Source organism: Brevundimonas sp., assembly GCF_041648615.1.
Taxonomy (GTDB): Bacteria; Pseudomonadota; Alphaproteobacteria; order Caulobacterales; family Caulobacteraceae; genus Brevundimonas.
The window spans coordinates 56,625-151,607 of sequence record NZ_JBAZOS010000003.1 but is presented as its reverse complement, the minus strand read 5'-3'; the positions used below and the strand labels follow the sequence as shown (position 1 = coordinate 151,607).

The following is a 94,983-nucleotide window of genomic DNA, read 5'->3' as shown; positions in this document are numbered from 1 at the left end:
CGATATTTCGCATAATATATCTTATGCGCATAACAGAGCGGCGCGGCGGGTGGTCGTCAAGGCCCCTCCGCCGCCTGTTCCGCGGCGTCCAGCAGGGCGATCGCCTCGCGCACATAGGCGGCGTGCGCCACCAGGCCGATACCCAGCGGTTCGTTGGACGGACGAACCTCCGATGTCAGCACGCCGGCGACGAACGGATGATCAGGCTGGACGGTCCCCGGCAGTTTGCGCGCCGCCGGGGTCCAGAACACCGGGCCGCCGGAGTTTCCGGGAAAGACAGGGAAATCAAGCAGGAATACCGGGTAGCTGTCTATCGGCGTCAGGGGCCAGGAGCCAACCCGGCCGACCCTCAGGATGGGGAAACCCGCCGTATTCGATGCATAGCCGCGCGGAAAGCCCAGGGTGAACAGCTCGTCGCCGGGCCCGACCTGCCATATGTCCAGGGACTCCCGGTCAGCCAGCCAGGCCATCGGAATGGCGGCGCGCGCGAACACCGGCGGCGCTGACACTTCCATGACCGCGATGTCCCGATCAGGGTGCTTGATCCAGACAGGCTCCCCCGCCTCGTCGCGAATCCGCAGCGGCTCCGGCGCGAAGCGCCAACCTCCGCCCGGAACCTCGACCCGCCAACCGATCCGCGCTTCGGCCGCGCTCATCCCCGACACCACATGCTGGGCCGTCACCAGCACCGTCCGGGGCTCGCCATTGGCGCGCGGCGCATCGATCAGGAACGCGGTCCCGACCCGGCGCGTGCCGTCGCCGTTCATCTGGTCGATCTGAACGGTGGCGTTGATCAGGCCGACCGTCAGATCCCATGCCGGCAAGGACAGGCCCGCCGCGGGCGGCGGCTCCTGGACCGGTTCGGGGGGCGTCTGCAGATCGAACATCATCCCCTATCGGGACAGCGGCATTTGTTCATTTGACGGCGGGTCTCCACCGCGCACAAGGTCCCGCGTCATTTCCGGGGACCACACATGAACCGCCGCGATCTGCTCGCCACGTCCGCCGCCGCGCTCGCCGCCGGCGCCCTTCCCGTTTCAGCCCGCACGCCCGGAGCCTCGATGCCGCAGAACCGCCCCGTCCCGCCCGTAGCCAAAAAGATTCCGGTGACCATCGAGCAGCTCGGGCGCGTGCGCACCGACGACTATCAGTGGATGAAGGACGACAACTGGCAGACCGTCCTGCGCGACCCGACCGTCATCAAGGCGGACGTGAAAGAGCACCTGCTGGCCGAGAACGCCTATCGCGAGGCGATGATGGCCTCGACCCTGCCGCTGCAGGCCGCGATGTTCGGGGAGATGAAGGGGCGCATCAAGGAAGCCGACAGCTCGGTCCCCTCGCCGGACGGCGCCTGGGCGTATTTCATCGAATATCAGACCGGCGACCAGCACCCACGGTACATGCGCAAGCCGCGCGCGGGCGGCCCGGCCCAACTCCTTCTCGACGCCAACGCCCTGGCCGAGGGCAAGGCCTATTCCGAGGTGTCGGCCGCCGACCACAGCCCCGACCACGCCCTGTTCGCCTATTCGGAGGACGCGCAAGGCTCCGAGGTGCACCATATCTTCGTCAAGGACCTGGCGACGGGCGAGGTGCTGCCCGATCCGATCGGATCGGCCATCGGCGACTTCACCTTCTCGCCCGACAGCCAGTGGATTTTCTGGACCAACCGTGACGACAACGGCCGGCCCGACAAGATCTTCCGTCGTCCCGTCCACGGCGGCGAGACGAGCCTGGTTTATGAGGAGGCCGACGACGGCATGTTCATCAGCGTCGGCCGCACCGCCGACGACGCCTTCATCCTCATCTCCATCGCCAACCAGGAGACCTCGGAAGCCCGCGTCATCCCGGCCGCCACGCCGACCGCGACGCCGGTCGTACTCGAGCCGCGCCATCCCGATCGGCTGTATGAGGCCGACCACTGGGGCGACCGCTGGGTGATCCGCACCAACGCCGACGCCGCCGTGGACTTCAAGATCGTCGAGGCGCCGACCATGACCCCGGCCAAGGCGAACTGGACCGATCTGGTCGCCCACACGCCGGGCCGCTTCATCGAGGCCGTGGCCCTGGTCAAGGACTACATCGGCCGCCAGGAACGGGCCGACGCCAATACGAAGATCGTCATCCGCGAGCGCTCGGGCGCCGAGCACGAGATCGCGGTGGACGAACCCGCCTACTCCCTGTCGCTGGCCGGGGCGTCGGAGTTCGACACCACCACCATGCGCTACGGCTACAATTCGCCGTCCACCCCGACCTCGACCTATGACTACGATCTGGCCACGCGCGAGCGGACCCTGCGCAAGGTGCAGGAGGTGCCGTCGGGGCACGACCCGGCCGACTATGTGGTCGAGCGGCTGAACGCCCCTGCCCCCGACGGCGAACTGGTGCCGGTGACGGTGCTGCGGCGCAAGTCGACACCGGTTGACGGTTCGGCTCCGGTGCTGCTGTACGGCTACGGTTCCTACGGCTCCCCGATGCCGGCCAGCTTCTCGACCAACCGGCTGTCGCTGGTGGACCGGGGCTGGATCTACGCCATCGCCCACGTCCGTGGCGGTTCCGACAAGGGCTGGAACTGGTTCCTGACCGCCCGGCGCATGACCAAGAAGAACACCTTCACCGACTTCATCGCCGCGGCCGAGCATCTGATCGCGCGCGACTACGCCCGCGCCGGAAACATCGTCGCCGAGGGCCGGTCGGCCGGGGGCATGCTGATGGGGGCGGTCAACAACATGCGGCCCGACCTGTGGGCCGGGGTGATCGGCGGCGTGCCGTTCGTCGATGTCATCAACACCATGAGCGACACCAGCCTGCCGCTGACGCCGCCGGAGTGGCCTGAATGGGGTAATCCGATCGAGGATCCCGAGGCCTACGACTACATGATGAGCTACAGCCCCTATGACCAGGTGGGGCCCCGCGCCTATCCGGCCGTGCTCGCCACGGGCGGTCTCTCCGATCCCCGCGTCACCTACTGGGAGCCGGAAAAATGGGTGGCCAAGCTGCGGCCGGCGACGACGTCGGGCAAGCCAATCCTGCTCAAGATCAACATGGAGGCGGGCCACGCCGGTTCGTCGGGCCGGTTCGACTATCTGAAGGAGGTCGCGCACGACTACGCCTTCGCGGTCTGGGCCATCGAGAAGGGCTGGGAGCGGACCTGAGCCGCTCACAGCAGGCCGTCATGCCCCCTGCCCTGCGAGACGCTGAAGCGAACGACCTTCCGGCCATCGCCGCCCTGTACGGCCGCGAGGTGGAGGGCGGCACGGCGACCTTCGAAACCACGCCGCCGACCCTCGAGGAGATGGCGCGCCGGTTCGCGGCGGTGAAAGGGCACGGTCTGCCCTGGCTGGTCGCGGAGATCGACGGGCGGTTCGCCGGCTATGCCTACGCCTCGCCGTTCCGGCCCCGGCCTGCGTACCGGTATGGCGTCGAGGGTTCGATCTATGTCGAGGAGGCCGCGCGCGGCCGCGGCGTGGGTCGAGCGCTGCTGGTCGCCCTGATCGACCGGGCCCGGGCCAGGGGCCTGCGGCATGTCATCGGCGCGATCAGCGACAGCGACACCAGCGCCGCCTCGATCGCCCTGCACCGGTCGCTGGGATTTCGCCAGGCCGGCGTCTACCGCCAGGTCGGGTGGAAGTTCGAGCGCTGGCTGGATGTCACCCTGATGCAGCTCGACATGGATCCCGACGGCGGGCCGCCCCGGGCGCCGGGACTGGATCTGACGGGCGGTCTCGCTTGAGGCGCCGGGGGATCGGGCGTAGATGACGGGCGTGCGAAGCCTGAACCTCATCCTTATGCTGATGGGCGCCCTGTCGGTGCTGATGCTGGGCGTGGTCCCGACGTCGGCCATGACCGGCGCGCCGCCGTCATGTCATGAGGCCGCTGTGCCGTCCCCATCGCGGCATGAGGCCCCCGCCCCTTCCGGCAAGGCCATGGCGGCCATGGCCTGCTGCGTCTCCTGCGTCGTGACGCCAGCGCTGGCGGCGCCGTCGCGCGACCTCGCCGCCCATCCTGCAAAGCCCACGGCGCCGGTTCCAGCCAGTCTGCCGATCGGTCTGTCGCCCGCCCCGGAGCATGGCCCGCCCAGGGTCTGATCGCGTCCCTCTTCACTGTGCCGCTCCGGCGGCGCGCGATCCTTCCATGTTTCCCAGGAGGCCATGATGGCTGTCCGTCTCTCCGCGTTCCTCACGGGCGCATCCCTGCTCGCGCTGGCCCTGCCCGCCGCCGCCCAGGACCATTCCCGCCACCCGACGCCGCCCGCCAGCCCAGGCGCCGGCGGGCACGCGGGGCACGCGGGGCACGCGCAACCTGCCGCGCCGCAGGCTCACGTCCATACGCCCGGCATGGTCATGGCGCCGCAACAGCCGCCTCCGGTCGATCCCCACGCCGGTCACGACATGGCGGCGATGGATCAGCCGATGACCAGCGCGCTCGGCCCATGGTCGATGACCCGAGACGCCTCGGGCACCAGCTGGCAGCCGGACCTGTCCGAGCACGGCGGGGTCCACGCTCAACGCGGCGACTGGTCGCTGATGGGCCACGCCCAGCTGAACCTCGTCCATGACTGGCAGAACGGTCCGCGCGGCGACGAGAAGACCTTCGTCAGCGGCATGATCATGGGCGCGGCCCGTCGCGACTTCGCCGACGGCTCGACGCTGAACCTGCGGGCGATGCTCAGCCCCGATCCCTTCATGGGCAAGGAGGGCTTTCCCCTGCTGCTGGCCGCCGGCGAGACGGCGGACGGCGTCAATCCGCTGGTCGATCGGCAGCATCCCCATGAACTGGTGATGGAGTTGTCGGCCTCCTACGCCCGCCGGCTTGGGGAGAAGGACAGCGTCTTCGCCTATGTCGGCCTGCCCGGGGAGCCGGCGTTCGGACCGCCGGCCTTCATGCATCGCATGAGCGCCATGGACAGCCCGGAGGCGCCGATCACCCACCACTGGCTGGACTCGACGCATATCGTCTTCGGCGTGGCGACCCTGGGCTGGGTGCATGACGCCTTCAAGCTGGAGGCCTCGACGTTCCGCGGGCGGGAGCCGGATCAGGACCGCTATGACATCGAGACCCCGGAGCTCGACAGCTGGGCCGTGCGGGGGTCGTGGAATCCCTCGCCGGAATGGTCGCTGCAGGCGTCCTGGGCCGACGTGACCGCGCCCGAGCAGCTGGAGCCCGGCGCCGACGAAACCAAGCTGTCGGCCAGCGCCATCCACACCCGCCGCATCGGACCGGACGGCTGGTGGTCCTCGACCCTGGCCTGGGGCCGCAAGACCAATGATCACGACGAATCGAAGGACGCGTGGCTGGCCGAGACGGCCTTCACCGCGGACGGCGTCTGGACCCTGTTCGCCCGGGCGGAGCGGATCGAGACGGATGAGCTGGTCGCCGGGCCGGGGGGCGGCCATGGTCCGCTCCATACTGTGTCCAAGGTCTCGCTCGGCGCGGTGCGGGACTGGCGGGTGGCGGACAATGTCCGCTTCGGTCTGGGGGCCCTGTACAGCGTCAACAGCGTGCCGGGCGGGCTGGAGCCAGTATATGGCGGCGATCCGGACGGAGGCATGATCTTCGCCCGGCTGAAGATCGACTGACGGCCGGTCGCGCCGCGCCGGCCCCGGGGCGCGGACCTTGGGGTCAGTGCGGCGCGATGTCCGCCGGCGGCGTCGTCAGCCAGGGCGCCAGGCGGAACCGGCGCGGCGTCTCGCCCAGGGTCCGGTGCTGGATGAACTGGCGCGCGAAGATGACGACGGCCTGGATGGTGGCCTCGTCGAACGGCTTGGAGACGGCCCCGAGGGCGCCAGCGAAACCGTCGGGGATCTGCTCGGGATTGGCGGTCAGGAAGACGACGGCGCAGCCGAACTCGCTGACCATCCGCTGGGCGATCTGGGGGCCCGTCAGGCCGTCCAGCAGGTTGACATCGACCAGGGCCAGGTCGGGCCGTTCGCGTTCGGCGACCGCGAAGGCGCCCGCCTTGTCCATGGCGCAGCCCACGACGTCGCAGCCGGATTCCCCCAGCACCAGCTCCAGCTCCATGGCGAGCAAGGCCTGGTCTTCAACGATCATGACCCTGAGGTCGGGCGGATTCGACACGCAACATCCCCACGCTTCCCGACCCGATACACTATTTGTGTCGGTTAGCGGACACTGCAACGCATCGTTGGCTAATTGGTTCGGCTCGGTTAAGAAAAATCCGGAGTTTTCAACACCTGGGGGCGTAATGGCCGCGATAGCCGAGGATCGCCTCGACGAGCTTCAACGGCGAATGCTGGGCGGCTATCAGCTGCTGCAGACCCTGGTGGGGATCCGTCTGCGCAGCGTCGTCGACCCCGAAAGCGTGCGGCATCTGGCCTGGCTGAGCGATGTGACGGCGGCGCTGGAGCTGATCAGCCGGCGCATGACCGCGGAGGGGCCGCTGGACTTCGCCGGCTATCTGGATGACGTCGCGACCTTCTGGCGCCGCGCCTGCGAGGGCCGGTCGGTGCGAATCGACGTGCGCGGCCAGGCCGCCCTCCTGCCCGACAGCCATCTGCTGCCGCTGGCCATCATCACCCACGAACTGATCTCCAACGCCTGCCGCCACGCCTTTCCGGACGACCGGAGAGGATCGATCGCGGTCGCCTTCTCGCGCGCCGTCGGCGGCGTCAGCCTGGTGGTTCGCGATTCGGGGATCGGCGCCGGGACCCTGACGCCCGGCGAAGGCCTGTCGCTGGTCCAGGGGCTGGTCGAGCACCTGGGCGGATCGATGAACATCGAGACCGCGCCGGGCGCCGGCGTGGGCGTGCGCATCCGCCTTCCGCTCGAGACGATCGGGGCGCACTAGCCGAGGGCCGGGCTGAAACGCAGGCCGAAGCGTCCACAGGCCGGATCCCGCATTCCGCGAGCGGGAGATCGGTGCGCGCCGGCGTCAGTTTCGGACACAGGCTTCGCGCTTCCGAACGTCCGCTCCCTTGATCAGGATCAATGTTCGGCCGCCGCCGCGAGCTCATCATAGGGGTCGAGGAATGGCGCAAGGCCTGCCCATGCCGTTTCTCGGCGACGACTTCCACTGTCCAGGCGCAGGCGGGAAATTTGTCATGCAAGCAAGGTCCATTTCAGCGTCCGCCCTGGCGGCCGTCCTGCTGGCCGGGTCCGCGGCCGGCGCCTTCGCCCAGTCGAGCCAGGGCGCGCCGTCCCAGCCCCAGGCCACGCGCCCGGCGATGACCAACCAGGACTGGTGGCCCGACCACCTCGATCTGAGCCCGCTTCGTCAGGAGACGCCTCAATCCAACCCGATGGGGCCGGATTTCAACTATGCCGAGGAATTCAGGACGCTCGATCTGGACGCCGTGAAGGCCGACATAGAAAGCGTGCTGACGACGTCCCAGTCTTGGTGGCCTGCGGACTACGGCAATTACGGACCTTTCTTCATCCGGATGGCGTGGCACAGCGCCGGAACATACCGCGTGGCCGACGGGCGCGGCGGCGCAGGCGGGGGTCAACAGAGGTTCGAGCCGCTCAACAGCTGGCCTGACAATGTCAGCCTCGACAAGGCCCGGCGCCTGCTGTGGCCGGTCAAGCAGAAATACGGCCGCAAGATTTCCTGGGCTGACCTGATGGCTCTCAGCGGGACGGTCGCCCTCGAACAGATGGGCTTCAAGACCATCGGATTCGCCGGCGGACGGGTCGATGACTGGGAGCCGGACACGATGTACTGGGGTCCGGAAAACGCGTTCCTCGCCGACCAGCGCCATAGCGGCGATCGCCAGCTGGAACGGCCCTTGGCGGCGGTCCAGATGGGCCTGATCTACGTCAATCCGGAAGGACCGAACGGCAATCCCGATCCTATCGGGTCGGCCAGGGATATTCGCGAGGTCTTCGGCCGGATGGCGATGGATGATGAGGAAACCGTCGCCTTGATCGCCGGCGGCCATACGTTCGGCAAGGCGCACGGCGCGCACCCTCCGGGCGAATGCGTCGGCCCGGAGCCGTCCGCGGCGCCGCTCGAACAGCAAGGGTTCGGCTGGATGAACACCTGCGGCAAGGGCAATGCCGAAGACACCGTCAGCAGCGGGCTGGAGGGTGCATGGACGTCCAATCCGGTCGCCTTCACGACCCAGTATCTCGACAACCTGTTCCGCTTCGACTGGGTGAAGACCACCAGCCCGGCCGGCGCGATTCAATGGATCCCGAGCGATCCCAGCGCAGCCGGCCTTGTCCCCGACGCCCACGTCGAGGGGGTGCGCCACGCGCCGATCATGTTCACCTCCGACATCGCGATCAAGGAAGACCCGGTCTATCGGGCGATTGCGCTGCGCTTCAAGGACAACCCGCAACTGTTCGCCGACGCCTTCGCCCGCGCCTGGTTCAAGCTGACCCACCGCGACATGGGGCCGAGCTCACGCTATCTGGGCAAGGACGTTCCGGCCCAGGTCTTCATATGGCAGGATCCCCTGCCCACGGCGGACTACGCCCGGATCGAAGCCGGGGATGTCGCCGCGCTCAAGCGGAGCATCCTGGCATCGGGCCTGACTGTCCCGCAGCTGGTCCGGACCGCCTGGGCGTCCGCGGCGAGCTATCGCGTCACCGACATGCGTGGCGGGGCCAATGGCGCGCGTGTGCGGCTTGAACCGCAGATCAACTGGCTCGCCAACAACCCGGCCGAATTGCGCTCGGTCCTCCGGGTGCTGGAAGGCATCCAGGCCGACTACAACCGGTCGCAGAGGAACGGAAAGAAGGTGTCGCTGGCGGATCTGATCGTGCTGGGCGGAAGCGCGGCCGTCGAAGAGGCCGCCAGGCAAGCCGGTTCGAATATTGAAGTGCCGTTCACGCCGGGGCGGGTTGATGCGACCCAGGCGCAGACCGACGCCGCCTCCTTCGCGCCGCTTGAACCCGTCGCCGATGGCTTCCGCAACTTCTATCAGCCGGGCAGCGAACGGTCCCCCGCGGTCATGCTGGTCGATCGCGCCGACCTGCTTGGTCTGACCGTCCCCGAGATGACGGTGCTGGTCGGCGGCATGCGGGCGCTCAACGCCAATACCGGCGGCTCGGCCAACGGCGTGCTGACATCGAGACCCGGCGTCCTGACCAATGATTTCTTCGTCAACCTGCTCGACATGTCCACCCGCTGGTCGAGGTCGGACCAGGGCGAAGGGCTCTACGAAGGACGTGATCGCGAAAGCGGCGCCCTTAAATGGACGGCGACTCCGGTCGACCTGGTGTTCGGATCGAATTCGGAACTGCGCGCGGTCGCCGAAGTCTATGCGTCGGCTGACGGTCGCGACGAATTCCTGAGCGACTTCGTGGAGGCCTGGGTGGCGATCATGAACCGGGATCTGCAATAGGCCGCCACGCGACGGCCTGATCTGACGAAATCCGGGCTTTCGGGACGCCCGAAACGGATGGCTGGGGAACTAGGACTCGAACCTAGAATGACGGTACCAAAAACCGGAGTGTTACCATTACACCATTCCCCAGCAGGTCCGGCGCATCCGGGGCTGAAGCGCCGGAAGGCGGTCGAGATACGCGAAGGCCGCGGGCGATGCAAGAACCGGTTTCGAGACTATTTTCACCGACCGCGAAACGATGCTTGCGGGGGTCAAAACCCGTCGCTATAAGCCCCCTCCTCAAGTCGGAGTGTGGCTCAGCCTGGTAGAGCACTGCGTTCGGGACGCAGGGGTCGGAGGTTCGAATCCTCTCACTCCGACCATCTTTCCCCGGAAAGAAGAGACAGCCCTTCGGGGCCCCGAGGTTTCCCCGGCCTCAATCCCCCGCCTTCGCCGAGACCGCGTTGAGATGCGCGCCCACGGCCTCGATCGTGCGTTCGCCCAGCGCCTTGCGGCGGGCGAGCAGATCGGGCGAGCCGGCGTCATAGTCGGCCATCAGCCGCTTCACGAACGATCCGTCGCGGACCTCGGTCAGGACATCGTCCATGGCGGCGCGCGAGGGTTCGCCGATGACGCGCGGGCCGGTCAGATAGGCGCCGTATTCGGCCGTGTTGGAGATCTTGGCGAAGGCGCCGGCGATGCCGCGCTCGAACATCAGGTCGGTCACCAGCTTGACCTCGTAGAAGCATTCGAACCAGGCCACCTCGGGCGGATAGCCGGCCCTGACCAGCTTCATGAAGGCGGCGTCGATCAGTTCGCCCACGCCTCCGCACAGGACCACCTGCTCGCCGAACAGGTCGCTCTCGCATTCGGCGGCGAAGGTGGTTTCCAGAATGCCCTTGCGGCCGCAGCCGAGGGCGGCCGCATAGGACAGGCCGAGCGCATGGGCGCCGCCCGAGGCGTCCTGATGCACGCCGAACAGGCAGAACACCCCCTGCCCTTCTTCATAGAGGTCGCGGATGCGCGGCCCGATGCCCTTGGGCGAGGCGAGGATGACGTCGACATCGGCGCGCGGCTCGACCAGGCCGAAGCGGACCGACAGGCCGTGGGCGAAGATCAGGGCGGCGCCGGGCTTCATCGCCGGCGCCAGTTCGTCGCGCCACAGGTCGCGGTGGGCCTCGTCCGAGACCATGACGGCGACGACGTCGGCGCCGGCTGCGGCCTCGCCGGCGGTCAGGACCGGAAAGCCGTCGGCGGCCGCTTTGGCGCGGGTGGCCGAGCCGGCTTTCAGACCCACCACGATGTCGCCGACGCCCGAGTCGCGCAGGTTCAGCGCATGGGTCCGGCCCTGGCTGCCGTAGCCGATGACGGCGACCCGCTTGCCGCGGATGATCGACAGGTCGCAGTCGCGGTCATGGAATACGGGGAGCGGCGTCGCTATCTGATCGGTCATGAGCACACAGATAACGCCTTCCGATGTCGTCGGCTTCTGGAAAGAGGCCGGCCCCTCGAAGTGGTTCGCCAGGGATGACGCCTTCGACGCCCTGTTCCGGCAGCGGTTCGAGGCGGCGCATTTCATGGCCGCGCGGCGCGAACTGGATCACTGGGCGGAAACGCCGGAAGGATCGCTGGCCCTGCTGATCCTGCTGGACCAGTTTCCGCGGAACGTCTTCCGTCATACGGGCCACGCCTTCGCCACCGATCCGCTGGCGCGCCATTTCGCGATCATGGCGCTGGACGAGCGTCAGGACCATGCGGTCGAGAACGATCTGCGCCGGTTCTTCTATCTGCCGCTGCAGCACGCCGAGGACATGGCCTTGCAGGACCGGCAGCTGACCTTGTTCCAGGCCATGGAGCGCCCCGCCGACGACCGTTGGGCCGAGCATCATCACAAGGTGATCGCGAGGTTCGGCCGCTTTCCCCACCGCAACCGCGCTCTGGGGCGCGAGACGACGCCCGACGAGCAGGTGTTTCTGGATAGGGACGGATTCAGGGGATAGCCCACCCAGCCTGTGGACCGAGCCCTCGCAGGACAGTGATTCGGCGCCCGAATCGGGGCCAACTCCATCGCATGAACGCCGTCGCCACCCTCGAAGACCTGCAGGCCCGCACGGGCGCCGTCGCGGCCGATCATCCGGAGTGGCAGTATCTCAATCTGCTGCGCGACATCCTCGACAACGGAACGCAGCGCGACGACCGGACCGGCACCGGGACGCTGGGCGTGTTCGGGCGGCAGATGCGGTTCGATCTGGCGAAGGGCTTCCCCGTCCTGACGACCAAGAAGCTGCATCTGCGGTCGATCATCGTCGAACTGCTGTGGTTCCTGCGCGGCGAGACCAATATCGGCTGGCTGAAGGACAACGGCGTCAGCATCTGGAACGAATGGGCCGACGCCGAGGGCGAGCTTGGCCCGGTCTACGGCAAGCAGTGGCGGTCGTGGGCGGCGCCGGACGGCCGGGTGATCGACCAGATCACGAAGCTGGTCGAGGGGCTGAAGACCAATCCCAACAGCCGCCGCCACATCGTCTCGGCCTGGAACCCGGCCGACGTCGACGACATGGCCCTGCCGCCGTGTCACTGCCTGTTCCAGTTCTTCGTCGCCGACGGCAAGCTGAGCTGCCAGCTGTACCAGCGCAGCGCCGACGTCTTCCTCGGCGTGCCGTTCAACATCGCCAGCTATGCGCTGCTGACGATGATGGTGGCCCAGGTCTGCGGCCTGAAGCCGGGCGAGTTCGTGCACACCTTCGGCGACGCCCACCTGTATCTGAACCACATCGAACAGGCCGAGACCCAGCTGGCCCGCGAGCCCCGCCCCGCCCCGACCATGACGATCACGCCGCGCGACGACCTGTTCGCCTACCGGCTGGAGGACTTCGTGCTCGGGGGCTATGAGCCGTGGCCGCATATCAAGGCGCCGGTCGCGATCTGATGTCGTTCGACCTTAAGGCCCTGCAGGCCGACGTCCTGCGCATCTCCGACATCTACGCCGCCGAGCACGGCATCGAGCGGTCCGGCGACTGGGCCCTGCTGAAGGTGCAGGAGGAGCTGGGCGAGCTGACGGCCGAGCATCTGCGCATGAGCGGCCGGGCGCGGGGCCAGGCCGACGCCGGCAAGCTGGGCGACGAGGCGGCGGATGTGCTGGGGATGCTGCTGATCTATTGCGACCGGGCGGGGATCGATCTTGAACAGGCCATGCAGCGCAAATGGCTGCACTGGCTTGATGGTTCGAGGGGCGAGGACTAGGTTTCCACCATGAGCGCAGGTCATCACGTCATTTCGGGATATCGAGGCGAATGGCGCGTCCGTAATACGGGGGCCGCCAGAGCCGCCCGCGTCTTCACCAGCCGCGAGGACGCCATCGCCTTCGCCCGTGAGCTGGCCAGGCGGGAGGGCGGAGAGGTGTTCGTTCACAACGAGGACGGGACAGTCCGGGATCATCGCACCTACGAACGCCGCGCCGGCTGACGGATGACCGCGGTCGCGCCGCCGGCTGACTTCGACCGGAACATCTTCATCAACTGCCCCTTCGATCCGCGGTACACGCCGATCCTGAACGCCATCCTGTTCTGTATCGTCTTTCTCGAGTTCAATCCGCGTCTGGCGACCGAACGGATCGACTCCGGAGAAACCCGGATCGGGAAAATCCTCGAGTTGATCGAAGCGTCACGGTTCGGCATTCACGACCTGTCGCGAAGCAAGTCGGCGGCTGCGGAGGAGTTGGCGCGACACAATATGCCCCTCGAACTGGGCCTCGACCTCGGTTGCCGACATCTCGGCGCCGAGCACCATCGACGCAAGGTGCATCTTATCATGGAGGAGGAGCGGTATCGGCATCAGGCCGCGATCTCGGATCTCTCCAACTCCGACCTTGCGATCCACGGCGGAAAGCCGAAGCGGGCCCTTGCCGAAGTCCGGAATTTTCTGGCGCCGCACAGGTCGGGCCGTACGCCCGGGCCGACGGAAATCTGGGATAATTTCTCCGAATTCCAGGCTGTGCTGTTCCTCTCTCTTACAGGCTCCGGACATTCAAAGGCCGATATCAAGGCGCTGCCGAGAGCCGAATACATCGCTCACATTCGGGATTGGATGACGCCCTGACCACCATGCCCCACCTCGCCCTCGTCGTCGCCCGCGCCCGCAACGGCGTCATCGGGCGCGACGGCGACCTGCCGTGGCGGCTGCGCAGCGATCTGCAGCGGTTCAAGGCCATCACCGTCGGCAAGCCCTGCATCATGGGCCGCAAGACGTGGGAGAGCCTGCCGCTGAAGCCCCTGCCCGGCCGGCTGAACCTCATCCTGTCGCGCGACGAGTCCTTCACGGCGCGCGGGGCCCTGGTCTGCACAACGCTGGACGAGGCGATCGAGATCGCGCGGGAGCAGGCGGAAGATGACGGCGTCGAGGAGATCTGCGTCATCGGCGGCGTCGCCCTGTTCGAAAAGGCCCTGCCGCGGGCGAAGCGGCTGTACGTCACGGAGGTCGAGGCCGAGCCCGGGGGCGACGCGGTGTTTCCGCCGTTCGACGAGGCGGCCTTTGTCGAGGTATCCTCGGAGGCGCATCCGGCCGGCGACAAGGACGACCACGCCTTCGTCTTCCGCGTGCTGGACCGGCGCTGAAACAGCCAGGAGAGCCGCCATGCTGATCGTGACCACCAATGACGCGCCCGGGCACCGGATCGTGAGAACCCTGGGACTGGTGCGTGGCATCACCGTGCGGTCACGCAACGTCATTTCCGACGCCATCGGGGGGCTTCAGTCGATGCTGGGCGGCCGGGTCGGCGTCTATGTCAGGCTGGCGGAGACCTCACGGGCCGAGGCCTATGACGATCTGGTCGCGCACGCCGAGGCCATGGGCGCCAACGCCGTGATCGCCATGCGCTACGAGGCCAATGAGATCATGGAGGGCGTCACCGAGGTGCTGGCCTATGGCACCGCCGTGGTGGTCGAAGCCGAGGCCTGAGGCTCGGGCATCGCATCGGTGCCGCACAGCCGGTCCCAGAAGCGGAAATACAGGCCGTAGTTGGTCTTCATGTGGGTGTGGTGGCGGCTGTGGTGCGTCGCGGTGATCAGCTGGGCGCCGGGGCCCGAGCGCACCCAGCGGTCGGGCCACATCTCCCAGCCGCAGTGGTTCATGACGGCGGCGGCGGTCATCACCGTCAGCAGGGCGACGACGACCCAGAGGTTGACCGGAACCAGGAAGACCAGCAGCGGCAGCAGCCAGGCCGTGGCGATCGCCTCGATCGGATCGAAGGCGAAGCTGGCGAAGGGGCTGGGCTCGCGGCTGCGGTGATGGCCGGCGTGGGCGACGGCGAACAGGCGCGGGTGATGCAGCAGGCGGTGCGTCCAGTAGTAGTGGGCGTCCTGGATCAGCAGCAGCCCGACAAAACTGACCGGCAGCCACCACCAACCGTAGAGGGCCGGATCGAGATACAGCCGCGTGCCGCCGGCCTTCCACGCCTCGAGGGCCACGGCGGCCGGGAAGGCGTAGATCGGCGTGGAGACCAGCGAATAGCGGATCTCCCGCAGCATCAGGCGGCGGGAGGGCCGCTCGCGATTGAGCCGGCGGCCGACGCCCGTCCTGCGGCCCCACTGCATCCACCAGACGGCGCCCGCGATCAGCAGATAGCGGGCGCCGATAATGGCGCTGAGCCACAGGGTGGTGAGGGCGAGGCCGGACATGGCGGCAGGATAGAGGGGCGAGGGTCGGGGGGCGAGGGTCGAGACGCCCCGCCCCCTGAACCGCGCCGCCTAGCTGAGGGTCATCATGGCCGAGCGCTCGAAGTCCTTCAGTTCGTCGAGACGGCCGTCACGGATCTTCTCGACCCAGTGGGGATCGGCCAGCAGGGCGCGGCCGACGGCGACGAGATCGAACTCGTCCTTCTCGAGCCGGGCGATGAGGCCGTCCAGCGAGGCCGGTTTCGAACCGGCGCCGCCGAAGGCGGCGATGAACTCGCCGTCGAGACCGACCGAGCCGACGGTGATGGTCGGCAGGCCGGTGACCTTCTTGGTCCAGCCGGCGAAATTGAGGTCCGAGCCCTCGAACTCGGGCTCCCAGAAGCGGCGCTGCGAGCAGTGGAAGACGTCGACGCCGGCCTCGGCCAGGGGCGACAGCCACTGCTCCAGCTCGGCGGGATCGTGGGCGTTCTTGGCGGCGAAGTCGTGCGACTTCCACTGCGACAGGCGCAGGATCAGGGCCATGTCGGGGCCGACGCCCTCGCGGACGGCCCTGACCACCTCGGCCCCGAAGCGGGCGCGGTCGGCGATGGTTCCGCCGCCCCATTTGTCGGCGCGGTCGTTGAGGCCGGACCAGAAGAACTGGTCGATCAGATAGCCGTGGGCGCCGTGAATCTCGACGGCGTCGAAGCCGAGCTCGCGGGTTGCGCGGGCCGAGCGGCCGAAGGCGGCGATGGTGTCGGCGATGTCCTCGTCGGTCATCGGCTCGAGGCCGCGCTTGCCGGGACTGGTCATGCCCGAGGGGCTGTCGACCTTGCCGAGCGGTTTCCAGTCCTCGCCCTGGCCGCGGGCCGAGCCGACGTGCCAGAGCTGGGGCGCGATCAGGCCGCCGGCGGCATGGACCTCCTCGACGACCTTCTTCCACGCCGGCAGAGCCGCGCCGTAAAAGACGGGCACCTTGGCGTCGTTGCGGGCCGCGGGCCGTTCGACGACCGTGCCCTCGGTGATGATCAGGCCGACGCCGCCCTCGGCCCGGCGGCGATAATAGCCGGCGACGTCGCTGGTCGGGATTCCGCCCGGCGAGAAGGAGCGGGTCATGGGGGCCATGACGATGCGGTTGGGCATCTTCAGGGACTTGACCTCGAACGGACGGAACAGGGCGTCGATGCTCATGGGCTCTCTTGGGGCGGAGTGACTGGAACCGACAAGGTGGCGATTACAGTTTCGTTTGGAAACCCTTAGAGACCCAGTTTTTCCGCGAGAACCGCGGCCATGCCGTCGAAGCGGGCGGCGAGGTCGCGATTCGTCGGGACCAGAACCGCCGGCACGCCGGCGTCGCCGCCCTCGCGGAAGGCGGCGTCCAGAGGCAGGGAGCCCAGGAAGGGGATGGACAGACGCCCGGCCTCGGCGCGCGCTCCGCCCTCGCCGAACACGGGGCCAGTCATGTTTTCGATCAGGCCCAGGGTCGGGACGCCGACCTTCTCGAACAACCGGTGGCCGCGGCGGGCGTCGGCGAGGGCGACCTCCTGGGGCGTCGAGACGATGACGGCCCCGTCCAGCGGCGTCTTCTGGATCAGGGTCAGCTGGACGTCGCCGGTGCCGGGCGGCAGGTCGACGATGAGGATGTCCAGGGGCGCGTCCCCGGTTCCCCAGCGGGTCTGGGTCAGCATCTGGGTCAGGGCCTGGGAGGCCATGGGGCCGCGCCAGATCATGGCGTCGGAGGCGTCGGTCAACAGGCCGACGGACATGGCCCTGAGGCCGTGGACGCGATGCGGCTCCATCTTGCCGTCGCGGTATTCGGGCTTTCCCGCCATCCCCAGCATGGTCGGCAGGGAGGGGCCATGGACGTCGGCGTCCAGCAGGCCCACGGACAGGCCGCGCGCGGCGAAGGCGGCGGCGAGATTGACGGCGACGGTGGACTTGCCGACCCCGCCCTTGCCGCTGGCGATGGCGAGGACGCGGCGGACGTGGGCGGGCCGGTCGGTGGCGACGGGCGCCCGGGGCCGGGTCTGGTCGACGGCCTGGGGCGACAGGGACGCCCGGCGCGTCGGGGTCGTGATCGCCTCGGCCGACAGCACCACGGAGACGCGCGCCATGCCCGGCAGCGCTTTTAGCGCGGCCTCGGCGGCGTCACGGACGGGGGCGTAGAGGGCGGCGTCGGCGGTCGGCACCTCCATGACGAAGCCGGCGCGGTCCTCGGCGATCGTCAGCCCCTGCACGAGGCCGGCGGCGACCAGCCCCTGCCCGGTCTTCGGATCGAGGACGGCGTCGAGGGCGGCGAGGACGGCGGCGCGGTCGGGCAAGACGGGTCAATCCAGGTTGCGGGGGCGAGGCCTGCGTTCTATCGCCGGAGACCCCTGCCCGCGAGCCCGCATTTGCCCCGACCCCTCATCACCCTGATCGCCGGCCCGACCGCCTCGGGCAAGTCGCGGCTGGCGCTGGAGATGGCCGGGCGCACGGGGGCCCTGATCGTCAACGCCGACAGCCAGCAGCTTTACGCCGATCTGACCGTCCTGAGCGCGCGGCCCTCGGCGGAGGATCAGGCGCGGGCCGAACACAGGCTGTACGGCGTGGCCGATGCGGCGGACGCCTGGTCGGTGGGACGATGGAGCCGGGCGGCGCTGCCGATCCTTGCCGAGCAGGCGGATCAGGGGCGGCCTGTCCTGCTGGTGGGCGGAACAGGTCTGTATTTCACGTCTCTGACCAAGGGGTTGGCGGATATTCCGGAGATTCCGGTCAAGATCCGCGACGCGGCCGGCGCGATGTTCGACGCCGAGGGCGAGGCCGCCCTTCGCCGTCGTCTGGCCGAGGTGGACGCGGCTGCGGCGGCGCGCATCGAGGCCGGCGACCGGCAGCGGCTGACCCGGGCCTGGGCCGTGGCCGCGCACACCGGACGTTCGCTCAGCGACTGGACGGCGGACACCTCGCCCCTGCTGGCCCCGGACTCCTGGACCGGGCTGGTGGTCGAGCCGGAACGGGAGGCTCTGTACGCCCGCTGCGACGCCCGCGTGGCGCAGATGGTCGAAGGCGGCGCGCTTGAGGAGGTCCGGGCCCTCGTCGCACGGAGTCTGGCGCCCGACCTGCCGGCGATGAAGGCGGTCGGGGTGCGCGAGTTCGCCCGCCATCTGTCGGGCCTGACGACGCTGGAGCAGGCGGTGGAGGCGACGCGACAGGCGACGCGCAACTACGCCAAGCGGCAACTGACCTGGTTCAGGAACCAGACTCCCGGATGGGAACGGCATCCGGGGCCCGGCGAGGTCCACGCGCCCGCGCCCTGAGACGCCGCTCGCGGCGGATGCTATGCAGGAGCGAGGGTGCGGCGGTCGCATCCGCCAGCGTGACGTCGCCCCGGACCGTTCCGTTGCGCGCGCGAACTTCGAGAGCGCGCATGACGAACCGGGTCGATTCCCTCATCGAGCAGATCCGGGCGCTGGAGCATGATCTGGCGGCCGAATTCTCGCGGCAGCGCTCGGGCTTCCGGTTCGGGCTGGAGCATGGCCGGGCCCGGTTCGAGGAAGAGGCGGTGCGCCGGCTCGAGGAGCGCCGCGTCCACCTGATGAAATATATTCTGGGCGCGCCGCTGCTGTATGTGGTGACCGCCCCGGTGATCTATTCCCTGATCCTGCCGTTCGCCGTGGCCGATCTGTGGGTGTCGATCTACCAGGCGATCTGCTTCCGCGTGTACGGCATTCCGCAGGTCCCGAGGGGCCGATACATGATCTTCGACCGGACCGGCCTGCCGTATCTGAACGCCCTCGAGAAGCTGAACTGCGCCTACTGCTCCTATGTGAACGGGGTCATCGCCTATGTCCGCGAGGTCGCTGCGCGCACCGAACAGTACTGGTGCCCGATCAAGCACACCCGGCGGCTGATGGGGGCCCACGGCCGCTACGCCGGGTTCGGCGATTTCGGCGACGGCGAGGCCTATCGCGAGGCGCTGGAGGTGTCGCGCCGGGCCCTGCGCGAGGGCGACGACGACTGACCTGCGACAGTCCCACTTCGGACCTTGGAAGGCGGGGCCGGAGCCCCTATATTGGTCTTGCCGGGGCTTGCTCCGGACTATGGCGATAAACGCGCTTGTAATAAGCGGACCGGACCCGGGTGCGATTCCCGGCGGCTCCACCATTTCTTCCCCGCGTTATCGGCGGAGCGAGCATGGGGCCGACTAGCATCGACGGACGTGTAAAGAAGACTGCTTTCGCCCGTCCTGGCCCACCGTATCGGGCCATTTTCTAACTGCGAACGATAACTTCGCTGGAGAAGTCGCTCTCGCCGCGTAAGCGGTTCGGGTGATTTCGAACACTTAAGTCCTCGGGGATCAGTTCCCGGGGCGGGGCCCGGAGGGCGCCTGCCAACAGAAGCCCTCCACCTATCTCAGGGACGCGCCCTCCTCTTCTTTTGGAAGATGCGGGGGGCCCGCCAACAGAACCCCTGGCGCCTTCCCTCGACATCCAGCTGTGCACCGCCAGACAGAATCCCGGCGTTTTCACCACGTCGCCATCTTTCGCCCGCCGTCCGGCGCCGCTATCAGTCGCGCGAACCATCGAGGCGACCCATGGCCGACGAAACTCCCCCAGTCGACGAGATGCACTACGAGCAACTGGCGCAGGACGCCCTGCGCGGCGTCATTCGCTCGGCGCTCGAACGGGCCGCCCTGCCCGAGGGCATTCCCGGCGCGCACCATTTCTACATCACCTTCAAGACGCGGGCGCCCGGCGTCAGCGTGCCGCCCGACGTCATGGCCAAATACCCGGACGAGATGACCGTCGTCCTGCAGCACCAGTACTGGGACCTGAAGGTCGAGCCGACGAAATTCTCGGTCATGCTGAAGTTCGGCGGCATGCCGAAGGTCCTGGCCATGCCCTATACGGCCGTGACCCGCTTCTACGACCCGTCGGTGCAATTCCTGCTGCAGTTCGAGGCGCCGGCCACGGTGGAAGAGATCGCCGCGGAGATCGCCGCGACCGAACCGGCCCGCACCGAACCCGTCGACACGGGCGACGACGGCCCGAAGGTCGTCTCGCTGGACCAGTTCCGGAAGAAATAGACCCTTCCCCTTCCCATGGGGTCGGCTAACCTCGGCCTGTTCGGAACCGGGACGCGGTCATGGGACGGGTGTTTGTCATCGTGCTGGCGGTGTGGATCGCCCTCGCCTCCCCGGCCGGGGCGCAGGCCTCGCACACCTCGTCCAACCGGTTCGAAGGCTGGACCTCGGCCATCATCGCCGCCGACTGGCGCGATGGACGCGGCCGGCCGATCCGGGCCTTCGACAATGCGCGCCGCGATCTGGTGAAGGGGTTCCTCGACGCCGGCTTTCCCCGCGCCACCATGGTCGACTACAGCCTGAGGCCTGACGCCCCGAATCCCGCAACGCCGGAGACGGTGCTGAATGGCCTCTATGACGCGGCGGCGCGGGGGAGCGCCGGATGCCTGCTGTACTTCACCTCGCATGGCGTCCCGACCGCCATGGTGTTCGGCGACGCCCCGCGGATGACGCCCGACATGATGGTCAACATCGTCCGTCGAGCCTGCGGCGCGCGACCGACCGTGGTGATCGTTTCGGCCTGCTATTCAGGCATCTTCGTCAACGCCCTGTCGGCGCCCAACCGGATGGTGCTGACCGCCGCCAGCCGCGAGCGGACGTCGTTCGGGTGCGGCGCGGACGAGTCGTATCCGTGGTTCGACGGCTGCATCCTGGAGACCCTGCCGACGGCGACGGACTTCCTCGCCCTGGCCGCGGGCGCGCGATCCTGCGTGGCGCGCAAGGAACAGGAACACGCGGTCGACCTGACGTCCGAACCCCAGCTGTTCGTCGGCTCGGAGATGCAGCTGCGCCTGCCGACGTTGCGGTTCAGCCGGCCGACGGGCGCGGGAAGACCCGGATCGTGATCCGCTCACGCTCGCCCTCGCGGCGTTCGACCAGCAGGCGGGCGACCTGGGCGTCGTCGTGGAACAGATAGCCCTTGATGGCGTCGAGCAGGGCCTTGGCGAGGTTGTCGAGGTCCATCCACGGCGGATCGCCGACGTGCTCCATCAGGATCTCGACCGTGTAGTCGCCGTATGAAGGGCGCGACGACCACTCCTTGCGCATGAACTCATAGACCAGCGGCTTGTAGTATTTGGCCTGGGTGGTCAGGCCGTCGATGGTGATCTCGACGGCCTCGGCGGTCTCCCGCGCGCGGACCTTTCCGATGCCGATCCAGCCCGCGGTCATTCAGCCGTCCTCGCCCCTGCGCCTTGTTCGCGCGCGGCTCCGTGCTACACCGCCGCGCACCCTCCCGCCACGTCCGAAGAGCCGCGCCGACCATGACGAACCGCACCGAAACCGACACCTTCGGCCCCATCGAGGTCGCCTCCGACCGCTACTGGGGCGCCCAGGCGCAGCGGTCGCTGGGCAATTTCAGGATCGGCTGGGAGAAGCAGCCCCTGCCGATCGTCCGGGCCCTGGGCATCGTCAAGCGCGCCGCCGCCGAAACCAATATGGCCCTGGGCAAGCTGGATCCGGCCATCGGCGCCACCATCGTCAAGGCGGCCGACGAGGTCATCGCCGGCAAGCTGAACGATCACTTCCCGCTGGTGGTCTGGCAGACCGGCTCGGGCACCCAGTCGAACATGAACGCCAATGAGGTGATCTCCAACCGCGCCATCGAGATGCTGGGCGGCGAGATGGGCTCGAAAAAGCCGGTCCATCCCAACGACCACGTCAATATGAGCCAGTCGTCGAACGACACCTATCCGACGGCCATGCACGTGGCCTGCGCCGAACAGGTGGTCAACGACCTGCTGCCGGCGCTGAAGCATCTTCACGCGGCGCTGGACGCCAAGGCCAGGGCCTGGGCCCACATCATCAAGATCGGGCGGACGCATACCCAGGACGCCACGCCCCTGACGCTGGGCCAGGAGTTCGGCGGCTACGCCCAGCAGGTCGCCAACGGCGTCGAGCGGATCGAGCTGACCCTGCCCAAGCTGATGGAGCTGGCCCAGGGCGGCACCGCCGTCGGCACCGGCCTGAACGCGCCCGTGGGCTTCGCCGAACAGGTGGCCGAGCGGATCGCCGCCATCACCGGCCTGGCCTTCGTCACGGCGCCCAACAAGTTCGAGGCCCTGGCCGCGCATGACGCCATGGTCTTCAGCCACGGCGCGATCAACACGGTGGCGGCCTCGCTGTTCAAGATCGCCAACGACATCCGCTTCCTCGGTTCGGGCCCACGGTCCGGCCTGGGCGAACTGGCCCTGCCGGAAAACGAGCCGGGCAGTTCGATCATGCCGGGCAAGGTCAATCCGACCCAGTGCGAGGCCCTGACCCAGGTCTGCGTCCAGGTGTTCGGCAATCACGCGGCGGTGACCTTCGCCGGCTCGCAGGGACATTTCGAGCTGAACGTCTTCAACCCGGTGATGGCCTACAACTTCCTGCAGTCCGTGCGGCTGATGGCGGACGCCGCGATCAGCTTCACCGACAACTGCGTCGTCGGCATCGAGCCGCGCGAGGACAACATCAAGCGCGGCCTCGACAATTCGCTGATGCTGGTCACCGCCCTGAACGGCCGGCTGGGCTATGACGCCTGCGCGAAGATCGCCAAGACCGCGCACAGGAACGGCACCACCCTGCGCGAGGAGGCCGTCGGCGGCGGCTATCTCACCGACGCCGAGTTCGACGAGGCGGTGCGGCCCGAGAAGATGATCTCGCCGGGGTGATCAGCGCCTACTTCGGGTTGGTGGCGAGGAACCGCGTTTCGGGGTAGCCTTCGCCCATGGGCAAGGTCGAGCTGAACATCGGGATTGAGCCGGACCTGGTCGAGCAGGCCCAGCGGCTCGGCATCTCCATCGCCGGCATGAGCGAGGTCCAGCTTCGGCTGCACCTGCAGAAGGTCGATCCGGCGGGGGCCGAGGCCCGGGCGAAACGCTGGGCGGAAGAGAACGCCGAGGCGATCAAGATTCACAACGATTTTATCAGAGAACACGGACTGCTCTCTGATCATCTTCGCCCTTGGTGGCTGTGAAGCAGTTCGACGTTTTTGAGAACCCGGCCGCCCCGCTTCGCGAAGTCGCTCCGTTCATCGTTCTTCTGTCGTCCCATCTATTCCTGAGACTGGAAGAGGTCATTGTCGCGCCAGTCGTGCACGACGGCAGGCTGCAACCGAGCGAGTTTGATGTCGGCGTGACGATCAACGGGGAGCGATACGTGGTCAGCGTGATCGGCATGGCCGCCATACGAAGCAGCCATCTGGGCAGGCCGAGAAATTCCCTCATCGCTCATCAAGACGACATCCGCCGCGCCCTCGACCGGCTGTTCACAGGCTTCTGATCGTGACCGCCCTCACCCGCCCCTACTGGATCGAGGCGCGCTTCGAGCGGCGCGAGGGGTGGGATGAGGATGTCTATCCGTTCAACCTGCCGGTCCTGAAGGCGCTGGAGACCCTCGTCTTCCATCCGCGGGTGACCTTCCTCGTCGGCGAGAACGGGGCGGGCAAGTCGACGCTGATCGAGGCCCTGGCCATCGCCTGGGGCTTCAACGCCGAAGGCGGATCGAAGGACCACCAGTTCTCGACCCGCGCCTCGCACTCGCCGTTGCACCGGTTCGTCCGGCCGGTGCGGGCGCCGGTGAAGGCGAAGGACGGCTATTTCCTCAGGGCCGAGAGCTTCTTCAACACCGCCAGCTATCTGGAGGAGTCCGGAACCGGCCGGTCCGGCCAGACCGGTCTGCACGAACAGTCGCACGGCGAAAGCTTTTTCAACCTGTTCGACAACCGCTTCACGGGCGACGGGCTGTACATCCTGGACGAGCCGGAGGCGGCGCTGTCGCCGACCCGGCAGCTGTCGTTTCTGGCGCGGATGCACGAGCTTGTCCTGCACGGGTCGCAGTTCATCATCGCCACCCATTCGCCGATTATCCTCGGCTATCCCGATGCGTGGCTCTATCAGGCCTCGACCCACGGACTGGAGCGTGTCGCTTATGAGGACACCGAGCATTTTCAGGTGACGCGGGGCTTTCTGAACCGGCGCGACACCTATCTCGACGTGCTGCTGGCCGGCGACTGATCAGGGCTTGTCGCGGATCGTGCGTCCGATCGGCGCGAGGGCCAGCTTGGCCAGCTCCAGATCCTTCAGCGCGAAGGGAATGCCGATGATGGAGATGAACTCGGCCACGGCGATGATCAGGTGCGACAGGGCGATGTACCAGCCGGCGAAGAGGAACCAGATCACGTTCAGACCGACGCCGAGGCAACCCGTGCCCAGGTCCTCGCGGCCGGTGAACTCGTCGCGCCACACCACCTCGCGGCCGAAGGGCCAGAAGGAGTAGCTGGCGATGCGCCAGGCGGCGAAGGTCCACGGCAGGCCGACCACGGTCAGGGCCAGGATCGCGCCCCCGAGCAGCCACAGCAGGCCGGAAATCCAGCCTCCGAAGATAAGCCACAGGATGTTCAGGATCAGGCGGATCAAGGCGGTCGTCTCCCACGCGTCCCGACGGACGCTGTCTCCTAGATAGGCGAAGGCCCCGCCGATAGCAGCGGGGCCTTCGTGAATTCGCGGTAAGCCGGGCCTACTGCTTCTCTGTCCAGCGCGCCCTGGCCTCATCGCGGGTGAGGGTCAGGTGCACGTGCTCGTCGACGTGACCGACCCAGCTGACCGGGATCAGATGGTGTTTGAAGCCGCCGGCGAGATCGAGTTTCGCCAGTTCGATCCGGTCGCCGATGACGTGATCGACGCGGCCGACATGCTCGCCGTCGGAGCCGACGACTTCGAGGTGTTCGCGGATTTGAGACGGGTCTACCATGGGTCCTCCTGACGGTTGATCGTCGGGAACAATCGCCTGACCGCCGGTCGGGTTGCAGGGCGGAGACCGTGGATGGGCGAGGTCATCAATCTGAACAAGGCGCGCAAGGCGCGCGCGAAGGCGGAGGCCAGGACCGCGGCGACCACGAACCGCGCCGGTCACGGGCAGTCGAAAGCGGATCGCGCGGCGGCCGACAAGGAGCGGGCCCGGATCGAGCGGCTGCTGGACGGGTCGAAGCTGGAGGACTGAGCCATGGCCGACCCGCGTCAGAACCCGCGCATCAGGCACGGATTGATTCCCGTTCTGGTCGCCATGCGGGTCAAGGCCGAACGCGATCGGCGGCAGGCCGAGGCGGCGAAGAAGGCCGGGGACCCGACGACGCCCCGATCGAAACCGAAGCGCGGCTGGTTCCGCTAGGTCGACACCCTGGGCGCGCGGATCAGCAGCGCCTGGCCGGACAGCACCAGCAGCAACCCGACCAGCGCCGTCCAGCCGAAATGGGCGCCCTCGAACAGCACCGAGACCAGCATGGCGATCGGCGGCGTCAGGGCCGAGATATAGCTGGCCATGGCGTAGCCGATGGTCCGGGCGATGGTGAAGTAGAGGCCGAAGGCGATCACCGAACCCAGGATCGACAGATAGAGCAGCGAGCCCACATAGGTGAAGGTCGGGTCGATGCTGAACTCGACCCCCGTGGCCAGGCCGAAAAGCGCCAGCAGGCCGGTTCCGTAGGCCATGGCCCAGGCGGTCGCGGGAATGGCTTCCGAGCCGCGGGTCTGGCCCCGCCAGGCGAAGAAATTGCCGAAGGCCGAGGCCGTGGTGGCGATGAGGGCGAGGCCGACGCCGAGCGCCGCCCGACCGTCGAAGCCCGCGCTCAGCACCTCGCCGCCCGACAGCACGGCGACGCCGAACAGGCCCAGGATGGCGCCGCCCCATGAGGCCGCCGCCGCCTTCTGGCCGGCGGCGAGCCGGAACAGAACCAGATTGAGGAAGGTCAGGGAGGCGAAGGTGACCGCGACGATGGCCGAGGCCACATGGCCCTCGGCGGCGTAGGTGAAGCTGTAGCTGATCGAGAAGGCGAAGGCCCCCTGCCCCAGGGCCGCCAGATGCTGGGCGCGGGTCAGGCGCAGGTTCTTGCGCGCGATCAGGCAGCCGAGGAACAGGACGGCCGACGCCAGGCCGAAGCGCCAGACGATGGAGGCCAGCGGCGGCACGGTCCCCAGCTGCAGGGTGATGGCGTACCAGGTGGTGCCCCAGATCGTGGCGCAGATGATGACGCCGGCGATGCCGAGAATCGTCGCCGGGGACAGGGGCGGGCGAACGACGGGCGGGACTTCAACCGGGGAGGACATCCGCCGGACATGGACTGCACCGCGGCCGGCGACAAGCCGGGTTATCGGCCGTTGGCACAAGGCGGACTTGTGTCAACGGCGGCGGCCGGTCAGGCGCGAAGCTTGAGCCCCGCGCGGACCTCGGCGGGCACCGACTGGTAGACGGTCGCCGGACGGATGCCGAGCCGTGTCCGCACCGCCTCCAGCGGCTGATCAAACAGGGCCTCGTAGTCGAGCCCGGGCAGCCAGCGCGCGGCCCTGCCGTTACGCCAGGCCTGCCAGACCGCCCGGCGCGCGGGCACCGACCGGGCTTCGCGCTGGATTTCCCGCGCCGCGCCCCAGCCGATGAAGGCGAACCCCAGATTCTGTGTCTGGCCATAGGAGAAGGAGACCACGCAGGCCTCGCCCAGGGCGTCGGTCCCATAGCCGGTCAGGACGTGCCAGATGTCATGGATGTCGCGCAGGCGGCGCGAGTACCAGAGAATCGGATGCGGAGCATCGATGAAGGGCACGACCTCGCGCTCGACCTCGGCCAGGCCGTCGGCCGTGAAGCCGCGCGCCTCGCGGAAGGCGCGGTAGTGCGCGCCGACGGAGCCGGGCCCGAACCGGGCCAGCCAGACGGGATCGTCGAGTTTGTGCGCCAGTTCCTCGTGCAGGAAGGCCTGGCGGCCGCCCTCCATGGTCGACAGCATCCTCTGATAGCCGCGGGAGACAGACCGGCCGCTGAGCGCCTGCATGATCCGGAACACCTGGACGGTGTCCTCCTTGTCCCGGATCAGCCGCTGGAAGGCGCGAAGGGCCGTCAGCGGACGCAGTCCCTGCGGACGGATCTTGCGGAAGTCGTCGACGTCGGCGGTCAGGGTCATGGCGCGATCCGGATAAGGCGAGAAGTGTAGCGAAGTGCGAGCCAGGTGGGAACGCCGGCGCGCACCTTGGGTTATCTACGATAACATTGTTTGAAAGCCGCGCCTCGATGAATGCTCCTGCTTCAACAGCGCCCGTCGCCCGGCTCCAGTCCCTTGCCCTGGCCTGGCCGCCCCATGAGTTGCGCCAGGAAGACGTCGCCGCCAATGGCGCAGAGATGTTCGCCACGACCCACGGCGGGTTCGAACGGCTGGCACCCATCTATCGCAACGCCCTGATCGAGACGCGGCACTCCTGCGTCCCGATCGAATGGTATCTGAAGCCGCACAGCTTCTCCGAACGCAACGACCTGTTCCTCGAGAATGCGGTCAAGGTGCTGGCGGAGGCCGCCGGCAAGGCGCTGGATCAGGCCGGGCTCGAGGCGCGCGACATCGACGCCATCGTGGTGGTCTGCACCACGGGCATCGCGACGCCGGCGCTGGACGCCCGGCTGATGCAGGTGATGCCCTTCCGTCCGGATGTGCGGCGGCTGCCGATCTTCGGCCTGGGCTGCGCGGGCGGGGTCGTCGGACTGGCGCGCGCGGCCGATCTGGCGCGGGCGCGTCCCGACGAGCGGGTCCTGCTGCTGGTCGTCGAACTGTGCGCGCTGACGTTCCGGGCGAAGGATCGATCCAAGAGCAATCTGGTCGCCACCGCCCTGTTCGGCGACGGCGGCGCTGCGGCCGTGATCAGCTGCCGCGAGGACGCGGCCGGCCCCGCCCTCGGCGCCAGCCGCGAACACACCTGGCCGGACAGCCTGGACGTCATGGGCTGGGACGTGGCCGACGACGGGCTCAAGGTCGTGTTCAGCCGCGACATCCCGACCCTGGTCCAGAACGATTTCCGGCCCGTGGCGATGGACTTCCTGGCCGGCCAGGGCCTGACGCCCGCGGACATCGGCGGCTTCGTCTGTCATCCGGGCGGCGCCAAGGTCATCGACGCGCTTGAAGCCTGTTTCGACCTTTCCAACGGCGCGCTGACCCATACCCGCGCCATCCTGCGCGATCACGGCAACATGAGCGCGGCCACGGTGCTGTTCGTGCTCAAGGCCATGCTGGACGATGGCGTGAAAGGCCCCCTGTTGCTGACCACCCTGGGGCCCGGCTTCACCGCGGGCCTGATGCTGGTGTCCCCATGATGTGGCTGTGGCTGGTGCTCGGCCTCGTCGCGGCGCAGCGGCTGTGGGAGCTTTGGCTGGCGGACCGCAACACGAAGCGTCTGCTGGCCGAGGGCGCGGTCGAGGTCGGCGCCGCCCACTATCCGCTGTTCGTCGTTTTGCACGCCAGCTGGCTGGCGGCGATCGCGATCGTCACGCCGTGGACGGCCGTCCCGAATCCCTGGTGGCTGACGCTCTATGTCGTGCTGCAGTTCGGCCGGCTTTGGATCATCGGGACGCTGGGACGGTTCTGGACCACGCGGATCATCACCCTGCCCGGCGCTCCGCTGGAGACAAGAGGCCCCTACCGCTTCGTGCGCCACCCGAACTATGTGGTCGCGTCGCTGGAAATCCTCGTCCTGCCTCTGGTGTTCGGCCAGGTCTGGATCGCGCTGGCCTGGACCATGGCCAACGCGCTACTGGTCGCATGGCGCATCCGGGTGGAAGATCGCGCCCTGCAGGACCGCCGCGGCTGATGCTCAAGAAACGCTCCGTCTCCCTGTCGGGCCACGCGACCTCGGTGGCGCTGGAACCGGCCTTCTGGACCGTGCTGGACCAGATCGCGGTCGCCGCGGGCCTCTCGCAGGCCGGCCTGATGAAGCGGATCGACGAGCGGCGGGGCCGCACCCCCCTCGCCTCGGCCTGCCGGCTTCTGGCTTTGGCCTGGGCGGGCGGAGACCGATCTTTCGCCGAACAGGAGTCCACTGATTGACAGCGGCGGGGGTTGGCGCATCCTTCATTCCGGAGGCGTCGTCATGGCCAATGAAAAACTGATCCCCGCCGCGGTCGCGGGCGGCCTGCTGGCCCTCGGCATGCTGGGCGGCGGCGCCCTGATCGGACAGGGGATCGTCAACGCCCGGGTCGGCGACCGGTCCGTCAGCGTCCGGGGGCTGGCCGAGCGCAATGTGAAGGCCGATCTGGCCGTCCTGCCGCTGCGGTTCACCGCCTCCGGCGATGTTCTCTCCGAGGTTCAGGGCCGGATCGACGGCGACCTGGCCATCGTGCGCGCCTTTCTGACGGCCCAGGGCTATCCGGCCGCCGCGGTGTCGCTGGGCCGGCTCGAGGTGGCGGATACGCGGTCGCGGGAATACGCCAACCAGACCGGCGGGCCGCGCTTCATCCTGGCCCAGACCGTGATCGTCCGGACGACCGACGTGGACCGCGTCCAGGCCACGACCCGGGCGCTGAACGACCTGGTGCGTCAGGGGGTGGTGCTGCAGGACTTCTCCGGTCCCACCTATGTCTTCACCGGGCTGAACAGCGTCCGTCCCGCCATGATCGCCGAGGCCACCGCCGCCGCCCGCACCGGCGCCGAGCGGTTCGCCCAGGATTCGGGCGCGCCGCTCGGTCCGATTCGTCAGGCGACGCAGGGCTCGTTCGAGATCCTCGCCCGCGACGAGATCGGCGATGAAAGCCAGTCCCCGGACAAGAAGATCCGGGTCGTGACCACCATCAGCTACCGCCTGCGCTGACGATCAGTTTTCCGCCACCGGCTCCGGGCCGGGAACGCTCGGCGGCTCGACCGCCGGGACGTCCGGAAGGTCCGGCATCTTCGGGGCGTCAGGCAGGTCGACGTTGATGTCGACATTCGTGTCCTTGCCCGGGCTCATGCCGCCGTTCGAGAAGACGACGAAGGCGATGATGAGCACCACGACGACCAGGCCGCCGACCAGAAAGCCGATCCAGCCGCCGCCGCTGCGCGCCGGAGCAGGATTGTTGATGGTGGTGTGATGCACCTCGGTCCGCGGCGTCGGCTCCACGGGAGGCGTTACGTTCGGATCGGTCATCGGTCAGTTCGCGGCCGGAGCGGCCGGGGCCGAGACTTCCGGCAGGCTGATGTCGACATTGACGTCCTTGGTCTCGGGCGCGCCGCCGCGGGCGAAGACGAAATAGGCCACGATGGCCAGGACGACGACGATGCCGCCGACGATGAAGGCGAGGCCCGTGTTGCCGCCGCCGCTCGTATTGTTGGTGTTCTCGACCATGTGTGGGTCCCTTCCCCGGGTTTCTGATGCAGCGGGAACGACGGCGACGCTTCACGGTTCCGGGCGGTCCGGCGCACGCCGCCGCTGACATCCGGCTCCGTGCACCTTATGTTCCGCCGATGAGTCTGCCTGACGCCCCCGCCCCCCGTATTTCCGACCTCGCCCGTTCGCGCGGCCCCAATGGCGTCGAGCCGGCGGCGGCCGACTATCTGGCGGGCCTCAATCCCGAACAGCGCGAGGCGGTGGAGACGGTCGACGGCCCCGTCCTGGTGCTGGCCGGCGCGGGCACGGGCAAGACGCGCGTGCTGACCACCCGGCTGGCCCACATCCTCGCCACGGGCCGCGCCCGGCCGTGGGAGCTGCTGGTCGTCACCTTCACCAACAAGGCCGCGCGCGAGATGCGCGAGCGGATCACCCATCTGATCGGCCCTTCCGCCGAGGGCTTGCGCTGGCTGGGCACCTTCCACAGCGTCGCCGCCCAGATCCTGCGGCGGCATGCGGAGATGGTCGGGCTGAAGTCGACCTTCACCATCCTCGACACCGACGATCAGGAGCGGGTCTGCAAACAGGTGCTGGAGGCGGAAGGCCTCGACACCAAGCGCTGGACGCCCAAATCCCTGAACGGGTTGATCGATCACTGGAAGAACCGCGGCTGGACGCCGGAGAAACTGCCGCCGTCCGAGGATTTCGCCAACGGCAAGGGCCATGCCCTCTACGCCGCCTATCAGGCGCGGCTGGTCAGTCTGAACGCCTGCGACTTCGGCGACCTGTTGCTGCATAATCTGACGATTCTGTCAAAACATGCGGATATCGCGGAGGAATATCGCCGACGGTTCCGCTATATCCTGGTCGACGAATACCAGGACACCAACGTCGCCCAGTATCTGTGGCTGCGGCTGCTGACGTCGTCGACCGGAAACGTCTGCTGCGTCGGCGACGACGATCAGTCGATCTACGGCTGGCGCGGCGCCGAGGTGGACAACATCCTGCGCTTCGAACGCGATTTTCCCGGAGCCAAGGTCATAAGACTGGAGCGCAACTACCGGTCAACACAGCATATTCTCGGAGCGGCCTCGGGCCTGATCGCCGCCAACCGCGACCGGCTGGGCAAGACGCTGTGGACCGAGGACCTGAGCGGCGGCAAGGTCCGGGTGCGCGGCGTCTGGGACGGCGAGGCCGAGGCCCGGCTGATCGCCGACGAGATCGAGACGGCCCGGCGCGAGGGCGTGGCCTACAGCGACATGGCCGTGCTGGTCCGGGCCTCGTTCCAGATGCGCGCCTTCGAGGAACGGTTCGTGCTGCTGGCCGTGCCCTACAAGGTCATCGGCGGGCCGCGCTTCTTCGAACGGGCCGAGATCCGCGACGCCCACGCCTATCTGCGGCTGATCCTGTCCGAGGACGACGATCTGGCCTTCGAGCGGATCGTCAATACGCCCAAGCGCGGCATCGGCGACACCAGCGTGCAGAAGGTGCTGCAGATCGCGCGGCTGTCGGGCGTTTCGGCGATGAGCGCGGTGCGCGACCTGATCACGTCGGACGAGCTCCAGGCGCGGACGCGGACCGCCCTGTCCAATTTCGTGCGCGACATCGACCGCTGGCGCGCGCTCGCCCAGACCACCACCCACTGGGAGCTGACCGAGGCCGTTCTGGAGGAGAGCGGCTACACCGACATGCAGAAGGCCGATCGGGCCACCGGCCAGACGCGACTGGATAACCTCAAGGAGCTGACGCAATCCATGCAGCAGTTCGAGACCCTGCCCGCCTATCTGGAGCACGTCTCGCTGGTCATGGACCTGGATCGCGGCGGTTCGGACGACGCGGTGCAGATCATGACCCTGCACGGGGCCAAGGGGCTGGAGTTCCCGCTGGTCTTCCTGCCGGGCTGGGAGGAAGGCGTCTTCCCCAGCCAGCGCAGCATAGACGAGAAGGGCGAAAAGGGCCTCGAGGAGGAACGCCGCCTCGCCTATGTCGGGGTGACCCGGGCCAAGTCCGACGCGCGGATTTCGTTCGCGGCCAACCGGCTGGTGTACGGCCGCTGGACCTCGCAGCTGCCCAGCCGCTTCGTCGACGAACTGCCCATGGCCCACGTCGAGGCCGAGAGCGACACGGGGTACTATGGCGTCACCCCCGGCATGAAGGACGCCAAGAGCCGCTGGGACGACATGCCGACCTTCGGCAGCGGCTATTCCTCGCCGGGCTGGAAACGGGCGCAGTCGTTCACGGCCGGCCGGGCGCCGGCGGCCAGGCCGGCGCGGCACACCCTGATCGAAGGCGATGGAAGGCTGGTGGCGACGGCGGATCCGAAGGCGGGCGGCGACTGGTCGAAGGGCGAACGGGTCTTTCACCAGAAGTTCGGCTACGGCCTGATCACCGGCATCGAGGGCAACAAGCTGCTCGTCGCGTTCGAGAAGGCCGGGGAAAAGAAGGTGATCGACAGCTTCGTGGAGAAGGCCTGAGAAGCGAAATCTCACCGGTTCACAATCTCGGATCGCAGCCGCTGGCCCCCTCCTCGACGCCATGTCACATTCCCCGCCATGGCGACCTTCACCCTCAAGCTGGACGATGACGCCTTCCTGAAGCTGGCCGAGGCCGCCCGACGGGCGGGCGTCACGCCCGAGCGCATGGCCGAGTCGATGCTTGAGACGTGGATACCCGCCGATGATGACCTCCCCGCCTCTCCCGGAGTCGGTGAGCCGGCCCGCGCCTGGACGAGCGCAACGGACGAGGGCGGAGATCCCCACGAGGACAACGCCGCCAACCACGACCTGAACGAGGTCGGACGGCCATGGAGCGAGGTCAGGCCTGAGTTCGTGGCGCTGATCGACAAGACCTTCGGCAAGGCTGAATGAAGGTCATTCTGTCGCCGCAGGCGGAGCTCGATTTCGAGACCCAGGTGCGATGGTTGAAGGAACACTCTCCCATCGCGGGCCGATCCGCCGCCCTCCGGATCGTGGAGGTCATCGACCTGTTGTCGAATTTCCCCGACATGGGAACGGCCGTCGGTTCGGAAGCGCGCGAGAAGACGGTTCAGTTCGGCCGCGACGGCTTCGTGATCCGGTATCGGCGATCAGGCCGCACCCTTGTCGTCCAGCGCATCTTTCACAGCCGTCAGGACCGGCGCTGAACTCACCCCAACCCTTCGTTAAGCCGGTTCGCCCACCCTGCGCCGGTGCGCGAATCCCGTTCAGACACGGTCCTGACCGAGCCCGCCCCCGGCCTCTGGGAGCGGGTGATCTGCATCGGCCTGATCGCCATGCTGACCGGCGCCCTGATCGGGCCCGTGTTCGCGCCGTTGCAGGAAGAGACGCCGGTGCTGCGGCTGGTCTGGCTGCCGGCGTATGCGGCCATCTTCGGCATGGCGGCGTATCGCATCGACCGACTGTGGCGGGCCTGGCCGGCGATGCTGGCCATGGTCGCCGTGGTCGGTCTGGCCTTCGCCTCGAAATACTGGTCGATCGACTATGGCGTGACCAGCCGGCGGGTCATCGCCCTGGCCATCAGCAGCGTCTTCGCCCTGTATCTGGGCGCCGTGTTCCGCGGCCCGCACCTGCCGCGCCTGCTGATGCACGCCGCCCTGCTGATGGCGGTGGGCAGTCTGGTGATGGTGTTCGCCTTCCCGTCCATCGGCGTGCACCAGTACGATAACGCCGGCCTGTGGCGCGGCCTGTGGTACGAGAAGAACCAGATGGGGGCCGTCATGGTCATCGGGGCGACGGCCTCGGCCGCCTGCCTCGCCTCGCCCGACCCGCGCCGCCTGCTGCCCGCGATCGCGCTCGGCCTCGCGTCGATCCTCGTGCTGGCCACCCAGTCCAAGACCTCCCTGCTGTGCCTCGTCGTCGGGCTCGGCGTCGTCGGCGGCTTCTGGTCGATGAAGCGCGGCGGCGCGGCCTTCACGGTCGTGGCCGTCTGGGCCGCCGTGGTGCTGGCGGGGATCGGCCTGTGGACCTGGGAGACCCATTCGGTCGCGGTGCTGGAGGCGCTGGGCAAGGACCCGTCGCTGACCGGCCGCACCGAGATCTGGGACAGCCTGATGCGCAAGGTCGCCGACCGGCCGTGGACCGGATACGGCTACGGCGCCTTCTGGGGCCGGGTCGGGGAATCCGTCCCCGCCGACTGGGTGCGCAAGGAGACCGGCTGGACCGTGCCCAGCGCCCACAACGGCTGGATCGACCTGCTGGTCCAGCTGGGCTGGCCCGGCGCGATTCTGGTCGGGGTGCTGATGGCGACGACGGCCGTGATCGCGGTCCTGCGCTCGATGGGCTCGGGCGCCCGCGAGGGGTGGTGGGCGCTGGGCTTCCTGGCCGCCTTCTTCGTGCTGAGCCTGTCGGAGAGCATTCTGGTGCAGCACCAGAGCCTGCCCTGGGTGCTGTTCCTCGCCGTCCTGACCCGGGCGGTCCTGCCGTCGCCCGCTGCGGCGGCCGTGCCGCTTGTGGAGAAGCGCGGCGGGGCCTACCAGACCGGCTCCCGAATCGCCGCACAGTATCCGCATGGGCCAGTCCGCCGACCTCCTTTCGCTGTTCGATGACGAGCCGACGCAACCGCGTCCCGCCGATCCCGTCTCCACGCCTGAACCGGCCCCCGAGCCGGCCCTGACGCCGCAGGCCGCCGCGCCGAAGCCGGAACCTGAGCCGGTGCGGACCCCCTCGCCCGTCGCGCCGTCCGCGCCGCCCCTCCCCGGCAGCTATTCCGCCTCCTCGATCGAGGTGCTGGAGGGGCTGGAGCCGGTCCGCAAACGCCCCGGCATGTATATCGGCGGCACCGACGAACGGGCCCTGCACCACCTGTTCGCCGAAGTCCTCGACAATGCGATGGACGAGGCCGTGGCCCGCCACGCCAGGCTGATCACCGTCGATCTTGACGCCGGGGGCTGGCTGTCCGTTCGCGACGACGGCCGCGGCATTCCGGTCGATCCGCACCCCAAACATCCGGGCAAATCGGCGCTGGAAGTGGTGATGACCGTCCTGCACTCGGGCGGCAAGTTTTCCGGCAAGGCCTATGAAACATCAGGCGGTTTGCATGGCGTCGGCGTCAGCGTCGTCAATGCCCTGAGCGAACAGCTGGACGTCACCGTCTGGCGCGACGGCCATGAGTGGAAACAGTCGTTCAGCCGCGGCCTGCCGCTCGGCTCCATCGTCCAGGGTCCGCCGTCGAAGAAGAAGGGCACCCTGATCCGGTTCAAGCCGGACGAGGAGATCTTCGGCGTCGGCGCGGCGTTCAAGCCGGCGCGGCTGTTCCGCATGGCCCGGTCCAAGGCCTATCTGTTCCGCGGCGTCGAGATCCGCTGGTCCTGCGCCGCCGAACGCATCACCGACCACACCCCGACCGAGGCGGTGTTCCACTTCCCCAACGGCCTGGCCGACGCCCTGGCCGAGCGGATCGGCGATCTGGAGACGGTCACCCCGGCCTTCTCGGGCCGCGTCGAGCGCAAGGGCGAGGCCGGGGCCGTCGAATGGGCCGTGACCTGGTCGCCGATCGGCTTCGGCGAGGCCGACGGCTTCGTCTCCTCCTACTGCAACACCGTCTCGACGCCCGACGGCGGCACGCACGAGGCCGGCTTCCGCGCCGCCCTGGTCAAGGGCCTGAAGGCCTATGGCGAGCTGACCAATGACAAACGCGCCGGTCTGATCACGGCGGAAGACGTCATCGCCAACGCCGGGGCGATGATCTCGGTGTTCATCCGCAATCCCGAGTTCCAGGGCCAGACGAAGGACCGCCTGTCCTCCCCCGACGCCCAGCGTCTGGTCGAGCAGCTGCTGCGCGATCCCCTGGATCACTGGCTGACCGAAAGTCCCAAACAAGCCAACAGCTTGCTGGGCTTTGTCATCGAGCGGGCTGAGGACCGCCTGAAGCGGCGCAAGGACAAGGAGGTCCAGCGGGCCCAGGCCACGCGCAAGCTGCGCCTGCCCGGCAAGTTGTCGGACTGTTCGCGCCAGTCGGCCAACGGCACCGAGCTGTTCATCGTCGAGGGCGACTCGGCCGGCGGTTCGGCCAAACAGGCGCGCGACCGCACCACCCAGGCCATCCTGCCCCTGCGCGGCAAGATCCTGAACGTCGCCTCGGCCACGGCCGACAAGCTGCGCGCCAACATCGAACTGTCCGACCTGGCGCTGGCGCTGGGGGTCCAGCCGGGCAGCCGGTTCAACATCGAGGATCTGCGCTACGAGCGGATCGTCATCATGACCGACGCCGACGTGGACGGGGCCCATATCGCGGCCCTGCTGATCACCTTCTTCTACCGCTCCATGCCCGAGACCATCCGTCAGGGCCGGCTGTTCATGGCCCTGCCTCCGCTCTACCGGATCAGCGCCGGGCCGCTGTCGGAATACGCCCGCGACGACGCTCACCGCGACGAGCTGATCGCCACGGTGTTCAAGGGCAAGAAGGTCGAGATCGGGCGGTTCAAGGGCCTGGGCGAGATGATGGCCTCCCAGCTCAAGGAGACCACCATGGACCCGAAGAAGCGCACCCTCGCGCGGGTCACGGTGCCGGCCTCGGAAGACGAGATCGAGGATCTGGTCGAACGGCTGATGGGCAAGAAGGCCGAGGCCCGGTTCCAGTTTATCCAGGACAACGCCCAGTTCGTGGTTGCTGATCTCGACGTGTGATCAGGCAGCCGGAGCCGTGACTGGCTGCGGCGCGGGCGGAACCAGACCCGTCAGCTTCAGCCGCAGTTGCCGCTGAAGGAAGAACAGCGAGACCAGGCACTGCAGCAGGCCGCAACTCGCCGACAACCACCAGAAATGCTCCAGCCGGGTCCACGGCTGGAGCGACAGCCAGAAGGCGCCGCCCGCGAAGGCCGTCAGGCGCAGCACGCTGCCGACCAGCGCCGGCCGGGTGTCGCCAAGCGCCTGGAAAGTCCCGGAAGCGATGAAGATCAGGCCCGTGGCGATGAAGTTCAGCGACACGATGCGCAGATAGGTCGCGGCCACCTCGGCCACCGCCGGATCGGGCGTGAAGGGTGCGACCAGCCAGCGGGCCTCCCACTGGCAGACGATGGTCAGGACCAGCATCAGGCTGCAGCTGATAATCGCCGCGTCCCGCACGGTGCGTCGGACGCGATCGGGCAGGCCCGCGCCGAAATTCTGGCCGGCGACCGGGGCCACTGCGAAGGACACGGCCATGGCTGGCAGAAAGACCGACTGCATGACCCGCGAGCCGACGCCAAACCCGGCCTGGGCCTCGGCGCCGAAATTGCGGATCACCGCATAAACGATGCCCATGGTGAGGAACATCAACAGGAACTCCGCCGCCGACGGCAGGCCGATGCCGACGATGCGCGACAGCACGACGCGGTCGGGCCGGGCGAGGCGCAGCGGCCCGGTCATCAGCGTCTGTACGCGTCCGAACACCCACACCGAACCGACGAAGCCCGCCAGCGCCGCCAGCGAGCTGGCCAGACCCGCGCCGAACGTCCCCAGCGGCAGGCCCGATCCCCAGCCCGCGATCAACACCGGCGCCAGGATGGCGTTGAGCAGGACGGTCCCCGACTGGATCAGCATGGTAGGCCGCACCACGCCCGCGGCCCGCAGCGCCGACCCCATGGCTCCGGTGGGAAACATCAGCGCCAGCGCGGGCAGGAAGCCGTGCAGATAGGCCGTACCCTGCCGCGCCGTCTCGGGATCGGCCGCGACCGCGCCGATGGCCATGCCGCCGAAGCCATAGCCGCCGATCAGGGTCAGGGACGACAGCCCCAGTGATATCAGCATGGACTGGCGATACACGCCGTCGACCTGGGTGAAGTCCTTCGCCCCGATGCCGCGGGCGATCAGCGACAGGGAGCCGACCGCCACCATCTGGGCCGCCGCCATCACCAGAAAGAAGACCACTCCCGCCAGACCGACACCCGCTATGGCGTCCGGCCCCACCCCGGCGACGAAATAGAGGTCGATCAGGAAATAGAGCGTCTGGAACAGCAGGCCGAGCCCGATGAACGCCGCCATGCCGATGAGGCGCCGGCTGATCGATCCCTGGGTCAGATCATGTTGCATCTTCGGTCTCGCGGCATGACGCGGGACCGCGTCGTTCCGAGGGATTTACCCGGGCAATATATGGGCGTCAATATTACCCGGGTAAATAATAGCCGCGCAGCCGTCTCCGCCCTCATGGGCAGTTGGTCGGCGCCCCGTAGCGGCTGACCTGAGCGCGGGCGCCGCCCTCCATCAGATGCAGCACCGTCATCCGGTCGTACTCGCATTCCGGCATATCGGCCGCCTCGGCGTAGCCCAGCGCTCGCGCGATCAGCGGCACGGTGTTGCTGTGGCCGACGATCAGAACCACGGCGTCGTCCGGAAGGGCGCGAACCCGCCCGGCGATGGCCGCCACATGGGCCGTCGCCCCGCCCTCAAAGCCGATGGGTTCGACCGTCGCGGAATGGAATTCCGCCGTCGGCGCGGCCGTCAGACGCGTGCGCTGCAGGGTGCTGGTGAAAATATGGCCGGGGTGAGCCTCGGCCAGGGCGGCCGAAAGGGCGGCGGCGCGGGCCTGTCCCGCCTCCGACAGCAAGGGATCGGCGCTGGCGTCGGCCTTTTCGGCGTGACGGACCAGATACACCGTCTGCGCCATGGCCGAAGTGGCGGTCAGCAGCGACAGGGCGGCGGCGAGCAGGAGGCGTTTCATGATCCCGGATCCTCGATTTCGTTCGAAACTGACCGCGCGCGGAACGCCTGTCGAGAGGCCTCAGTGCACCTTCCACTCGCCCGGCCGGGCGAAGGCGGGCTCGCCGCTGACCTCGGCGTAGACCGAGCTCAGGTCTTCGAAGACGCGGTTCCAGGCGAACCGTTCGACCGTCCGCGCGCGGGCGGCGGCGCCGATGGCCTCGATATCGCGAGCGAACAGGGCCTCGATCGCCGCGGCGTACTGGACGGGGTCCGCGCTCTTCGCCAGCTGACCGACCGTGTCGTCGACCGTTTCCTTGACCCCGCCGGCGTTGACCCCGACGACCGGACGGCCGCAGGCCATGGCCTCCAGAACGATCAGGCCGAACGGCTCCTTGTCGTTGGCGTGCACGAAGGCGTCGCAGGAGGCGATGATCCGGGCCACGGCCTTGGGATTGGCCTCATACGGCAGGGAGATGACGCGGTCTTCCGCCGGCATGCCCTGACCGGCTCCGACGAGGATCAGATGGTAGGGGGCGCCGAGCCGCTGCACGGCTTCGATCAACACGTCGATGTTCTTCTCGCGCGCCGGGCGCCCGGCGAAGCAGAGCAGGCGCGCGGACGCCGGCAGGCCCAGCTTCTTCAGCAGCCAGTCGCGGTCGCGGCGGTCGGGACGGAAGGTGTCGATCTCCACGCCCAGGGGCCGGATGATGATATTGCCGACGCCGGCCTCCTCCAGCCGACGGGCGATGAAGCGGCTGGGCGAGATGACCTTGTCGAACTGGCCGAACAGCCGGGCCCAGCGCTTCTCGACCGGCTTCTTGGCCCATTCGCCGAAGTGGAGGGCGGCGAGGCCTGCGGGATCGGAGTGGCAGAAGCCGACGACCGGGCAGCCGGCGCGCTGACCCGCCTCCAGCGCCCCCTGCCCGGGCGTGTACGGATCGCCGGCCTCGATGATGGACGGGTTCAGCGACGCCACCCAGGCGCCCCAGCGGCGCACCGAGGTCGGCCAGCGGTAGCCGTCGCCGAACGGCAGCTTGGTGGCGTGCAGCTGAACGATGCCGTCGTCGCCCGCCTTGTGATGCGCCCCCGGCACGACCAGCGAATGGGCGACGCCCGGACGGTTCGCCTCCAGCCAGGCCTTCTTGGACAGCAGATAACGTTTCACCCCGCCCGAGCGCGGCGCGTACAGCATGGTCGTGTCGACCAGCCGCGGCCGGCCGTCTTCGCCCGCCGCCTTGGTGGCCTTGAGGGTCTCGGAAACCTCCTCGTCCCAGCCGGGAATCAGGCGCAGTTCGCCTTCCTGCACTTCGAGGCCGGCCAGGCTCATCAATTCACGCTGGGCTTCGTTGACGCCGGATGCGCCAACGCGCGCGACCCGCTTCTGGATGCGGCGGGCCTTGCGGACCTTCGACATATGCGACTTGACCATCAGCGGCCCCTAGCGCCGCTCGCAGCCAAGCTCAAGCGTCGTCCGCTTGCGGAGGGTCTTCGGCAGGCGTCACTCCGCGCCGATGCAGCGCCTCCCGCAGCAGGGTTTCCACCTGGGCGTTGACCGAGCGCAGCTCGGCGGCGGCCAATCGCTCGACCGCCGCCATCACCCCCGGAGAGGCGCGCATCAGAAAGGGCTTCTTCGGACGCGCCATGCCTCAGCCGTACAGGGTGCCGGCATTGACGACCGGCTGGGCCTCCCGGTCGGCGCACAGGACCACCAGCAGGTTGGACACCATGGCGGCCTTGCGGTCCTCGTCCAGATCGACGACGCCGCGTTCATTGAGGTCGGCCAGGGCGTTCTCGACCATGCCGACGGCGCCGCGGACGATCAGGCGACGCGCCGACAGGATGGCCTCGGCCTGCTGGCGGCGCAGCATGGCTCCGGCGATCTCGGGCGCATAGGCCAGGTGCGCCAGGCGGGCCTCGTCCACCGCGACGCCGGCGACGCTGACCCGGCCGACCAGTTCATCGCGCAGCCGGGCGGCGACGTCCTCGGCGTCGGCGCGCAGGGTCATCTCCGTCTCGGACCCTTCCTCGCCGTGGTCGTAGGCGTAGTGCGAGGCGATGTCGCGCAGGGCCGTGTCGACCTGGATGTTCACGAAGGCCTGATAGTCGTCGACGTCGAACAGGGCCTGGGCCGAATCCTGGACGCGCCACACGACGTTGGCGGCGATCTCGATCGGGCTGCCGCGCCTGTCGTTCACCTTCAGCTTGTCGGAGGTCAGGTTGCGGACGCGCAGACTGACCTTCTTGCGGCTGTACCAGGGCAGGACCCAGCGCAGGCCCGTCTTCCGGTCCGTGCCGCGATAGTCGCCGAACAGGAGGATCGCCATGCCCTCGTTCGGCTGCAGCGAATAAAGACCGCAGATCAACAGCAGGCCCGTCACCGCGGCGGCGATGCCGGCGGCGACCCGCCAGGCCGCGTCCAGATCGAGGGCGATGCCGACCGGCCCGAGGATCAGCAGGGCCAATCCCGCCAGCAGCATCACGACGCCATTGGCGGCGGCGGCGGGGCGTTCGGCGGATCTGGAATGTGTGGTTTCGGTCATCGGTCCCTCCCTGAAGCAATATTCATATGATATCACTTTGATGTCGAAAAACGCAACAGCCCCGCTTGAACTGCGGCTCCCCGGTCCGGCTTCGGCCTTGCATTCGCCTCAAATTCGAGAAACTTGAGGCAGGCTGGCTTGGTCCCTGTTAGAGGATCGCCCGCGTCTCTGGCGTCTCGTCCACAGGGGTTTCTACCGAATGCGTATTCTACTCGCGACCGCGGTTGCGATCGCTCCCCTGATGGCCGCTTCCGGCGCCATGGCCGAGGTGGTGATTTCGAGTCCCCGCACGACGCCCATCGCCACGTCCAACGCGACCGGCACGGGTCCCGATGACATCCGCATCGCCAGCGGCGGCGCCGTCAATGTGGCGTCAGGTGGAGCGGTGACCATCGACGTCAGTGAAAACTTCACCCTGGATTCGGGCGGCGGCATCAACATGAGCGTGGCCGCCGACGGCGCGACCGGCGTGCTGGTCAATCCGGGCGTCACGTCCAATGTGACGATCAACGGCTCCATCGCCGTCGCCGACTCGATCGATAGCTATCCCGACACGGACAGCGACGGCGACCTCGACGGTCCCTGGGCGACGGGAACGGGTCGATATGGCGTACGCTATGCACCGGGCGCGGCGGTCACGGGCGATCTGATCCTGGGCACGACCGCGGTTGTCAGCGTGGACGGAAACAATTCTTACGGCATCTCGATCGAATCCGGCCTGAACGGCACGTTCCAGAGCCAGGGCACCATCCGGGTGTATGGCGACAACTCGGTCGCGGTTCGCACCCAGGGCGCCGTCAACGGCGCGGTGACGCTGCTGGGCAACATCAGCGCGCGCGGCGTCAACGCCTCGGCGGTGTCGATCGGCGGCGATGTGAGCGGGCGGCTGTCGCTTCAGGGCGACCTGAGCGCCTCGGGATACCGCTATACGTCGCTCGGGACCGACGCATTCGAAGCCGGGCTCGAAGCTGAAGACAAGGTGCAGGGCGGGGCGACGGTCATCATCGCCGCCAATGTGGCGGGCGGCGTGCTCGTCGATCGTCCGCCCACCGATGCCGATACGGCCAACGCTGACGAAGACGCCGACGGAATTACGGACTCCGCGGAACCCACGGGCCAGATCTCCAGCTTCGGCTCGGCCCCGGCGGTCGTGATCGGCTCCGCGACCCGATCCATCTCGCTCGGGGCCGTCGGCGCCGGCGACAACGCCTTCGGCTTCATCAACCGCGGCACGATCAGCGGCCAGGGGGTCTATAGCGGGATCGACGCCAACGCGATCGTATTCGGCGGCAATGCCGGCCAGACGGTCGCGGTCTCGGGCGGTTTCCGGAACGAGGGCACAATCGCAGCCCTTGCCGTGGACGGGCAGGCGACAGCGGTGCGGTTCGGCGCGGGCACGACCGCCGCCCAGATCTTCAACTCCGGCGCCGTGACCGGCGCCGTCTCCAGCGAACTGACGTCCTCTTCGGCGACCGCGATCCGGATCGACGCGGGCGCGTCGGTCGCCAGCCTCACCAACAACGGCTCGATCCTGGGCTCGGCGGGCGGCGGGGCCGCGACCGTGACGGGCATTCTCGATCTCAGCGGCACGCTCTCCACCATCACCAACACCCGGTCGATCCAGGCGACGCTCAATCCGAACGAGGACGGCGATCCGGTAACGGGTACGACGACCGCCATCGACGTCAGCGCCAACACGACCGGCGTGACCCTGATCCAGACGGGAGTCGCGGCCGACCCCACCACGGCGAATCCTGACACGGACGGCGACGGCGTGCCGGACGGCAACGAACCGATCATCGCGGGCGCGATCAGGCTGGGCTCGGGCGCCGACACCGTGGATATCCGCAACGGCGTGGTGCTGGGCGACATCGCCTTCGGCGCGGGGGCGGACAGCCTGGCGATCTCGGGCGGCGGCGTGGTGCGCGGCGCCCTGTCCGACACCGGCGGCGACCTGACCATCAATGTGGCCAACGGCACGCTCGACGCGCGTCAGACGACCCGGATGGACGTCACCAGCCTGAACGTCGGGGCCGACGGCGACCTGATCGTGACGCTGGATCCGGCGAACAGCGCCTCGGGCGGATTCAACGTCTCCGGGACGGCCACCCTGGCCGCCGGCTCGGGCCTCGGCGTTCGCTTCGCCTCCCTTCTGACCGCGCCGGACCGGTTCACGCTGATTGACGCGACGACGCTGAATTTCGGCGCGGTCGACCTGGATTCGATCGAAGAGAACTCGCCCTATCTCTATGTCGTCGAGGCCGGCGCCGATGTGCCGGCGGGCGAGGTGTTCGTGGATGTCCGGCAGCGGACGGCCGCCGAGGCCGACCTGATCGCCTCGGAAGCCGCCTTCTACGACGCCTTCTACACCTCGATCGGCGACCCGGACGCGCTGAACATCCGCAACGCCTTCCTGGCCCAGACCGGCCGGGACGACTTCATCAACCTGTACGAACAGCTGCTGCCCGAGCATTCGGGGGGCCCGCTGCTGTCCCTGGCTTCGGGCGTCGACGCCGTGACGCGGGCCCTGACGGGCCGCAACGCCTCGGCCGCGCCGGGCGAAACCAGCGCCTGGGTGCAGGAGATCAATTTCTACGCCGACAAGGACAAGACCGACACCTACGGCTTCCGCTCGGAAGGCTTCGGCGTCGCGGGCGGGATCGAGCGCGGAAGCGGCCTGGGCAATGTCGGCATCACCGCCGCCTTCACCTCGTCCGACCTCGCGGACCCCGAAGCCGAAGCGGAAGAAGTCCTGTCGGCCAACCTGCTTGAGCTGGGCCTCTACTGGCGGGCCCAGGGTCAGTACTGGACGACCTGGGCCCGCGCCGCCGCGGGTTACGCCAGCTTCAACTCCGAGCGCCGCTTTGTCGGCGCGGGCCTCAACCTGTCCAACGAATCGGACTGGAACGGCTTCACCCTGGCCGCGGCCGGCGGCGCCTCCTACGAGCGCTCGTTCGGACGCTTCAGCATCCGGCCCGAGGTCTATGCGGAATACTTCTCGCTCAGCGAGGACGGCCACGTCGAAGAAGGCGGCGGCGACGGCTTCGATCTCGAGATCGACGATCGCGAGGGCCACATGTTCTCGGCCACCGCGGCGGTCAACATCGGCATGGGCATGGGCGAGAACAGCTGGTTGCGCCCCGAACTGCGGGTCGGCTGGCGCCAGAACATCTCGGTCGATCCGGGCGAGACCATCGCCCGCTTCCGCTCGGGCGGCCCGGACTTCACCCTGGATGGCGGGTCGATCGAAGGCGGCGGACCGATCGTCGGCCTGCGGCTGAACATCGGCAACGAACTGGGCATGCTGTCCATCAACGCCGACGCCGAGATGATCGAGGACTATGTCCGCTACATGCTGTTCCTGCGGGCCAGCTTCCGGTTCTAGGCCGGCAAGGAGGATCGGGCGGCTAGCTCAGCTGGTCAGAGCACCTCGTTTACACCGAGGGGGTCGGGGGTTCGAACCCCTCGCCGCCCACCATCCCCAGCCCCTCACCGGGGTCGGGTCAGGATGCGTTCACCCTTGGCGGCTAAGCCTGCCAGTCAGGAGAGAGTCGCCATGTCCATGTCCCCCGCCCGTCTCGCCGCATTGTCAGGCGTTCTCGCCGCAGGCCTGATGCTGCAGGGCTGTCTCGTCGGAGCCGTCGTCGGCACGGCCGGGGCGGTCGTCGGCGGCGCGGCCCAGGTCACCGGCGCCGTGGTCGGCGCGGGCGTCGACGCGGTCACGACCTCCGACCAGGAGACAAAAGCCAGACGCGAGCGCGAGCAGCGGGATCATGAACGCGAGCAGCGCCGCTGCGAACAACGACAGCGCCAGGGCCGCGACTGCTGACCTAGAGGGTCAGAACGCAGCGTTCGTGAATGGTCGGCCGCGCCACCTGGATGCGGCACAGCCCCGGCCACTCGGGCTGGAGACGACGGGCGAACCACAGGCACAGGTTCTCCAGACTGGGCAGCTCCAGTCCCGGCTTCTCGTTCAGCATGCCGTGGTCCAGTTCCGCGGCCGCCGCCTTGAGGGCGCGGTCCAGCGCGCCGAGGTCGGCGACCCAGCCATGATCGGCGTCCAGCACCTCCGAGCGAACGGTGGCCTCGACCATGAAGGAATGGCCGTGGATGCGGCGGTAGATGCTCCCCTCCGGCTCGTGCGGAAAGTGGTGGGCGGCGTCGAAGGTGGCCGCCTTGGTGATCTCGAAAACGCTCATCTTACGCCGATGTATTTGTGAGTCTGGACGCTGAGCCGCCATCTGGGGTGGGTCAGGCAATAGTCGATGGCCGCCGCCGTATTGGCCGCCTGGTCGGGCCCGTCCATGGGCTGCAGCCAGAAGCGTTCGAACGGCAGATGCTCGAACCGGTCCGGCATGGCCAGGGGCTGCGGGAAGACCAGCTTGAGCTCCTGACCGGACGTCTGGATCACGGGCGCATCCGCCTTGGGACTGATGCAGATCCAGTCGATCCCGGCCGGCGCCGCCAGGGCGCCGTTGGACTCGATGGCGATCTCGAAACCGCGGGCGTGCAGGGCGTCAATCAGGGCGGCATCGAGCTGTAACAGGGGTTCGCCGCCGGTGCAGACGACCAGCCTGGGGTCCCCCGCCCTGCCCCGCCACATCGACTGGACATGATCGGCCAGGGCGTCGGCCGTGGCGAACTTGCCGCCGCCGTCGCCGTCCACGCCCACGAAGTCCGTGTCGCAGAAGGTGCAGACCGCCGTCGCCCGGTCGCGCTCGAGTCCGCTCCACAGATTGCAGCCGGCGAAGCGCAGGAAGACGGCCGCTCTCCCGGCCTGCCCGCCCTCGCCCTGCACGGTCAGGAAGACCTCCTTGGCGGAATAGGTCATGCGGCCGCCCATTCCGCGTGGCCCGCCGCCCGCAGCTCGCAGGCCGGGCAGTCGCCGCAGCCGTAACCCCAGGCGTGGCGATGTTCGCGGTCGCCGCGATAGCAGGTGTGCGAGGCCTCCACGATCAGCTCGACCAGCGCCGCGCCGCCGATACGGTCAGCCAGCGCCCAGGTCTGCGCCTTGGTCAGCGCCATCAGCGGCGTCTCGATCACGACCGGCCGGTCCAGTCCGAGGCTCAGCGCCGCGGCCATGGCGTCGATGGTGTCGCGGCGGCAGTCGGGATAGCCCGAGAAGTCCGTCTCGCACATGCCGCCGACCAGCACGTCCAGCCCCCGCCGGTCCGCCAGGGCGGCGGCGCAGGTCAGAAACACCAGGTTTCGTCCGGGCACGAAGGTGGTTGGCAGGCCCCGGGCATCCATCTCGATCGCACGGTCGGTCGTCAGGGCGCTCTCCGAGATCCGGCCATAGCCCGTCAGATCGACGACATGGTCCGGTCCCAGGCGGCCCGCCCACTGCGGAAGGACCGCCAGCATGCCCTCGCGCACCTTCAGGCGCGCCTCCATCTCCACGGCATGGCGCTGGCCATAGTCGAAGCCCACGGTCTCGACGCGCGCGAACCGCTCCAGCGCCCAGGCCAGGCAGGTGGCGCTGTCCTGCCCGCCCGAGAACAGGACGAGGGCCGATTTTTCACTGACGGGGCCGGAATCGCTCATGACAAACCTGCGGTCGGCCGGTCGGCCGCGCGCATAAACAAGGGGATGGGCCGCCCGGATGGCGGGCGGGCCTTCTACACCAGCACCGGGGGGAGATCAAAGGCGGCGCAAAAACGGCGATGTTCGGCCTTAACCCTTCTGCAAAGGCTTCTCAGCCAATGTCTACCGGTGGCAGTGGAGTTATGGCCGGATATGCCGACCATTGAAGTCTTGACCGAACGCGCCGAGGCCGTGTCGCCCCAGACGCTGAGCACCGCTGTCTTCGCCCGTTTCGAGAGCGAACCGGATACGCTGGTGATCGCCGTCGTCGAGAACGACCGGCCGGTCGGCCTGATCGAGCGCAACGCCTTCCTGCTCAAGATCGCCGCGCCATTCGGCCATGCGCTCTACGCCGGACGGCCGGTTCTGCACGTGATGGACTCCGAACCCGCGGTCGTCGAAGCCGGCGTCAATATCGACACCTTCTGCGACATCCTTCTGAAAAGCGGACCCGCCGCCCTGATGCGCGGCTTCATTGTGACCCGTCAGGGCCGGTATCACGGCGTCGGCACCGCGGTGTCCCTGCTGCAGGCCGTCAACGACCGGCAGCGGCGTCAGAACGAGGAACTGGCCGAGCAGACCCGGGCCCTCAGCGACACCCGCAACCAGGCCCTCGCCTCGGCTCGCGCCAAGAGCCAGTTCCTCGCCATCATGAGCCACGAGTTGCGGACGCCGATGAACGGCGTCCTGGCCGTGGCTGAACTGTTGCGCCGCCAGTCGCTGCCCGCCCAGGCGCAGGCCCATGTCACCACCATCGTGGACTCCTCTGAAACCCTGCTCCGCATCCTGCAGGACGCCCTCGACCTGTCGCGGGCCGAGGCCGGGGAGCTGGAGCTGCATCCGGAACCGACGCCCCTGCGGGCCCTGATGGACGACATCCAGGCGCTCTGGGCGCCCCGCGCGTCCCAGGACAACGTCACCCTGATGGTCAGCTATGAGGGCGACACCGAACTGGCGGCCGTCGTCGACGGGATGCGCGTCAAACAGCTGTTCAACAACCTGATCGGCAACGCGCTGAAATTCGCCCGAAACGGTATCGTCGAAGCCGGCCTCAAGGCCGTGGCCGTCGGCGATCAGGTCCGGCTGGAGGCGCGGGTTCGCGACGACGGCCCGGGCGTGGATCCCGACCGGGTGGACGAGATCTTCGACCCGTTCGTGCATGGCTCCGGGCCCGACGGCGCCGGTCTGGGCCTGGCCATCTGCCGCCAGATCGTCGAACGGATGAACGGCCGGATCTGGGCCGAGAACAACCCCGGTCGCGGCGCGACCTTCGCCTTCGATCTGGATGTCCAGCGCACCGAGGTCGCCGCGACGGTCCAGTCGAACGTCGAAAACATCGGCGACGGCCAGCTGCTGACCAACCCCCACGTGCTGATCGTGGACGATAACGCCACCAACCGCGTCGTCGCCCAGGCCCTGTGCGAAATGTTCGGCTGCACCTCGGAGACCGCCGAGGATGGGCTGGAGGCGCTGGAAGCCGTCCAGGAGCGGCGCTTCGATCTGGTGCTGATGGACATCAAGATGCCCCGCATGGACGGCGTCCAGGCGACCCTGGCCATCCGCGCGCTCGGCGGCCCGGCCGGCTCCCTGCCGATCGTGGCCCTGACCGCCAACGCCGATCCGGACGACGCGCGCAGATATGTGGAAATCGGCATGGCCTCGGTCGTCGAGAAGCCGATCAAGCCGGAACGGCTGCGCATGGCCATGAACCTGGCCCTCGAACAGGCCGTCGATGCAAGAGCCGACGCCTATACCGCCGTCGCGGCCCGTTCGGTCGCCTGACCGTCGGCGACGTCCGTCGGGCCGGCCTCGTCGTCCTCTTCCTCATAGCCGACCAGACGCAGCGCCCTCGCCTTCTGGCCGTTCAGCTCGCACCAGCGCAACAGGCCCTCTTCACGCCCATGGGTGATCCACGCCTCCTCGGGCTTCAGCTCCGTGAAGGTGGCGATCAGTTCGGGCCAGTCGGCGTGATCCGACAGCACCAGCGGCAGTTCGACCCCCCGCTGGCGCGCGCGGGCCTTGACCAGCATCCAGCCTGAGGCGAAGGCCAGCACCGGATCGGCGAACCGGCGAGCCCAACGATCCTGGGTCGCCGACGGCGGCGCGATCACCACCTCGCCGCCCAGGGCGTTGGGCTTCAATCCCGTGGCGGGCAGGATCGGCCCCAGATCGACGCCCTCGCGTTCATACAGGCGGTTCAGTCGCTCAAGCGCGCCATGCACATGGATGGGCCGGTCCCAGCCCGCCTCCCGCAAGAGCCGGATGACCCGCTGCGCCTTGCCCAGGGCATAGGCGCCGACCAGGTGCGCCCGCTCGGGAAATTGGCGCAGCGACTGGATCAGGCGGCCGATCTCCTCACTGTCCGGGGGATGGGTGAAGACCGGCAGGCCGAAGGTGGCTTCCGATATGAAGACATGGCACGGCACAGGTTCGAACGCCGCGCAGGTCGGGTCGCGACGGCGCTTGTAGTCGCCGGAGACGACCATGGTGATCCCCTTCCAGCGGATGACCGCCTGGGCGGACCCGAGCACATGTCCCGCCGGCGCCATGCCGACCTCGACGCCATTGTGCGAGACGGTCTCGCCATAGGCCACGCCCTGCCGGTGCGTGGCGAAGGCCTCGCCATAGCGTTCGGACATGATCGCCAATGTCTGCGGCGTCGCCAGCACCGTTCCGTGTCCCGAGCGCGCATGATCGGCGTGGCCATGCGTGATCACGGCGCGATCCACCGGCTGGACCGGATCGACGTAAAAGTCGCCGGGCGGGCAATACAGGCCCGCGGGCGTTGGCCGCAGCAGGTGTTCGAAGCGGATCATGAGGGGCATATGGCGGTCATGGCGCATCTGACAACGCACTCGACGGACTTGCGCTCATTTCCTGCCCGACCCAGAAGCGGATCATGACGTCCTCGATCCTCGACATCCTGCCCCAGCTGGCCGGCGGCGCCGCCCACACCCACGCCCTCGGCTTCGTCTATGACGGCGTCGATGGCGACCGCGTCCGCATCCGCGTGCCGTGGCGGGAGGACCTGGTCGGCGATCCCGAGACCGGCGTGTTGTCGGGCGGCCTGGTCACCACACTGCTGGATCATGTCGGGGGGCTGGCGACCTGGGTCGCCCTGGGCCGGTTCGAGAGCATCGCCACCCTGGACTTGCGGGTCGACTATATGCGCGCCGCCGCGACCCGCCGGGATCTGATCGCCGAGGCGCGCTGCTACCGCCTGACCCGGTCGGTCGCCTTCGTCCGCGCATGGGCCTTCGAGGACAGCGCCGAGGATCCCGTCGCGGCGGTCCAGAGCGCCTATATGCTGGGCTCGGGCGAAGGCCGGGGCGCCGGGGTCAATCTCCGCACTCCGAAGGAGACGGCGCGATGAGCGATCTCCTGGACCGCCTGCCCTACGCCCGGTTCCTCGGCCTGGTCACGGAAGGCCACGGTGAAGAGCTGGTCGTCACCATGCCGTTCGCCGACCGGCTGATCGGCAACCCGATCCTGCCCGCGCTGCACGGCGGCGCCACCGCGGCCCTGCTGGAGCTGACCGCCGTGGCCCAGGTCGCCGCCCTGTATCCCCGCCTGCGTCTGCCCCGCCCGATCAACGTCAGCGTGGCCTATCTGCGCTCGGGTCGGCCGGTGGACGTGCACGCCAGCGCCCGGATCAGCCGGGCCGGCCGCCGCGTCGCCCATGTCCTCGCCGAGGCCTGGCAGGACGACCGCGCCCAGCCGATCGCCGCCCTGACCGCACACTTCCTACTTGCGGTAGACGACCTGGAGTAGCGTTCTAGTAGCGCCCATGCTCGGCTCCTCGGGTGACGCCTGGTCACCGGAGGAAGATCATGTCCAGACAATCCATCGGCGAAACCGTCGCCGCCCGGCTCTATGCGGCCGAGACCGCCATCGACCTCGCCCTCGCGGAAACCGCCACCCTGGCGGCGCTGCTGCCGACCGCCCGGGCCGAGGCCTATCTTTCCGCCGTCACGGGCCAGCGCGCCTTTGACGGCGCCGCGGGGGCCATCAGCGCCCTGTCCGCCGCCCGATCCCGGATGGGTCAGACCCATGCCGCCCTCGCCGCCCTCGCGCGCAAGCTGGGGCTGGACACGCTCGCCGTCGGGCCGGTCGACAAGCCCGGCGACACGCCCCCGATCGGCGGCGGCGGCGGGGACGGTCAGGGCGTGGGCCCGGACATGGTGAACAAAACCCTACCCAGCATCACGGATTCATGTTAACATCTCGTTCACCAGTTTATATTTGGGAGCTATTTCCGTGACCAAGACCGAGGTTATCGCCAGCGTCGCCGGCGACCTGAACGCGACCGAGCAGTCGGTCGACGCCGCCATCGCGAACGCCACGACGCTTGTTCAATCGTTGATCGGCGGCCGCGCCGCGCTCGGCATCTCGCCGGTGATCGGCGCCGAATCGCAAGCCAAGGCTCTGGAAGCCATCGCCGCCCTGGGCGCCGCGCGTCAGGCCATGGTCGCCTGCCATGAAGAGCTGGCCAAGGATCATCGGCGCATGGGTTGGGGCGTCTTCGCCCACTTCGACGACAAGGGTCAAACCGTGCCCACGACCGGCGAACACCGTCTCCGCGCGGTTTAATTCGGAGTAATGTCCGCCAGCGGTCATTTCAGCGGGCGCTGACTTGAGGCATTGTCGCCCCCATGCATGGCGCATGGGGGCGATTCTGTGTTTGAGACCATCTACTCTCAGATCGGGCTGGCTGCAGCCGTCCTCGTCCTCACCTTTGTGTTCTGGAAGGGCGATGAACCGGAGCGGATGGGCGGCGCGGCCTATGCAATGGTCTTCCTCGCCGCCACGATGATCAAGGACGGCGGCAGCCTGAGCCTCCCCCGATGGGGCGTGATGGGGATGGATATCGTCATGCTCGCGGTTTTTCTCGGCCTCGGCTGGCATACTCGCCGGACCTGGCTGTTTTGGGCGTCGGCCTTTCAGGCCATGATCGTCACGGGCGGAATCCTCGTGGCGCTTAACCTGCGCCCCCCCTCCGACGCGTTCGCAGCCGTCAACAACATGGCCAACTACGGTGTGCTGATCGCCATGGCCGTGGGCACCTTCTGGGCTTGGCAGGAACGCCGCGCGCTGGAACAGATATAGGCGTCCGCCCGCCCGATCCGGCCCCGTCAGTGAAGGACGATCTGATTGTTCGACACCCCCTACTCCCAGATCGGGACGGCGATCACGGTCCTGGTCGTCGCCTTCGCCTTCCTCAAGGGCGATGAGCCTGAGCGCGTCGGCGCCGGCGCCTATGCCCTGGGCCTGCTCGCCTCGCTGCTGTTGCAGGAAGACAGCCGGCTGTCCGGCGCGCAGTGGGGCTTGATGGCCGTCGACACGGTCATGCTGGGAGTCTATGCGGCCCTCGCCTGGAAGAGCCGGCGGTCATGGCCGGTCTGGGCCATCGCCTTGCAGGCCCTGATCGTCATGAGCCACGTCCTGACGCTCACAGACCTTCGCCCCCCCGTGGCGGCCTTCTACGCCGTCATCAATCTGGCCAGCTACGGCATCCTGCTGGCCATCGCCGCAGGAACCTTCCGGTCCTGGCGGGACCGGCGCGCACTCGGTCTGGAATAGGTGGATATTCCTAACTCCGGCCTGTAATCTGCGTCCGAATCGGCCGTCCGGCCCGGCGAGGCGCCATGCCCCTGTCCCATGCCCAGCTCTGGAAGGCGATCGACGGCCTGGCCCGCCGTGAGGGCCTCAGCGCGTCCGGACTGGCGCGCCGGGCGGGCCTGGACGCGACCAGCTTCAATCCCTCGAAACGCTTCGGCGCCGGAGATCCGCCCCGCCCCCGCTGGCCCTCGACCGAGAGCCTGACGCGCATCCTGCAGGCGACCGGCCTGTCGCTGGGCGATTTCGCGGCCCTGGCGCTGGATGCGCCGGACCGGCCGTCGACCGCCCCCATGCTGGGCATGGCCCGGGCGGGAGAGGACGGCTTTTTCGATGACGCCGGCCTGCCCGCCGGCGACGGCTGGGAACAGACCGAGCTGCCCCGGGCGAAAGACACCCTGTTCAGCCTCCGTATCGACGGCGATTCCATGGTTCCGCTGTATCGCGAGGGCGACCGCGTGCTGGTCGACCGTGATGCGACCCGGGTGCGCAAGGGCGACCGCGTCGTGGTCCGCACCCGGTCCGGCGAAACCCTGGCCAAGGAGCTGGCCGCGATCACGGCGCGATCCGTGACCCTCGCCTCGATCAACCCGGCCTATGAGGCCCGAACCCTGCCCCGCCGCGATATCGTCTGGATGGGCCGGGTGCTGTGGGTCAGCCAGTAGCGGCCGTCAGGCGGCAGCGCCAATCCCGCGCTCAGGCAGCCGAAGGCGGTAGCGCCCCAAAAGAAAAAGGCCGCCCCTTGCGGAGCGGCCTTCTGACTTTCGAACGGCGTCGCCCTAGTTGGCGGTGACGTAGTTGGCGTTCACCCAGCCGCCGCCGGCGATCTGGACCCACTCGCCCTGCGAGCCGATCACCGCGAAGGGCTGGCCGGCGCGCAGCGAACCGGCCTGACGGTAGTTGGTGCCGGGGCCCGAGCGGATGCGCAGGTTCGAGGTGGCGCGATATTGCGCGCCGCTGCTGGCCGAGGCGTCGGCCCGGGCGCGCTGCTGGTTGCAGCCGATGTAGGAACCGGCGGCGGCGCCGGCGCCCGCGCCGGCCACGGCGCCGAGCGTGCGCTCATTGGACGAAATCCGGCTGCCGGCGAGGCCGCCGACCACGGCGCCGATCAGGGCGCCGGCGCGTTGACGGCCGCCGGGCGCGTCGCAGTTGGTGACGCCGTTGGCCTGCTGGGCCATCGAGGCGGTCGGGACCGCGGTCACCAGGGCCGCCAGGGCGGCGGCGGTGGCCAGGGTGGTGTTCATGAATTTCGACATGGGCTCTCCAATTCATCGAGGTTGGTCGATGACAGGCACAATGCGCCACGCCGGATGAAGGCTCCCGGAGCCTCGCCGTTATATTCGGTTCATGTCCGTTACCGCACGGACCGCGCCTGGATTGTCACGCCTCGGCGAGTTCGCCCTCGGCGCCCGCCTCGATCAGCTGGATGGTCTGCGGCAATCCGTAGATGGCGGCGAACGAGCCGAACCGCGGCCCTTGCGAGGCGCCCAGCAGCACCTCGTACAGCGCCCCGAACCAGCCGCGCAGGGGTTCGAAGGCGTGCTCCTTGCCGACGGCGTAGACCTCGCCCTGGATCAGCTCGCCGTCCGTGGCGTCCGACGGCAGGGCCTTGAGCCGCGCTGCCAGGTCCAGCAACGCCGCCTTCTCCCTGTCGTCGGGCAGGCGATACGACTTCGTCGGCTTCACGAAGTCCTCGTAGTAGTTCAGCGCCCGCTCCATCAGCTGGTCCAGCAGCGGCTCGGTCCGCGGCGTCGCCTCGGGCAGGTATTTGGCGAAATAGGCCCAAAGCTGGTCCTTGCTGGAAGCATTGGCCACGCCGACCAGGTTCAGCAGCAGGGCGAACGACACCGGCGAGGTGTGCTCGGGCGGCTGGCCCGAGTGGATGGACCAGACGGCGTTGTCGATCCGCTTGGCCGGTTCCTGGGTCTTCCACGCCTCGACGGCCGCCATCCAGTCGTCGATGGCCCGCGGGATGACGTTGAAATGCAGGCTCTTGGCCGATTTCGGCGACTGGAACATGTACCAGCTCAGCGATTCGGGCGTGCCGTAGCGCAGCCACTGCTCCATGGTCAGGCCGTTGCCCTTGGACTTGGAGATCTTCTTGCCCTCGACGTCGAGGAAGAGCTCGTAGTTGAAGCCCTCCGGCGGGACGCCCCCGAGGGCGCGGCAGACCCTGGAGCTCTCGCGCACGCTCTCGATCAGATCCTTGCCCGACATCTCGTAATCGACGTCCAGGGCGGTCCAGCGCATGGCCCAGTCGGGCTTCCATTGCAGCTTCACATGGCCGCCGGTGACGGGAACCTCGGTGCGCCCGCCCGCGGGATCGTCGAAGACGATGGTCCCCTTCTCGACATCCCGCTCCAGGGTCGGGACCTGCAGCACATGGCCGGTGACGGGGCTGACCGGCAGGAAGGGCGAATAGGTCGCCCGCCGTTCCTCGCCCAGGGTCGGCAGCATGATCGCCTGCACCGCGTCGAACCGCCCCAGCAGGGTCAGCAGGGTCGCGTCGAAGCGGCCGGATTTGTACTGCTCGGTGGACGACAGGAATTCATAGTCGAAGCCGAAGCCGTCGAGGAAGGCGCGCAGGCGGGCGTTATTGTGCGCCCCGAAGCTGTCATGCGTGCCGAACGGGTCGCGCACCACGGTCAGCGGCTTGTGCAGGTCCTCGGCCAGCATCTCCGGGTTGGGGATGCCCTCGGGAACCTTGCGCAGCCCGTCCATGTCGTCCGAGAAGGCGATCAGCCGCGTCGGCCAGTGGTCGCCGGTCAGCGCCCGGAAGGCGTTGCGCACCATCGTCGTGCGCGCCACCTCGCCGAAGGTGCCCATATGCGGCAGGCCGGACGGGCCGTATCCGGTCTCGAAAATGACCGGCTTCTGCAGCGCCTCGAAGGTGGCCAGCGCCTCGTCCGCCTTGCCGGCGTCGATCAGCAGCTTGGCCGCGGTCCGCTCGGCGTCGTCCAGCCGCTTCTTCAGCACATGGGCCAGAAGATTGCGGGCCTGTTCGAACGGCCAGGACTTGGCCTCTCGGGCGAGGGTTTCGAGGTTCTGCAGCATGGGCTTGGGTTTGGCGCGGATGGGGCGGTGGGTCAACGCACGATGGGTCGGGCGCGGGGGCGTGGGCCTCGAGGGGATGCCACGATCGACGAATCGAGGCCTGCTGCGCCCGCAGGACGCTGTCGGCCGGCGCGGAGGCGAAGAGGTTGGCATGCCGGTGATGATTGAATGCGACCTCGAGAGGAAACGCGTGCTGGTGACCGTCGAGGTCGGGGTGCGCCCCCCCGAGTTTGAACGCGCGATTGAGGAGGCCCTCGACCGGCATCCGCCGTCGAGCGAATGGGACTGGATCATCGATGACCACGCCCGTGTCGATGACATCGGGGTCGAGGGCGTTGCCCGCATCGCCGGCCTCTACGCCCGTCACGCCCCTGATCCGGCCCGGGAAAGCTATACCGTGATCATCACCGGCGACCGCTATTTCACCCCCTGGGGGCGCGTCATGGATCTGCATTTCCGCCGACGCACCCATGTCGCCGCACTGACGGTCGAAGCCGCCCACGCCCTTCTCGACGAGCGGGCGGACGCCCTGGTCACGCCCTGAGGCGGGCGCGCCCGCGCCTCCCTTGACCGCGCACCCGGGTCATGGCCTTTGCCCCGCCTGATGAAGACCGCCGATTTCGACTTCCACCTGCCCGATGACCGCATCGCGCTCCGCCCCGCCGAGCCGCGCGATTCCGCGCGCCTGCTGGTGGTGCGCGGCGGCGATCTCGAAGACCGGATCATCCGCGACCTGCCGGACTTCCTGAGGCCCGGCGACGCCCTGGTGTTCAACGACACGCGGGTGATCCCGGCCCGGCTGTCCGGCGTGCGCGAGCGGGTCGGGCCGGAAGGCGAGACCCTGACCGTCGCCGTCGAGGCCACCCTGCATCATCGTGATGCGCCCGGCGTCTGGTCCGCCTTCATGAAGCCGGGCAAGCGCATCAAGGCGGGGGACCGCATTCGCTTCGGCGCCGACGCGGACGGCGCCTGCCTGCTCGGCCGCCTCGACGCCACCGTGGTCGACAAGGGCGAGGACGGCCTCGTGACGCTGCGCTTCGACTTCGCCGGGCCGATGCTGGACGAGGCCATCCGCGACGTGGGGGTCATGCCCCTGCCCCCCTATATCGCCGCCAAGCGGCCCGAGGACGACCGGGACCGGTCGGACTACCAGACCCTGTTCGCGAAATGGGACGGCTCGGTCGCCGCGCCGACGGCGGGCCTGCACTTCACCCCGGCTCTCATGGAGGCGATCCGGGCCAGGGGCGTCTCGACCCATGCCGTGACCCTGCACGTCGGGGCCGGCACCTTCCTGCCGGTCAAGGCCGACGACACCGCCAACCACAAGATGCACAGCGAATGGGGCGAGGTCTCCGCCGAAACCGCCGACGCCCTGAACGCCGTCCACGCCGCCGGCGGCCGCATCGTCTGCGTCGGCACCACCAGCCTGCGCCTACTGGAGAGCGCCACGACCGAAGACGGCGAGGTGCGGCCCTTCCACGGGGATACGGCCATCTTCATCACCCCCGGCTACCGCTTCCGCGCCGCCGATGTGCTGATGACCAATTTCCACCTGCCGAAGTCGACCCTGTTCATGCTGGTCTCGGCCTTCGCCGGGCTGGAGACGATGAAGGCGGCCTATGCCCACGCCATCGCCGACGGCTATCGCTTCTATTCCTACGGCGACGGGTCCCTGCTGTTCCGCGCCGCCGCAGTCCGGTAGGTTCGGGGCGATGACACAGATCTTTCGGCTCAACGCCACGGTCCGGCGAGATCCCGCTGTCGACGCCTGGTTCACGTCGGGCGATGAGATTCGGCGTCTGGCGGAGCCGTGGTTCGCTCTGATGCGGGCATGCGGACCGGACGTGCGCGAAGTCATGCACGACGGCTACCCCACGGCCTGCGTCGGCGACGCCGCCTTCGCCTACGTCGGCGCCTTCAAGGGCCATGCGAACATCGGCTTCTTCCACGGCGCGGCCCTGGCCGACCCGGCCGGTCTGCTCGAAGGCTCGGGCAAGCGGATGCGGCACGTGAAGGTGCGCTGGGGCCGCCCGGTCGACAACGCGGCCCTGGAGGCCCTCATATCGGCGGCCTATGGGGATATCCTCTCGCGCCTCTCCTCCTCCCACTGAGCCTTGCCGGTTCGCAACCCCCCGCGAGGCTCCCTTGCCCTTCCCGTTTGATATCTCCGCCACCGAAGGCCGCGCCCGCACCGGGGTGCTGAGAACGCCGCGCGGCGACATCCGCACGCCCGCCTTCATGCCCGTCGGCACCGCCGCCACGGTCAAGGCCATGACGGTCGATCAGGTCGCCCAGACCGGGGCCGACATCATCCTGGGCAACACCTACCACCTGATGCTGCGTCCCGGTCCCGAGCGGATGGAGCGGCTGGGCGGCCTGCACAAATTCATGGGCTGGAACAAGCCGATCCTCACGGACAGCGGCGGTTTCCAGGTCATGTCGCTGGCGGGCATTTCGAAGGTGAAGGAGGACGCCGTCACCTTCGCCAGCCATATCGACGGCTCGAAACACGTGCTCAGCCCCGAACGGTCGATCGAGATCCAGGCCGACCGCATCGGCGCCGACATCTCCATGCAGCTGGACCAGTGCGTCTCATGGCCCGCCGAGGAACCCGCCGCGCGCGCCGCCATGGAGCTGTCGGCCCGTTGGGGCGCGCGCTCGAAGGCCGCCTTCGGGACCCGCGAGACCCAGGCCCTGTTCGGCATCCAGCAGGGCTCGACCTTCGAGAACCTGCGCCGCGAGTCCTCGGACCGGCTGATCGAGACAGGCTTCGACGGCTACGCCATCGGCGGCCTGGCCGTCGGCGAAGGCCATCAGGCCATGTGCGAGGTGCTGGACTACGCCCCCGACATGCTGCCCGCCGACCGGCCCCGCTATCTGATGGGAGTCGGCAAGCCGGTCGATCTGGTCGAGGCGGTGTGGCGCGGCGTCGACATGTTCGACTGCGTCCTGCCCACCCGCGCCGGGCGCCACGGCCAGGCCTGGACCTGGGAAGGGCCGATCAACCTCCGGAACGCCCGCTTCGCCGAGGATCAGGACCCGCTGGACCCCACCCTCGCCTGCCCGGCCTCGTCCCAATATTCAAAGGCTTATCTGCACCACCTGATCCGGGCTGACGAGATTCTCGGCAAGGTTCTGTTGAGCTGGCACAACATCGCCTTCTTCCAGGCCCTGACGGCGGCCATGCGGGCGGCCATCGCCGAGAACCGGTTCGAGACCTTCCGCCGCGACTTCCACGCCCGGCACACGTCCAACAACAAGAGCTAGCGCTGGCTGCGGCCCCTCGGCCGGAACCAGGCCGGGGCGGCCGGCGGCGCGCAATTGCGTTGCATCCCCGTCCCTTTCAGGAAGGCGCGACGCAGCCGACCGGCCTCGATCGCGGACTGGACGTGGCGGCTGTGCTGCTCGGCTCCTGAGAGCTGGCGGATCCAGCTGCGGCCGGGAATGAAGTCCGTCGTGGCGTCCCGGATCGCGTCCAGGGCCGCCGCCGAGGCCGCATCGGCCGCCCGCTCGCTGAGCCAGGATCCGTCTGCGGGGGGCGGCTCGTCGGTGTCCGGCCCCAGCGCCTCGTTCAGCCGCGCGATCTCGGCCCCGATGGTCGAACACTGGTTCAGGTTTCGCAGGTCGTAGGGATTGGCTTCGGCCTGCAGCAGGACGGTCGGAATGTGCCGCCGCCGAAGGTTCAGATCATCCAGCGGCGCGGTCGCCGCCGCGCCGAGGCCCGCTCCGAATTGCCGCGCGCCGTCCATCGCCGAACCGCCCGCCTGGCATCCGGCGAGAGGGATCGCGATCGCGAGAATGACCAGGGTCGGGCGCATGACTCCTTCAACCACGCCCTGCGACGCGGCGAAAGCGGCCTTACGCAGGCGGGATCACGCACTTCACGCGGGGCGCAATTCAGCTAGGGTCGCGCCATGATCCAGTGGCTCAAGACATGGCTCGCGCAGCAGCGCTGCCACCACGATTTCAAATACAGCCGCACCAGGCCCGGAAGCCTGGTCTGCAAGAAATGCCGTTCCCGCCGGCCCAAGCCGCGCTGACGGGGCCGCCCGGGCGCTGACGCCATGTTCCGGAAAAGGGGTGGTACGCCCTCTCGGGCTCGAACCGAGGACCCTCTGATTAAAAGTCAGATGCTCTAACCAACTGAGCTAAGGGCGCATACCACGCCGGTCGCGCTTGCGGCCCGGCGACGGGCCTTCTGTTGCAATCCGGCTTCCGGGTCAAGCGCCGGGTCGACGGATTGAGGGCGTCGGGCTAGTCATCCGGCATGAAACCCCTGTCCGGACTGCGCATCCTTGAGTTCGACGGACTGGGTCCCGTGACCTTCGCCGGCATGGTTCTGGCCGATCTCGGCGCCGATGTGCTGCGTCTGACCCGCGGCGCCGGCGCCGGCGCGCCCGTCTTCGCCGATGTGGGCGGCGAGATCCTGCATCGCGGGCGATCGTCCGTCGCGGTCAATCTGAAGGACGCCGATGACCGGACGCGGGTCCTTGATCTGATCGGCGCGGCGGACGGGCTGATCGAGGGATTCCGGCCGGGGGTCATGGAGCGACTGGGCCTGGGGCCGGACGTCTGCGCGGCGCGAAATCCGCGCCTCGTCTACGGCCGTGTGACCGGCTGGGGCCAGACGGGGCCCAAGGCGGCCGAGGTCGGGCATGACATCAACTACATCGCCCTGAGCGGCGCGCTCCACGCCATGGGAGAGCCCGATCGTCCGCCCCGGCCGCCGCTGAACCTGGTCGGCGACTACGGGGGCGGGGCCATGATGCTGGTCACCGGCGTGCTGGCCGGTCTTGTCGAGGCTCAACGAACCGGCGCCGGGCGGGTGGTGGACGCGGCGATGACGGACGGCTCGGCCCTGTTGATGAGCCTGTTCCATGCGCTCGCGGGCCGCGGCCTCTGGAGCGACCGGCGCGGAGCCAATCTGCTGGACGGCGGCGCCCCCTTCTATCGCTGTTTTACATGCCGTGACGGCCGCTTCGTCGCGGTCGGGGCGCTGGAACCTCAGTTCTACACCGCCCTGCTCGCGGGGCTCGACCTTCCCGAGGCCGAAGCCCCCCAGTACGACATGGCCAACTGGCCGGCGCTGCACGCGCGGCTGGAGGCGATTTTCGCGACCCGCGACCGCGATGACTGGGCGGCCCGATTCGAGGGGACGGACGCCTGCGTCACCCCGGTGCTGTCGCTTGCGGAGGCGCCGCTCCATCCGCACAACGCCGGTCGACGCACCTTTACAGCCGACCGTCCGCCTCAGCCCGCCCCGGCTCCGAGGTTCTCGGGATCGGCCGCGCCGCCCGAGACCGAAGGAAAGGTCCTGTCCGTCGCCGAGGCCCTGGCCCGCTGGAATTGAGCCGTTGTCCGGGACTTGCTCCGCGTGCGGCGACGAAATCTTGCCCCTTCCGGCCTCTGCCGTGGTGACCATCGGCCCTTTCGAGGCTATGGAACGGGCGAACCGGTCGCGCGTTGGAAGGCCGATCCGGGGGAGACGCCATCCATGAAACGACTGATCGCCTGTCTGGTCCTGACCAGCGCCCTGACCGCCGCCGCCTGCGACGATCCCCAGGTCTCGAACGAGCCGGAAACCGCCGACGTCGCGATGGACGTCCCGGTGGCCCCTGCCGCCGAGGATGTGGCCGCGCCCGTCGCAGACCAGGGCGCGATCGACACGCCCCCCGCGGACACGGCCACGCTTCCGCCCGAGAAGCAGACTTCAGCAGAGTCGGTCAAACCCGAGAGCGAAACCCTCTTCTACTGATCTGTCCGATGAGCGGCGGCGGATGTCCGCCCTGACGAAAGTACCAGTTTGACGCCACGGCACGCCCTGTTTCTCGTCAGCACGGCGGGTCTCGCTCTTCTCGCGTCCGCCGCCCATGCCGATCCGCGCGCCCAGATTCGCGGTGAGATGGACGCCGAGCTTCGCGAACAGCTTCTGCGTGCCGTGGGCGAGGTCGACGGGCCGCCGTCAAACCGGTTCGAGGCGCGCCGGCGGGCGCGCGCCGCCATGGATTCCGCCGAGGCCCTGCTGAGGTCAGAGGGCTATTATCAGCCCGTGCTGGAGGATGTGGTCGAGGGCGAGGAGAACCCTGTCGCCATCGTCAATGTCACGCCCGGCCGACGGTTCGTGCTCTCCGATCCGCGCGTGCAATGGACAGCCCCCGCGCCTGACGCCGCGTCCGAAGCCGTCGCGCTGGGCGAAATTGCGATCAAGCCGGACCAGGCCGGGCGGGCCGGCGAGGTCCTGGCGGCCGAGGGGCGCGTGGTGGCCTCCCTGACGCGCCGCGGCTATGCGGACGCGGCCGCCGAACCCCGGCGCGTGGTCGTCGACCACGCGACCTTCACCGTCCAGCCCAACTACCGGATCTCGGCCGGCGCCCTGGTGCGCCTGGACGGCGTGCGGCTTGAGACGCGTGGCCCCACCAATCCTGCCTGGGTGACCGGCCTGGCGCCCTGGACCGAAGGCGACGTCTACGATCCCGACGATGTCGCCGAGCTGGAGCGGCGGCTGCTCGAGACGGGCGTCTATGACGGGGTCGGCGTGGCCCTGGCCCCCCGCGAACAGAACCTGACCAGCGGCCTCCGCCCCATCATCGTCACCCTGACCGACCGGCCGCGCCGAATTCTCGAGGCGGGCGCGACCTTCTCGACGGCCGAGGGGTCCGGCCTCGATCTGATCTGGACGTGGCACAACCGTTTCGGACGCGCCGACACCGTGGTCTGGCAGGCGCGCGCGGCCGATGTCGACAGCCGCCTGGGGGTCAATCTCAGCCTGCCGCACTGGCGGCGTCCCGGCGAGACGCTCAGGCTCTCCGCCGCCGTGCTGAACGAGGATACCGACGCCTATCGCCGCACGGCCGCCGCCGTTGCCGCCGACCTTCAGCAGCGTCTCGGCAAGACCTCCTGGATCAGCTACGGCGTCGGCCTCGACGCGGGCAAGTATGACGAGAACCGCTTCGACCCCGTCACCCGACTGCCGATCAATTTCGATCGCGACCTGATCATCCTCACCGGCCGCGCGAGCGCCTATCTGGACCGGTCGAACGATCCGCTCGATCCCACCACCGGCTGGCGCCTGTCCGCCTGGGCCCAGCCCACAGCCGTGTCCGGCGAGGACACGACCGTCTTCCTGCGGACCGAGGCCCAGGTCACGGCCTATCTGCCGCTCCAGGACGGAGCGAAGACGGTCCTGGCCGGACGCGCCCGTCTGGGCTCCATTGTCGGCGGAAACGAACTGGCCATCCCCTCCGACCGCCTGTTCTATTCGGGCGGCGGCGGCTCGGTGCGCGGTTTCGAATATCAGGGCGTGGGGCCGCGGCTGCCCGACAACACGCCGCGCGGCGGTCTGAGCCTGGTCGAGGCCTCGGTCGAAATCCGTCGCGACGTCTGGCGCAGCTTCCAGGCCGTGGCCTTCGTCGACGCCGGAGCGATCGGCTTCCAGGAGACGCCGGACTTCGGCAACCTGCGCTACGGCGCCGGCTTCGGCGTCCGCTACAAGCTGCCGTTCGGCCCGATCCGGGCGGACATCGCCTTCCCCCTGGACCGCCGCGACGGCGACGCCGACTTCCAGGTCTATGTCAGCATCGGACAGGCGTTTTGACCGACGCTCCGCCCCCCGAGGAAACGCCCGATACGCCGGCCGAGACGGCGAAGAAGAAACGCACGCGCCTGCAAGCCCTCGCCTTCTTCGGCGGCATAGGGGCGGCCATTCTCGCCGCCATCCTGATCGTGGGTCTGGTCGGCGGCCGGATGTACCTGCTGTCCGACCCCGGACGCGACCTGGTGACCAGTTTCGTCGCCGGCAAGAAGCTGGGCCGCTACGGCCGCATCAATGTCGAGGGCGTGCGCGGCGATCTGTTCGACGACTTCACCATCGATCGCGTCACCGTCACCGACGCCAAAGGCGTCTGGCTGGAGGCGCGCAAGGTCCGTGTCGACTGGGACTGGTGGCCGCTGATGGCGCGGGAGTTCCACGCCACCCATGTCGAGGCCGAGGTCATCCGCCTGATCCGCCGCCCCGAGGTCGAACCCACGACCACGCCCCCGGGGCCGCAGCCCCTTTCGGTCGATATCGACCGGTTCTCGGCCGACGTCGAACTGCTGGAAGGCTTCAGCAAGGAATACGGTCGCTGGCGGCTGTCGGGCGAGGCCGATGTGCCGCGCAAGGGGCTGAAGAAGGCGATCGTCAACGCGGCCAGCAACAGCCGGCCCGGCGACTATCTGCGCATCAACGCCGCCCTCGGGGCGGAGATCACTGATCTGCGCCTCAACCTGCGAGCCAACGAAGCCCAGGGCGGCCCCATCGCCGGGGCCCTGGGCTATTCGCCCGACCAGCCCTTCTTCGCCACGGCCGTCGTCAACGGCTCGGTCATCGACGCCACGGTCAGGACCGGGGACTTCGTCCCCCTGGTGATCAAGGGACGCTACGGCGACAACCAGGCCCGGATCGCGGGATTCGCCGACTTCTCCGGCTCGGACCTGCTGGCGCCGTTCGCCCGGCGGATCGGCCGAACGGCCCGGTTCGGCTTCGCCACCTCGACCGACAGCGACAAGGACGGCCTGCACGGCGTCGGCTGGCGGCTGATCGCCGACAACCTGAACGCCAGCGCCAGCGGCGATGTCCGGCTCAGCGACCGCAGCAGTCCCGACGGGATCGCCATCGATGTCTGGACGCCGTCCCTGACCCGGCTCGTCGGTCAGTCCGCGGCGGGGCCGGCGGCCTACAAGGGCGTGTTCACGGGCGACGCCTCCACATGGGCCCTGAAGGGATCGGTGGACCTGCTGGGCGCCGAGATCTCGAGCTACAGGGCCCAGCGCATTCGCGGCCCGCTGAGCGTCGCCATGCGTCTGGGGCGGCTGGATCTCGACGGCGACCTGCGCGGGGCCGGCGGCTCCAGCGCCGGCATCGTCGGCGGCCTGCTCGGCGCCCAGCCGCGCCTGTCGTTCGAGGCCGCCCGTCTGGCGACCGGCGCGATCCTGCTGGAACGGGTGCAGGCGACCGGCCAGGCCCTGACCCTGTCGGGATCGGGCGGCCGCAGCCTGACGGGCGGTCTCGGCTTCCGGGGCCAGGCGGACATCACCGACGTCTCCCGCCTGCGCAAGGGCGCCAGCGGCGCGTTCGGAGGCCCGATCACGGCGTCCATGGCGCGCGCGGGTCAACCGTGGCGGCTCACCTTCGACGCCCGCGGGCGACGCCTGGCCACCGGTATGGAAGAGCTGGACCGCCTCCTGGGGCCCACCCCCCGCCTGCAGGCCACCGGCGCCCTCAGGGGCGGACGGATCGAGATCGAGCGGGCGCAGCTGACCGGAGCCCAGGGAACCGCCGACGCGCGCGGCCTGATCGAGGGCGACGGACGCTTGCGGCTGGCCCTGAACTGGAACGCCAACGGGCCCTTCGGGGTCGGCCCGGTCGCCATCGACGGGGCCATGACGGGCGACGGGGCCCTGACCGGCACCCTGGCGCAGCCCCGGGCCGATCTGACGGCCAAATTCGGCAAGCTGAGCGCCGGGGCCCTGGTCCTGACCGATGCGGACATGGTGTTGAGCTTCCGGCGCGGGGCGGACGCCTCGGACGGCCGGATCGCCCTGACCGCCGGATCGAATTACGGACCCGCGCGCGCCAGCGGCAATTTCTTCCTCGGCGGCGACCTCATCCGCCTGACCGATGTCGATCTGAACGCGGGGGGCGTCACGGCCCAGGGCGCCATCGCCCTGTCGAACAGCTTCCCCTCCAGCGCCGACCTGACCTTCACCGCCCGGCCCGGCGCCTTCCTCGCCTCGGGAACCGCTGACGGACGCGTTCGCCTGACCGACGGCGACGGCGGCGAGACGGCGATCCTGGACGTGACCGGCCGCAATGTCCGTCTGACCGGATCGGCCTGGGTGATCCGGACGCTGAATCTGAACGGCCGCGGAACCCTGTCGCGCCTGCCCTTCACACTGAAAACCGACATCGGCGGCGCCACGCCGGTCTCGTTCGACGGAACAGGCGTCTATTCCCGCGACCGCGGCGCGCAGTCGGTCGTGCTGGAAGGGTCAGGCCGTGTGCGCGAGATCGCCTTCACGACACGCAATCCCGCCGTCATCGCCCTGTCCGGAGACGGGCGTGTGGCCAGGATCGATCTCGGCGTCGGCGGCGGCGTCCTGCTGGGCGAGCTGCGTCAGGATTCCCGCGCGGCCATCATCGAGGCCAATCTGACCAGCGTCGACCTGGGAACCGCCATTCGCGACATGCGGGGGTCGGTGAGCGGCCGGCTGTCGCTGCGGGGCGCCGGCGACGACCTGTCGGGATCCGCCAACCTGACGCTTCAGGACGTCCGCAGCGTCGATGCGCCGCGTGGTCTCGCGGTGGATGGAACGGTGACCGCACTGCTGGTCAACGAAAGTCTGCGGGTTCAGGCCCAGGCCAACGACGGCGACGCCGTCCGCGCCACGGCCGACATCACCCTGCCCGTCGAGGCCTCCGCCGTGCCCCTGCGTCTGGCGATCGTCCGGACCCGGAACATGTCAGGCGACATCTCCATCCAGGGTCAGATCCAGCCGATCTGGGACCTGCTGGCCGGCGGCGAACGTTCGCTGACAGGGCAGATCGACGCCCGCGCCACCCTGGCGGGATCACTGGCCGAGCCCCGGATCAACGGGCGGCTGGATCTCGAGCAGGGGACCTTCCGCGACAGCGCCACGGGCGTCCGGCTGGAGAACGTGACCCTGGCCAGCCGCTTCGACGATACAACGGGTCTGGTGGAGGCCTTCAGCGCGGGTGACGGGGCCGGCGGCTCGGTGACGGGCAACGGCCGCATCGGACTGCGCCAGGGGTCGGGGTCCAGCTTCCAGCTGCTGCTGAACCGGTTCCGCATCATCGACAACGACATCGCCGAAGCCCGGGCTTCCGGCCTGGTCACCGTGACGCGCGGCCAGGACGGCAACATCACCCTGACGGGCGAGATGGACATCGACGAAGCGCGCATCGAAGCCAATCCGCCGGGTTCGAACGGCATCGTCCGCATGGACGTGATCGAGATCAACAAGCCCGGCGGCGATGTCCCCGAAGAGGAGCAGAACCAGCAGCGCGGCCTGCAGTTCGGACTCAACATCGGCCTGCGCTCGCCCGGCGGAGACGTGCGCGTCGTCGGGCGCGGCCTGAACGTGGAGATGAACGTCGACGCCCGCGTCACCGGCACCATCAGCCGCCCGATCCTCAGCGGCTCGGCGCGGGTCGTGCGCGGCGACTACGACTTCGCCGGCAAACGGTTCGTGTTCGACGAGCGCGGGACGGTCAGTCTGTCGACCAACCCTGAACTCATCCGGCTGGACCTCACGGCCACCCGCGACGATCCGGCGCTGACCGCGACGATCCGCGTCACAGGCACCGCCGCCCGGCCCGAGATCGCCCTGACCTCGACCCCCGCCCTGCCCCAGGACGAGATCCTGTCCCAGGTTCTGTTCGGCCGATCAGCCTCGCAGCTGTCGGCCTTCGAGGCCGCCCAGCTGGCGGCGGGCGTCGCCGCGCTCGCGGGCGGCGGCGGCTTCGACGTCATCGGCAATCTGCGGGAACTGGCGGGTCTGGACCGGTTGTCGTTCGGGGGCGAGGCGTCCAGCCTGACGGTCGCCGGCGGGCGTTATATCAACGACAATGTCTATGTGGAGATCATCGGCGGCGGCGAGAACGGCGCGGCCGTGAACGTGGAGTGGCAGGTGCGCCGCAACCTGACCATCAGCTCGAAATTCGGCGGACAGGGCGAGGCCAGCCTGTCGATCCGCTGGCGCCGCCAGTCGCGGCAGCCGGGCGCCGGTCCGGAGGACCGACGCCCGAACCGCTAGGGACTAGTAGGTCTGGGCGGCGGCGAACCGCAGCTTGTCCAGCTTCTGGGCGCCGCGGATGCCGGCGATATGCAGCACCAGTTGAACGACCAGAATCACCAGTCCGCCCCACGTCTGCCACGCCGGAGCCGCGACGGCGGCCGCGCCCTCGGGCTGACCCACGCCGAAGGCCGCCATCAGTCCCGTGATCAGGCCGAACGCCACCAGGATGGCGAAGATGATCGGGATCACGATGTTGGGCTTGAACCACTGCACCAGCCCGACAATCAGCTGGATGACGACGAAGGCGATCGACAGCCCCAGCAGGCCCTGCGCCATCATGGCGGCCATGCCGGCGGTTTCAGGGTTCTGGGCGGTGGCCTGGGCCACCGCGGCCTCCATCAGCGCCTGCCCGGCGGTCATCAGATAGATGATTCCGATCACGCCCCAGAGGACGCCCAGAAAAATGGCGATGGCGCTGGCCCTCGCCGCGGCGATCGCTTCGCCCTCGGTCGAGATCGGCGTCGTCGGGTTGGATGCGCGGATCCAGTCAGTCATGTGGTGTTCCTCCCTCAATGGTGGGGCAGACTAGCGCGCGCGTCCGGCGGTGGAAACGGGGAAGCGCTCGCCTTCACCTTTGCCGTCGGCCCGGCTAGGGTCCGCCCGCATGCGAATTCAACCTTCCGACCAGCTCGTGCTCGACCATGTCGCGGCGCGCGAAGCCGCCATCGTCGGCCGCGCCGTCGACTGGTCCGGAATCAACTCGGGCAGCCGCAACGCGGAAGGTCTGGCCCGGATGCTGGATCGGCTTGAGGCGGAAGCCGCCCGTCTGCCCGCCGAGGGGCGACGAATCGCCACCCGGGCCTCGACCTCCATCGGCGACGACGGCGCGGTGCGGACCGAGGCCCACGCCGACGCCCTGAAGATCACCGCCCGACCCGGCGCGCCGGTCCAGGTCGTGCTGACCGGCCACTATGACACCGTCTTCCCCGCGGAAAGCGGCTTCCAGACCGTCTCGACACGCCCCGACGGCGCGCTCAACGGGCCCGGCATCGCCGACATGAAGGGCGGGATCAGCGTCATGCTGGCGGCGCTGGAAGCGTTTGAAACCCACCCCGACCGCGAACGCGTCGGCTGGACTGTGCTGCTGTCGCCGGACGAGGAGATCGGCTCCCCGGCCTCGGCGCCGCTGTTGGCGGACCTCGGCGCGCGCGGCCATATCGGCATGACCTATGAGCCCGCCCTCGCCGACGGCACCCTGGCCGGCGCGCGCAAGGGCAGCGGCAACTACCATCTGATCGTCAGCGGCAAGGCCGCCCACGCCGGCCGCGCCTTCCACGAGGGCGCCAACGCCGTCGCCGGCGCCGCCATCCTCGCCGCCCGCCTGCACGCCCTCAACGGCCGGCGCGACGGCGTCACCGTCAATGTCGCGAAGATATCCGGCGGCGGGGCCCTGAATGTGGTGGCCGACAACGCCGTCGTCCGCTTCAACGTCCGCGTTCCCGACAAGGCCGCCTCGGACTGGATCGAGGCCGCGATTCGCGAGATCGCCGCCGAGGTCCCCTTCCCCGGCCTCACCCTCGACCTGCACGGCGGCATGACCCGCGCGCCCAAGCCGATGGACGCGTCCCAGACGGCCCTGTTCGAGGCCGTGCGCGACACGGGCGCCCTGCTGGGGCAGACCTTGGCCTGGAAGCCCTCGGGCGGCGTCTGCGAGGGCAACAATCTGCACGCCGCCGGCCTGCCCAATGTCGACACCCTCGGCGTCCTCGGCGGCGACATCCATTCGGATCAGGAGTTCGCCTGGCCGGCCAGCTTCGTCGAACGCGCACAACTCAGCGCCCTGATCCTGTGCAAGATCGCCTCCGGCGAGATCGACGCGCTGAAACTCAAGTCCCTGCGTCTGGAGACGATGTAACCCCCATGCTCGTCGTCCGACCCGCCGCGCCCGCCGACCTCGACCATCTGCTGGAGCTCGCCATTCTCAGCGGCCCCGGCTTCACCAGCCTGCCCGAGGACCCGGACCAGCTCGCGGAACGCCTTGACCTCAGCCGCGACAGCTTCAACGGCGTGCTGGCGGCGCAGGAGCGCTGGTACACCCTGATGCTCGAGGAATCCGAGACCGGCGACGTCGACGGCATCGGCTCGGTCAAGGCCGCCGTCGGCCTGCACCGGCCGTTCTTCTCGTTCCGCGTGGTCACCAACACCCAGTCTTCGCCGTCGCTGGGCATCAAGCTCGAGCAGCGGACCCTGGTGCTGGTCAACGAATGCACCGGCTGGAGCGAGGTGGGCTCCCTCTTCCTCAAGGCCGACCGTCGCAAGGGCGGCGCGGGCCGCCTGCTCAGCCAGTCGCGCTACATGCTGATCGGCGCCCAGCCCGAGCTGTTCAACGAGAATGTTCTGGCGGAGCTGCGCGGCGTCTTCACCCCCGACGGCGCCTGCCCCTTCTGGGATCATGTGGCGCACAAATTCTTCCCCATGGAGTTCGACGAGGCCGATCGCATGACCGGCTCGACGGACAAGCAGTTCATCCTCGACCTCGCCCCGCGCCATCCGATCTACATCGACCTCCTGCCGGAGCCGGCCCGCGCCGTGATCGGCAAGGTCCATCCGCAGGGCGTGCCGGCCATGGCCCTGCTGGAAAGCGAGGGGTTCCGGCCCAACGGCCTGATCGACATCTTCGACGCCGGCCCCACCGTCGCCTGCGGCCGCGACAACATCCGCACCGTCCGCGACGCCCGCCGCCTGACCGTCGCCGTCGCCGCCGAGGTCGAGGCCGAGCTGCCGGCCCTGATCTCGACCGACAGCGTCTCCGCCTTCCGCGCCGTCCGCCAGCGCGCCCATATCGAGGGCGAAACCGCCACCCTGACCGCTGAAACCGCCGACGCCCTGAAGGTCGGCGCGGGCGACACGGTGCGTGTGAAAGTCTGAGCCCCCATGACCCTGACCCCCTTCAAATCCATCGACCCCGCCACCGGCGAAACCGTCTGGGAGGGCGCAGCCGCCTCGCCCGCCGAGGTGCAGGCCGCCGCCGACCGCGCCCGCGCCGCCTTCCCCGACTGGGCCGACCGCCCCCGTCAGGACCGCATCGACGCCGTCAAACGCTATCAGGCCGTGCTGAAGGCCCGCGCCCCGCAGATGGCCGAGGCGATCAGCCGCGAGACCGGCAAGGCCCTGTGGGAGACCACGGCCGAACTGGCCGCCATGGCCGGCAAGGTCGACATCTCGATCCGCGCCTATGACGAGCGCACCGGCGAGCGCACGGCCGAAACCGGGTTCGGCCAGGCTGTCCTGCGCCACCGCCCGCACGGTGTGGCGGCGGTGCTCGGCCCGTTCAACTTCCCCGGCCACCTGCCCAACGGCCATATCGTCCCGGCCCTGCTGGCCGGCGACACCGTGGTGTTCAAGCCGTCCGAAGAGACTCCCCTGACCGGCCGGCTGATGGCCCAGGCCTTCGCCGAGGCCGACCTGCCCGAGGGCGTGGTCAATGTCGTCCAGGGCGGTCGCGACACGGGCGCGGCCCTGCTGGACAGCGGCATCGACGCCCTGATGTTCACCGGCTCGGGCGCGGCCGGGGCCCATTTCCGGCGCAAATTCGCCGACGACCCGCACGTCATCCTCGCCCTCGAACTGGGCGGCAACAATCCGCTGGTCGTGTGGGACGCCGCGGACGCCGAAGCCGTGGCCGGCATCGTGGTCCAGTCCGCCTTCGTCACCACGGGCCAGCGCTGCTCCTGCGCCCGGCGGCTGATCGTGCCGGAAGGTCCGCAGGGCGACGCCATCGTCGAGGCCGTCGCCGCCTTCGTCGACCGGCTGATCCTCGCCCCGTGGAACTCCACCCCCGAACCCTACGCCGGCCCCCTGATCTCGCAAAAGGCCGCCGAGGCCGCCCTGCAGGCGCTGCAGGACCGGATTGCCATGGGGGCGAGGGTGATCCGCGCCTCGGGCCCCGTCGACAACCTGCCCGGCGCCTTCGTCCGACCCGCCCTCATCGACGTCACCGGCGTGGCCGTCCCGGACGAGGAGATGTTCGCCCCCTTCCTGTCCATCACCCGGGTCGCCAGTTTCGACGCCGCCATCGCCGAGGCCAACGCCACCCGCTACGGCCTGTCCGCCGGCCTGGTCAGCGACGACCCCGCCAACTGGGACCGCTTCATCCGCCGCATCCGCGCCGGCGTCGTCAACTTCAACCGCCCGACCACGGGCGCCGCCGGCGACATGCCCTTCGGCGGCCTCGGGGCCAGCGGCAATCACCGGCCCAGCGCGTATTACGCCGCCGACTACTGCGCCTATCCCGTGGCCAGTTTCGAGGCTGGTTCGGTCAGAAACATCGAAAGCGAGATCAAGGGCTTGAGGCCGTGACCTCCGCCATCGAGGCCAACGCCGATGGCCTGATCGGCCCGACCCATTCCTACGCCGGCCTGTCCCCCGGCAACCTCGCCTCCAGCCTCAACGCCGGCGAGCCGTCCAACCCGCGCGCCGCCGTCCTGCAGGGCCTCGACAAGATGAAGCGGCTGGCCGACCTCGGCCTGCCCCAGTTCGTCCTGCCGCCGCACGAGCGGCCGGAAATCCCCTTCCTGCGCACGCTCGGCTTCACCGGCTCCGACGCCGCCGTGCTGGAAGCCGCCTGGAAGACCGCGCCGTCCTTCGCCGCCGCCGCCTGCTCCGCCTCGCCCATGTGGGCCGCCAACGCCGCCACGGTGACGCCGTCCGCCGACGCCGCCGACGGCCGGGTCCATTTCACCCCGGCCAACCTCGTCACCAACCTGCACCGCTCGCTGGAGCACCGGCAGACGAAGCGGGCCCTGGACGCCCTCTTCCCCGACTCCGCCCGTTTCGCGGTCCACGACGCCCTGCCGTCCGTCGGCCACCTCGCCGACGAGGGCGCGGCCAACCACGTCCGCCTGTGCGCCGACCACGGCGCGCCCGGCGTCAACCTCCTCGTCTGGGGCCGCGAGGCGTATGAACCCTGGTCCGGCGCCTATCCCGCCCGCCAGACGCGAGAGGCGTCGGAGGCCATCGCCCGTCGACACGCCGCCGCCCGCCCCGTCTTCCCGCGCCAGTCCAAGGCCGCCATCGCCGGAGGGACCTTCCACAACGACGTCGTCTGCGTCGGCGCCCTGGAGACCCTGTTCTTCCACGAGCTCGCCTTCGAGGACACGGCGGCGGCGAAGGCCGACATCCGCGCCGCCGCCGACGGTCTGTTCGAGCCGATCTTCGTCGAGGTGTCGTCCGCCGACCTGCCGCTGGCCGACGCCATCTCCAGCTATCTGTTCAATTCCATGCTGGTGCGGATCCCGGGCGAGGACCGCCTGACCCTGATCTGCCCGACCGAGACCCGCGACAACCCCCGCGCCCACGCCGTCGCCGAACGGCTCGCCGCCTCCAACGGTCCCATCGGCCGGGTCGACTACGTCGATGTCCGCCAGTCGATGCGCAACGGCGGCGGCCCCGCCTGTCTACGGCTGCGCGTGGTCCTGACCGGGGCCGAGCTGGCCGCGACCAACCCCGCCATGCGGATGACCGACGCCCTGCACGCCCGCCTCTCCACCTGGGCCGCCGCCTGGTATCGCGAGACGCTGACGCCCCGCGACCTCGCCGATCCCGCCCTGCTGGCCGAAAGCCGCGGCGCGCTGGACGAGCTGGCGGGCATCCTGTCCCTGGGCGGCGACTTCTATCCCTTCCAGCGGACCTGAGCCCATGCCGGCCTTCGCCCTCCGCATCGCGACCGAGGCCGACATCCCGGCCCTCGTCGCCCTGATGGACCGGTCCATCACCGGGCCCCTGGCCGAATTCCTGACGCCGGAGCAGGTCGCCGCCAGCCGCAAGCTGATGGGCCTCGACAGCCAGATCATCGCCGACCGGACCTATTTCATCGTCGAGGCCGACGGCGTCCTCGCCGGCTGCGGCGGCTGGAGCCGGCGCATCACCGAATACGGCGGCGATCACACGCCGGGCCGCGAGCCCGCCCCGCTGACGCCCGGCGTCGACGCGGCCCGCATCCGCGCCATGTACACGGCCCCCGAATTCGTCCGCCGGGGCGTCGGCCGCCTGATCCTGGGGGCGTGCGAGGACGCCGCGCGGGCCGAAGGCTACGACCGCGCCGAACTGGTCGCCACCCTGGGCGGCGAGCCCCTGTATCTCGCCCATGGCTATCGCGAGATCGAACGCTTCGACGACGATCGCTGCGGCGCGCCCGTGCCTCTGGTCAGAATGGGCAAATCCCTTGAAGGTCGCGGCGAGGGAGCCCGCCCATGACCGACGCCGTCCCGTCTTCCGGGGCCATGACTCCCGCCCGCCGCCTGCGCAACATCATCGGCGGCTCGGCCGGCAATCTGGTCGAATGGTTCGACTGGTTCGCCTACGCCGCCTTCACCGTCTATTTCGCCCCCGTCTTCTTTCCCGAGGGCGACTCCACCGCCCAGCTGCTCAGCACCGCCGCCATCTTCGCCGTCGGCTTCTTCATGCGGCCCGTCGGGGCCTGGGTCATGGGCGTCTATTCCGACCGCAAGGGGCGCAAGGCCGGCCTGACCCTGTCGGTCACCCTGATGTGCACGGGCAGCCTGATCATCGGCCTGACGCCCGGCTATGCCGCCATCGGCGTCGCCGCCCCGGCCCTGCTGCTGTTCGCCCGGCTGCTGCAGGGGCTCAGCGTCGGCGGCGAATACGGGTCATCCGCGACCTATCTGTCGGAAATGGCCACGGCGAAGCACCGCGGCTTCTGGTCCAGCTTCCAGTACGTCACCCTGATCTCCGGCCAGCTTCTGGCCCTGCTGCTGCTCATCCTGCTGCAGAACACCATGGACGAGGCCGATCTCGCGGCCTGGGGCTGGCGCATTCCGTTCTTCGTCGGGGCGGCCCTGGCGGTGGTCGTCTTCTGGCTGCGGCGGCGGCTGGACGAAACCTCGGCCTTCATCGCCTCCGACGCCGGCGAGGCGCCGAAATCCAGCGCCCTGCTGCTGATCCTGAAGCATCCGCGCGAGGCCCTGCTGGTGCTGGGCCTGACGGCCGGCGGCACGCTCGCCTTCTACGCCTACACGACCTATCTGCAGAAATTCCTCGTCAATACGACGGGCTTCTCCAAAGACACGGCGACCCAGATCAGCGCCGCCGGCCTGTTCGTCTTCATGCTGCTCCAGCCCGCGGTCGGCGCCCTGTCCGACCGGATCGGCCGCAAGCCGGTGATGATCGCCTTCGGCGTCTCGGGCGTGCTGCTGACCGTGCCGATCATGTCGGCCCTGGCGACGTCCGACAGCCCCTTCGTCGCCTTCCTTCTGGCCATGGCCTCGCTGGTGATCGTCAGCGGCTATACGGCCATCAACGCCGTGGTGAAGGCCGAGCTGTTCCCGGCCCACATCCGCGCCCTCGGCGTCGCCCTGCCCTACGCCGTCGCCAACGCCGTCTTCGGCGGCACGGCCGAATACGTCGCCCTGTGGTTCAAGTCGAACGGGATCGAGAGCGCCTTCTTCTGGTACGTCACCGGCATGATCGGCGTGTCGCTGCTGGTCTATCTGTTCATGCGCGACACGAAGCACCGGAGCCTGATCGTCCACGATGACTGATCAGCCCGGCGACCTGAGCCGCTCCAGAGCCTGCGGATAGCGGCGCGACAGCGGGGCGGCGACGTCGCCCAGCTCGACCGTCCAGTCGCCCGAGCCGTCCGGCCTCAGCCCGGTGACCCGCCCCGCATTCACCAGCCAGGACCGGTGGGCGCGGACGAAGCCGAACCCTTCCAGTTCGACCTCGATGGCCGCCAGCGTCGCCCGCATCAGGGGCCGCCGCCCGTCGGCCAGCCAGAACTCGACATAGTTGCCGGCCGAACTGACCGCGAGAATGTCGGACAGGGAGGTGCGGATGATCCGCGCGCCGTCCCGGATGTCGAAGCTGACCGGCCGCACGGGCTCGTCGCGCCGCCGCCGCAGAAAGCCGATCAGCCAGAAGGTCGCGATATAGGTGGCGTAGCTGATCAGGTCCTTGCGCAGCTCGTAGATGAATCGGTCGCCGAACTCATAGGGTCCCGCGTCCATCAGTTCATAGGCGAGCGTGCGCAGCAGGATGAAGCCGGCCACATGCAGGGCGGAGAAGGCCAGCAGGCCCGCGAGATGGATCAGCACGAACCGCGCCTTGGGCCGCCAGCCCTCGGCCGCGGCCTCGTCAGGCGGCGCCAGGGCCGTGCCCAGCCAGGGGACCGGCATCGCCAGCATGATGGCGATCGCGCTGCTGATCTCCCAGACCCACGGCTCCCAGGCTGCGATGTGGGGCATGTCGCTGAGATTGGTCAGGGCGTTCACGGAGATCACCACCGCCGTAATGGGTGCGATGACCAGCCAGGCCGTGCGCAGGTCGCGACCGTCCAGGCCCGCCCGAAACCATCCGGCCGTCCCAGGGTTCGCGCCGTTCGTCACAGCCCGCCCGGGCGCGTCCCGACGATGGCTCCGCCCGTCCCCTCGCGGTTGCCCGGCGGCGGCTCCGGATGGGACCCCGGGGGATCGTTCATCGCTCATGGAAAACCGCCATGTCGTCCCCACCCCTCCCCGACGCCGCCTCGGGCTCCGTCCGCCGATACGACCTCGACTGGATCCGGGTCGGGGCCTTCTTCCTGCTGATTCTGTACCACGTGGGCATGCTCTACGTGTCGTGGGACTTCCATGTGAAGAGCCCGCGCATCGTCGAGGCGGTCCAGCCGTTCATGATGATCACCAGCCCCTGGCGGCTGACCCTGCTGTTCCTGGTTTCGGGCGCGGCGACCCGGTTCATGGTGGACGGCTTCGATGCCCGCGGCGGCCATGCCGGCCGTCGGCTGGCCGGGTCGCGCATCCTGCGGCTTCTGCCGGCCCTGCTGTTCGGCATGTTCGTGATCGTTCCGCCCCAGAGCTACTATGAGGTCTTTCAGGCCGCTCAGGGCCTCGGCGTCGCGGATCCGGCGCATTCTCCGTGGCTGCAGGACTTCTGGATCAAATACGCCACCGCTTCCGGGGGCTGGTGCGACGCCGACGGCTGCCTGACCACCCCGACCTGGAACCATCTGTGGTTCATCGCCTATCTCCTGCTCTATGGCCTGATCGTCGCGGCCCTTGTCGGTCTTCCGGGAAGGCTTCTGAACGTGCTGGACCGATGGGTGGAGAGGGTCTGCGCAGGCTGGGGCCTGCTGATCTGGCCGATCCTCTACCTCGGCCTGCTGCGCTTCACCCTCGCCCCGATCTTCGAGGTGACCCACGCCTTCTGGGGCGACTGGTACAATCACGCCCTGTCGTTCGGCGCCTATCTGTTCGGCTTCCTGATCGCGCGGTCCGAGGTGTTGAAGGCGAATTTCGTGCGGTTGCGCCGGCCCGCGGCGATCCTGGCGGTGCTCAGCTGGGCGGCGTGGGCGACCTATGCCTGGATTTATCGCGCCGACGACGCGGCGCCGCCCGAGACGCTGCGCAATGCGATGCGGGTCGTCTACGCCGTCGATCAGTGGGCCTGGATCGCCGCCATCGTGGGCTACGGCGCGCGCTATCTGAACCGCGGCGGGCCGGTGCTGCGTTATCTGAGCGTCGGCGTCTTCCCGTTCTACATCGTGCACCAGACGGTGATCATCCTCGCGGCCTGGTATCTGATGCCGCTGAACCTGCCCCTGCCGGTCGAGGCGGGGCTGGTCATCACCGCGACCTTCGCCGCCTGTTTCGCGGCCTATGAGATCGCCCGGCGACTGGGATGGCTGGGCCTCCTGCTCGGCGTCAGGCCGCGGCCGCGGAAGGCGCCCGCTCAGGCCGCGAAGCGTCCCCCCTTGCCGGCATAGGCCTGGGTGCCGCGGGTGAAGACCCGGTCGGTCGGCAGAATGGCGTCGATGGCGATGTCGTCGGCGCCCTTCAGCCGGTCGTAGATGGGGCCGAAGTCCTTCAGCGTCTCGGCCTTCAGCTGTTCGATCGAATCGATGACGAAATAGACCTGCTGGAAGTCGTCGATCCGGTACAGGGTCCGCATCACCCGCTCGAGATCGAACCCCAGCCGGTTCGGCGACGGATCGTCCAGCGAAAACACGCTCTCGGTCGCCGACGACACGATGCCGGCGCCGTAGATGCGCAGGCCGCCCGGGTCCTGCATCAGGCCGAACTCGACCGTGTACCAGTACAGCCGCGCCAGGTTCTGCAGCACGCCCAGCGAGGCCGCCCGCTGCCCGCCCTTGCCATAGGCCTCCATATAGGCGGCGAAGTCGGGGTCGGTCAGCATCGGCACATGGCCGAAGACGTCGTGGAAGATGTCCGGCTCCTGCAGATAGTCCAGCTGGTCCGGCTTGCGGATGAACTGGCCCGACGGGAAGCGGCGGTTGGCCAGATGATCGAAGAAGACGTCGTCCGGCACCAGGCCGGGCACGCAGACCACGGTCCAGCCGGTCAGGGCCTGCAGCTTCGGGTTCATCGCCGCGAAATCGGGAATGCCGCCCGTGTTCAGGTCCAGCGCCGTAAGACCCTTCAGAAAGACGTCGGCGGCGCGGCCGGGCAGGATTTTCATCTGCCGGGCGTACAGCGTGTCCCAGGTCCGGTGCTCGACCTCCGTATAGGCCGCCCAGTCCTGCGGAATGGTCCAGTCCGCCGCCGCGCCTTCGGGTGGCTTGTCGAACACATGCTCGAAGTCAGACATGGACGGCTCCTGCGACCTGCGGGCTCTCACTGGCCCTTGCCGTCAATCTAGGCGCGGCGCGGCGTCCACGCCAGCCGCCGTCAGTGAATGGCGTGGGCCAGGGGGGCGTGCCGGCCCTCGAAGTCGATCGTGAACCAGCGCTTTTCCGCCTCCCGGGTCAGGGCCGACAGCTCGGGATCGTGCTCCAGCGCGGCCTCCGCGGCATAGGCGATGAAGCCGCCGTCGGGGCCGATGGCCAGGACCTGATAGAAGGGCTGGTCCGACGCCACCTCGCCCGTCTCGGCGGGATCGCCGGCGTAGCTGGGGTCGATGTCGATCACCACGCCGCGGAAGGCGGCGTCGCGGTGACGGACGATCTGGCCGAGGCCGAATTTCGCAACGGATGGCTGTGTCATGGCCGCAGAATGCCGGACCCAACCTGAGCCTTATGGACGCGGTCCCGTTCATTTTCGCGTCACATCCGCTTGGCGACTGCCGTCCGCCGGTCCTAAGGTGTCCGGGACGGGCGCCGTATCGGACCGCCCACCTTGAAAGTTCGGCCCATGCCGGAGATCGACGGCGCGCCACGGCGCGACGACCGGTCCCAGCTCCGAAAGCCCGATCGACCAGGCGCCCGGGGCGGCGCCGTCGGCGGATCCGGGGCGTCAGCTCGCGAGGCGCCCCTGTATGGCGCCCTCGATCTGGGGACCAATAATTGCCGGCTTCTGATCGCGAAGCCGGCCCGTGACGGCTTTCGGGTCGTCGATTCCTTCAGCCGCATCGTTCGTCTGGGCGAAGGCCTGTCGCGCACGGGCCGGCTCGACGAGGCGGCGATGGACCGGGCCTATGACGCCCTGGTCCTGTGCGGCGAACGCATCGCCAAAAAGGGCGTCGAATCGTCCCGACTGATGGCCGTGGCGACCCAGGCCTGCCGCCAGGCCGACAACGGCGCGGCCTTCATCGAGCGGGTCCGGCATGGCACCGGCCTGAAGCTGCGAATCATCGACCCCGTCGAGGAGGCCCGCCTGGCGGTCGAAGGCTGCCTCAACCTGTTCGACCATTCGGCCGAGGCCGTGCTGGTGGTCGACGTCGGCGGCGGATCGACCGAACTGAGCTGGTTGAGGCGGGAAGGTCCCGCCGACTTCGTCCTCGAAGGCTGGATGTCCGCCCCGGTCGGGGTCGTCACCCTGGCCGAACGCCATCCGGAGCCCGGGGCGGGACTGGATCTCTGGTACGAGGCCATGGTCACGGACATGGGCCAGGCCCTCGCCGCCGCCCCCGTCGGTCCGGCGCTGCGCGACATCTTCACCGGCGGGCGCGGCCACCTGATCGGCACATCCGGAGCCATCACCAGCCTCGCCGGCATCCATCTCGGCCTGCGCCGCTACCAGCGAAACCTCGTCGACGGCCTTTGGATGACCAGCGGCGATTGCGAAAAGGCGGCGGCCAAGCTGATGGCCCTCGGCCCGGCGGGCCGGGCGGCGGAGTCCTGCATCGGACCCGACCGGGCCGACCTCGTCCTGGCCGGCGCGGCCATCATGGAAGCCGTCCAGCGCGCCTGGCCGTCCGAACGCGTCCGCGTCGCCGATCGCGGTCTGAGGGAAGGCCTGTTGCTGCAGCAGATGCGCGTCGCCCGGGCTCCGGCCCGGCGGCGGCGGCGGCGTGGACGAGGCTCGACCGGCTCCGCCGAGGGTGAAGGCTAGTTGACCACCTGAACCGGCAGGGTGATGTCGCAGACGGAAAAGTCCGCCCCCCGCGCCGTCCGCCTCTCGTCCACCAGCGCCCGGAAGCGCGGCGAATCGGTCGCCAGCACCTGCACCGAGGGCCGTTCCGCCTCAGGAATATCCGCCGCGATCCGCACCCGGGTCATCCGGTCCGGCTGGGCCTGGGTCATCATGCCGTTGTCGCCGTCCCCGACCTGAAGCGAGCGCACGACATCCAGGCCCGAAACCGTCACGCCCCAGATGGTGTAGCGCTTGTCCAGCGCGGGATAGGCCTGCCGCATCAGGAAGAACTGGCTGTTGGCGGTGTCATTGCCCTCGTCCCGGGCCATGCCGGCGACGCCGGGGCAGTACAACCCCCAGGCGTGGACCTTGCCGTCCGCGGTCAGGGCGAAGGCGGAATCGGGCTGGGTCTGGACCGGCAGGGAATGGAAGAAGCCCACGCGCGCGCCGGCCGGCTCGGCCACGGCCGCGAACGGCATCGTCGCCTCGCGGCGGAAGGTGAACTCGCCCTTCAGGTCGGGATAAGGGCTCTGGCCCTCGCCATTGCCCAGCGGATCGCCGGTCTGGGCCATGAACCAGTCGATGACGCGGTGCCACGGCACGCCGTCATAGAAGCCGCGGCGCGCCAGCAGCTTGATTCGCTCGACGTGCAGCGGCGCCACCTCGGGCGTCAGCTCGACGAGGATCCGGCCCCTGGTCGTATCGATGACCAGCAGGTTCCCGGCCGGGACCGCGCGCCAATCGGGCGCCGCGATCGGGGTTTCGGGCGCGGGCGGCGGAGGCGTGCCTCCCGCGTCCTGGGCGTTCGCCCCTCCGGCCGACAGGGCGACCAGGGCGGTCAGCGCCGCGAGGCCCGGAAACTGTCGCATGGTCTTCCCCCTCATCCTCGAATCAGCCGCCGGTCACTTCGGCGGGCGGCTGTACGTCGCAGACCGTGAACCCCGCGCCCCGCTCGGCCCGCTTCTGCTCCACCAGGGCCGCGAACGCCGCACTGCGCGGGGTCATCACCCGAACGGCCGGGCGTTGCCCCTCTGGCAGGGCCGCGGCCGTCCGGGCGCGGGTCATGATGTCCGGATCGGCGACCTGGCCGTTTCCGGCCTCGGTCCCGGCCTTCAGCGCCTTGACCACATCCAGCCCCGCCACGACGCGCCCGAAGGGCGTGTACAGGCCGTTCAGGCTGTCGTTCGGCCCTGTCATCAGGAAGAACTGGCTGTTGGCGCTGTTCGGATCCTGGTTGCGGGCCATGCCCGCGACGCCGGGGCAGAACAGGGCCTGGGCCGCGGTCTTGAAGTCGGCCGTGACCATCATCTGGGCGTCCGGCTGGGTGAAAACCGGCATGGACCCGGCGACGCCCAGCAGCCCCGTCGGCGCGGCGACCAGATTGACGAAGCCCAGGTCGCGGCCACGCCGGAACTGGAACTCGCCCGGAATGTCCGGCAGTTCGCTGCCGCCGGCGCCGGTGCCGAGCGGGTCTCCGGTCTGGGCCATGAAGCCCGGCAGGACCCGATGGAATTTCAGGCCGTCGTAAAAGCCCTGGTCGGCCAGGGTCCGGACCCGCTCCACCGACAGCGGCGCGACCGCCGGATCCAGCTCGACCAGGATGCGCCCCCTGGCGGTGTCGATGACCAGCAGGTTTTCCGGAGCGACGGTGCGCCAGTCGGCGGCGGGCGTCTGGGCGGTGCCGGGCTGGCCGGCGGCGAACAAGGCCATCGAAAACACGCCGATGGTTGCGATCCTGAGGTTCATTCTATCCCTTGACCTTGTCCCGGACCGCCTTGGCGATGGCCGGGCTGACGAAACTGTCGATCGCGCCGTCCAGACGGGCGATCTCCTTGACCAGCCGCGAGGCGATCGCCTGGTGCCGCGGGTCGGCCATCAGGAAGACCGTCTCGATGTCGGCATTGAGGCGCTGGTTCATCGCCGTCATCTGGAATTCGTATTCGAAGTCCGCGACGGCGCGCAGGCCGCGCACGATGATGCTGGCGTCCAGCTCCTCGGCGAAATGCATCAGCAGGCTGGAGAAGGCCCGGACCTCGACCCGGTCGCCCAGATGGGCCACCTCGGCGCGGACCATCTCGACGCGCTCGTCGGTCGTGAACAGCGGCCCCTTGTCGTCGTTGCGGGCGACTCCGATGACCAGCTTGTCGACCAGCTTCACGGCTCGGCCGATGATGTCCATATGCCCGTTGGTCACGGGATCGAACGTGCCCGGATACAGGCCGATGCGCATGCAGTCCTCCCCGCTTTCCAGCGGTTTAGCAGCCGCCGCCGCCCCAGCCTAGATCGGTTGCACGGGGTTCGAGGTCCAGGCGGCGTGCAGGCGCTCGATCAGGGCGGGCGACGTCGCGAAGGCCTGATCGCCGATCGCGGACACGGCGCAGGCCGGGGTGGCGCTGTTGCAGATGAAGGCGGCGTCGAAACTCCGCAGATCGTCGACGTGAACCGGAGCCGTCCGACCCGTGAGGCCGGTCGGACCGAGGCCTCGCTGCACCAGGGCCTGGGCGACCCCGGCGAGCATCGGCGCCTGCGGCCAGATCACGTCATTCCCGACGATAAAACCGATATTCCAGAGACTTCCCTCGGATACCTTGCCTTCGACATCCACGAACAGGGCGTCGTCGAAGCCGGCGGCGCGGGCCAGCCGACGGGCGCGGATCAGGCCGAAGGTGGCCACATGCTTCAGATGCGGCGCGTCCCGGGCATAGCTCTGGATCTGCAGCCGCACGCTCTCCGCCAGGGGCGGCGGCGAAGGGGAAACGGCGATCATGACCCGCGGCCGCCCGCGCCAGTCCGGCGTTCGGGGACTGATCTCCGGCGAAAACAGACTGACCCGCAGCCAGCAGGAGTCGCGTCCCGCCACGGCGTCCCGCATCAAGGCGCGCAGACGCGTCTCGCCGACCGGTTCGCCGAACAGCTCCATCGCCTCGGCCTCCAGCCGCGACAGGTGCAGGTCCAGCCCCCGGGCGCCGCCGTCCTCCACCCGGAAAGAGGTGTAGGCGCCGTAATTGACCAGGGCGACGTGGGTCAGGTCGTCCGGCGTGGCCGGTTGGCCGTCGATGGACAGCGTCAGGCTCAAAGCTCAGGCGCCCGTGCGACCGCCGCCGGGCTTTCACCGCCCTTGGTCCTGGGCGCCTTTGGTCGCCATTTTCCGAGAACCCAGAACAGTATGGCGGGGATCGGGAAGGCCGCCATGATCACCCAGGGATCGGCGGGACCCGTCCCCTTCAGGAATCCCGCGCCGAAAAGGGCGATGTAAATGGCCTGGAACCCGACCGCGCCGGTCGTCCAGTTCAACGTGAACTGGCCGATTCCGAACAGGTTCAGGATCATCCATCCCCAGCGCTTGCGGACTCCGGCGAAGGCGGCGGACCCCAGACACAGGATGGCCGACAAGGCGGCGCCGGCCAGAATGAGATAATGGGCCGCAGACTTCCCGACCAGGGTGAAGCGCGCCGCCGCCGCCTGTTCCCCGGCGGCGCGGACCGTGGCCGCAGTTATCCGGACAGCCCTGAACCCATCGACGCGCCACGCACCCTCCGCGTCCCGGACCATCAGCACTTCGGTTTCGACCTGACCCTCTGGATGGGTGTACCGCCGAACCACGCGATAGCTGGCGCCGTTGTTCGTCGATACGTCGCTCCCCCAACCGATCGTCACGGCCTCATCGGGCGCGCTGGCGTAGACGTGACGCTGCAACTCCCGAAAGGGTCCGGCGAGGTCCTGGGCGTCCAAAGCGGGCGTGGCCATCGCCTTGACGGCGGCGACGTCATTGCGCCGCACCGCTTCATACACCCGGTCGGCCTGGGCCTCGCGATCCGAATCCGCCTTCGGCAGCGCGCAGGCGCCAAGGCAAAGCGTCAATGCGATGAGCAGATAGCGCAACATAGGATTCCCCCGACCACGCCTCAGCATGCGACGGGCGGGAGACCTTGCGCAATCAGCTTTCCGCGGAGTCCTGTTCGGCCTCGTCCGCCGCCTCGTCGCCGCCGCCACTGTCCGGCAGCCGCTCGACCGACACGACCCGTTCGCCCTCGGCGGTGCGGAAGATGGTCACCCCCTGGCTCGACCGGCCGACGATGCGGACCTGTCCCACCGGCGTGCGGATCATCTGTCCGCCCGAGGTGACCAGCAGCAGTTCGTCGCCGTCCTCGACCGGGAAGGAGGCCGCCAGACGCGTGCCCGCGCGGCCGCCCAGGCCGTGGGCCGTCAGCCCCTGCCCGCCCCGGCCCGTGCGCCGGTACTCATAGGCGGAAGACCGCTTGCCGAAGCCGGTGTCGGTGACGGTCAGGATGAACTGCTCGGCCGCGCCCAGTTCAGCGATGCGTTCGACGCTCAACGCCGCGGCCTCGGCGGAACCTTCAGCGCCCTCGTCGTCGGCCTCGACGGTCGGCGTTTCGTCCTCGGCCCCGTCGGCCGCCCGGCGCATGGCCGAGGCGTGTTTGACATAGGCGGCCCGTTCGTCCGGCGTCGCATCGACCCGGCCCAGCACGGCCATGGAGATGACCTCGTCGCCCTTCTGCAGGCGCACGCCGCGCACGCCGGTCGAATCGCGGCCCTTGAACACGCGCACGTCGTCGGCCTTGAAGCGGATGGCGCGGCCCAGGGCGGTCGTCAGCATGACGTCATCCTCGGCCGTGCACAGGGCGACGCCGACCATGTGGTCGCCGTCCTCCAGCTTCATCGCGATCTTGCCGGCCCGGTTGACGGTGGCGAAGTCGCTCAGCTTGTTGCGGCGCACGTCGCCCGACCGGGTGGCGAACATGATGTCGAGGTTGGCCCATTCGGCCTCGTCCTCGGGCAGGGGCAGGACGTTCATGATCGAATCGCCCGGCACGATCGGCAGCAGGTTCACAAACGCCTTGCCGCGCGACTGCGGATTGCCCAGCGGCAGACGCCAGGTCTTCAGCTTGTAGGCCTTGCCGTTGGTGGCGAAGAACAGCACCGGCGTATGGGTCGAGCACGAGAAGACGCCGACGACGGCGTCGTCCTCCTTCATCGCCACGCCGCTGCGGCCCTTGCCGCCGCGATGCTGGGTCCGATAGGCGTTCAGCGCCACCCGCTTGACGTAGCCGCCGTGAGTCACCGTCACGACCATGTCCTCGCGCGGGATCAGGTCCTCATCTTCCAGTTCGAAATCGCCTTCGCCGATGAGGGTGCGGCGCGGAACGGCGAACTCGTCGCGGACCAGCAGCAGATCCTCGCGGATCACCGCCAGGATGTTGGCGCGGTCGCTCAGCAGGGTCAGGTGGCCCTGGATGGTGTCGGCCAGACCACGCGCCTCGGCGAAGATGTCGTCGCGGCCCAGGCCGGTCAGGCGCGACAGGGTCAGGCCCAGGATGGCGCGGGCCTGTTCGTCGGTCAGGTTCAGCTTGTCGCCGTCGACCAGCATGGAGCGCGGGTCTGCGATCAGCTCGATCAGGGCGATCATGTCGCCCACCGGCCAGCTCTTGGCCTGCAGTCGCTCGCGGGCCTCGGCCGGATCGGCCGAGCTGCGGATGATGTGGATGACCTCGTCGATATTGGCCACGGCCACGGCCAGGCCGACCAGCACGTGGCCGCGGTCGCGGGCCTTGGCCAGCTCGAACTTGATGCGGCGGACGACCACTTCCTCCCGGAACTCGAGGAAGGCCTCCAGCAGCTGGCGCAGCCCCATCTGGATCGGGCGGCCGTGGTTCAGCGCCAGCATGTTGACGCCGAACGAGCTCTGCATCGCCGTGAAACGCCACAGCTGGTTCAGCACCACGTCGCCGGACGCGTCGCGCTTCAGCTCGATCACCATCCGCATGCCGTCGCGGTCGGATTCGTCGCGGACGTCGGAGATGCCCTCGATCCGCTTTTCGCGGACCATTTCGACGATGCGCTCGATCAGGGTCTGTTTGTTGACCTGATACGGCAGCTGGGTGACGACGATGGCTTCACGGTCCTTGCGGATCGTCTCGATCGTGGCGACCCCGCGCACCATGACCGAGCCGCGGCCGTCGCGCAGGGCGTTGCGGGGCGCCGTCCGGCCCAGAATCTCGCCGCCGGTCGGGAAGTCGGGGCCGGGCACGATGTCCAGCAGGGCGTCGTCGCTGATATTCGGATCGTCCAGCAGGGCGACGCAGGCGTCGACGATCTCGCCCAGATTATGCGGCGGGATGTTGGTCGCCATGCCGACGGCGATGCCGCCCGCGCCGTTGACCAGCAGGTTCGGGATCCGCGCCGGCAGGACGACGGGCTCCAGCTCCTTCTCGTCGTAATTGGGCTGGAAATCGACCGTGTCCTTGTCGATGTCGGTCAGCAGGGCAGAGGCCGCCGGGGCCATGCGGGCCTCGGTGTAACGCATCGAGGCCGGCATATCGCCGTCGACCGAGCCGAAATTGCCCTGGCCGTCGACCAGCATCAGCCCCATCGAGAACGGCTGGGCCATGCGCACCAGCGCCATATAGACCGAGGCGTCGCCGTGCGGGTGGAAGCGGCCCAGCACGTCGCCGACGACCCGGGCGCACTTCGAATACGGCCGGTCCGGCGTCATCTTCAGGTCGTGCATCGAATACAGGATGCGGCGGTGAACGGGCTTCAGCCCGTCGCGCGCGTCCGGCAGGGCGCGGGACACGATCACGCTCATGGCGTAGTCGAGATACGAGCGCCTCAGCTCGTCTTCGATGGTGATGGTGGAGATGTCGCCGCCGCCGCCGCCCGAAGCTGGGGGAAGCGCGTCGTTATAGCTGTCGTCAGTCAAGGAAATCAGGCTTTAAATGGCCGGAATCGGAACGTGATCCGCGAACAGGTTTTCTAGCATCCGGGGACCCCGGTGGCAAAGCCAGGTCGCCCGGAGACGCTCCGTCCAGACAGGGATTCCAGACCATGCGCCCCAACCGCCTCCCCGCCCTCGCCGTCCTGCCCCTGATTGCGCTCCTCGGAGGCTGCGTCAGCGTGACCGCCGTGGACTATGCCGACGGTCCGGAACGCGCCGCCATCGGCGACTTCGGCGAGGCCACGTTGATGAATCCGTCCGGCGCCCGCGTCGGCCGCGCCGTCCTGACGCAAGGGCCGACCGGCCTGCTGATCCGCATCGAGGCCGAGGGGCTGACGCCCGGCTGGCACGGCGTCCACATCCACGCCACGGGCGAGTGCGCCGCGCCCTTCACCTCGGCCGGCGCCCACATCAACCACGGCGACCCCAAGGCCCCCCACGGCCTGCTGAACGCCGGCGGACCCGACGACGGCGACCTGCCCAATGTCTTCGCCGACGCCGGGGGCCGCGTGAACGCCGAGGTCTTCACCACCCGCGCCCGCATCGCCCGCGACGGCCCCGGCCAGTGGCTGTGGGACGCCGACGGCTCGGCCCTGGTGATCCACGCCAACGCCGACGACCAGACCAGCCAGCCCATCGGCGGCGCCGGCGACCGCGTCATCTGCGGCGTGATGGCCGCCGGCTAGTCCGCCACGGGCCGCGTCAGGTCGAACTCGACCCGGAAATGGCGGTTCGGGCGGCGCAGTTCATAGGCGAAGACCCGCTCCGGCTGGACCTCCATGGCCCAGACATTGGTGTTCGACACCGTCGCGTTGCGGCGCGTGAACAGGTCCTTCGAGAATTGGTCGACGGGAAATTCCTGCCGCGTCGCCGTACCCGCGTCGATCGTGTCGCCGCCGTACTGGCTCAGTTCGTCCTCGGTCCCGTCCTCGTGGCGATGGTCGTGCTTGAGGCGCACGCCCGAGGCCGTCCGGGTGACAACCCATGTCCTCGACCGGTTCTCGCCCACCCGGAAGGGAATCCGCACCTCATCGGCCGAGCAGTCCCGCACATGCATGAGCAGGCGTGACCGGGCGAAATCGGCGTCGGCGGCGTCCGTGGTGACCACCCGGCCCTCGAACCGTTGGCCGCACAGGGTCTTCAGCCTGGCGAAGAAGGCGTCCTGCGGCGAAACCGGGACCGGCGCCGTGGCGCAGGCGGACAGGGCGAGGGCGGCGGCGAGAACGGCGATCTGTTTCATCAGGCCAGCCTCGCACGACCCGCTCATCTCGCCTAACCTGCCGTCATGGCCGACACCGTGACGCTTCGCCTCACCATCGACGATCCCGTCCCCGGGGTGCGCTACAGCCTCCAGAAGGACGACCTGCCCTTCGAACCGGTCACCGCCGGCGACGGCCGGATCGCGTTCGATGTCCCGATCACCCTGCAGTCGGACGGCCGCATGACCGGCCCCTTCGTGCGCCGCGAGGGCCCGACGCGCCGTTTCGTCTACATCCGGATCGGGACCTCGGCGGGCGACCACGCCAGCGTCTGGAGCCGCCGCGCCAAGATCGACATCCACGACATCCCGCCGGCCCTGCTGGCCCCCGGCGCCGTTCTGGAAGTCCATCTGCCCGGCCGCGGCAAGGACGGTTCGCCCGCCTGCGCCACCGTTCGCCCCCTCGGCGCATGGAAGACCGCAAGTCGCCGTTGACTTCCGGCCGCGCCTGAGTATGTTCCGCGCCTCTTATTTCCAGCGGCTTTCGCCGTCGCAAAGGTAATTCCCGATGGCCAAGCCCGCCTCTATCAAGATCCGCCTGAACTCCTCGGCCGACACCGGCTTCTTCTACGTCACCAAGAAGAACGCCCGCACCATGACCGAGAAAATGGTCGTCAAGAAGTACGATCCCGTCGTGCGCAAGCACGTCGAGTTCAAGGAAGGCAAGATCAAGTAAGGGCCACGCCCTGCTGGATTTGGAGACGCCCGGTGGAAACACCGGGCGTTTTTCTTTGGCGTGCTAGACTGATGTGATGAGTGATCCGACCGACGACCCCCAGGTCCCCGCCGAACCGACGGAGAGCCCCGTCCAGCGCGCGCTCCGTCTGAAGCAGGCGGCGATCGAGGCGCGGGAGAAGCCGCCGCGGGGCGGCCGCTTCCAGCGCGAACAGGCCGCGCGCATCGCCACCGGCAAGTCCAAGCCCTGGATGAGCCGGTAACGGCCCTCAGGCCGCCCGCGCGATGACCTGGTTGCGCCCGTGGGCCTTGGCCTCATAGACGCCTTCGTCGGCCCGCTTCAGCAGGGCCTCGGGCGTATCGCCCTCGCCCGTGCTCGCCGCCACGCCCACCGAGACGGTGATCGTCAGCCCCTCGGCCCCGCCCATGATGGGGAACGGCTGCGAGGCCACGTCGCGCCGGATGCGGTCGGCGACGCGCACGGCGTCCTCCATGCTGGCGCCCGGCATCACCACCACGAACTCCTCCCCGCCCAGCCGGCACGGCAGGTCGATGGCCCGCACATTGGTCGCCAGCCGCACCGCGAACTCGCGCAGCACCTCGTCGCCGGCGTCGTGGCCGAAGCCGTCGTTGACCAGTTTGAAGTGGTCGATATCCATCACCAGCACGGCGACGCCTTCGCCCCCCTGCCCGGCCCGGTTCATCAGCCCTTGCAGCTGGCCGGCCATGTAGCGCCGGTTGTGCAGCCCGGTCAGGGCGTCGGTGACCGCCATCTCGAGGCTGTAGTCCAGCTTCTGCTTGAGGAAGTCGGCATAGCGTTTGCGCTTGATCTGGGTCCGCGTCCGCGCCTCCAGCTCCTCGGGATCCACGGGTCGCGGCAGGATGTCGTTGACGCCCAGCTCCAGCGCCTTCAGCAGGCGCGGCCGGTCGCTCTGGTCGACGACCGCCAGGATGGGCAAACGGCGTGAGGCCTCGGTCGACCGCACCTGGGCCACGAAGCGCAGCCCGTCGAATTCCGAGCTCGAGACATTGACGATCATCAGATCGACCGGCCCGCGCGCCGCGATCAGGGCCGCGGCGGGATCGGACTCCACCGTCGGCCGGTGTTCGCCGGCCAGATGCTCGACCATCTTCTCGGCCTGGCGGACATTGTCGTCGACGATCAGCACCCGGCCGCCCGATCCGCGCAGACGCCCGGCGCCGTCGGTGTCGACGCCGATCCGCCGCCCCGTTTCCTCCCGCTCGCGCAACTCGTCCATCACGGACTTCAGCCGCACCAGCGACCTGACCCGGGCGAACAGGACCACGTCGTCGATCGGCTTGGTGACGAAGTCGTCGGCCCCGGCTTCCAGACCCTTGATCTTGTCCTCGCGGCCGCCCAGCGCGGTGACCAGCACCACGGGAATGTGGCGGGTCACGGGGTCGGCCTTCAGCCGGCGGCAGGTCTCGAACCCGTCCATGCCGGGCATCATGACGTCCAGCAGGATGATGTCGGGCCGCTCTTCCGATGCGATCTGCAGCGCCGTCGCGCCGTCGCCGGCGGTCAGCACCTCATAGTATTCGAGCGTCAGCTTGGCCTCGAGCAGGCGAACGTTCGGCTCGACGTCGTCAACGACCAGAATGCGCGCCGTCATCGATCCCTACCCCAGATGTTTCCGAACCACGTCGAGGAAATGCATCACCGAGATCGGCTTGGAGATATAAGCCTCGCACCCGCCCTGACGGATGCGTTCCTCGTCGCCCTTCATGGCGAAGGCGGTGACGGCGACGACGGGGATGTGGCTCAGTTCCTCATCGTCCTTGAGCCATTTGGTGACTTCCAGGCCGCTGATTTCCGGCAGCTGGATATCCATCAGGATCAGGTCGGGCTTGTGCAGGCGCGCCAGGGCGAGGGCCTGGAGACCCTCGCGGGTCTGCAGGGTCTCGTAGCCCTGGGAATCGAGCAGATCATGAAAGAGCTTCATGTTCAGCTCGTTATCCTCGACGATGAGGACTTTCTTGGACATCATCACCTGGCCTGTCGCCCCATGGAGTGCGGCTGCACGGAGGCTTGTCGCCTTCTTCGTGCACTGTGGCCCCACGGGTCTTAAGTTGGGGTGAAGCGCCGCATGACCCTCCGCCGGCGAAGCCGGCCGCCGAACCGCGACACGGCCGACAGGTTCATCACAACGAACACAACGACCCCACAACGGGCACAACGGGATCGAGCCGGATCTCCGGTCCCGTCGTGTTCCTTGTGTCTCGTCGTTGTGTTCGTTGTGATGAACCTGCCCTGCTCCTGCTTCGCGGAAGCGGACGATCGTCCAACAACTCCGCCTCTCCTCTCGGCGCCGGCTCCGGAATGACGGATAATCCAGCCGCCATGACCCCCTCCCGCGCATGAAGACCATCTGCCGCGACTGCCTCCGGACCGGCGACCACAAGGTCGATCGCTGCGAAGCCTGCGGTTCGCGCCGCATGGTCTGTCACGACGAGCTGGACCGGCTGACCATCGCCCATCTGGACTGCGACGCCTTCTACGCCTCGGTGGAGAAGCGCGATCGCCCCGAACTGCGCGACCGCCCGGTCATCGTCGGCGGCGGCAGGCGCGGCGTGGTCTCGACCTGCTGCTATGTCGCCCGCCAGTACGGGGTCCATTCGGCCATGCCGATGTTCAAGGCCCTCAAGGCCTGCCCCGAGGCCGTCGTCATCAAGCCCGACTTCAGCAAATACATCGCCGCCAGCGAGGCCATCTTCGGCGCCGTGGGCCGGCTGACGCCGCTGGTCCAGACCCTCTCTCTGGACGAGGCCTGGATCGACCTCGCCGGCACCGAGCGCCTGAACGGCGGCCCGCCCGCCTGGCAGCTGGTTCGGCTGCAGAAGCAGATCGAGGAGGACACGGGTCTGACCGTCTCCATCGGCCTCGCCCCCAACCGCTTCCTCGCCAAGGTGGCGTCCGAACTCGACAAGCCGCGCGGCTTTTCGGTGCTGGGTTCCGAGGCGAAGGACCTGCTGGCGCCGAAGCCGATCCGCATCCTGCCCGGCGTCGGCCCGGTGTTCGCGAAGACCCTGAACAGCGACGGCTTCGCCACCGTCGGCGATCTGGCCGCCGCCGACGTCCGTGACCTGGTCAAACGCTATGGCGAAACCGGCCTGCGGCTGCACGACCTCGCCCATGGCCGCGACGCGCGGCGCGTCAATCCCGTCCACGACCGCAAGGGCATGAGCGCCGAGACCACCTTCAACGAGGACCTGACCTCGGCCGGGGATCTGGAGGCCGAGCTCTGGCCCCTGTGCGAGAAGCTGGCCTCCAAGGCCCGGCGAGACGGCGTCGCCAGCCGCGTCCTGGTGCTGAAGCTGCGCCGCACGGACTTCAGGATCGTCACCCGTCGGGTTTCCCTGCCCGAGCCCGTCCAGACCGCCCGCGCCCTGTTCGCCGCCGGCCGGGCCCTGATGGCCCCCGAACTGGGCCGCCCCTACCGCCTGATCGGCATCGGCATGGGCGAGGTCATCGACGCCGTCGACGCCCCCGCCCTGTTCGAAACCAGCGAAGCCCGCACCCTGAAGACCGAAACCGCCATCGACGCCCTGCGCGCGAGGTTTGGCGCGAAAGCCGTGGTCGCGGGACGCGCTCTGAAGGATTGAGCGTCACCGTCTCCTCCCGCCCGCCCTCCATCCGTGCATCCCCGCGAAGGCGGGGACCCAGGCTTTGGCCTCACCGCCGGCGCTGGACTGAGCATGGGTTAGCTCAGCAGCCTCGCTGTCGCTCAAACCTGGGTCCCCGCCTTCGCGGGGATGCACGGTGTTTTCAGCGCTGAAGGCGAGTTTGAGTGCTGGCAATCCGCCGCCAACCAGACGACTTTGATTTGTTAACCCGTTGATCTCTAATCGGATGATCCTCCGACTAGCGTCATTTGCCCGCCGTAGCTGGAACCGCCCCTACACTCCTCCCCATCCCGTCGGTGGGGAGGGCGTCGGATCCACGCTTCTCGATGTCGGCGGGCTGTGGTCGAGCGATGAAGCCCGGGGGATGCAGACCTCGGGGGTCCTTGAGGACGTCGATGGATGGCGTCTTCCTGCTCGCCGCGCGCCTGATGCGCGGGACCTCTGCGGGCTATATGCGCCGTACGTCCTCCCCCGTCCGGGACCGCAAGGGACCGGGCGGGAGTCGGCAAGGCCCGAACAGGGCCGGCGGCCGGCGGGCGCGTGGAAAACGACGACGCGGGGCGGCTGTCTCGTCGAAACGGTAAAACTGCAAACGCACCGGGCGAGCCCGGTCGCCCCGCGCCCTCCCCGAACTTTTCAGCGGAAACGCCGAAGAGCGATGCCCCCTGCGTGCGTCACAGAACCATGATGACCCCGTCGCCAACCCCCGTCATAAGCGTCGTCACCAATCCGGAGTCTCCATGCGCCCTCATCGTCGTGATCTGATCGCCGGCTCGGCCGCCGCCTTCGCCTTCGCCGGCCTGGCCCGCAGCGTTCAGGCCCAGGCCGCCGCCGATGAGGAAACCTACGTCAATCAGGTCGCCGGCTACGGGCCTCTCCGGGCCGATCCCAATCGCATGCTCGACCTGCCCGAGGGCTTTTCCTACCAGGTCATCTCCCAGGGCGGCGACACCATGGACGACGGCCTGTTCGTCCCGGGCCAGTTCGACGGCATGGGCTGTTTCCCCCTCGGCGGCTCGCGCGTGGCCCTGGTCCGAAACCACGAACTGAAGGGCTCCAGCAGCCTGCACCGCAACCTGGGGCCCGGCGGTTTCCATCAGGAACGACTGGGCCTGCTGGACCCCGCCAAGGGCTATGACACCTACAAGGACGGCCGCCCCCTGCCCGGCGGCACGACCACCCTGGTCTATGATCTCGAGACCCGGCGAACCGTGAGCCAGCACCTCTCGCTGGCCGGCACGAGCACCAACTGCTGCGGCGGCCACACCCCCTGGGGCAGCTGGCTGACCTGCGAGGAGACCGAGGAGACCCCGGCCGACGCGGACGTCGCCCGGGAGCACGGCTATGTCTTCGAGGTGCCGGCCGCCGCGACCGGCCTGGTCGATCCCGTGCCGCTCAAGGCCATGGGCCGCTTTGACCACGAAGCGGTCTGCGTCGATCCCCGCACCGGCATCGTCTATCTGACCGAGGACAAGGTCGACGGCCTGTTCTACCGCTTCATCCCGAAGACGCCCGGCAAGCTGATCGACGGGGGCCGCCTTCAGGCCATGGCCTTCCGCGACGCCCGCGGCTCGGACTCCTCGAACCATACGACGCGCCTCTGGTCGGTCGGCGACTGGCGCGAGGTGGTCTGGATCGATCTGGAGGACGTCGAAAGCCCCGCCGGCGACCTGCGCCGGCGCGGTCACGCCGCCGGCGCCACCCTCGTCTCGCGCGGGGAAGGCGTCTTCTGGGGCGAAGGGGAGATGTATCTGACCGCCACCTCGGGCGGACCGATCCAGCGCGGCCAGATCCTCCGCTATGTCCCGTCGCGCGACGAGGGCAAACGGGGCGAGACCCGCCGTCCCGGCCGGATCCAGCTGTTCGTCGAAAGCGCCGACGAGAAGACCATCAACATGGGCGACAACCTCTGCGTCGCGCCCTGGGGTCATCTGGTCGTCTGCGAGGACAACTATTCCGCCGAGATCCGCAACCATGTGAAGGGCGTCACTCCGGACGGAAAGCTCTACACCATCGCCCGCAACGTCTTCACCGGGAACTCCGAGTTCGCCGGGGCCGTCTTCTCTCCGGACGGCTCGGTCCTGTTCGTCAACATCCAGTACCCCGGGGTGACCTTCGCGATCAGAGGCCCCTGGACCTCGGTCCGGACGTAAACAGCCGCGCCTGCGAGCGCCGCACCATCCACAGATTGACCGTCGCCGCCGTCAGCACCAGCACCGCCCCCGACTGATGCAGCGCGCCCAGCCATAACGGCGTGGCGTGCATCAGGGTGGCGATCCCCAGCCCCGCCTGCAGCCACAGCACGGCGGCGACGACAAAGGCCGACAGACCCAGCCCCTCGGCCAGCCGCCAGCGCCACGCCTGCACCGCATAGACCGTGCCGCCGATCAGCAGGGCGTAGGCCCAGATCCGGTGATTGAACTGCACCAGCGCCTGATCGTGCAGGAAGGCCAGCGCCCCCTTGCCCCAGTCCACCGGCGCCAGGACCGCGCCGTTCATCATCGGCCAGTCGGTGTAGACGAAACCCGCCTTGGCCCCCGCCACCAGCCCGCCCAGCAGGCACTGAACGAAGACGGCCCCCAGCAGGACGGCCGCCCCCCGGCTCCATCCCTGGGGCGACCGTGAATGCGCCTCGCCGTTCCACGCCTCCAGGCCCGTCCAGATCAGCCCGATGAAGATCAGCAGGGCCAGGCCCAGGTGCGTCGCCAGCCGCTCCGGCGCCACATCGACCCGTTCCGACAGCCCGCTGGACACCATCCACCAGCCGATGAACCCCTGCAGCCCCCCCAGCGCCAGCAGCACCGCGCAGCGCGCGACCAGTCGCCGCGGCATCTGGCGCAGGACCAGGAAGACCACGAACGGCAGGAAGAAGACCGCTCCGATCAGCCGGCCCAGCAGGCGATGCGCCCATTCCCACCAGAAGATGCCCTGGAACTCGCCCATGCTCATGCCGGCGTTGACCTGGGCGTATTGCGGAATGGCGCGATATTTCTCGAACGCCTCGTTCCAGTCCGCCGCGGTCATGGGCGGCAGCGCCCCCATGATCGGCTTCCA

At 68.9% G+C, this 94,983-nt stretch carries 103 protein-coding genes, 4 tRNA genes and 1 other RNA gene (1 of these 108 cut by a window edge); 67 read left to right on the top strand and 41 right to left on the bottom strand.

The annotated features are described in order from the left end of the window. Nucleotides 1–56 precede the first annotated feature (56 nt). On the bottom strand, nucleotides 57–890 hold the full coding sequence (locus WC555_RS03035) for a serine protease (protein WP_373251025.1): 834 nt from the start codon (nucleotides 888–890) through the stop codon (nucleotides 57–59). Nucleotides 891–974: 84 nt separating this feature from the next. Between WC555_RS03035 and WC555_RS03030 the strand changes: the two genes are divergently transcribed. The 4 genes from WC555_RS03030 to WC555_RS03015 all read left to right on the top strand — a co-directional run bounded on the left by WC555_RS03030 (nucleotide 975) and on the right by WC555_RS03015 (nucleotide 5,576). Then, a complete protein-coding gene (locus WC555_RS03030; protein WP_373251023.1) occupies nucleotides 975–3,152 on the top strand; it encodes a S9 family peptidase in 2,178 nt (725 codons plus the stop codon). Nucleotides 3,153–3,172: 20 nt separating this feature from the next. Continuing rightward, nucleotides 3,173–3,730, top strand: a complete 558-nt coding sequence (locus WC555_RS03025) for an N-acetyltransferase family protein (RefSeq protein WP_373251021.1) — start codon at nucleotides 3,173–3,175, stop codon at nucleotides 3,728–3,730. A 22-nt stretch (nucleotides 3,731–3,752) separates the two neighbouring features. Then, nucleotides 3,753–4,085 carry a hypothetical protein gene (locus tag WC555_RS03020; protein WP_373251019.1) on the top strand — a complete coding sequence of 111 codons (333 nt, stop codon included), beginning with the start codon at nucleotides 3,753–3,755 and terminating at the stop codon, nucleotides 4,083–4,085. Nucleotides 4,086–4,151: 66 nt separating this feature from the next. Beyond that, on the top strand, nucleotides 4,152–5,576 hold the full coding sequence (locus WC555_RS03015; RefSeq protein ID WP_373251017.1) for a hypothetical protein: 1,425 nt from the start codon (nucleotides 4,152–4,154) through the stop codon (nucleotides 5,574–5,576). Nucleotides 5,577–5,619: 43 nt separating this feature from the next. Here the strand turns inward: WC555_RS03015 and WC555_RS03010 are convergent, their stop codons facing one another. Continuing rightward, a complete protein-coding gene (locus WC555_RS03010; protein ID WP_373251015.1) occupies nucleotides 5,620–6,075 on the bottom strand; it encodes a response regulator in 456 nt (151 codons plus the stop codon). Between the two features lie 127 nt (nucleotides 6,076–6,202). Here WC555_RS03010 and WC555_RS03005 point away from each other — a divergent pair, with 127 nt between their 5' ends. Continuing rightward, nucleotides 6,203–6,805 (top strand): sensor histidine kinase, encoded by a 603-nt coding sequence (locus WC555_RS03005; protein WP_373251014.1) that lies wholly within the window; start codon nucleotides 6,203–6,205, stop codon nucleotides 6,803–6,805. Between the two features lie 253 nt (nucleotides 6,806–7,058). Continuing rightward, on the top strand, nucleotides 7,059–9,305 hold the full coding sequence (gene katG / locus WC555_RS03000) for a catalase/peroxidase HPI (RefSeq protein WP_373251012.1): 2,247 nt from the start codon (nucleotides 7,059–7,061) through the stop codon (nucleotides 9,303–9,305). 58 nt (nucleotides 9,306–9,363) lie between these two features. On the opposite strand, the gene WC555_RS02995 is transcribed toward katG, so the two are convergent. Beyond that, a tRNA-Gln gene (locus tag WC555_RS02995) sits at nucleotides 9,364–9,437 on the bottom strand. Nucleotides 9,438–9,593: 156 nt separating this feature from the next. Between WC555_RS02995 and WC555_RS02990 the strand changes: the two genes are divergently transcribed. After that, nucleotides 9,594–9,670 (top strand) — tRNA-Pro (locus WC555_RS02990). A 53-nt stretch (nucleotides 9,671–9,723) separates the two neighbouring features. On the opposite strand, the gene ilvC is transcribed toward WC555_RS02990, so the two are convergent. Then, nucleotides 9,724–10,740: a ketol-acid reductoisomerase gene (ilvC, locus tag WC555_RS02985; RefSeq protein WP_373251011.1), complete on the bottom strand. Its 1,017-nt coding sequence runs from the start codon at nucleotides 10,738–10,740 to the stop codon at nucleotides 9,724–9,726. Between ilvC and WC555_RS02980 the strand changes: the two genes are divergently transcribed. The 7 genes from WC555_RS02980 to WC555_RS02950 all read left to right on the top strand — a co-directional run bounded on the left by WC555_RS02980 (nucleotide 10,739) and on the right by WC555_RS02950 (nucleotide 14,243). Then, nucleotides 10,739–11,287 (top strand): DUF924 family protein, encoded by a 549-nt coding sequence (locus tag WC555_RS02980; protein WP_373251010.1) that lies wholly within the window; start codon nucleotides 10,739–10,741, stop codon nucleotides 11,285–11,287. The two genes, ilvC and WC555_RS02980, sit on opposite strands and share 2 nt — an antisense overlap. A gap of 71 nt (nucleotides 11,288–11,358) precedes the next feature. Further along, nucleotides 11,359–12,216, top strand: coding sequence for a thymidylate synthase (locus tag WC555_RS02975; RefSeq protein WP_373251008.1), 858 nt, complete (start codon nucleotides 11,359–11,361; stop codon nucleotides 12,214–12,216). Next, nucleotides 12,216–12,530, top strand: a complete 315-nt coding sequence (locus WC555_RS02970) for a phosphoribosyl-ATP pyrophosphohydrolase (RefSeq protein WP_373251006.1) — start codon at nucleotides 12,216–12,218, stop codon at nucleotides 12,528–12,530. The genes WC555_RS02975 and WC555_RS02970 overlap by 1 nt, the downstream gene beginning before the upstream one ends. A gap of 9 nt (nucleotides 12,531–12,539) precedes the next feature. Further along, nucleotides 12,540–12,752 (top strand): DUF2188 domain-containing protein, encoded by a 213-nt coding sequence (locus WC555_RS02965; RefSeq protein WP_373251004.1) that lies wholly within the window; start codon nucleotides 12,540–12,542, stop codon nucleotides 12,750–12,752. A gap of 3 nt (nucleotides 12,753–12,755) precedes the next feature. After that, complete coding sequence (locus WC555_RS02960; RefSeq protein ID WP_373251002.1) at nucleotides 12,756–13,385, top strand: hypothetical protein; 630 nt, start codon at nucleotides 12,756–12,758, stop codon at nucleotides 13,383–13,385. Between the two features lie 5 nt (nucleotides 13,386–13,390). Continuing rightward, nucleotides 13,391–13,900 carry a dihydrofolate reductase gene (locus tag WC555_RS02955; protein WP_373251000.1) on the top strand — a complete coding sequence of 170 codons (510 nt, stop codon included), beginning with the start codon at nucleotides 13,391–13,393 and terminating at the stop codon, nucleotides 13,898–13,900. 19 nt (nucleotides 13,901–13,919) lie between these two features. Further along, entirely contained in the window at nucleotides 13,920–14,243 is a 324-nt protein-coding gene (locus tag WC555_RS02950; protein WP_373250998.1) for a YbjQ family protein, read from the top strand. Here WC555_RS02950 and WC555_RS02945 read toward each other — a convergent pair. From WC555_RS02945 to WC555_RS02935, 3 genes are all read right to left on the bottom strand, one after another. Next, nucleotides 14,207–14,962, bottom strand: coding sequence for a sterol desaturase family protein (locus WC555_RS02945; RefSeq protein WP_373250997.1), 756 nt, complete (start codon nucleotides 14,960–14,962; stop codon nucleotides 14,207–14,209). The two genes, WC555_RS02950 and WC555_RS02945, sit on opposite strands and share 37 nt — an antisense overlap. A gap of 69 nt (nucleotides 14,963–15,031) precedes the next feature. Next, nucleotides 15,032–16,129 (bottom strand): NADH:flavin oxidoreductase, encoded by a 1,098-nt coding sequence (locus WC555_RS02940; RefSeq protein ID WP_373250995.1) that lies wholly within the window; start codon nucleotides 16,127–16,129, stop codon nucleotides 15,032–15,034. Between the two features lie 65 nt (nucleotides 16,130–16,194). Then, a complete protein-coding gene (locus WC555_RS02935) occupies nucleotides 16,195–17,259 on the bottom strand; it encodes an Mrp/NBP35 family ATP-binding protein (RefSeq protein WP_373250994.1) in 1,065 nt (354 codons plus the stop codon). 72 nt (nucleotides 17,260–17,331) lie between these two features. On the opposite strand from WC555_RS02935, the gene miaA reads away from it, so the two are divergent. The 5 genes from miaA (at nucleotide 17,332) to WC555_RS02910 (ending at nucleotide 20,845) form a co-directional block, all read left to right on the top strand. After that, nucleotides 17,332–18,234 carry a tRNA (adenosine(37)-N6)-dimethylallyltransferase MiaA gene (gene miaA / locus WC555_RS02930; protein ID WP_373250993.1) on the top strand — a complete coding sequence of 301 codons (903 nt, stop codon included), beginning with the start codon at nucleotides 17,332–17,334 and terminating at the stop codon, nucleotides 18,232–18,234. A gap of 110 nt (nucleotides 18,235–18,344) precedes the next feature. Beyond that, entirely contained in the window at nucleotides 18,345–18,938 is a 594-nt protein-coding gene (locus tag WC555_RS02925; RefSeq protein ID WP_373250991.1) for a hypothetical protein, read from the top strand. A gap of 20 nt (nucleotides 18,939–18,958) precedes the next feature. Continuing rightward, nucleotides 18,959–19,326, top strand: a transfer-messenger RNA (tmRNA) gene (gene ssrA, locus WC555_RS02920). Between the two features lie 185 nt (nucleotides 19,327–19,511). After that, a complete protein-coding gene (locus WC555_RS02915; RefSeq protein ID WP_373250989.1) occupies nucleotides 19,512–20,003 on the top strand; it encodes an SspB family protein in 492 nt (163 codons plus the stop codon). Nucleotides 20,004–20,062: 59 nt separating this feature from the next. Further along, nucleotides 20,063–20,845 (top strand): C13 family peptidase, encoded by a 783-nt coding sequence (locus tag WC555_RS02910; RefSeq protein WP_373250988.1) that lies wholly within the window; start codon nucleotides 20,063–20,065, stop codon nucleotides 20,843–20,845. Here WC555_RS02910 and WC555_RS02905 read toward each other — a convergent pair. Continuing rightward, nucleotides 20,808–21,170, bottom strand: a complete 363-nt coding sequence (locus WC555_RS02905) for a RusA family crossover junction endodeoxyribonuclease (RefSeq protein ID WP_373250986.1) — start codon at nucleotides 21,168–21,170, stop codon at nucleotides 20,808–20,810. The genes WC555_RS02910 and WC555_RS02905 overlap by 38 nt on opposite strands. Before the next feature lie 92 nt (nucleotides 21,171–21,262). Here WC555_RS02905 and fumC point away from each other — a divergent pair, with 92 nt between their 5' ends. The 4 genes from fumC to WC555_RS02885 are packed head-to-tail and all read left to right on the top strand — an operon-like array spanning nucleotide 21,263 to nucleotide 23,995. After that, a complete protein-coding gene (fumC, locus tag WC555_RS02900) occupies nucleotides 21,263–22,651 on the top strand; it encodes a class II fumarate hydratase (RefSeq protein WP_373250984.1) in 1,389 nt (462 codons plus the stop codon). Nucleotides 22,652–22,707: 56 nt separating this feature from the next. After that, nucleotides 22,708–22,956: a type II toxin-antitoxin system CcdA family antitoxin gene (locus WC555_RS02895; RefSeq protein WP_373250982.1), complete on the top strand. Its 249-nt coding sequence runs from the start codon at nucleotides 22,708–22,710 to the stop codon at nucleotides 22,954–22,956. Next, nucleotides 22,953–23,261: a CcdB family protein gene (locus tag WC555_RS02890; protein WP_373250981.1), complete on the top strand. Its 309-nt coding sequence runs from the start codon at nucleotides 22,953–22,955 to the stop codon at nucleotides 23,259–23,261. The genes WC555_RS02895 and WC555_RS02890 overlap by 4 nt, the downstream gene beginning before the upstream one ends. 2 nt (nucleotides 23,262–23,263) lie before the next feature. Further along, nucleotides 23,264–23,995, top strand: a complete 732-nt coding sequence (locus WC555_RS02885; protein ID WP_373250980.1) for an AAA family ATPase — start codon at nucleotides 23,264–23,266, stop codon at nucleotides 23,993–23,995. On the opposite strand, the gene WC555_RS02880 is transcribed toward WC555_RS02885, so the two are convergent. Together WC555_RS02880 and WC555_RS02875 are read right to left on the bottom strand one after the other, a co-directional pair. Next, nucleotides 23,996–24,397, bottom strand: coding sequence for a YccF domain-containing protein (locus WC555_RS02880; protein WP_373250979.1), 402 nt, complete (start codon nucleotides 24,395–24,397; stop codon nucleotides 23,996–23,998). A 100-nt stretch (nucleotides 24,398–24,497) separates the two neighbouring features. Beyond that, entirely contained in the window at nucleotides 24,498–24,731 is a 234-nt protein-coding gene (locus WC555_RS02875; RefSeq protein WP_373250978.1) for a DUF2171 domain-containing protein, read from the bottom strand. A 72-nt stretch (nucleotides 24,732–24,803) separates the two neighbouring features. Between WC555_RS02875 and WC555_RS02870 the strand changes: the two genes are divergently transcribed. Both WC555_RS02870 and WC555_RS02865 read left to right on the top strand, forming a co-directional pair. After that, on the top strand, nucleotides 24,804–24,980 hold the full coding sequence (locus tag WC555_RS02870; RefSeq protein ID WP_373250977.1) for a DUF4169 family protein: 177 nt from the start codon (nucleotides 24,804–24,806) through the stop codon (nucleotides 24,978–24,980). Between the two features lie 3 nt (nucleotides 24,981–24,983). Next, on the top strand, nucleotides 24,984–25,148 hold the full coding sequence (locus tag WC555_RS02865; RefSeq protein WP_373250976.1) for a hypothetical protein: 165 nt from the start codon (nucleotides 24,984–24,986) through the stop codon (nucleotides 25,146–25,148). Here WC555_RS02865 and WC555_RS02860 read toward each other — a convergent pair. Together WC555_RS02860 and WC555_RS02855 are read right to left on the bottom strand one after the other, a co-directional pair. Then, nucleotides 25,145–26,083 (bottom strand): DMT family transporter, encoded by a 939-nt coding sequence (locus WC555_RS02860; RefSeq protein ID WP_373250975.1) that lies wholly within the window; start codon nucleotides 26,081–26,083, stop codon nucleotides 25,145–25,147. The genes WC555_RS02865 and WC555_RS02860 overlap by 4 nt on opposite strands. 89 nt (nucleotides 26,084–26,172) lie before the next feature. Further along, nucleotides 26,173–26,928 carry a Coq4 family protein gene (locus tag WC555_RS02855; RefSeq protein ID WP_373250973.1) on the bottom strand — a complete coding sequence of 252 codons (756 nt, stop codon included), beginning with the start codon at nucleotides 26,926–26,928 and terminating at the stop codon, nucleotides 26,173–26,175. Between the two features lie 107 nt (nucleotides 26,929–27,035). Between WC555_RS02855 and WC555_RS02850 the strand changes: the two genes are divergently transcribed. Genes WC555_RS02850 through WC555_RS02835 form a run of 4 tightly spaced genes read left to right on the top strand, consistent with a single transcriptional unit; the run spans nucleotide 27,036 to nucleotide 29,593 of the window. After that, entirely contained in the window at nucleotides 27,036–28,103 is a 1,068-nt protein-coding gene (locus WC555_RS02850) for a type III polyketide synthase (protein WP_373250971.1), read from the top strand. Continuing rightward, the gene (locus tag WC555_RS02845; protein ID WP_373250970.1) at nucleotides 28,100–28,597 is read left to right on the top strand and encodes an isoprenylcysteine carboxyl methyltransferase family protein; all 498 of its coding nucleotides are present in this window, start codon (nucleotides 28,100–28,102) and stop codon (nucleotides 28,595–28,597) included. The genes WC555_RS02850 and WC555_RS02845 overlap by 4 nt, the downstream gene beginning before the upstream one ends. Beyond that, nucleotides 28,597–28,833, top strand: coding sequence for a ribbon-helix-helix domain-containing protein (locus WC555_RS02840; protein ID WP_373250968.1), 237 nt, complete (start codon nucleotides 28,597–28,599; stop codon nucleotides 28,831–28,833). The genes WC555_RS02845 and WC555_RS02840 overlap by 1 nt, the downstream gene beginning before the upstream one ends. A gap of 43 nt (nucleotides 28,834–28,876) precedes the next feature. Next, on the top strand, nucleotides 28,877–29,593 hold the full coding sequence (locus WC555_RS02835) for an SIMPL domain-containing protein (RefSeq protein ID WP_373250966.1): 717 nt from the start codon (nucleotides 28,877–28,879) through the stop codon (nucleotides 29,591–29,593). Between the two features lie 3 nt (nucleotides 29,594–29,596). Here WC555_RS02835 and WC555_RS02830 read toward each other — a convergent pair whose 3' ends face one another. Continuing rightward, nucleotides 29,597–29,908 (bottom strand): hypothetical protein, encoded by a 312-nt coding sequence (locus WC555_RS02830; RefSeq protein ID WP_373250964.1) that lies wholly within the window; start codon nucleotides 29,906–29,908, stop codon nucleotides 29,597–29,599. Between the two features lie 3 nt (nucleotides 29,909–29,911). Continuing rightward, a complete protein-coding gene (locus WC555_RS02825; protein WP_373250962.1) occupies nucleotides 29,912–30,106 on the bottom strand; it encodes a hypothetical protein in 195 nt (64 codons plus the stop codon). 119 nt (nucleotides 30,107–30,225) lie between these two features. Between WC555_RS02825 and WC555_RS02820 the strand changes: the two genes are divergently transcribed. The 5 genes from WC555_RS02820 to parE all read left to right on the top strand — a co-directional run bounded on the left by WC555_RS02820 (nucleotide 30,226) and on the right by parE (nucleotide 36,711). Continuing rightward, a complete protein-coding gene (locus WC555_RS02820; protein ID WP_373250961.1) occupies nucleotides 30,226–32,562 on the top strand; it encodes an ATP-dependent helicase in 2,337 nt (778 codons plus the stop codon). A 78-nt stretch (nucleotides 32,563–32,640) separates the two neighbouring features. Continuing rightward, the gene (locus WC555_RS02815; protein ID WP_373250959.1) at nucleotides 32,641–32,955 is read left to right on the top strand and encodes a hypothetical protein; all 315 of its coding nucleotides are present in this window, start codon (nucleotides 32,641–32,643) and stop codon (nucleotides 32,953–32,955) included. After that, complete coding sequence (locus tag WC555_RS02810; RefSeq protein WP_373250957.1) at nucleotides 32,952–33,230, top strand: type II toxin-antitoxin system RelE/ParE family toxin; 279 nt, start codon at nucleotides 32,952–32,954, stop codon at nucleotides 33,228–33,230. The genes WC555_RS02815 and WC555_RS02810 overlap by 4 nt, the downstream gene beginning before the upstream one ends. Nucleotides 33,231–33,275: 45 nt before the next feature. Further along, complete coding sequence (locus WC555_RS02805; RefSeq protein WP_373250956.1) at nucleotides 33,276–34,631, top strand: O-antigen ligase family protein; 1,356 nt, start codon at nucleotides 33,276–33,278, stop codon at nucleotides 34,629–34,631. Then, the gene (gene parE, locus WC555_RS02800; RefSeq protein WP_373250954.1) at nucleotides 34,594–36,711 is read left to right on the top strand and encodes a DNA topoisomerase IV subunit B; all 2,118 of its coding nucleotides are present in this window, start codon (nucleotides 34,594–34,596) and stop codon (nucleotides 36,709–36,711) included. The genes WC555_RS02805 and parE overlap by 38 nt, the downstream gene beginning before the upstream one ends. Here the strand turns inward: parE and WC555_RS02795 are convergent, their stop codons facing one another. The 5 genes from WC555_RS02795 to WC555_RS02775 form a co-directional block, all read right to left on the bottom strand. Continuing rightward, entirely contained in the window at nucleotides 36,712–38,094 is a 1,383-nt protein-coding gene (locus WC555_RS02795; RefSeq protein ID WP_373250952.1) for an MATE family efflux transporter, read from the bottom strand. Between the two features lie 112 nt (nucleotides 38,095–38,206). Then, entirely contained in the window at nucleotides 38,207–38,722 is a 516-nt protein-coding gene (locus WC555_RS02790; RefSeq protein WP_373250951.1) for a histidine phosphatase family protein, read from the bottom strand. A gap of 60 nt (nucleotides 38,723–38,782) precedes the next feature. Next, a complete protein-coding gene (locus tag WC555_RS02785) occupies nucleotides 38,783–40,030 on the bottom strand; it encodes a glycosyltransferase (RefSeq protein ID WP_373251038.1) in 1,248 nt (415 codons plus the stop codon). A 133-nt stretch (nucleotides 40,031–40,163) separates the two neighbouring features. Further along, nucleotides 40,164–40,346 (bottom strand): hypothetical protein, encoded by a 183-nt coding sequence (locus tag WC555_RS02780; protein WP_373250949.1) that lies wholly within the window; start codon nucleotides 40,344–40,346, stop codon nucleotides 40,164–40,166. Nucleotides 40,347–40,349: 3 nt separating this feature from the next. Beyond that, nucleotides 40,350–41,243, bottom strand: a complete 894-nt coding sequence (locus WC555_RS02775; RefSeq protein WP_373250947.1) for an SPFH domain-containing protein — start codon at nucleotides 41,241–41,243, stop codon at nucleotides 40,350–40,352. Nucleotides 41,244–41,442: 199 nt separating this feature from the next. Between WC555_RS02775 and WC555_RS02770 the strand changes: the two genes are divergently transcribed. The 3 genes from WC555_RS02770 (at nucleotide 41,443) to WC555_RS02760 (ending at nucleotide 45,072) form a co-directional block, all read left to right on the top strand. Beyond that, a complete protein-coding gene (locus WC555_RS02770) occupies nucleotides 41,443–44,628 on the top strand; it encodes an autotransporter outer membrane beta-barrel domain-containing protein (RefSeq protein ID WP_373250945.1) in 3,186 nt (1,061 codons plus the stop codon). A 16-nt stretch (nucleotides 44,629–44,644) separates the two neighbouring features. Next, nucleotides 44,645–44,721: transfer RNA gene (locus WC555_RS02765), tRNA-Val, on the top strand. Nucleotides 44,722–44,799: 78 nt separating this feature from the next. Continuing rightward, nucleotides 44,800–45,072 (top strand): hypothetical protein, encoded by a 273-nt coding sequence (locus WC555_RS02760; protein ID WP_373250944.1) that lies wholly within the window; start codon nucleotides 44,800–44,802, stop codon nucleotides 45,070–45,072. Between the two features lies 1 nt (nucleotide 45,073). On the opposite strand, the gene WC555_RS02755 is transcribed toward WC555_RS02760, so the two are convergent. The 3 genes from WC555_RS02755 to queC are packed head-to-tail and all read right to left on the bottom strand — an operon-like array spanning nucleotide 45,074 to nucleotide 46,787. Beyond that, nucleotides 45,074–45,442: a 6-pyruvoyl tetrahydropterin synthase family protein gene (locus WC555_RS02755; protein ID WP_373250942.1), complete on the bottom strand. Its 369-nt coding sequence runs from the start codon at nucleotides 45,440–45,442 to the stop codon at nucleotides 45,074–45,076. Further along, the gene (gene queE, locus WC555_RS02750; RefSeq protein ID WP_373250940.1) at nucleotides 45,439–46,074 is read right to left on the bottom strand and encodes a 7-carboxy-7-deazaguanine synthase; all 636 of its coding nucleotides are present in this window, start codon (nucleotides 46,072–46,074) and stop codon (nucleotides 45,439–45,441) included. The genes WC555_RS02755 and queE overlap by 4 nt, the downstream gene beginning before the upstream one ends. Then, nucleotides 46,071–46,787, bottom strand: a complete 717-nt coding sequence (gene queC, locus WC555_RS02745; RefSeq protein WP_373250938.1) for a 7-cyano-7-deazaguanine synthase QueC — start codon at nucleotides 46,785–46,787, stop codon at nucleotides 46,071–46,073. The genes queE and queC overlap by 4 nt, the downstream gene beginning before the upstream one ends. A gap of 192 nt (nucleotides 46,788–46,979) precedes the next feature. On the opposite strand from queC, the gene WC555_RS02740 reads away from it, so the two are divergent. After that, nucleotides 46,980–48,608, top strand: coding sequence for a response regulator (locus WC555_RS02740; RefSeq protein ID WP_373250937.1), 1,629 nt, complete (start codon nucleotides 46,980–46,982; stop codon nucleotides 48,606–48,608). On the opposite strand, the gene WC555_RS02735 is transcribed toward WC555_RS02740, so the two are convergent. Then, nucleotides 48,575–49,642, bottom strand: coding sequence for a ligase-associated DNA damage response exonuclease (locus tag WC555_RS02735; RefSeq protein ID WP_373251036.1), 1,068 nt, complete (start codon nucleotides 49,640–49,642; stop codon nucleotides 48,575–48,577). The genes WC555_RS02740 and WC555_RS02735 overlap by 34 nt on opposite strands. Nucleotides 49,643–49,725: 83 nt before the next feature. On the opposite strand from WC555_RS02735, the gene WC555_RS02730 reads away from it, so the two are divergent. The 7 genes from WC555_RS02730 (at nucleotide 49,726) to WC555_RS02700 (ending at nucleotide 53,107) form a co-directional block, all read left to right on the top strand. After that, on the top strand, nucleotides 49,726–50,199 hold the full coding sequence (locus WC555_RS02730; protein WP_373250935.1) for a PaaI family thioesterase: 474 nt from the start codon (nucleotides 49,726–49,728) through the stop codon (nucleotides 50,197–50,199). After that, nucleotides 50,196–50,597: a PaaI family thioesterase gene (locus WC555_RS02725; RefSeq protein ID WP_373250933.1), complete on the top strand. Its 402-nt coding sequence runs from the start codon at nucleotides 50,196–50,198 to the stop codon at nucleotides 50,595–50,597. Before WC555_RS02730 ends, WC555_RS02725 begins: the two co-directional genes overlap by 4 nt. Nucleotides 50,598–50,656: 59 nt before the next feature. Next, nucleotides 50,657–51,046 carry a hypothetical protein gene (locus WC555_RS02720; RefSeq protein ID WP_373250931.1) on the top strand — a complete coding sequence of 130 codons (390 nt, stop codon included), beginning with the start codon at nucleotides 50,657–50,659 and terminating at the stop codon, nucleotides 51,044–51,046. Nucleotides 51,047–51,083: 37 nt separating this feature from the next. Further along, complete coding sequence (locus WC555_RS02715) at nucleotides 51,084–51,416, top strand: hypothetical protein (RefSeq protein WP_373250930.1); 333 nt, start codon at nucleotides 51,084–51,086, stop codon at nucleotides 51,414–51,416. 87 nt (nucleotides 51,417–51,503) lie between these two features. Then, entirely contained in the window at nucleotides 51,504–51,932 is a 429-nt protein-coding gene (locus WC555_RS02710) for a hypothetical protein (protein ID WP_373250928.1), read from the top strand. A gap of 45 nt (nucleotides 51,933–51,977) precedes the next feature. Beyond that, the gene (locus WC555_RS02705) at nucleotides 51,978–52,406 is read left to right on the top strand and encodes a hypothetical protein (protein ID WP_373250926.1); all 429 of its coding nucleotides are present in this window, start codon (nucleotides 51,978–51,980) and stop codon (nucleotides 52,404–52,406) included. Nucleotides 52,407–52,471: 65 nt separating this feature from the next. Beyond that, complete coding sequence (locus WC555_RS02700; RefSeq protein ID WP_373250924.1) at nucleotides 52,472–53,107, top strand: helix-turn-helix transcriptional regulator; 636 nt, start codon at nucleotides 52,472–52,474, stop codon at nucleotides 53,105–53,107. 114 nt (nucleotides 53,108–53,221) lie between these two features. Here the strand turns inward: WC555_RS02700 and WC555_RS02695 are convergent, their stop codons facing one another. Together WC555_RS02695 and WC555_RS02690 are read right to left on the bottom strand one after the other, a co-directional pair. Beyond that, nucleotides 53,222–53,698, bottom strand: a complete 477-nt coding sequence (locus tag WC555_RS02695) for an SH3 domain-containing protein (RefSeq protein ID WP_373250922.1) — start codon at nucleotides 53,696–53,698, stop codon at nucleotides 53,222–53,224. A 124-nt stretch (nucleotides 53,699–53,822) separates the two neighbouring features. Beyond that, complete coding sequence (locus tag WC555_RS02690; protein WP_373251035.1) at nucleotides 53,823–55,496, bottom strand: lysine--tRNA ligase; 1,674 nt, start codon at nucleotides 55,494–55,496, stop codon at nucleotides 53,823–53,825. 151 nt (nucleotides 55,497–55,647) lie between these two features. On the opposite strand from WC555_RS02690, the gene WC555_RS02685 reads away from it, so the two are divergent. Genes WC555_RS02685 through tgt form a run of 4 tightly spaced genes read left to right on the top strand, consistent with a single transcriptional unit; the run spans nucleotide 55,648 to nucleotide 58,763 of the window. Then, nucleotides 55,648–56,040 (top strand): hypothetical protein, encoded by a 393-nt coding sequence (locus WC555_RS02685; protein WP_373250920.1) that lies wholly within the window; start codon nucleotides 55,648–55,650, stop codon nucleotides 56,038–56,040. Between the two features lie 60 nt (nucleotides 56,041–56,100). Then, nucleotides 56,101–57,198: a tRNA preQ1(34) S-adenosylmethionine ribosyltransferase-isomerase QueA gene (gene queA, locus WC555_RS02680; RefSeq protein ID WP_373250919.1), complete on the top strand. Its 1,098-nt coding sequence runs from the start codon at nucleotides 56,101–56,103 to the stop codon at nucleotides 57,196–57,198. A 10-nt stretch (nucleotides 57,199–57,208) separates the two neighbouring features. Continuing rightward, nucleotides 57,209–57,607: a DUF1801 domain-containing protein gene (locus tag WC555_RS02675; RefSeq protein ID WP_373250917.1), complete on the top strand. Its 399-nt coding sequence runs from the start codon at nucleotides 57,209–57,211 to the stop codon at nucleotides 57,605–57,607. A gap of 34 nt (nucleotides 57,608–57,641) precedes the next feature. Beyond that, entirely contained in the window at nucleotides 57,642–58,763 is a 1,122-nt protein-coding gene (gene tgt / locus WC555_RS02670) for a tRNA guanosine(34) transglycosylase Tgt (protein WP_373250916.1), read from the top strand. Here the strand turns inward: tgt and WC555_RS02665 are convergent. Next, nucleotides 58,760–59,314, bottom strand: coding sequence for a hypothetical protein (locus tag WC555_RS02665; protein ID WP_373250914.1), 555 nt, complete (start codon nucleotides 59,312–59,314; stop codon nucleotides 58,760–58,762). The two genes, tgt and WC555_RS02665, sit on opposite strands and share 4 nt — an antisense overlap. Before the next feature lie 263 nt (nucleotides 59,315–59,577). Next, nucleotides 59,578–59,654 (bottom strand) — tRNA-Lys (locus tag WC555_RS02660). A gap of 109 nt (nucleotides 59,655–59,763) precedes the next feature. Between WC555_RS02660 and WC555_RS02655 the strand changes: the two genes are divergently transcribed. The 4 genes from WC555_RS02655 to WC555_RS02640 all read left to right on the top strand — a co-directional run bounded on the left by WC555_RS02655 (nucleotide 59,764) and on the right by WC555_RS02640 (nucleotide 67,310). Beyond that, nucleotides 59,764–60,846: a CaiB/BaiF CoA transferase family protein gene (locus WC555_RS02655; RefSeq protein ID WP_373250912.1), complete on the top strand. Its 1,083-nt coding sequence runs from the start codon at nucleotides 59,764–59,766 to the stop codon at nucleotides 60,844–60,846. 144 nt (nucleotides 60,847–60,990) lie between these two features. Further along, complete coding sequence (locus WC555_RS02650; RefSeq protein WP_373250910.1) at nucleotides 60,991–61,251, top strand: hypothetical protein; 261 nt, start codon at nucleotides 60,991–60,993, stop codon at nucleotides 61,249–61,251. A 48-nt stretch (nucleotides 61,252–61,299) separates the two neighbouring features. Beyond that, complete coding sequence (locus WC555_RS02645; protein WP_373250909.1) at nucleotides 61,300–63,090, top strand: autotransporter assembly complex family protein; 1,791 nt, start codon at nucleotides 61,300–61,302, stop codon at nucleotides 63,088–63,090. Beyond that, nucleotides 63,087–67,310: a translocation/assembly module TamB domain-containing protein gene (locus tag WC555_RS02640; RefSeq protein WP_373250907.1), complete on the top strand. Its 4,224-nt coding sequence runs from the start codon at nucleotides 63,087–63,089 to the stop codon at nucleotides 67,308–67,310. The genes WC555_RS02645 and WC555_RS02640 overlap by 4 nt, the downstream gene beginning before the upstream one ends. A 3-nt stretch (nucleotides 67,311–67,313) precedes the next feature. Here WC555_RS02640 and WC555_RS02635 read toward each other — a convergent pair whose 3' ends face one another. Next, nucleotides 67,314–67,847: a hypothetical protein gene (locus WC555_RS02635; protein WP_373250905.1), complete on the bottom strand. Its 534-nt coding sequence runs from the start codon at nucleotides 67,845–67,847 to the stop codon at nucleotides 67,314–67,316. A 109-nt stretch (nucleotides 67,848–67,956) separates the two neighbouring features. On the opposite strand from WC555_RS02635, the gene WC555_RS02630 reads away from it, so the two are divergent. The 6 genes from WC555_RS02630 to WC555_RS02605 are packed head-to-tail and all read left to right on the top strand — an operon-like array spanning nucleotide 67,957 to nucleotide 74,851. Next, entirely contained in the window at nucleotides 67,957–69,207 is a 1,251-nt protein-coding gene (locus WC555_RS02630) for a hydrolase (protein WP_373250903.1), read from the top strand. A gap of 5 nt (nucleotides 69,208–69,212) precedes the next feature. Further along, on the top strand, nucleotides 69,213–70,220 hold the full coding sequence (locus WC555_RS02625) for an arginine N-succinyltransferase (RefSeq protein WP_373250901.1): 1,008 nt from the start codon (nucleotides 69,213–69,215) through the stop codon (nucleotides 70,218–70,220). 6 nt (nucleotides 70,221–70,226) lie between these two features. Continuing rightward, nucleotides 70,227–71,651 carry a succinylglutamate-semialdehyde dehydrogenase gene (astD, locus tag WC555_RS02620; protein WP_373250899.1) on the top strand — a complete coding sequence of 475 codons (1,425 nt, stop codon included), beginning with the start codon at nucleotides 70,227–70,229 and terminating at the stop codon, nucleotides 71,649–71,651. Further along, the gene (astB, locus tag WC555_RS02615; protein WP_373250897.1) at nucleotides 71,648–72,985 is read left to right on the top strand and encodes an N-succinylarginine dihydrolase; all 1,338 of its coding nucleotides are present in this window, start codon (nucleotides 71,648–71,650) and stop codon (nucleotides 72,983–72,985) included. Before astD ends, astB begins: the two co-directional genes overlap by 4 nt. Before the next feature lie 4 nt (nucleotides 72,986–72,989). Continuing rightward, the gene (locus tag WC555_RS02610) at nucleotides 72,990–73,547 is read left to right on the top strand and encodes a GNAT family N-acetyltransferase (RefSeq protein ID WP_373250895.1); all 558 of its coding nucleotides are present in this window, start codon (nucleotides 72,990–72,992) and stop codon (nucleotides 73,545–73,547) included. After that, nucleotides 73,544–74,851 (top strand): MFS transporter, encoded by a 1,308-nt coding sequence (locus tag WC555_RS02605; RefSeq protein ID WP_373250893.1) that lies wholly within the window; start codon nucleotides 73,544–73,546, stop codon nucleotides 74,849–74,851. Before WC555_RS02610 ends, WC555_RS02605 begins: the two co-directional genes overlap by 4 nt. Here the strand turns inward: WC555_RS02605 and WC555_RS02600 are convergent, their stop codons facing one another. After that, a complete protein-coding gene (locus WC555_RS02600; protein WP_373250891.1) occupies nucleotides 74,852–75,694 on the bottom strand; it encodes a LytTR family DNA-binding domain-containing protein in 843 nt (280 codons plus the stop codon). It abuts the gene before it with no gap. A gap of 110 nt (nucleotides 75,695–75,804) precedes the next feature. Between WC555_RS02600 and WC555_RS02595 the strand changes: the two genes are divergently transcribed. Next, entirely contained in the window at nucleotides 75,805–77,070 is a 1,266-nt protein-coding gene (locus WC555_RS02595; RefSeq protein WP_373250889.1) for an acyltransferase, read from the top strand. On the opposite strand, the gene phhA is transcribed toward WC555_RS02595, so the two are convergent. Beyond that, nucleotides 77,037–77,912: a phenylalanine 4-monooxygenase gene (phhA, locus tag WC555_RS02590; RefSeq protein ID WP_373250887.1), complete on the bottom strand. Its 876-nt coding sequence runs from the start codon at nucleotides 77,910–77,912 to the stop codon at nucleotides 77,037–77,039. The genes WC555_RS02595 and phhA overlap by 34 nt on opposite strands. Before the next feature lie 80 nt (nucleotides 77,913–77,992). After that, the gene (gene hspQ / locus WC555_RS02585; RefSeq protein ID WP_373250885.1) at nucleotides 77,993–78,307 is read right to left on the bottom strand and encodes a heat shock protein HspQ; all 315 of its coding nucleotides are present in this window, start codon (nucleotides 78,305–78,307) and stop codon (nucleotides 77,993–77,995) included. Between the two features lie 147 nt (nucleotides 78,308–78,454). Here hspQ and WC555_RS02580 point away from each other — a divergent pair, with 147 nt between their 5' ends. Then, a complete protein-coding gene (locus tag WC555_RS02580; RefSeq protein WP_373251033.1) occupies nucleotides 78,455–79,594 on the top strand; it encodes a Ppx/GppA phosphatase family protein in 1,140 nt (379 codons plus the stop codon). Here WC555_RS02580 and WC555_RS02575 read toward each other — a convergent pair. The 6 genes from WC555_RS02575 to gyrA are packed head-to-tail and all read right to left on the bottom strand — an operon-like array spanning nucleotide 79,591 to nucleotide 86,336. After that, nucleotides 79,591–80,484, bottom strand: a complete 894-nt coding sequence (locus WC555_RS02575) for a peptidylprolyl isomerase (protein WP_373250884.1) — start codon at nucleotides 80,482–80,484, stop codon at nucleotides 79,591–79,593. The genes WC555_RS02580 and WC555_RS02575 overlap by 4 nt on opposite strands. Before the next feature lie 22 nt (nucleotides 80,485–80,506). After that, nucleotides 80,507–81,361 carry a peptidylprolyl isomerase gene (locus tag WC555_RS02570; RefSeq protein ID WP_373250882.1) on the bottom strand — a complete coding sequence of 285 codons (855 nt, stop codon included), beginning with the start codon at nucleotides 81,359–81,361 and terminating at the stop codon, nucleotides 80,507–80,509. Nucleotide 81,362: 1 nt separating this feature from the next. Continuing rightward, entirely contained in the window at nucleotides 81,363–81,845 is a 483-nt protein-coding gene (gene coaD / locus WC555_RS02565; protein ID WP_373250880.1) for a pantetheine-phosphate adenylyltransferase, read from the bottom strand. Nucleotides 81,846–81,893: 48 nt separating this feature from the next. Then, on the bottom strand, nucleotides 81,894–82,691 hold the full coding sequence (locus WC555_RS02560) for an aminotransferase class IV (RefSeq protein ID WP_373250878.1): 798 nt from the start codon (nucleotides 82,689–82,691) through the stop codon (nucleotides 81,894–81,896). Beyond that, entirely contained in the window at nucleotides 82,688–83,497 is an 810-nt protein-coding gene (locus tag WC555_RS02555) for a hypothetical protein (protein WP_373250876.1), read from the bottom strand. Before WC555_RS02555 ends, WC555_RS02560 begins: the two co-directional genes overlap by 4 nt. A gap of 55 nt (nucleotides 83,498–83,552) precedes the next feature. Continuing rightward, complete coding sequence (gene gyrA / locus WC555_RS02550) at nucleotides 83,553–86,336, bottom strand: DNA gyrase subunit A (protein WP_373250875.1); 2,784 nt, start codon at nucleotides 86,334–86,336, stop codon at nucleotides 83,553–83,555. Nucleotides 86,337–86,461: 125 nt separating this feature from the next. On the opposite strand from gyrA, the gene WC555_RS02545 reads away from it, so the two are divergent. Then, nucleotides 86,462–87,037: a superoxide dismutase family protein gene (locus WC555_RS02545; RefSeq protein WP_373250873.1), complete on the top strand. Its 576-nt coding sequence runs from the start codon at nucleotides 86,462–86,464 to the stop codon at nucleotides 87,035–87,037. Here the strand turns inward: WC555_RS02545 and WC555_RS02540 are convergent. Continuing rightward, complete coding sequence (locus tag WC555_RS02540) at nucleotides 87,034–87,591, bottom strand: hypothetical protein (RefSeq protein WP_373250872.1); 558 nt, start codon at nucleotides 87,589–87,591, stop codon at nucleotides 87,034–87,036. The two genes, WC555_RS02545 and WC555_RS02540, sit on opposite strands and share 4 nt — an antisense overlap. A gap of 45 nt (nucleotides 87,592–87,636) precedes the next feature. Between WC555_RS02540 and WC555_RS02535 the strand changes: the two genes are divergently transcribed. The 3 genes from WC555_RS02535 (at nucleotide 87,637) to WC555_RS02525 (ending at nucleotide 88,547) form a co-directional block, all read left to right on the top strand. Beyond that, a complete protein-coding gene (locus tag WC555_RS02535; protein WP_373250871.1) occupies nucleotides 87,637–88,044 on the top strand; it encodes a DUF5990 family protein in 408 nt (135 codons plus the stop codon). A 73-nt stretch (nucleotides 88,045–88,117) separates the two neighbouring features. Further along, the gene (gene rpmG / locus WC555_RS02530) at nucleotides 88,118–88,285 is read left to right on the top strand and encodes a 50S ribosomal protein L33 (protein WP_055830646.1); all 168 of its coding nucleotides are present in this window, start codon (nucleotides 88,118–88,120) and stop codon (nucleotides 88,283–88,285) included. A 76-nt stretch (nucleotides 88,286–88,361) separates the two neighbouring features. Further along, nucleotides 88,362–88,547 carry a hypothetical protein gene (locus WC555_RS02525; RefSeq protein WP_373250869.1) on the top strand — a complete coding sequence of 62 codons (186 nt, stop codon included), beginning with the start codon at nucleotides 88,362–88,364 and terminating at the stop codon, nucleotides 88,545–88,547. A gap of 6 nt (nucleotides 88,548–88,553) precedes the next feature. Here the strand turns inward: WC555_RS02525 and WC555_RS02520 are convergent, their stop codons facing one another. Together WC555_RS02520 and WC555_RS02515 are read right to left on the bottom strand one after the other, a co-directional pair. Beyond that, nucleotides 88,554–89,918: a PleD family two-component system response regulator gene (locus WC555_RS02520; RefSeq protein WP_373250867.1), complete on the bottom strand. Its 1,365-nt coding sequence runs from the start codon at nucleotides 89,916–89,918 to the stop codon at nucleotides 88,554–88,556. 6 nt (nucleotides 89,919–89,924) lie between these two features. Next, nucleotides 89,925–90,290: a response regulator gene (locus tag WC555_RS02515; RefSeq protein ID WP_055830736.1), complete on the bottom strand. Its 366-nt coding sequence runs from the start codon at nucleotides 90,288–90,290 to the stop codon at nucleotides 89,925–89,927. A 373-nt stretch (nucleotides 90,291–90,663) separates the two neighbouring features. Here WC555_RS02515 and WC555_RS02510 point away from each other — a divergent pair, with 373 nt between their 5' ends. Together WC555_RS02510 and WC555_RS02505 are read left to right on the top strand one after the other, a co-directional pair. After that, on the top strand, nucleotides 90,664–91,908 hold the full coding sequence (locus WC555_RS02510) for a DNA polymerase IV (RefSeq protein WP_373250865.1): 1,245 nt from the start codon (nucleotides 90,664–90,666) through the stop codon (nucleotides 91,906–91,908). 761 nt (nucleotides 91,909–92,669) lie between these two features. Beyond that, nucleotides 92,670–94,082, top strand: coding sequence for an alkaline phosphatase PhoX (locus tag WC555_RS02505; RefSeq protein ID WP_373250863.1), 1,413 nt, complete (start codon nucleotides 92,670–92,672; stop codon nucleotides 94,080–94,082). Here the strand turns inward: WC555_RS02505 and WC555_RS02500 are convergent. Beyond that, a protein-coding gene (locus WC555_RS02500; RefSeq protein ID WP_373250861.1) for a COX15/CtaA family protein crosses the window boundary here: on the bottom strand, nucleotides 94,051–94,983 show its 3' portion. 135 nt of this gene lie beyond the right edge of the window; 933 of the gene's 1,068 nt are visible here — the last part of the coding sequence; its start codon lies off the right edge, out of view — the gene reads right to left on this strand; the stop codon is at nucleotides 94,051–94,053. The genes WC555_RS02505 and WC555_RS02500 overlap by 32 nt on opposite strands.

Excerpts from the sequence above, each read along its gene's own strand:
- WC555_RS02655 (WP_373250912.1), top strand. The coding sequence starts at position 59,764 with ATGAAACCCCTGTCCGGACTGCGCATCCTTGAGTTCGACGGACTGGGT.
- WC555_RS02865 (WP_373250976.1), top strand. The coding sequence starts at position 24,984 with ATGGCCGACCCGCGTCAGAACCCGCGCATCAGGCACGGATTGATTCCC.
- WC555_RS02855 (WP_373250973.1), bottom strand. The coding sequence starts at position 26,928 with ATGACCCTGACCGCCGACGTCGACGACTTCCGCAAGATCCGTCCGCAG.
- WC555_RS02955 (WP_373251000.1), top strand. The coding sequence starts at position 13,391 with ATGCCCCACCTCGCCCTCGTCGTCGCCCGCGCCCGCAACGGCGTCATC.
- WC555_RS02875 (WP_373250978.1), bottom strand. The coding sequence starts at position 24,731 with ATGGTAGACCCGTCTCAAATCCGCGAACACCTCGAAGTCGTCGGCTCC.
- WC555_RS02700 (WP_373250924.1), top strand. The coding sequence starts at position 52,472 with ATGCCCCTGTCCCATGCCCAGCTCTGGAAGGCGATCGACGGCCTGGCC.
- WC555_RS02770 (WP_373250945.1), top strand. The coding sequence starts at position 41,443 with ATGCGTATTCTACTCGCGACCGCGGTTGCGATCGCTCCCCTGATGGCC.
- WC555_RS03030 (WP_373251023.1), top strand. The coding sequence starts at position 975 with ATGAACCGCCGCGATCTGCTCGCCACGTCCGCCGCCGCGCTCGCCGCC.
- WC555_RS02740 (WP_373250937.1), top strand. The coding sequence starts at position 46,980 with ATGCCGACCATTGAAGTCTTGACCGAACGCGCCGAGGCCGTGTCGCCC.
- WC555_RS02650 (WP_373250910.1), top strand. The coding sequence starts at position 60,991 with ATGAAACGACTGATCGCCTGTCTGGTCCTGACCAGCGCCCTGACCGCC.
- WC555_RS02835 (WP_373250966.1), top strand. The coding sequence starts at position 28,877 with ATGGCCAATGAAAAACTGATCCCCGCCGCGGTCGCGGGCGGCCTGCTG.
- WC555_RS02975 (WP_373251008.1), top strand. The coding sequence starts at position 11,359 with ATGAACGCCGTCGCCACCCTCGAAGACCTGCAGGCCCGCACGGGCGCC.
- WC555_RS02520 (WP_373250867.1), bottom strand. The coding sequence starts at position 89,918 with ATGACGGCGCGCATTCTGGTCGTTGACGACGTCGAGCCGAACGTTCGC.
- WC555_RS02795 (WP_373250952.1), bottom strand. The coding sequence starts at position 38,094 with ATGCAACATGATCTGACCCAGGGATCGATCAGCCGGCGCCTCATCGGC.
- WC555_RS02535 (WP_373250871.1), top strand. The coding sequence starts at position 87,637 with ATGGCCGACACCGTGACGCTTCGCCTCACCATCGACGATCCCGTCCCC.
- ilvC (WP_373251011.1), bottom strand. The coding sequence starts at position 10,740 with ATGACCGATCAGATAGCGACGCCGCTCCCCGTATTCCATGACCGCGAC.
- WC555_RS02820 (WP_373250961.1), top strand. The coding sequence starts at position 30,226 with ATGAGTCTGCCTGACGCCCCCGCCCCCCGTATTTCCGACCTCGCCCGT.
- WC555_RS02665 (WP_373250914.1), bottom strand. The coding sequence starts at position 59,314 with ATGCGCCCGACCCTGGTCATTCTCGCGATCGCGATCCCTCTCGCCGGA.
- WC555_RS03015 (WP_373251017.1), top strand. The coding sequence starts at position 4,152 with ATGGCTGTCCGTCTCTCCGCGTTCCTCACGGGCGCATCCCTGCTCGCG.
- WC555_RS02970 (WP_373251006.1), top strand. The coding sequence starts at position 12,216 with ATGTCGTTCGACCTTAAGGCCCTGCAGGCCGACGTCCTGCGCATCTCC.
- WC555_RS02525 (WP_373250869.1), top strand. The coding sequence starts at position 88,362 with ATGAGTGATCCGACCGACGACCCCCAGGTCCCCGCCGAACCGACGGAG.
- fumC (WP_373250984.1), top strand. The coding sequence starts at position 21,263 with ATGACGAACCGCACCGAAACCGACACCTTCGGCCCCATCGAGGTCGCC.
- WC555_RS02755 (WP_373250942.1), bottom strand. The coding sequence starts at position 45,442 with ATGAGCGTTTTCGAGATCACCAAGGCGGCCACCTTCGACGCCGCCCAC.
- WC555_RS02775 (WP_373250947.1), bottom strand. The coding sequence starts at position 41,243 with ATGACCGAAACCACACATTCCAGATCCGCCGAACGCCCCGCCGCCGCC.
- WC555_RS02695 (WP_373250922.1), bottom strand. The coding sequence starts at position 53,698 with ATGTCGAAATTCATGAACACCACCCTGGCCACCGCCGCCGCCCTGGCG.
- WC555_RS02810 (WP_373250957.1), top strand. The coding sequence starts at position 32,952 with ATGAAGGTCATTCTGTCGCCGCAGGCGGAGCTCGATTTCGAGACCCAG.
- WC555_RS02790 (WP_373250951.1), bottom strand. The coding sequence starts at position 38,722 with ATGAAACGCCTCCTGCTCGCCGCCGCCCTGTCGCTGCTGACCGCCACT.
- WC555_RS02575 (WP_373250884.1), bottom strand. The coding sequence starts at position 80,484 with ATGCGACAGTTTCCGGGCCTCGCGGCGCTGACCGCCCTGGTCGCCCTG.
- WC555_RS02580 (WP_373251033.1), top strand. The coding sequence starts at position 78,455 with ATGCCGGAGATCGACGGCGCGCCACGGCGCGACGACCGGTCCCAGCTC.
- WC555_RS02780 (WP_373250949.1), bottom strand. The coding sequence starts at position 40,346 with ATGGCGCGTCCGAAGAAGCCCTTTCTGATGCGCGCCTCTCCGGGGGTG.
- WC555_RS02570 (WP_373250882.1), bottom strand. The coding sequence starts at position 81,361 with ATGAACCTCAGGATCGCAACCATCGGCGTGTTTTCGATGGCCTTGTTC.
- WC555_RS02625 (WP_373250901.1), top strand. The coding sequence starts at position 69,213 with ATGCTCGTCGTCCGACCCGCCGCGCCCGCCGACCTCGACCATCTGCTG.
- queE (WP_373250940.1), bottom strand. The coding sequence starts at position 46,074 with ATGACCTATTCCGCCAAGGAGGTCTTCCTGACCGTGCAGGGCGAGGGC.
- WC555_RS02635 (WP_373250905.1), bottom strand. The coding sequence starts at position 67,847 with ATGACTGACTGGATCCGCGCATCCAACCCGACGACGCCGATCTCGACC.
- WC555_RS02610 (WP_373250895.1), top strand. The coding sequence starts at position 72,990 with ATGCCGGCCTTCGCCCTCCGCATCGCGACCGAGGCCGACATCCCGGCC.
- WC555_RS02730 (WP_373250935.1), top strand. The coding sequence starts at position 49,726 with ATGACGTCCTCGATCCTCGACATCCTGCCCCAGCTGGCCGGCGGCGCC.
- WC555_RS03020 (WP_373251019.1), top strand. The coding sequence starts at position 3,753 with ATGACGGGCGTGCGAAGCCTGAACCTCATCCTTATGCTGATGGGCGCC.
- coaD (WP_373250880.1), bottom strand. The coding sequence starts at position 81,845 with ATGCGCATCGGCCTGTATCCGGGCACGTTCGATCCCGTGACCAACGGG.
- WC555_RS02850 (WP_373250971.1), top strand. The coding sequence starts at position 27,036 with ATGAATGCTCCTGCTTCAACAGCGCCCGTCGCCCGGCTCCAGTCCCTT.
- WC555_RS02690 (WP_373251035.1), bottom strand. The coding sequence starts at position 55,496 with ATGCTGCAGAACCTCGAAACCCTCGCCCGAGAGGCCAAGTCCTGGCCG.
- WC555_RS02910 (WP_373250988.1), top strand. The coding sequence starts at position 20,063 with ATGGGACGGGTGTTTGTCATCGTGCTGGCGGTGTGGATCGCCCTCGCC.
- phhA (WP_373250887.1), bottom strand. The coding sequence starts at position 77,912 with ATGTCTGACTTCGAGCATGTGTTCGACAAGCCACCCGAAGGCGCGGCG.
- WC555_RS02895 (WP_373250982.1), top strand. The coding sequence starts at position 22,708 with ATGGGCAAGGTCGAGCTGAACATCGGGATTGAGCCGGACCTGGTCGAG.
- WC555_RS02785 (WP_373251038.1), bottom strand. The coding sequence starts at position 40,030 with ATGAGCCTGGCCGGCCTCGAAGTGCAGGAAGGCGAACTGCGCCTGATT.
- queC (WP_373250938.1), bottom strand. The coding sequence starts at position 46,787 with ATGAGCGATTCCGGCCCCGTCAGTGAAAAATCGGCCCTCGTCCTGTTC.
- queA (WP_373250919.1), top strand. The coding sequence starts at position 56,101 with ATGAAGACCGCCGATTTCGACTTCCACCTGCCCGATGACCGCATCGCG.
- WC555_RS02815 (WP_373250959.1), top strand. The coding sequence starts at position 32,641 with ATGGCGACCTTCACCCTCAAGCTGGACGATGACGCCTTCCTGAAGCTG.
- WC555_RS02960 (WP_373251002.1), top strand. The coding sequence starts at position 12,756 with ATGACCGCGGTCGCGCCGCCGGCTGACTTCGACCGGAACATCTTCATC.
- WC555_RS02840 (WP_373250968.1), top strand. The coding sequence starts at position 28,597 with ATGCTCAAGAAACGCTCCGTCTCCCTGTCGGGCCACGCGACCTCGGTG.
- WC555_RS02505 (WP_373250863.1), top strand. The coding sequence starts at position 92,670 with ATGCGCCCTCATCGTCGTGATCTGATCGCCGGCTCGGCCGCCGCCTTC.
- WC555_RS02825 (WP_373250962.1), bottom strand. The coding sequence starts at position 30,106 with ATGGTCGAGAACACCAACAATACGAGCGGCGGCGGCAACACGGGCCTC.
- WC555_RS02725 (WP_373250933.1), top strand. The coding sequence starts at position 50,196 with ATGAGCGATCTCCTGGACCGCCTGCCCTACGCCCGGTTCCTCGGCCTG.
- WC555_RS02915 (WP_373250989.1), top strand. The coding sequence starts at position 19,512 with ATGGCCGACGAAACTCCCCCAGTCGACGAGATGCACTACGAGCAACTG.
- WC555_RS02940 (WP_373250995.1), bottom strand. The coding sequence starts at position 16,129 with ATGAGCATCGACGCCCTGTTCCGTCCGTTCGAGGTCAAGTCCCTGAAG.
- WC555_RS03025 (WP_373251021.1), top strand. The coding sequence starts at position 3,173 with ATGCCCCCTGCCCTGCGAGACGCTGAAGCGAACGACCTTCCGGCCATC.
- WC555_RS02595 (WP_373250889.1), top strand. The coding sequence starts at position 75,805 with ATGTCGTCCCCACCCCTCCCCGACGCCGCCTCGGGCTCCGTCCGCCGA.
- astD (WP_373250899.1), top strand. The coding sequence starts at position 70,227 with ATGACCCTGACCCCCTTCAAATCCATCGACCCCGCCACCGGCGAAACC.
- hspQ (WP_373250885.1), bottom strand. The coding sequence starts at position 78,307 with ATGACACAGCCATCCGTTGCGAAATTCGGCCTCGGCCAGATCGTCCGT.
- WC555_RS02515 (WP_055830736.1), bottom strand. The coding sequence starts at position 90,290 with ATGTCCAAGAAAGTCCTCATCGTCGAGGATAACGAGCTGAACATGAAG.
- WC555_RS02980 (WP_373251010.1), top strand. The coding sequence starts at position 10,739 with ATGAGCACACAGATAACGCCTTCCGATGTCGTCGGCTTCTGGAAAGAG.
- rpmG (WP_055830646.1), top strand. The coding sequence starts at position 88,118 with ATGGCCAAGCCCGCCTCTATCAAGATCCGCCTGAACTCCTCGGCCGAC.
- WC555_RS02830 (WP_373250964.1), bottom strand. The coding sequence starts at position 29,908 with ATGACCGATCCGAACGTAACGCCTCCCGTGGAGCCGACGCCGCGGACC.
- WC555_RS02950 (WP_373250998.1), top strand. The coding sequence starts at position 13,920 with ATGCTGATCGTGACCACCAATGACGCGCCCGGGCACCGGATCGTGAGA.
- WC555_RS02735 (WP_373251036.1), bottom strand. The coding sequence starts at position 49,642 with ATGATCCGCTTCGAACACCTGCTGCGGCCAACGCCCGCGGGCCTGTAT.
- WC555_RS02510 (WP_373250865.1), top strand. The coding sequence starts at position 90,664 with ATGAAGACCATCTGCCGCGACTGCCTCCGGACCGGCGACCACAAGGTC.
- WC555_RS02905 (WP_373250986.1), bottom strand. The coding sequence starts at position 21,170 with ATGACCGCGGGCTGGATCGGCATCGGAAAGGTCCGCGCGCGGGAGACC.
- WC555_RS02675 (WP_373250917.1), top strand. The coding sequence starts at position 57,209 with ATGACACAGATCTTTCGGCTCAACGCCACGGTCCGGCGAGATCCCGCT.
- WC555_RS02860 (WP_373250975.1), bottom strand. The coding sequence starts at position 26,083 with ATGTCCTCCCCGGTTGAAGTCCCGCCCGTCGTTCGCCCGCCCCTGTCC.
- WC555_RS02760 (WP_373250944.1), top strand. The coding sequence starts at position 44,800 with ATGTCCATGTCCCCCGCCCGTCTCGCCGCATTGTCAGGCGTTCTCGCC.
- WC555_RS02540 (WP_373250872.1), bottom strand. The coding sequence starts at position 87,591 with ATGAAACAGATCGCCGTTCTCGCCGCCGCCCTCGCCCTGTCCGCCTGC.
- WC555_RS02965 (WP_373251004.1), top strand. The coding sequence starts at position 12,540 with ATGAGCGCAGGTCATCACGTCATTTCGGGATATCGAGGCGAATGGCGC.
- WC555_RS02685 (WP_373250920.1), top strand. The coding sequence starts at position 55,648 with ATGCCGGTGATGATTGAATGCGACCTCGAGAGGAAACGCGTGCTGGTG.
- WC555_RS02545 (WP_373250873.1), top strand. The coding sequence starts at position 86,462 with ATGCGCCCCAACCGCCTCCCCGCCCTCGCCGTCCTGCCCCTGATTGCG.
- WC555_RS02925 (WP_373250991.1), top strand. The coding sequence starts at position 18,345 with ATGACGAACCGGGTCGATTCCCTCATCGAGCAGATCCGGGCGCTGGAG.
- WC555_RS02845 (WP_373250970.1), top strand. The coding sequence starts at position 28,100 with ATGATGTGGCTGTGGCTGGTGCTCGGCCTCGTCGCGGCGCAGCGGCTG.
- WC555_RS02630 (WP_373250903.1), top strand. The coding sequence starts at position 67,957 with ATGCGAATTCAACCTTCCGACCAGCTCGTGCTCGACCATGTCGCGGCG.
- katG (WP_373251012.1), top strand. The coding sequence starts at position 7,059 with ATGCAAGCAAGGTCCATTTCAGCGTCCGCCCTGGCGGCCGTCCTGCTG.
- WC555_RS03005 (WP_373251014.1), top strand. The coding sequence starts at position 6,203 with ATGGCCGCGATAGCCGAGGATCGCCTCGACGAGCTTCAACGGCGAATG.
- WC555_RS02870 (WP_373250977.1), top strand. The coding sequence starts at position 24,804 with ATGGGCGAGGTCATCAATCTGAACAAGGCGCGCAAGGCGCGCGCGAAG.
- WC555_RS02945 (WP_373250997.1), bottom strand. The coding sequence starts at position 14,962 with ATGTCCGGCCTCGCCCTCACCACCCTGTGGCTCAGCGCCATTATCGGC.
- WC555_RS02720 (WP_373250931.1), top strand. The coding sequence starts at position 50,657 with ATGTCCAGACAATCCATCGGCGAAACCGTCGCCGCCCGGCTCTATGCG.
- WC555_RS02605 (WP_373250893.1), top strand. The coding sequence starts at position 73,544 with ATGACCGACGCCGTCCCGTCTTCCGGGGCCATGACTCCCGCCCGCCGC.
- WC555_RS03035 (WP_373251025.1), bottom strand. The coding sequence starts at position 890 with ATGATGTTCGATCTGCAGACGCCCCCCGAACCGGTCCAGGAGCCGCCG.
- parE (WP_373250954.1), top strand. The coding sequence starts at position 34,594 with ATGGGCCAGTCCGCCGACCTCCTTTCGCTGTTCGATGACGAGCCGACG.